At 42.3% G+C, this 115,343-nt stretch carries 102 protein-coding genes, 1 tRNA gene and 1 other RNA gene (2 of these 104 only partly in view); 54 read left to right on the top strand and 50 right to left on the bottom strand.

Annotated elements, in window-relative coordinates:
- The 3 genes from AC6JAD_RS11035 to AC6JAD_RS11025 all read right to left on the bottom strand — a co-directional run.
- Positions 1 to 1,131, bottom strand: partial view of a DUF2851 family protein gene (locus tag AC6JAD_RS11035; protein WP_461305095.1) — the 5' portion only. The gene continues 144 nt to the left of window position 1, outside the view; the window shows 1,131 of its 1,275 coding nt (coding positions 1-1,131); the start codon lies at positions 1,129 to 1,131; the stop codon falls past the left edge of the window.
- 86 nt (positions 1,132 to 1,217) lie between these two features.
- Positions 1,218 to 2,198 (bottom strand): PLP-dependent cysteine synthase family protein, encoded by a 981-nt coding sequence (locus AC6JAD_RS11030; protein WP_461305094.1) that lies wholly within the window; start codon positions 2,196 to 2,198, stop codon positions 1,218 to 1,220.
- Positions 2,199 to 2,266: 68 nt separating this feature from the next.
- Positions 2,267 to 3,502, bottom strand: coding sequence for an ABC transporter permease (locus AC6JAD_RS11025; RefSeq protein ID WP_461305093.1), 1,236 nt, complete (start codon positions 3,500 to 3,502; stop codon positions 2,267 to 2,269).
- Between the two features lie 60 nt (positions 3,503 to 3,562).
- On the opposite strand from AC6JAD_RS11025, the gene AC6JAD_RS11020 reads away from it, so the two are divergent.
- On the top strand, positions 3,563 to 4,810 hold the full coding sequence (locus AC6JAD_RS11020; protein ID WP_461305092.1) for an exo-beta-N-acetylmuramidase NamZ family protein: 1,248 nt from the start codon (positions 3,563 to 3,565) through the stop codon (positions 4,808 to 4,810).
- A 28-nt stretch (positions 4,811 to 4,838) separates the two neighbouring features.
- On the opposite strand, the gene AC6JAD_RS11015 is transcribed toward AC6JAD_RS11020, so the two are convergent.
- The 3 genes from AC6JAD_RS11015 to AC6JAD_RS11005 all read right to left on the bottom strand — a co-directional run bounded on the left by AC6JAD_RS11015 (position 4,839) and on the right by AC6JAD_RS11005 (position 6,945).
- The gene (locus AC6JAD_RS11015; RefSeq protein ID WP_461305091.1) at positions 4,839 to 5,477 is read right to left on the bottom strand and encodes a hypothetical protein; all 639 of its coding nucleotides are present in this window, start codon (positions 5,475 to 5,477) and stop codon (positions 4,839 to 4,841) included.
- Between the two features lie 138 nt (positions 5,478 to 5,615).
- Complete coding sequence (locus AC6JAD_RS11010) at positions 5,616 to 6,332, bottom strand: phage tail-like protein (RefSeq protein WP_461305090.1); 717 nt, start codon at positions 6,330 to 6,332, stop codon at positions 5,616 to 5,618.
- 121 nt (positions 6,333 to 6,453) lie between these two features.
- Positions 6,454 to 6,945 carry a YkgJ family cysteine cluster protein gene (locus AC6JAD_RS11005; RefSeq protein WP_461305089.1) on the bottom strand — a complete coding sequence of 164 codons (492 nt, stop codon included), beginning with the start codon at positions 6,943 to 6,945 and terminating at the stop codon, positions 6,454 to 6,456.
- A 38-nt stretch (positions 6,946 to 6,983) separates the two neighbouring features.
- On the opposite strand from AC6JAD_RS11005, the gene AC6JAD_RS11000 reads away from it, so the two are divergent.
- Positions 6,984 to 7,703, top strand: coding sequence for a class I SAM-dependent methyltransferase (locus AC6JAD_RS11000; RefSeq protein ID WP_461305088.1), 720 nt, complete (start codon positions 6,984 to 6,986; stop codon positions 7,701 to 7,703).
- Here AC6JAD_RS11000 and AC6JAD_RS10995 read toward each other — a convergent pair.
- Positions 7,678 to 8,208 (bottom strand): DUF2059 domain-containing protein, encoded by a 531-nt coding sequence (locus AC6JAD_RS10995; RefSeq protein ID WP_461305087.1) that lies wholly within the window; start codon positions 8,206 to 8,208, stop codon positions 7,678 to 7,680. The genes AC6JAD_RS11000 and AC6JAD_RS10995 overlap by 26 nt on opposite strands.
- Before the next feature lie 53 nt (positions 8,209 to 8,261).
- Here AC6JAD_RS10995 and AC6JAD_RS10990 point away from each other — a divergent pair, with 53 nt between their 5' ends.
- Positions 8,262 to 9,044: a membrane metalloprotease gene (locus AC6JAD_RS10990; RefSeq protein WP_461305086.1), complete on the top strand. Its 783-nt coding sequence runs from the start codon at positions 8,262 to 8,264 to the stop codon at positions 9,042 to 9,044.
- On the opposite strand, the gene AC6JAD_RS10985 is transcribed toward AC6JAD_RS10990, so the two are convergent.
- The 3 genes from AC6JAD_RS10985 to AC6JAD_RS10975 form a co-directional block, all read right to left on the bottom strand.
- The gene (locus AC6JAD_RS10985; RefSeq protein WP_461305085.1) at positions 9,041 to 10,675 is read right to left on the bottom strand and encodes an amidohydrolase; all 1,635 of its coding nucleotides are present in this window, start codon (positions 10,673 to 10,675) and stop codon (positions 9,041 to 9,043) included. The two genes, AC6JAD_RS10990 and AC6JAD_RS10985, sit on opposite strands and share 4 nt — an antisense overlap.
- Before the next feature lie 188 nt (positions 10,676 to 10,863).
- A complete protein-coding gene (locus tag AC6JAD_RS10980; RefSeq protein WP_461305084.1) occupies positions 10,864 to 12,621 on the bottom strand; it encodes a TonB-dependent receptor in 1,758 nt (585 codons plus the stop codon).
- Positions 12,622 to 12,655: 34 nt separating this feature from the next.
- Entirely contained in the window at positions 12,656 to 15,676 is a 3,021-nt protein-coding gene (locus AC6JAD_RS10975) for a tetratricopeptide repeat protein (RefSeq protein WP_461305083.1), read from the bottom strand.
- 141 nt (positions 15,677 to 15,817) lie between these two features.
- Here AC6JAD_RS10975 and AC6JAD_RS10970 point away from each other — a divergent pair, with 141 nt between their 5' ends.
- Together AC6JAD_RS10970 and AC6JAD_RS10965 are read left to right on the top strand one after the other, a co-directional pair.
- The gene (locus AC6JAD_RS10970) at positions 15,818 to 16,288 is read left to right on the top strand and encodes a hypothetical protein (RefSeq protein ID WP_461305082.1); all 471 of its coding nucleotides are present in this window, start codon (positions 15,818 to 15,820) and stop codon (positions 16,286 to 16,288) included.
- 35 nt (positions 16,289 to 16,323) lie between these two features.
- Positions 16,324 to 17,007 carry a cell division ATP-binding protein FtsE gene (locus AC6JAD_RS10965; RefSeq protein WP_461305081.1) on the top strand — a complete coding sequence of 228 codons (684 nt, stop codon included), beginning with the start codon at positions 16,324 to 16,326 and terminating at the stop codon, positions 17,005 to 17,007.
- Between the two features lie 5 nt (positions 17,008 to 17,012).
- Here the strand turns inward: AC6JAD_RS10965 and AC6JAD_RS10960 are convergent, their stop codons facing one another.
- A complete protein-coding gene (locus AC6JAD_RS10960) occupies positions 17,013 to 18,635 on the bottom strand; it encodes a S8 family peptidase (RefSeq protein ID WP_461305080.1) in 1,623 nt (540 codons plus the stop codon).
- Positions 18,636 to 18,637: 2 nt separating this feature from the next.
- On the bottom strand, positions 18,638 to 19,459 hold the full coding sequence (locus AC6JAD_RS10955) for a 2OG-Fe(II) oxygenase (RefSeq protein WP_461305079.1): 822 nt from the start codon (positions 19,457 to 19,459) through the stop codon (positions 18,638 to 18,640).
- Between the two features lie 86 nt (positions 19,460 to 19,545).
- Between AC6JAD_RS10955 and AC6JAD_RS10950 the strand changes: the two genes are divergently transcribed.
- Both AC6JAD_RS10950 and AC6JAD_RS10945 read left to right on the top strand, forming a co-directional pair.
- Complete coding sequence (locus AC6JAD_RS10950; protein ID WP_461305078.1) at positions 19,546 to 20,439, top strand: glycosyltransferase family 2 protein; 894 nt, start codon at positions 19,546 to 19,548, stop codon at positions 20,437 to 20,439.
- Positions 20,432 to 21,373 (top strand): glycosyltransferase family 2 protein, encoded by a 942-nt coding sequence (locus AC6JAD_RS10945; RefSeq protein WP_461305077.1) that lies wholly within the window; start codon positions 20,432 to 20,434, stop codon positions 21,371 to 21,373. Before AC6JAD_RS10950 ends, AC6JAD_RS10945 begins: the two co-directional genes overlap by 8 nt.
- 3 nt (positions 21,374 to 21,376) lie before the next feature.
- On the opposite strand, the gene AC6JAD_RS10940 is transcribed toward AC6JAD_RS10945, so the two are convergent.
- Positions 21,377 to 22,471, bottom strand: a complete 1,095-nt coding sequence (locus AC6JAD_RS10940; protein WP_461305076.1) for a glycosyltransferase — start codon at positions 22,469 to 22,471, stop codon at positions 21,377 to 21,379.
- A 38-nt stretch (positions 22,472 to 22,509) separates the two neighbouring features.
- Here AC6JAD_RS10940 and AC6JAD_RS10935 point away from each other — a divergent pair, with 38 nt between their 5' ends.
- A complete protein-coding gene (locus AC6JAD_RS10935) occupies positions 22,510 to 23,649 on the top strand; it encodes a glycosyltransferase family protein (RefSeq protein WP_461305075.1) in 1,140 nt (379 codons plus the stop codon).
- On the opposite strand, the gene AC6JAD_RS10930 is transcribed toward AC6JAD_RS10935, so the two are convergent.
- From AC6JAD_RS10930 to AC6JAD_RS10905, 6 genes are read right to left on the bottom strand one after another with little or no spacing between them, the layout of a single operon-like run.
- On the bottom strand, positions 23,646 to 24,059 hold the full coding sequence (locus AC6JAD_RS10930; protein ID WP_461305074.1) for a sugar 3,4-ketoisomerase: 414 nt from the start codon (positions 24,057 to 24,059) through the stop codon (positions 23,646 to 23,648). The two genes, AC6JAD_RS10935 and AC6JAD_RS10930, sit on opposite strands and share 4 nt — an antisense overlap.
- A gap of 11 nt (positions 24,060 to 24,070) precedes the next feature.
- The gene (locus AC6JAD_RS10925) at positions 24,071 to 24,823 is read right to left on the bottom strand and encodes an acyltransferase (protein WP_461305073.1); all 753 of its coding nucleotides are present in this window, start codon (positions 24,821 to 24,823) and stop codon (positions 24,071 to 24,073) included.
- Positions 24,820 to 26,301: an O-antigen translocase gene (locus AC6JAD_RS10920; RefSeq protein WP_461305072.1), complete on the bottom strand. Its 1,482-nt coding sequence runs from the start codon at positions 26,299 to 26,301 to the stop codon at positions 24,820 to 24,822. The genes AC6JAD_RS10925 and AC6JAD_RS10920 overlap by 4 nt, the downstream gene beginning before the upstream one ends.
- Positions 26,302 to 26,304: 3 nt before the next feature.
- Positions 26,305 to 27,564, bottom strand: coding sequence for an O-antigen translocase (locus tag AC6JAD_RS10915; protein WP_461305071.1), 1,260 nt, complete (start codon positions 27,562 to 27,564; stop codon positions 26,305 to 26,307).
- A 38-nt stretch (positions 27,565 to 27,602) separates the two neighbouring features.
- The gene (locus AC6JAD_RS10910) at positions 27,603 to 28,709 is read right to left on the bottom strand and encodes a DegT/DnrJ/EryC1/StrS family aminotransferase (protein WP_461305070.1); all 1,107 of its coding nucleotides are present in this window, start codon (positions 28,707 to 28,709) and stop codon (positions 27,603 to 27,605) included.
- Positions 28,706 to 29,545, bottom strand: a complete 840-nt coding sequence (locus AC6JAD_RS10905) for a GNAT family N-acetyltransferase (RefSeq protein WP_461305069.1) — start codon at positions 29,543 to 29,545, stop codon at positions 28,706 to 28,708. The genes AC6JAD_RS10910 and AC6JAD_RS10905 overlap by 4 nt, the downstream gene beginning before the upstream one ends.
- 309 nt (positions 29,546 to 29,854) lie before the next feature.
- On the opposite strand from AC6JAD_RS10905, the gene AC6JAD_RS10900 reads away from it, so the two are divergent.
- Both AC6JAD_RS10900 and AC6JAD_RS10895 read left to right on the top strand, forming a co-directional pair.
- Positions 29,855 to 31,165 (top strand): hypothetical protein, encoded by a 1,311-nt coding sequence (locus AC6JAD_RS10900; RefSeq protein WP_461305068.1) that lies wholly within the window; start codon positions 29,855 to 29,857, stop codon positions 31,163 to 31,165.
- Positions 31,149 to 32,294, top strand: coding sequence for a glycosyltransferase family 2 protein (locus tag AC6JAD_RS10895; RefSeq protein WP_461305067.1), 1,146 nt, complete (start codon positions 31,149 to 31,151; stop codon positions 32,292 to 32,294). Before AC6JAD_RS10900 ends, AC6JAD_RS10895 begins: the two co-directional genes overlap by 17 nt.
- 15 nt (positions 32,295 to 32,309) lie before the next feature.
- Here the strand turns inward: AC6JAD_RS10895 and AC6JAD_RS10890 are convergent, their stop codons facing one another.
- Positions 32,310 to 33,800: a hypothetical protein gene (locus AC6JAD_RS10890; RefSeq protein WP_461305066.1), complete on the bottom strand. Its 1,491-nt coding sequence runs from the start codon at positions 33,798 to 33,800 to the stop codon at positions 32,310 to 32,312.
- 112 nt (positions 33,801 to 33,912) lie between these two features.
- On the opposite strand from AC6JAD_RS10890, the gene AC6JAD_RS10885 reads away from it, so the two are divergent.
- Positions 33,913 to 34,647, top strand: coding sequence for a glycosyltransferase family 2 protein (locus AC6JAD_RS10885; RefSeq protein WP_461305065.1), 735 nt, complete (start codon positions 33,913 to 33,915; stop codon positions 34,645 to 34,647).
- A gap of 8 nt (positions 34,648 to 34,655) precedes the next feature.
- On the opposite strand, the gene typA is transcribed toward AC6JAD_RS10885, so the two are convergent.
- Entirely contained in the window at positions 34,656 to 36,449 is a 1,794-nt protein-coding gene (gene typA / locus AC6JAD_RS10880; protein WP_461305064.1) for a translational GTPase TypA, read from the bottom strand.
- Positions 36,450 to 36,621: 172 nt separating this feature from the next.
- Between typA and kdsA the strand changes: the two genes are divergently transcribed.
- Positions 36,622 to 37,440, top strand: coding sequence for a 3-deoxy-8-phosphooctulonate synthase (gene kdsA / locus AC6JAD_RS10875; protein WP_461305063.1), 819 nt, complete (start codon positions 36,622 to 36,624; stop codon positions 37,438 to 37,440).
- Here the strand turns inward: kdsA and AC6JAD_RS10870 are convergent.
- On the bottom strand, positions 37,437 to 37,799 hold the full coding sequence (locus AC6JAD_RS10870; protein WP_461305062.1) for a DUF1801 domain-containing protein: 363 nt from the start codon (positions 37,797 to 37,799) through the stop codon (positions 37,437 to 37,439). The genes kdsA and AC6JAD_RS10870 overlap by 4 nt on opposite strands.
- Positions 37,796 to 39,850, bottom strand: coding sequence for an alpha/beta hydrolase family protein (locus AC6JAD_RS10865; protein ID WP_461305061.1), 2,055 nt, complete (start codon positions 39,848 to 39,850; stop codon positions 37,796 to 37,798). Before AC6JAD_RS10865 ends, AC6JAD_RS10870 begins: the two co-directional genes overlap by 4 nt.
- Positions 39,851 to 40,155: 305 nt before the next feature.
- Between AC6JAD_RS10865 and AC6JAD_RS10860 the strand changes: the two genes are divergently transcribed.
- Genes AC6JAD_RS10860 through AC6JAD_RS10825 form a run of 8 tightly spaced genes read left to right on the top strand, consistent with a single transcriptional unit; the run spans position 40,156 to position 46,376 of the window.
- Complete coding sequence (locus AC6JAD_RS10860) at positions 40,156 to 40,761, top strand: hypothetical protein (protein WP_461305060.1); 606 nt, start codon at positions 40,156 to 40,158, stop codon at positions 40,759 to 40,761.
- Between the two features lie 4 nt (positions 40,762 to 40,765).
- Positions 40,766 to 41,059, top strand: a complete 294-nt coding sequence (locus AC6JAD_RS10855) for a winged helix-turn-helix domain-containing protein (protein ID WP_461305059.1) — start codon at positions 40,766 to 40,768, stop codon at positions 41,057 to 41,059.
- Positions 41,060 to 41,096: 37 nt separating this feature from the next.
- The gene (locus AC6JAD_RS10850; protein WP_461305058.1) at positions 41,097 to 41,633 is read left to right on the top strand and encodes a hypothetical protein; all 537 of its coding nucleotides are present in this window, start codon (positions 41,097 to 41,099) and stop codon (positions 41,631 to 41,633) included.
- Entirely contained in the window at positions 41,623 to 41,928 is a 306-nt protein-coding gene (locus tag AC6JAD_RS10845; RefSeq protein ID WP_461305057.1) for a hypothetical protein, read from the top strand. Before AC6JAD_RS10850 ends, AC6JAD_RS10845 begins: the two co-directional genes overlap by 11 nt.
- Before the next feature lie 30 nt (positions 41,929 to 41,958).
- Positions 41,959 to 43,305: a cell envelope integrity protein CreD gene (creD, locus tag AC6JAD_RS10840; protein WP_461305056.1), complete on the top strand. Its 1,347-nt coding sequence runs from the start codon at positions 41,959 to 41,961 to the stop codon at positions 43,303 to 43,305.
- A gap of 55 nt (positions 43,306 to 43,360) precedes the next feature.
- Complete coding sequence (locus AC6JAD_RS10835; protein WP_461305055.1) at positions 43,361 to 43,723, top strand: ribosomal maturation YjgA family protein; 363 nt, start codon at positions 43,361 to 43,363, stop codon at positions 43,721 to 43,723.
- Entirely contained in the window at positions 43,710 to 44,369 is a 660-nt protein-coding gene (locus AC6JAD_RS10830; protein ID WP_461305054.1) for a DUF1361 domain-containing protein, read from the top strand. Before AC6JAD_RS10835 ends, AC6JAD_RS10830 begins: the two co-directional genes overlap by 14 nt.
- Before the next feature lie 36 nt (positions 44,370 to 44,405).
- Complete coding sequence (locus tag AC6JAD_RS10825) at positions 44,406 to 46,376, top strand: DUF3858 domain-containing protein (RefSeq protein ID WP_461305053.1); 1,971 nt, start codon at positions 44,406 to 44,408, stop codon at positions 46,374 to 46,376.
- Here the strand turns inward: AC6JAD_RS10825 and AC6JAD_RS10820 are convergent.
- Positions 46,373 to 47,581 carry an NAD(P)-dependent oxidoreductase gene (locus AC6JAD_RS10820; protein WP_461305116.1) on the bottom strand — a complete coding sequence of 403 codons (1,209 nt, stop codon included), beginning with the start codon at positions 47,579 to 47,581 and terminating at the stop codon, positions 46,373 to 46,375. The genes AC6JAD_RS10825 and AC6JAD_RS10820 overlap by 4 nt on opposite strands.
- A 117-nt stretch (positions 47,582 to 47,698) precedes the next feature.
- On the opposite strand from AC6JAD_RS10820, the gene ssrA reads away from it, so the two are divergent.
- Positions 47,699 to 48,096: a transfer-messenger RNA gene (gene ssrA, locus AC6JAD_RS10815) on the top strand.
- Positions 48,097 to 48,244: 148 nt separating this feature from the next.
- A complete protein-coding gene (locus AC6JAD_RS10810; protein ID WP_461305052.1) occupies positions 48,245 to 49,546 on the top strand; it encodes a dipeptidase in 1,302 nt (433 codons plus the stop codon).
- A 54-nt stretch (positions 49,547 to 49,600) separates the two neighbouring features.
- On the opposite strand, the gene AC6JAD_RS10805 is transcribed toward AC6JAD_RS10810, so the two are convergent.
- The 4 genes from AC6JAD_RS10805 to AC6JAD_RS10790 form a co-directional block, all read right to left on the bottom strand.
- Positions 49,601 to 49,996 carry a rhodanese-like domain-containing protein gene (locus tag AC6JAD_RS10805; RefSeq protein WP_461305051.1) on the bottom strand — a complete coding sequence of 132 codons (396 nt, stop codon included), beginning with the start codon at positions 49,994 to 49,996 and terminating at the stop codon, positions 49,601 to 49,603.
- A gap of 10 nt (positions 49,997 to 50,006) precedes the next feature.
- Entirely contained in the window at positions 50,007 to 50,324 is a 318-nt protein-coding gene (locus AC6JAD_RS10800; RefSeq protein ID WP_461305050.1) for a rhodanese-like domain-containing protein, read from the bottom strand.
- Positions 50,325 to 50,432: 108 nt separating this feature from the next.
- A complete protein-coding gene (locus AC6JAD_RS10795) occupies positions 50,433 to 51,089 on the bottom strand; it encodes a thioredoxin family protein (protein ID WP_461305049.1) in 657 nt (218 codons plus the stop codon).
- Between the two features lie 12 nt (positions 51,090 to 51,101).
- Entirely contained in the window at positions 51,102 to 51,650 is a 549-nt protein-coding gene (locus tag AC6JAD_RS10790) for a TlpA disulfide reductase family protein (RefSeq protein ID WP_461305048.1), read from the bottom strand.
- Between the two features lie 162 nt (positions 51,651 to 51,812).
- Here AC6JAD_RS10790 and AC6JAD_RS10785 point away from each other — a divergent pair, with 162 nt between their 5' ends.
- The 10 genes from AC6JAD_RS10785 (at position 51,813) to AC6JAD_RS10740 (ending at position 59,647) form a co-directional block, all read left to right on the top strand.
- On the top strand, positions 51,813 to 52,268 hold the full coding sequence (locus AC6JAD_RS10785) for a MarR family winged helix-turn-helix transcriptional regulator (RefSeq protein WP_461305047.1): 456 nt from the start codon (positions 51,813 to 51,815) through the stop codon (positions 52,266 to 52,268).
- Positions 52,269 to 52,284: 16 nt separating this feature from the next.
- Positions 52,285 to 52,854, top strand: coding sequence for a YceI family protein (locus tag AC6JAD_RS10780; protein ID WP_461305046.1), 570 nt, complete (start codon positions 52,285 to 52,287; stop codon positions 52,852 to 52,854).
- Between the two features lie 178 nt (positions 52,855 to 53,032).
- Entirely contained in the window at positions 53,033 to 54,433 is a 1,401-nt protein-coding gene (locus AC6JAD_RS10775) for an anthranilate synthase component I family protein (RefSeq protein ID WP_461305045.1), read from the top strand.
- A 1-nt stretch (position 54,434) separates the two neighbouring features.
- Positions 54,435 to 55,001 carry an anthranilate synthase component II gene (locus AC6JAD_RS10770; protein ID WP_461305044.1) on the top strand — a complete coding sequence of 189 codons (567 nt, stop codon included), beginning with the start codon at positions 54,435 to 54,437 and terminating at the stop codon, positions 54,999 to 55,001.
- Positions 55,002 to 55,018: 17 nt separating this feature from the next.
- Positions 55,019 to 56,014, top strand: coding sequence for an anthranilate phosphoribosyltransferase (trpD, locus tag AC6JAD_RS10765; RefSeq protein WP_461305043.1), 996 nt, complete (start codon positions 55,019 to 55,021; stop codon positions 56,012 to 56,014).
- Positions 56,015 to 56,794 (top strand): indole-3-glycerol phosphate synthase TrpC, encoded by a 780-nt coding sequence (gene trpC / locus AC6JAD_RS10760; RefSeq protein WP_461305042.1) that lies wholly within the window; start codon positions 56,015 to 56,017, stop codon positions 56,792 to 56,794.
- Positions 56,795 to 56,820: 26 nt separating this feature from the next.
- Positions 56,821 to 57,423: a phosphoribosylanthranilate isomerase gene (locus tag AC6JAD_RS10755; RefSeq protein ID WP_461305041.1), complete on the top strand. Its 603-nt coding sequence runs from the start codon at positions 56,821 to 56,823 to the stop codon at positions 57,421 to 57,423.
- Positions 57,407 to 58,588 carry a tryptophan synthase subunit beta gene (trpB, locus tag AC6JAD_RS10750; protein ID WP_461305040.1) on the top strand — a complete coding sequence of 394 codons (1,182 nt, stop codon included), beginning with the start codon at positions 57,407 to 57,409 and terminating at the stop codon, positions 58,586 to 58,588. Before AC6JAD_RS10755 ends, trpB begins: the two co-directional genes overlap by 17 nt.
- Positions 58,589 to 58,704: 116 nt before the next feature.
- Positions 58,705 to 59,466 carry a tryptophan synthase subunit alpha gene (gene trpA / locus AC6JAD_RS10745; RefSeq protein WP_461305039.1) on the top strand — a complete coding sequence of 254 codons (762 nt, stop codon included), beginning with the start codon at positions 58,705 to 58,707 and terminating at the stop codon, positions 59,464 to 59,466.
- Between the two features lie 67 nt (positions 59,467 to 59,533).
- Positions 59,534 to 59,647: a 30S ribosomal protein THX gene (locus AC6JAD_RS10740; RefSeq protein ID WP_461305038.1), complete on the top strand. Its 114-nt coding sequence runs from the start codon at positions 59,534 to 59,536 to the stop codon at positions 59,645 to 59,647.
- 82 nt (positions 59,648 to 59,729) lie between these two features.
- Here the strand turns inward: AC6JAD_RS10740 and AC6JAD_RS10735 are convergent, their stop codons facing one another.
- The 3 genes from AC6JAD_RS10735 to AC6JAD_RS10725 form a co-directional block, all read right to left on the bottom strand.
- Positions 59,730 to 64,829 (bottom strand): T9SS type A sorting domain-containing protein, encoded by a 5,100-nt coding sequence (locus AC6JAD_RS10735; protein ID WP_497865410.1) that lies wholly within the window; start codon positions 64,827 to 64,829, stop codon positions 59,730 to 59,732.
- Between the two features lie 45 nt (positions 64,830 to 64,874).
- Positions 64,875 to 65,222: a hypothetical protein gene (locus AC6JAD_RS10730; RefSeq protein WP_497865408.1), complete on the bottom strand. Its 348-nt coding sequence runs from the start codon at positions 65,220 to 65,222 to the stop codon at positions 64,875 to 64,877.
- 193 nt (positions 65,223 to 65,415) lie between these two features.
- Entirely contained in the window at positions 65,416 to 70,152 is a 4,737-nt protein-coding gene (locus AC6JAD_RS10725) for a proprotein convertase P-domain-containing protein (RefSeq protein WP_497865406.1), read from the bottom strand.
- A 190-nt stretch (positions 70,153 to 70,342) separates the two neighbouring features.
- Here AC6JAD_RS10725 and AC6JAD_RS10720 point away from each other — a divergent pair, with 190 nt between their 5' ends.
- Positions 70,343 to 73,636 carry a VCBS repeat-containing protein gene (locus tag AC6JAD_RS10720; protein WP_461305454.1) on the top strand — a complete coding sequence of 1,098 codons (3,294 nt, stop codon included), beginning with the start codon at positions 70,343 to 70,345 and terminating at the stop codon, positions 73,634 to 73,636.
- On the opposite strand, the gene AC6JAD_RS10715 is transcribed toward AC6JAD_RS10720, so the two are convergent.
- The 4 genes from AC6JAD_RS10715 to AC6JAD_RS10700 form a co-directional block, all read right to left on the bottom strand.
- Positions 73,633 to 74,298, bottom strand: coding sequence for a uracil-DNA glycosylase family protein (locus AC6JAD_RS10715; RefSeq protein WP_461305455.1), 666 nt, complete (start codon positions 74,296 to 74,298; stop codon positions 73,633 to 73,635). The genes AC6JAD_RS10720 and AC6JAD_RS10715 overlap by 4 nt on opposite strands.
- The gene (gene yaaA, locus AC6JAD_RS10710) at positions 74,298 to 75,056 is read right to left on the bottom strand and encodes a peroxide stress protein YaaA (protein ID WP_461305456.1); all 759 of its coding nucleotides are present in this window, start codon (positions 75,054 to 75,056) and stop codon (positions 74,298 to 74,300) included. Before yaaA ends, AC6JAD_RS10715 begins: the two co-directional genes overlap by 1 nt.
- Before the next feature lie 87 nt (positions 75,057 to 75,143).
- Positions 75,144 to 76,187 carry an RluA family pseudouridine synthase gene (locus AC6JAD_RS10705; protein WP_461305457.1) on the bottom strand — a complete coding sequence of 348 codons (1,044 nt, stop codon included), beginning with the start codon at positions 76,185 to 76,187 and terminating at the stop codon, positions 75,144 to 75,146.
- Complete coding sequence (locus tag AC6JAD_RS10700; protein WP_461305458.1) at positions 76,174 to 76,812, bottom strand: PASTA domain-containing protein; 639 nt, start codon at positions 76,810 to 76,812, stop codon at positions 76,174 to 76,176. The genes AC6JAD_RS10705 and AC6JAD_RS10700 overlap by 14 nt, the downstream gene beginning before the upstream one ends.
- Before the next feature lie 96 nt (positions 76,813 to 76,908).
- Here AC6JAD_RS10700 and AC6JAD_RS10695 point away from each other — a divergent pair, with 96 nt between their 5' ends.
- Positions 76,909 to 77,895 carry a D-alanine--D-alanine ligase gene (locus AC6JAD_RS10695; RefSeq protein ID WP_461305459.1) on the top strand — a complete coding sequence of 329 codons (987 nt, stop codon included), beginning with the start codon at positions 76,909 to 76,911 and terminating at the stop codon, positions 77,893 to 77,895.
- Between the two features lie 44 nt (positions 77,896 to 77,939).
- Positions 77,940 to 78,422 (top strand): pantetheine-phosphate adenylyltransferase, encoded by a 483-nt coding sequence (coaD, locus tag AC6JAD_RS10690; protein WP_461305460.1) that lies wholly within the window; start codon positions 77,940 to 77,942, stop codon positions 78,420 to 78,422.
- 141 nt (positions 78,423 to 78,563) lie between these two features.
- On the opposite strand, the gene rpsT is transcribed toward coaD, so the two are convergent.
- From rpsT to proS, 3 genes are all read right to left on the bottom strand, one after another.
- A complete protein-coding gene (gene rpsT, locus AC6JAD_RS10685; protein ID WP_461305461.1) occupies positions 78,564 to 78,815 on the bottom strand; it encodes a 30S ribosomal protein S20 in 252 nt (83 codons plus the stop codon).
- A gap of 24 nt (positions 78,816 to 78,839) precedes the next feature.
- Positions 78,840 to 78,911, bottom strand: a tRNA-Glu gene (locus tag AC6JAD_RS10680).
- 78 nt (positions 78,912 to 78,989) lie between these two features.
- Positions 78,990 to 80,465 (bottom strand): proline--tRNA ligase, encoded by a 1,476-nt coding sequence (gene proS / locus AC6JAD_RS10675; protein WP_461305462.1) that lies wholly within the window; start codon positions 80,463 to 80,465, stop codon positions 78,990 to 78,992.
- Positions 80,466 to 80,566: 101 nt separating this feature from the next.
- On the opposite strand from proS, the gene AC6JAD_RS10670 reads away from it, so the two are divergent.
- Positions 80,567 to 81,607: a hypothetical protein gene (locus tag AC6JAD_RS10670; RefSeq protein WP_461305463.1), complete on the top strand. Its 1,041-nt coding sequence runs from the start codon at positions 80,567 to 80,569 to the stop codon at positions 81,605 to 81,607.
- An 86-nt stretch (positions 81,608 to 81,693) separates the two neighbouring features.
- Positions 81,694 to 83,211 carry an OmpP1/FadL family transporter gene (locus AC6JAD_RS10665; RefSeq protein ID WP_461305464.1) on the top strand — a complete coding sequence of 506 codons (1,518 nt, stop codon included), beginning with the start codon at positions 81,694 to 81,696 and terminating at the stop codon, positions 83,209 to 83,211.
- Between the two features lie 74 nt (positions 83,212 to 83,285).
- Here AC6JAD_RS10665 and AC6JAD_RS10660 read toward each other — a convergent pair whose 3' ends face one another.
- Positions 83,286 to 88,364, bottom strand: coding sequence for a T9SS type B sorting domain-containing protein (locus tag AC6JAD_RS10660; RefSeq protein ID WP_497866298.1), 5,079 nt, complete (start codon positions 88,362 to 88,364; stop codon positions 83,286 to 83,288).
- On the opposite strand from AC6JAD_RS10660, the gene AC6JAD_RS10655 reads away from it, so the two are divergent.
- The 6 genes from AC6JAD_RS10655 to AC6JAD_RS10630 all read left to right on the top strand — a co-directional run bounded on the left by AC6JAD_RS10655 (position 88,357) and on the right by AC6JAD_RS10630 (position 93,369).
- Entirely contained in the window at positions 88,357 to 88,509 is a 153-nt protein-coding gene (locus AC6JAD_RS10655) for a hypothetical protein (RefSeq protein WP_497866305.1), read from the top strand. The two genes, AC6JAD_RS10660 and AC6JAD_RS10655, sit on opposite strands and share 8 nt — an antisense overlap.
- A gap of 900 nt (positions 88,510 to 89,409) precedes the next feature.
- Positions 89,410 to 90,087, top strand: a complete 678-nt coding sequence (gene folE / locus AC6JAD_RS10650) for a GTP cyclohydrolase I FolE (protein WP_461304855.1) — start codon at positions 89,410 to 89,412, stop codon at positions 90,085 to 90,087.
- Positions 90,088 to 90,141: 54 nt separating this feature from the next.
- The gene (gene cysS, locus AC6JAD_RS10645) at positions 90,142 to 91,626 is read left to right on the top strand and encodes a cysteine--tRNA ligase (RefSeq protein ID WP_461304856.1); all 1,485 of its coding nucleotides are present in this window, start codon (positions 90,142 to 90,144) and stop codon (positions 91,624 to 91,626) included.
- A 16-nt stretch (positions 91,627 to 91,642) separates the two neighbouring features.
- Positions 91,643 to 91,891: a membrane protein insertion efficiency factor YidD gene (gene yidD, locus AC6JAD_RS10640; RefSeq protein ID WP_461304857.1), complete on the top strand. Its 249-nt coding sequence runs from the start codon at positions 91,643 to 91,645 to the stop codon at positions 91,889 to 91,891.
- A gap of 48 nt (positions 91,892 to 91,939) precedes the next feature.
- Entirely contained in the window at positions 91,940 to 92,878 is a 939-nt protein-coding gene (gene lgt, locus AC6JAD_RS10635) for a prolipoprotein diacylglyceryl transferase (protein ID WP_461304858.1), read from the top strand.
- Positions 92,875 to 93,369, top strand: coding sequence for a DUF192 domain-containing protein (locus AC6JAD_RS10630; protein ID WP_461304859.1), 495 nt, complete (start codon positions 92,875 to 92,877; stop codon positions 93,367 to 93,369). Before lgt ends, AC6JAD_RS10630 begins: the two co-directional genes overlap by 4 nt.
- A 73-nt stretch (positions 93,370 to 93,442) precedes the next feature.
- Here AC6JAD_RS10630 and secDF read toward each other — a convergent pair whose 3' ends face one another.
- The 5 genes from secDF to gyrB form a co-directional block, all read right to left on the bottom strand.
- Complete coding sequence (gene secDF, locus AC6JAD_RS10625; protein WP_461304860.1) at positions 93,443 to 96,469, bottom strand: protein translocase subunit SecDF; 3,027 nt, start codon at positions 96,467 to 96,469, stop codon at positions 93,443 to 93,445.
- A 164-nt stretch (positions 96,470 to 96,633) separates the two neighbouring features.
- On the bottom strand, positions 96,634 to 97,266 hold the full coding sequence (locus AC6JAD_RS10620; RefSeq protein WP_461304861.1) for a hypothetical protein: 633 nt from the start codon (positions 97,264 to 97,266) through the stop codon (positions 96,634 to 96,636).
- Positions 97,267 to 97,428: 162 nt separating this feature from the next.
- Positions 97,429 to 97,959, bottom strand: coding sequence for a hypothetical protein (locus AC6JAD_RS10615; RefSeq protein ID WP_461304862.1), 531 nt, complete (start codon positions 97,957 to 97,959; stop codon positions 97,429 to 97,431).
- A 173-nt stretch (positions 97,960 to 98,132) separates the two neighbouring features.
- The gene (gene mdh / locus AC6JAD_RS10610; protein WP_461304863.1) at positions 98,133 to 99,059 is read right to left on the bottom strand and encodes a malate dehydrogenase; all 927 of its coding nucleotides are present in this window, start codon (positions 99,057 to 99,059) and stop codon (positions 98,133 to 98,135) included.
- 134 nt (positions 99,060 to 99,193) lie between these two features.
- Positions 99,194 to 101,131 carry a DNA topoisomerase (ATP-hydrolyzing) subunit B gene (gene gyrB / locus AC6JAD_RS10605; protein WP_461304864.1) on the bottom strand — a complete coding sequence of 646 codons (1,938 nt, stop codon included), beginning with the start codon at positions 101,129 to 101,131 and terminating at the stop codon, positions 99,194 to 99,196.
- 276 nt (positions 101,132 to 101,407) lie between these two features.
- Here gyrB and AC6JAD_RS10600 point away from each other — a divergent pair, with 276 nt between their 5' ends.
- Positions 101,408 to 101,953, top strand: coding sequence for a DUF2911 domain-containing protein (locus AC6JAD_RS10600; RefSeq protein ID WP_461304865.1), 546 nt, complete (start codon positions 101,408 to 101,410; stop codon positions 101,951 to 101,953).
- A 70-nt stretch (positions 101,954 to 102,023) separates the two neighbouring features.
- Here AC6JAD_RS10600 and AC6JAD_RS10595 read toward each other — a convergent pair whose 3' ends face one another.
- Positions 102,024 to 102,653: a 7-carboxy-7-deazaguanine synthase QueE gene (locus tag AC6JAD_RS10595; RefSeq protein ID WP_461304866.1), complete on the bottom strand. Its 630-nt coding sequence runs from the start codon at positions 102,651 to 102,653 to the stop codon at positions 102,024 to 102,026.
- 189 nt (positions 102,654 to 102,842) lie between these two features.
- On the opposite strand from AC6JAD_RS10595, the gene AC6JAD_RS10590 reads away from it, so the two are divergent.
- Both AC6JAD_RS10590 and AC6JAD_RS10585 read left to right on the top strand, forming a co-directional pair.
- Complete coding sequence (locus tag AC6JAD_RS10590; protein ID WP_461304867.1) at positions 102,843 to 103,565, top strand: phage tail-like protein; 723 nt, start codon at positions 102,843 to 102,845, stop codon at positions 103,563 to 103,565.
- A complete protein-coding gene (locus tag AC6JAD_RS10585; protein WP_461304868.1) occupies positions 103,565 to 104,296 on the top strand; it encodes a phage tail-like protein in 732 nt (243 codons plus the stop codon). Before AC6JAD_RS10590 ends, AC6JAD_RS10585 begins: the two co-directional genes overlap by 1 nt.
- Before the next feature lie 4 nt (positions 104,297 to 104,300).
- Here AC6JAD_RS10585 and AC6JAD_RS10580 read toward each other — a convergent pair whose 3' ends face one another.
- Positions 104,301 to 104,792, bottom strand: coding sequence for a RidA family protein (locus AC6JAD_RS10580; RefSeq protein WP_461304869.1), 492 nt, complete (start codon positions 104,790 to 104,792; stop codon positions 104,301 to 104,303).
- Between the two features lie 81 nt (positions 104,793 to 104,873).
- Here AC6JAD_RS10580 and AC6JAD_RS10575 point away from each other — a divergent pair, with 81 nt between their 5' ends.
- The 7 genes from AC6JAD_RS10575 (at position 104,874) to AC6JAD_RS10545 (ending at position 111,373) form a co-directional block, all read left to right on the top strand.
- Positions 104,874 to 106,409 carry a helicase HerA-like domain-containing protein gene (locus tag AC6JAD_RS10575; protein ID WP_461304870.1) on the top strand — a complete coding sequence of 512 codons (1,536 nt, stop codon included), beginning with the start codon at positions 104,874 to 104,876 and terminating at the stop codon, positions 106,407 to 106,409.
- Between the two features lie 22 nt (positions 106,410 to 106,431).
- Positions 106,432 to 107,028 (top strand): hypothetical protein, encoded by a 597-nt coding sequence (locus AC6JAD_RS10570; RefSeq protein ID WP_461304871.1) that lies wholly within the window; start codon positions 106,432 to 106,434, stop codon positions 107,026 to 107,028.
- A 52-nt stretch (positions 107,029 to 107,080) separates the two neighbouring features.
- On the top strand, positions 107,081 to 107,941 hold the full coding sequence (locus tag AC6JAD_RS10565) for a LytR/AlgR family response regulator transcription factor (RefSeq protein ID WP_461304872.1): 861 nt from the start codon (positions 107,081 to 107,083) through the stop codon (positions 107,939 to 107,941).
- Between the two features lie 172 nt (positions 107,942 to 108,113).
- A complete protein-coding gene (locus tag AC6JAD_RS10560) occupies positions 108,114 to 109,244 on the top strand; it encodes a T9SS type A sorting domain-containing protein (RefSeq protein ID WP_461304873.1) in 1,131 nt (376 codons plus the stop codon).
- A gap of 54 nt (positions 109,245 to 109,298) precedes the next feature.
- Positions 109,299 to 109,874: a hypothetical protein gene (locus AC6JAD_RS10555; protein ID WP_461304874.1), complete on the top strand. Its 576-nt coding sequence runs from the start codon at positions 109,299 to 109,301 to the stop codon at positions 109,872 to 109,874.
- A 61-nt stretch (positions 109,875 to 109,935) separates the two neighbouring features.
- Positions 109,936 to 110,352, top strand: a complete 417-nt coding sequence (locus AC6JAD_RS10550; protein ID WP_461304875.1) for a VOC family protein — start codon at positions 109,936 to 109,938, stop codon at positions 110,350 to 110,352.
- Between the two features lies 1 nt (position 110,353).
- Positions 110,354 to 111,373 carry an AI-2E family transporter gene (locus tag AC6JAD_RS10545; RefSeq protein ID WP_461304876.1) on the top strand — a complete coding sequence of 340 codons (1,020 nt, stop codon included), beginning with the start codon at positions 110,354 to 110,356 and terminating at the stop codon, positions 111,371 to 111,373.
- Between the two features lie 8 nt (positions 111,374 to 111,381).
- Here the strand turns inward: AC6JAD_RS10545 and AC6JAD_RS10540 are convergent, their stop codons facing one another.
- Together AC6JAD_RS10540 and AC6JAD_RS10535 are read right to left on the bottom strand one after the other, a co-directional pair.
- Positions 111,382 to 112,077, bottom strand: coding sequence for a LytR/AlgR family response regulator transcription factor (locus AC6JAD_RS10540; protein ID WP_461304877.1), 696 nt, complete (start codon positions 112,075 to 112,077; stop codon positions 111,382 to 111,384).
- On the bottom strand, positions 112,061 to 113,128 hold the full coding sequence (locus AC6JAD_RS10535) for a sensor histidine kinase (RefSeq protein ID WP_461304878.1): 1,068 nt from the start codon (positions 113,126 to 113,128) through the stop codon (positions 112,061 to 112,063). The genes AC6JAD_RS10540 and AC6JAD_RS10535 overlap by 17 nt, the downstream gene beginning before the upstream one ends.
- A 209-nt stretch (positions 113,129 to 113,337) precedes the next feature.
- On the opposite strand from AC6JAD_RS10535, the gene AC6JAD_RS10530 reads away from it, so the two are divergent.
- A complete protein-coding gene (locus tag AC6JAD_RS10530; RefSeq protein ID WP_461304879.1) occupies positions 113,338 to 113,691 on the top strand; it encodes a MotA/TolQ/ExbB proton channel family protein in 354 nt (117 codons plus the stop codon).
- A 54-nt stretch (positions 113,692 to 113,745) separates the two neighbouring features.
- On the opposite strand, the gene AC6JAD_RS10525 is transcribed toward AC6JAD_RS10530, so the two are convergent.
- Both AC6JAD_RS10525 and ffh read right to left on the bottom strand, forming a co-directional pair.
- On the bottom strand, positions 113,746 to 114,621 hold the full coding sequence (locus AC6JAD_RS10525; protein WP_461304880.1) for a bifunctional 5,10-methylenetetrahydrofolate dehydrogenase/5,10-methenyltetrahydrofolate cyclohydrolase: 876 nt from the start codon (positions 114,619 to 114,621) through the stop codon (positions 113,746 to 113,748).
- 25 nt (positions 114,622 to 114,646) lie between these two features.
- Positions 114,647 to 115,343, bottom strand: partial view of a signal recognition particle protein gene (gene ffh / locus AC6JAD_RS10520; RefSeq protein WP_461305034.1) — the 3' portion only. The gene runs 632 nt beyond the window's last position; the window shows 697 of its 1,329 coding nt (coding positions 633-1,329); its start codon lies beyond the right edge, outside the window — the gene reads right to left on this strand; it ends in the stop codon at positions 114,647 to 114,649.

Here is a 115,343-nt window from a genome sequence, read left to right as displayed (position 1 = left end):
CGAATTGTCTTCGCCCTTTATGGTAAGTGCTAGTGTAATGAGCTCATCGGAAATTTCCTTCCCATGGTTTTTGGCATAGCAATATTTCAATGGTATCACCGTATTGATCAACAATAAATCAACAAAACGAATGGATAAGCCCTTTCTTCGCGTTGCCGATGGAACCCCAAAATTGTAATGGCTATCCCAATAATGGGTTGCCGACACTGAAAACAATTCCTTCATTTCCTTTAGGGTACTAGCATTCATAAGCTTTGAAAACAAGTGTGGGTGCCGAGATAGCAGTGAGGCTAATTGTGAGAGTCGAATCGTTGGGAAATTGGGAGGGCGTAACCGGAAAAACTGGGGCACAATGGCACCTTCATTATCCAATTCATGTTTCAACTTTAAATAGGTATGGATTTCCTGTAAACGCTCATAATATGCACAGTACACATCACCTTCTAACATATGTAATTGCCCCATAAAAAGGGCCTCCAGGTTTATGGGGGTATCACTACATTTTCGAACCACATCATAATCCAATGTATGCGCCAAACTTGCAAAGGAAGCCCCATTTACCTTTAGGCCAAAACCTTTGCAAAGCATTTGAAAAAAAACACGCTCCCAATGGTTGGCCGAATTCCGTAGCGCTTCCTCTATCAATGTCGCCTTAGCTTCTAAGCGTTCAAAAAACAGGCGCTCCGTCCAATTGCGCATGAGCAACTCATTAATAGACCCGAAATCGGCCTCACAGGGTATCCATCGGTCTTTACTTTTTGTCAGCTTGCTGTAGTTATTCAACAACCCCAGTTCGACTCGATGTTGTAGTTCCAGCACAGGAATTGGATTTCCGTTTTTACGATACACTTCGGCATCATGGTCCCAAACCACGTGTAAAATCACATTGTCATAATTAGGGTCTTTTTCGTGTTCATGTTGGTACCAGTGGGAGGAGGACAGATGAATTTCGACATTGCCCACCCATAGCTGATCCCCTATTTTGATTTTACTGACCAGAAAATCTGGCCCTGAATCAAAATTATGAGTGCCCACCGAAAGTATATGCAATGACTCACCCTGATGGGTCAATAATTTTTTTGACGAATATTTCTGAAATTTCCACACATAATGAAGAAAATCTTCATGCATAAGCAAAGATTTAAGTTATGTGGGGAGTTACATAATCGAACCCTAATTTAGAAAAAACTTGGTAAAGAAACCAATGGTTATTATACCTATTCGATATATCCCATTTTTCGCATCCAATCATCATTGAACATTTTACCCACATACCTGCTTCCGTGATCATGGAATAGCACCACTACCACATCGTCTGGGTTAAATTGTTCTTTTAGCTGAAGCACACCTTTCATAGCTGCACCAGCCGAATTGCCTAAAAACATGCCTTCTTCCTTGGCTAACTTCTGGGTATACACGGCAGCGTCCTTATCGGTAACCTTGGTAAACCCATCAATGATGTCAAAATTCACATTTTCAGGTAGAATATCCTCACCAATCCCTTCAGTTACATAAGGGTAAATTTCTTTTTCGTCGAAGATACCTGTTTCATGGTATTTTTTGAAAACGCTTCCGTAAGTATCGATTCCCCAAACCTTCACGTTAGGGTTCTGCTCCTTAAGGAATTTACCTACACCACTTATAGTTCCTCCCGTTCCCACACCTACTACAAAATGGGTCACCTTACCGGCAGTTTGCTTCCATATTTCGGGACCGGTGCTTTCGTAATGAGCTTTGGCATTGCTAGGATTGTCGTATTGATTTACATACCAACTGTTCGGGGTTTCCTTAGCCAATCGTGCTGCCGTAGAATAGTAAGACCTTGGATCTTCTGGTTCTACATCGGTGGGGCAGACAACAACCTCGCTACCAACGGCCTTAAGTATATCTACTTTTTCCTTGCTCTGTTTATCGGTAGTCACGCAAATCATTTTGTATCCTTTGACGATGGCCGCTAGTGCAAGTCCCATTCCCGTATTACCGCTAGTACCTTCTACGATGGTACCACCTGGCTGGAGACGACCGTCCGCTTCTGCATCTTCGATCATTTTAAGCGCCATACGATCCTTTACCGAGTTCCCTGGATTAAAGGTTTCGTATTTTGCCAAGACTAAACAGGGCAATTCCTGAGCCAATTTATTGATTTTTACCAATGGGGTATTCCCAATGGTTTCAAGGATATTCTTAGCGTATTCCATAGTGATTCGTTCTGCGGCGCAAAAGTACAAAACCCAAATCGATTTTTAAGGTTGGCTGCCGTTCTTATTTACTCAAACCGAATTGCCTTTACCGGGGAGATTTTTGTTACAAAATAGGAAGGAACCAGCAACATCACCAAACACAACAATAAAGTACCCACATTCAATAATAGTATATGAAACATATCGAAATAAATGGGCGCTTCGGTTACATAATAGGTTTCGGGGTTAAGGGAAATCACCTTCCCGTATTTCTGAGTAAGCAAAAGCCCAATACCAATGAGGTTACCCCAAAAAAGACCAATACAGACTATATAGGCAGCATTGTATAAAAATACCTTGCGCACGCTCCAGTCCGTAGTTCCGATTGCCTTTAAAATACCGATCATCTGCGTACGCTCCAATATAAGCACAAGCAAAGCCGTAATCATATTAATGCCCGCAATAAGGATCATGATTCCGATAATGAGGATAATATTAAAATCGAAAAGGTCGAGCCATTCAAAAATGGTGTAGTACTTATCGCGTATGGTCAGGGAATCCAAATCGCTAGGCACTTCTTCATACACCCTATTTCCTATGGTCTGAATCTCATCAAAATCGGATACAAATAGCTCGAATGCCCCTACTTTATCCTCTTCCCAATTGTTCAATCGTTGCACATGCCGTAAATCTGCCAACAAAAATTGTTCATCGAACTGCTGAAATCCACTACTGTACATTCCTACAATAGTAAAGCCTCTGCTTCGCGCCTTTTGGGTCTTTCCTTCTTGGAGAAAAAATGTGTTGACCCTATCGCCTAACTCCAATCCCAACCTATCCGCGTGGTATTTGGAAAGTAGAATTTCATCATTCAAACTTCCTGAAAAGTCTGGCAGTCTACCTTGGGTTAGATATTCCTCGAAGAAATCCCATTTAAAATCCGCTCCCACACCTTTTACCACCACACCTTCAAAATCGGTTTCCGTGCGTATAACGCCCCCTTTAAGTGCAACTCCTTGAATGTGATCCACTCCTTCGGACAAATTGAAATTAGGGTAAAAATCCTGTTTTGTTGAAATCGGGGCTTGAGAGTCGTTCGAAAAGTTGGAATCGTATTTCGAAATAAGGATATCCCCGTTAAAAGCGGATACCTTTTCCCTTATCTTTTTTTGAAGGCCAACCCCTGTGGCCAGGGATACCATCATGATGGCTAACCCCAAGGCAATAGCAGTAATGGCAATTTTTATTATTGGAGCCGAAATACTACTTTTATAATCCTTCGAAGCAACGATGCGACGGGCGACAAAATATTCGAAATTCACTGGATTCCTATGCGATTATCTTTTTTCAAAAATACACTATTAATTGTTCTACCTCTAACGATGTTGCTTTGTTTTTCTTGTGGAAGCGGAAGTAAGAAACAAGATACCAAGGAGAAAAAGCAGGGGGAGTTGGTAATTCATGATACGGTTGAAATAGACAGTGAGGAAAAAGAAATTACCCTAGGCACCTTCCGAAAAGATAAGTTTATGCCTAATCTTAGAGATAAAAACGTAGGTATTGTTGCAAACCAAACATCTGTAACCGATTCTATACTTCTTGAATCGGAGGATGGAGAACCTGTAGAGAGGACGGACAAACATCTTGTAGACTTCCTACATGACTCCAAAATAAATGTTGTTAAGGTATTCGCCCCCGAACACGGTTTCCGGGGTACTGCCGATGCTGGTGAGTATGTGCAGGATGGTATCGACAAGAAAACAGGCATTCCCATTATCTCACTACATGGAAAGAGCAAAAAGCCCTCCCCAACCCAAATGAAGGGATTGGATGTGGTTGTTTTCGATATTCAGGATGTTGGGGTTCGTTTCTACACCTACATTTCGACCATGCACTATATGATGGAAGCCTGTGCTGAAGCCGGAATCCCATTTATCGTATTAGACAGGCCCAACCCCAATGGTCATTATATAGACGGCCCTACTATGAAACAGGAACATACTAGTTTTCTGGGAATGCATACCGTTCCCTTGGTCCATGGAATGACGATCGGTGAATATGCCCAAATGATCAATGGTGAAGGGTGGTTAGCGAACGGACTAAAGTGCGACCTCAAGGTCATAACAATGGAAAATTACACCCACGACACCTTTTATTCCGTGCCCGTAAGACCCTCTCCCAATTTACCCAATGATAAGGCTATTAACCTCTATCCCAGTTTGGGACTGTTAGAGGGAACTAACCTAAGCGCAGGTAGGGGGACCGAAATGCAGTTTCAACTTATAGGCTCGCCTTTTCTACCCGCAGAAAAATATCCTTTCATCTATACCCCGCAGCCTAACTTCGGCTCAAAATACCCTAAACACAAAGGAACTTCGTGCAATGGTTTGGATCTCCGCCAGACCCCTAGGTTAAACAAAGTGGATCTCTCCTGGATTATCGACGCCTACCACAGTCATGGCCAACAAGACAAGTTTTTTAATACGGACAACTTTACTGCACATGCAGGTACCGAAGAGCTGCAAAAGCAAATTGAAAAGGGCCTCTCTTTTGAAGAAATCAGGAAATCTTGGGAAGATGACTTGGAAGCTTTTAAAAAGGTACGTGAAAAGTATTTGCTCTACGACTAAAACTTCAAAAGGGTTAGCCGTATGAATACTATCGAAAAAGCACAGTAGTAATCCGCGCGTCTGCCATATCCATATTGACCTCAAAGGCAAATGTTAAATTCCCAGAAGCGTTTAACCCGTCAGACCAAATGAATGTGGTAAAGGTTTCTTCCATGTTAATCCCGGGCATGTCGCGTTCTTTAAAAATCCCATTGCCATATACCTTTAAACAATTTGTAAAACTGGAATTTTTCCTAAGATTATCGTCAACAACCAGCTCTATTAAGAAAAGAATGGTATCGCCAGCCTGCACATCGTTCACTACAAAATTATAGATAGCGGAATATCCGCCCCCGTTGTAATCTATAATATTATTTACATTGCCGCCGAGTGAACTGTTGATCCGATCCCTTAGAACGAAATTTTGAATTTTGGGACGTCCGATGCATTGCCATGCGCTGCCATCGTAAAATTGTATACACTTTAATGACGAGTTATATCGTAACGTACCTTCTTCTTCATTGCCCGGTTGGGATTCGTCACCCAATTCCACCCAACCCATAACATCCAGTTGATTGGATGGGTTAGTGGTGCCTATTCCTACTTGGGAAGTTGCCCATTGTGTATTAAAAAAGAAAAGAAACAGTATCCCACATTTCAAAAACCCAGCTTTTACCAAATGTCTCATAAACCCTATTTTATGATACAAATGTAATAGCAAGCCTAAGGAATTCGAAGCAGAAAGTAATAAGCGCACCTACTTGATAATAAACGGGATCATATTTGGAATAAGTGTAAAAACAACTTAGTAAGACAGCCTTTATACTTAGTAATAACGAACGATCTTTACCACGGTCGATCCTCCCACGAGGGTCATTCCAGATCCTGAACAATTTCCCGAAACCCCTCTACCGAGTCTAAAATTAAACGTTGTACCTGCAGTAATGCTACCAGCCCATATAATAGCTCCGCCATGGTTACTGAAAAACCCCTGATTAAAGGTAGAAGTACCATGAATACGAGCTCCTGGAAAATCCACGTAATAAGATGCTAGGTTACAGCCCGTGGCAGTATGTGTTGCTTCGTAGGTGAATGATATTTCGTAGGTACCTGCCTCGGTAAACGTAACCGAGTTCCCACTAAAACTAAGGCCTGGGATATTATTGGTGATTTCTGTCATAGGTACGCTTTGGGAGAATCCCGCAGAATAGCCATTCAGAAAGTTGCTTATGTTGTTGGTTGAGGCAAAAAAGGCAGCTTTGGGCACGTCTATATCAAGACCTATTTCAACCCATTGAGTGCTATCGAAATACCAAAAGCTATTTGTAGTGGTATCAAATGCCAATAGACCCGTAGCCGGACTCGCGATGGAAAGCTTTTCCGTGGTGGTCATTCGCGGCACCAAAACACCAGCATCAGTGCTCTGGACATCTAGGATAGCTGAAGGATCTGGATTGGTTGTGTTTATTCCTACCTGGGCGTTCACAAATTGACCGCCTAATGGCAATAGCATTATACATAGTACGATTCTAGTTAGAGACATTCTTCCCATGTTAAAAATTTATGGGCCAAATGTATTCTTTGACATTGCGGTTATAAAACCAAATGTAATGCACGTGCTTATCTCGTAATAAACGGGAGCATATTTGGAATAAGTGTAAAAATTATGGCATTCTTCTCTTCATTTCCTCAACTATATTGAAAGCTGCTGGACAAATCGCTACGTTCTTCAAAGTAAGGTTAGAAATTTGTTGGAATTTTTTACGATCGGTATGGGGAAATTCCCGACATGCTTTTGGACGCACATCGTAAATACTACAATAATTATCTGCTCCTAGAAAAGCACATGGTACTTGCTGTAGAACAAAATCGTTTTCTTCATCCACTCTTAAATACGTCTCAATAAATTGCTGCTCCTTCATTCTAAAGTGCTTCGAAATACGCTGCACATCTTTATCGGTAAACAATGGGCCTGTAGTTTTACAACAATTGGCGCACTCCAAACAATCCGTTCTCCGAAACTCTTCCTCGTGCAACTCCTGCATAAGTGTGTCCAAATGCTTAGGAGGACGTTTCTTTAGCTTGGCAAAGAATTTCTTATTTGCGGTGTGGGCATCTTTTGCCTTTTGTGGTAGTTGTTTCAGAATTTCATCCATAAATCAAAAGTAAAAATACGATCTTTGTTCCCCAAGTTATGAAAGACATTTTCGGAAAAGCCTTACAGGACTATTGGAACGGGAACTATACGGAAGATCCCGTAACAGAAACGAATATATCTGAAGAAGATGTATTACCACTTCCCTATTTATTTCGTGAGTTTGAAGAGATGCCGGAATTGGAACGGGTAGCCCTTAAGCAAACCAAGGGTAAAACCTTGGATGTGGGTGGTGGAGCTGGAAGTCATTCTTTGTACCTCCAAAAAAAAGGAATGAACGTCTTTCTAATGGATATTTCTGAAGGTGCCATTGCCGTCGCGCGGAAAAGAGGTGTAACAAACGTCATACATTCTGGGCTACTGGATTATTCTGGGGAGCAATTTGATACGATACTACTTCTCATGAATGGGACGGGAATTTTTGAAACTGTAGCGAACACCTCAACGTACCTGAAACACCTGCGTTCTTTGTTAAAACCCAATGGGCAAATCCTTATTGATTCCAGCGATTTGCGGTATATGTTCGATACGACCGAAGAAGGTGGTATTTGGGTGCCTGCCGATCATTATTATGGGGAACTCCAATTTACCATTACCTATAAAGGGGAACAAAGCGAAACATTCCCATGGTTGTACCTGGATGCCCGTTTGTTTGAAAAACTAGCCTCAGAAAATGGATTTGATTTTGAAATGGTTTATGAAGGAGATCATTACGATTACCTTGCACGACTAACTATCGCGGACTATACCCACTCTTAACCAAGTTGCTCATTTTTGCAGCAAAAAGCTCACGACTCCAATGGGCAGAAATAGTACTGATATCCTCAGTCAACTCAGGTCGTTTACTTTCAATTTTTTTACCCAGATCGCTTTCGAAAAATGCAGTGATTTCGGCATTACCGTTTCGGTTTAGCATACCCTGTGTTGCCATCATTTCTTTGGCAGCATCTGAGTTGTACACTTCGTACATAGTATTAATCTCATCTTGGGTAAAGTGTTTACGGTAGGCGAAAGAAAGAAACCGAACGACCTCTTTCAAGCTTTCGGTTTTGTCTTTTTGCAGCTCGACCCATTTAGAATCGGGCACATTGGCCGTTTGAAACTGTTTTTTAAGCACAGTGAACATTTCATCATAGGCCACGCTATATTGTTCATACGTACCATTAATACTCAAATAATTGATAATATCCTGTTGGTAATCGTCAACCTGAGCGTTTACGGAAAAACAAATGGACAAAAAAAGCGTTAAAAACAGAGACCTCATTTTTTGGGTTGATTTTTAAGAGTTAAGTTTGCTAAAAATACAAAATTCGCGCTATGAGGAGTTACTATTTTCGTGCCATTCTATTTCTTCTATCTTTCGTTTTCGTTCTAGGTTGTAAAAACGACGACGATGAACAGGTAGTGAACGATCCATTTGCTGAAAACAGGAAAGGGTTAGGAAGCTCTGCCGAAGAAATCCTAGGAAGTGACTTATATACAAGGTTAACCATAGAGTTAGCATATTCCACCACATTTGAACCGACGGAAATCGCAAAAACGAATTTCAGGAATTTTATTGAAGGACTGGTAAATAAACCAGGAGGTGTCAATTTTGTCGAGACTCCCATTCAAGATCAACCAGGAGCCCCCTTTAGTATCGAAGAAATCAGAAATATCGAGGACGACATTAGAACGCAGTATACCGAAGGAAACAATTTGGCCGTTTTTGTATTTTTCTCCAATGGGCGTTCTTCTAATGACACAGAGACAACGGTTACTTTAGGAACCGCTTATAGAAATACTTCAATGGTCATTTATGAAACCACCCTAAAGGCATTGACCCAATCCGATCCGGAACTACTTCCCATTTTGGAAAGTACGGTTCTTAACCATGAATTTGGGCATATCCTTGGACTCACCAACATTCTGGGTGATGACATTCATCAAAATCATGAAGATCCTGCAGCCGAAAAGCATTGCATAGTAGATAATTGCCTTATGTATTTTGATGCTACCAATGTAGGAAGAAGTACCCTTCAGCGATTCATGCAGCGGGCCATGGTCCCAGAATTGGATCCACTTTGTACTGCCGATATTCAGGCCAAAGGGGGTAATTAATTTGCTTCGAATACCTTTTCGCCACCTACGTAGGTTGCTAAAACCTTGGTTTGGTGAATATCGCTTTCTTCACAGGTCATAATGTCCCTATCCAGAATGACAAAGTCTGCAAATTTACCAGGCTCTAGACTCCCTTTTTCGGTTTCCTCAAAATTAGAATAGGCGGCCCATATGGTCATTCCCTTTAAGGTCTCTTCACGGGACAAGGCTTCTTGCGAACGAAAACCTCCCTCTGGATAATTCTTTAAGTCCTTCCTGGCCACGGCTGCATAAAATGTATGCATCGGATTTACTTTTTCCACCGGAAAATCAGTACCCAAGGCAACGATGCCTGCTTTATTTAAAAGTGTCTTATAGGCATAGGCTCCTTTAATCCGTTCACTCCCAACGCGATCTTCGGCCCAATACATATCGCTTGTGGCATGCGTGGGTTGTACACTAGGGATGATGTTTTTGGAAAAATAATCGAAATCTTCCAACGCCACCACCTGTGCATGTTCTACCTTCCATCGGGCGTCACTTTTATCTTTCAGTGCAGCTTTATAAGCTTTCAGAACAGAAACATTGGCAGAATCGCCAATGGCATGCGTATTCATTTGATACCCCGCATCAGATATTCTTACAGCCAAGGCCTCCAATTCGTTCATAGGAGTAATCATAGCACCAAAATGCCCATCCTTATCACTATAGGCTTCTTTAAGGGCAGCTCCTCTCGATCCCAATGCTCCATCGGCATATACTTTTACAGAGCGTACATTTAAGCGATCCGTTTTCAGAATTCCCTTAGCCAAAAAATGATCTAAATTCTCTGGGTAGTTGGCCGCCATAGCATATACCCTAATCTTCATTTCTCCCTTTTGTTGAAGCTCATCGATAAGTTCGATTACTTCCCGGCTAAGTCCTGCATCGTTAATGGTTGTGAGTCCTAATTCGAAACATATACTTTCCGCATCTTTCAAGGCACTGGTGTTGTAGGCCATGGTCACTTGTGGAATCGTATTGCGAACCAAAGACATGGGACTATCTATAAGAATACCACTGGGTGTCCCGTCTGCCCCTAGTACCACTTCCCCACCATCCATTTTGGTTTCTGAAGTCACACCAGCCATTTCCAGCACTTTGCTATTTACCCAATAGGCATGACCATCGATTCGGGTTAGTGCCACGGGCACATCTGGAAAGAGGGAATCTAAATCTTCTTTGGTTGGAAAATTCTTTACCTCCCAATCATTCTGATCCCAACCTCGCCCTAAAATGTAACTACTATTTTTCTCTTTCTGAAAGGCGGCAATCCTACCCAAAATCTCTTCCTTACTTTTGGTTCCAACAAGATTTACTTGTTGCAAGGTCACCCCAAGATTGTATAAGTGCGCATGGGCATCGATAAGTCCCGGAAGTACCGTTTTTCCTTCTGCGTCCACCAAATTTCCGGTGTACTTGCCCATCATCTCTTCATCACTACCGACAGCTATTATATTACCATCTTTTATAGCCATAGACTCTGCCATACTAAAGCTTTCATCTACGGTATATATTTTTGCATTTGTCAACAACAAATCCACTTCCTCTTTCTCCCCACAGGAAGCAAAGGTTAAAGCAATGATTAGAATTAAAAAGATGGATGGTCTCATACGAATTGGTTTTCCGTAAAAATACAGGAATAAATGCGAAAAGGAAATTCTTGTATTGGATTGGGAAAACCTTTAAAAAAAGAAAAGCACTCTCAGACCCAAGAATGCTTTTCCCCATTAAACTTTAAGTTTATTCCTTTCCCTATGAAATTTATTGTTTAGATGCCTAAAATCAATAAGCGTTGCTTCTAATTCCAATCAAATTTATAAGTAGCGCCCAAAAGCCCCTGAATCCCCTGTACGGGATAGAATAACCATTTTTGATAATCATCGTTCAAGAGGTTACTTCCTTTCACAAATACCGACAAACGATCATTTATCCGATAACCCAAATTAACGTTTGCATCCAAATAGGCATCTAAGGTGACAACCGTCGCGAAAGGTTCGAACGGAACACCTGCTTGTGTACTGCTAAAGAACTCTTCCCGTTTGCCCACATAGAATAGGGAAACACCTCCATAAATTTTTTCTGTAATGCTGAAATTGGAGAAAACGGAAGCCGTCATATCTGGAAGGTTCCAAGCCTCTGCCTGCGAATTGGTCGTGTATTCGTACAAATTGGCATTCACCCCAAGGGAGAACTTTTCGGAAACATCTATTTTTAACTCCCCGAAAATATCCAAGGTGTTAATATCGTCATAGACCAAACCATAAGAGTTGCCGTATTCATAGCCTTCCAATGTAAGAATCCGTCCTTTGTAAGGGTTTATTTGGAACAAGGGCTTGTCGTCTTCCTTCCCATAGGACACCCGCAGGTTGTAGCCGACAGAATTGGATAGCTTTCCCTTTAGTCCACCAAATGCATTGTACAATTGACTGGTAGGCATAATGGGCAAGGTGGGCGATACAAATGGATTATCTGATGTTAACTGATAATAGGTATTTTGGCGGAGTCCACCTTCTGCACCTCCGTAGGCAATCAGTAGTTCATCCACCAATCTGTAAGAAGCATATATCTGTGGATAAATAAAGAAATTGGTTTCGCTGGCTTCGGTATTTAGACCCAAAACCAAGGACGCCCCAAGGGACAAGGTCAAATCCTTATTTACATACACCAAGTAAGGCGTTACACCCGCATTTAAATACCCATAATCTATACCCATATCGGCATCTAAGTAACTTCGGTCGAAACTTCCTGTTAGATAGTCTAGATCCCCTTTCACATTTACATTGAATTCTGAAATGGGTATCATGAATTCCGGACTTGTTTTGAAATGGATTTCAGAAGTGGAGAAACTGTCACTTGTAAATCGCAGACTTCCCGTTGCCTTTTGGAAAACCCCTTCTGAAAGTGCAATATCCCCAGCTACATAAATGCTCAAAAAAGACTGCTGTGCATCTATGGCTGAAAGCTCCTCAATTGTAAAGTCATCTGCAATTCCATTGAGTCCATACCAGTTAAAAACCTGATGCTGTACCCCTGCATCAATTCCGAAAGAGATGTCCTTTTGCCTACTGGTATAATTCCCATCCAACTGGGTATCGTAGTATTTATTATCTAACAAAATATCGTCTATACCTCCCTGGGAAGAATTATGACGGAAGAAAAAACCTGCGTTATCTGTCCTGCTTATTTGAAAGTTGCTGTACAATTCGCCCAAAATAGCAGTATAATTACCGAACCCAAGTGTCGCATAGTTATCATACAATTTCATGGGCTTGGCCTTCTCTACGGTTGCCGCAGTTCCTTTGGCAGGTGTAAAAGTTGAGGCAACCGGGACAGAGAAAATATTATAGGATACTTTCTTTTTTGTTACGGCCACCGAATCATTTAAGACAGGCGTTTCTTTCACTTTGAAAGCATCGCTCACACTGGGGGTGTATGGTTTGACAATATTGACCACCTCGGTTCCTAGATCTTTTTCTTCATCCACTTGGGCCATACTCACTGTAGGCAAAATAAGTAGTACGATTAGTAAAGGAATTCTTGAAATGCTATGAAACATATACATAGGTTTTGTTAAAATAAGAATTGGGAGGTTAGTTTCCGTCTGTTTCTACAGATGAGTTTGTTTTAGACTCAGCGGCCTTTATGACGGCTAATTCAGATTGTGCTTCTTCCACCACATCAGGGTATTCGGCAAAATTACTGACGACACTTTCCAAAATATAGGTGGCTTGAAAGGCATCTTCAAGAGCATAGAAATTCTTAGCCATCAGCACCAGGCCTTTCGCTCCAAAATACTTGTAACCAGAATAGTCCTTTGCCAATTTTTGTATGGACGCGTTGGATCCTTCGAAATCACCTTCTTCATTTTTAAAATACGCCTCATAGAACAGGGCTTCTGCCGCTAATTTACCCGATGCCATCTTAGCTACTTCTGCATAGGCACTCTTTGCCTTTGCTTCCTGTCCGGTTTCCATGGCAGAACGGGCAATAATAATGTGGGCATCGCTCTTTATAGAATTGTCTACCTTGTCATTATCCAGCACTTTTTCTGCCGATACAACCGCTTCATCATATCTCTTTAGTTCATAGCTAGCTTTCATACTGTTGGTTTGCGCAAATACCACATTTTGTGGAAAGTCTGCTTCCACTTCCAACCGCTTTAAATACTTCAACGCATTTTCATAATCTTTTTGCGCGAGATACAATTCAGAAATTCTTGCCAGTGCCTGTTCGGTAAATTCACTTCTATCTTTGTCCACAACATATTTGTAATGCGGAATGGACCGTTCTTTATCGGTTTCACCAAAATAAAGCTGGGCTAAATAGAAATTGGCCTTTAGTGCATGCTTACCATTGGGGAAATCATTCAAATACGTTTCGAATCGACCCATGGCCTGTCGCATTTTGTTCTCTAAATACGGGGTTTCTGCTGCTTGATAGGTAGCATCGTCCAATTCGGAATCTTCTACTTCAACAAAATCCAAGGTACTTACCCAGTCCGCATAATCGCTTACTCGACCTTGATCTATATATATGATTTTCGCAGATGAAACAGCTTGCAAGGCCTCGTTAGAGGAAGGATAGGTGTTGGCGACTTTCTTAAAAATGGAAAGTGCTTCATTGCTCATTCCTTCATTATCCAATATCAGTGCTTTTTTCAAAAGTGCTTTTGGCACGTAACTGCTTGCAGGAATTTCCCTTTCAAGTTGGTTATACGCACTAATGGCCGCATCGGTTTCGTCCTTGGACAAGTATGTATTTCCTAATTCGTACAAGGCATCATCCCTGTAAATGGATTTCGGGTACCTAACTCCAAAAGATTTAAGTCCTTCCAATTTACTGTCGTTTCTGTCTACAAAACCGTAGCTTATTGCTTTTTGAAAGGCGGCATAATCACCATCTGGGGATCCGCCTTCGATCGCTTTATTATAACTTTCCATCGCTGGCCAATACTGACTGCTCACAAAATGACTATCCCCAAGCCTAAGGTGGGCGTCATTCCTGCGTGCCATATCCTGGGAGGAAGATTCTAGGAAGAGCGTATAATTGGTTATGGCATTGCTGTAATCTTGAATCTTGAAATAATTATAGGCGAGATTGTATCTGCTATTCTCGTATTCCGGTGTTTTATTGGCCTGCGGTAGTTGCAAAAATTGCTTGTACCCTATTAGGGATTGCGCAAAATTAGAATCTTGGTAGTCACTTTCCGCTTTCCAGAATGTGGCCCTAGCGGTAAAAACGGGATCATAAGGTTCCTTTAAGGATTTATTGAACAAGTCAACAGCTTCCTCGTAATTGCCTTCGGAATACAATTCCAATCCCCTATAAAACGCCACCTTTTGGTAAGCTTTTTTATTATTGAACGATTTATTGTTTTCCAGCAAGTCCAATGCCGCCCCATAATTTTTGGAAGTGATATAGGAATCTATCAACAAATCTTTTAATTCCTCATTATTGCCATTTTCGGGAAACTTTTCCAAAAAGGAGGATATAACTTGTGGAACACTCTCAAAACTATTCCCTATCTCATAACTCAATTTGGCATAATTAAGCCAAGCATCTTCCTGAATTTGTGGTGAAAAGTCCATTTCGGAAGCATTTCTGAAAGCATTTAGGGCTTGTTGTTTTTTACCCAGCTTTAGGTAACTCTCCGCTAAGTGGTAATAGGCATTCTGTGCCACAGAATTCCTCCCATCGACAATTTTATTGAACTCGCCTACAGCTCCCTCATAATCCCCCTGTTTGTAATAGGCATAGCCCAATTGATAATAATCGGTATTATTCCATCGTCCCCTTTTTCCTTTGTACTCCTTCAAATAAGGAATGGACTCTGCATACTGCTCCAGGTTGAAATAGCTTTCACCGATGATTTTTGACAACTCACTTTTTTCTGGTGGCTTGGCATTTTCATATTGTTCCTTTGCCAGATCTATGGCCTTCTGAAAATTACCAAGCTTGAAGTTCATGTCAGCCTGGTAATAACTCAATCCTTCCGCATAACGTTCCTCTCCCTGCACCTGCTCGAACAATTCGGTGGCCTCTTGGTAATTGTCTCCTTCGTATTCAATAAAGCCCAAGTAATACTTGGCTTGTGATCCATATTTTTCGGAATCGCTTACCCTATTAAAGTATTTCTTTGCCTCATTATATCGTTTGTTCTTGAAATAAGCATATCCATTGTTAAAGTAATACCGCTCTATTTCACTTCTTCCCAAACTGGCCTCGTCTACTTTATCGTACCATTTACGTGCATAGGAGTACTTTCCGTTTTCAAAATAATAATTGGCCACATTAATGTAGGCATCATTCTTTTTAATACTCGTGGGATATTCCTCAACGAAGGCTTCCATTAGGGCATCTGCGTTCTGCTGGTTCAACCGAACGGCGCAATTGGCTACATAATAGGCCGACTCCCCCTTTATGGTAATATCATTGGAACTCTTTTCTATCTTGGCAAAAAGAGATTGGGCAGCCAAAAATTGACTGCTATTGTACAATTCGATTGCTTTGTTGTACTCTTGGAGATCGTTCGTATAAATGGCCGTTTGTTGAGCCATTACAGTACAAAAAAACAATGTAAAAAAAGAAGTGAAGATTAAGTTCTTGGACATCATGACAGGGTTTTGGGCATGTCGGGTACTTCGATAATAACGGTTTTATTTTCTAATCCGTATGTTTGGCAACTGTAAAATATAATTGAGCGAAAAAATACTTTATTTTTAAACTCACGTTGAAAGAATAATCGTTTTCTTATGAAGAATCTACTGTTAATAGTTTTGGCCATAGGCGTAACTAGCTGTACTGCACAAAGAATGACCCTTACCAATATCACCGAAAAAAACGGAAAAATTGGAATTGGTACCACAAACCCGGATGAATTGCTCACGGTAAAGGGAAAAATCCATACCCAAGAGGTCATTGTTGATTTAAAAGGAGCTGTAGCGCCCGATTATGTATTCGAAAGTTACTACGAGGGTTCTTCCCTTCTGAATCCGGATTATAGGTTGCCATCACTCACCGAGCTGGAAAATTATGTGAAGTCTCACCACCACCTTCCCAATGTTCCCTCTGCCCAGGAAATAGATAAGGAAGGTTTGTCGTTAAAAGAAATGAATTTGCTATTATTGGAAAAAGTGGAGGAACTTACCCTCTATACCTTGGAACAGCAAAAAGAGATAGAAACCCTGAAGAAAAAAGTAGCAGAGATATCCAAATCAAATTAGTAAAAAAACTACATTCGCCTAAACTAAACCAGATTATGTCACAACCTGTTTTGTCCCTTAAAGATGCTTCCATTTACCAAAGGGAAAACCTCATCCTTTCAGATGTATCCGTAACCATAGATAAGGGAGAGTTTGTATACCTAATTGGTAAAACCGGAAGTGGTAAAAGTAGTTTCATGAAAACACTGTATGGCGATCTGCCTCTGGTTGAAGGGGAAGGTGAAATTGTTGGATTCGATTTACCGGAATTGAAGGAAAAGGACATTCCTTTCTTGCGCAGGAAATTGGGTGTGGTATTTCAGGATTTCAAGTTGTTAAATGACAGAACAGTAAAGGAAAATCTTCTGTTTGTGCTAACTGCAACAGGTTGGAAAGAGAAAGCCGAGATGGATGCCAAAATTGATGAAGTATTGGATAAGGTAGGCATGAAAACCAAAAGTTTTAAATACCCCTATCAATTATCAGGAGGTGAACAGCAACGGGTTGCTATTGCAAGAGCACTTCTCAATGATCCTGAATTAATCATTGCCGATGAACCTACAGGTAATTTAGATCCGCAAACCAGTGTGGAAGTTATGGAGGTGCTTCAGGAAATCAACAAGAATGGCAACACCATTCTCATGGCCACACATGATTATGCCCTTATTTTGAAATATCCCGCAAAAACGCTAAAATGTGATGAAAACCAGGTATTTGAAGTAGTTCAAAAAACGGTCTAGAAGATTTAGTCCTGCATAATACTTGGATCACGCAGTATCAAATCACATTGCTTTTCAATTGTAGGGTCTATAGCCAAACGAATACTCCCTCCGTGATTAGGTTTTAAATGGGTATTGGCTCCAATAACAATGCTATTTTTGGCTTTCACTTCTAATGTTGCCGAGTCCCTAAATTTTTGATCTTCTAATCTAACTTCTTTGGAAAGTGCTGTTAGTTTAAAATTCCATCTGGAAAAATCCTGGTTTCTTATATAGGCTGTTTCCCTTTCGTTGTATAGTTGATATACCATTTCGACCGCATTGCCTGTCTGTAAAATACCCGCTCCATACTTGCCCCTAAACCGTCTATTTGCTTCTACATGATCTATATTAATCGATGTCATTTTCAATATACTTTCTACCTCATCAATGGGAAGGCAAGGATACAAGGAATACATTAACCCAATGGTCCCACTAACTAACGGGGCTGCTGGAGATGTTGCCTCGTCACCTATGTATTCAATGGTTTTTTCACGTTCATACTTAGAAACACGGAATACTCCGACACTAGGCGCTAAAATATCTACCTTGTCATTCAAATTTGCCGTAGAAGTGGCCCAAATTTGATGATCCTTACTAGGATCGTTATCTTTAAATCCTACCGTTCTCCCCAAATAACCCCATATGTTCTCTGCATAGTAATTACCCTTGGCGTCCATTTTTACATTGTCCTGTACATTGGGATACTTGTACATAACCGTGCTTACTGAAATAACATTGTCATAGGAAGCCGGATAATATGGTTTAAGACCTTTGGTCACTTTCCATCCCTTATTACCAGAAGAACCAACGATAATTGATCCATTACCGAATATCTCATTTACCTTTTCCTGTTGTTTTTTAACATAGGTAAATGCAGACCAACTACAATTGATGATTTTCGCACCTCGTTGTGCCATTTCTTCTACATGACTTAGATTAAAGCCAGCTGTAAACACCCCACAATCGAAACACACCCCAGGAATGCCATTGGCATTATTGCCTTTGGCGGCGGCATACGATCCCACTCCAATGCCGTGTCCCTTTGCAAATGGGGCTTTTTGCACGAGTTTTGTTTTTCCTTCAAATTCTTTATTTGCCACATCAATAGCCCCATCGGAAATACCAATGATCACTTCTTGGCGTCCAGTTGTATAATACCATGCCTTCGGAACCCCAAGAAAGTCCATATAATCCAAATTAACCTGAAGCCCTAAGTTCTCACCAATGGTACTTGTTAAACCATAGTCATTTGGTTCGTATATTTTCTTGTCTTCATCCGGTATTATTTCGCCAGATGAAAATACGTGAGAGCCATTTTTTAATATATCTGCTAGAAAACCCTTGGAATTTACCCTTACAAAATAGGTTCTATGAAGGTTATCCTTGGTAGCATTTCGTTGGGTCTTCTTAAACTGATAGATCTGGTATTTATTCAAAACCTGTGATAAGGCATCGTCATTACCCGCATATACCACATCATTGCCAGCAGTTTTGAAAGCAAGCGTTAGGGTATCATGAGTTCTAAGGTAGAACCATTCCGAATCGTATTGACCGTAGGAACAAGTCACGATAAAGCAAAAAAGTAGCGATAGTTTAAGAAGCTTCATTATTATTCGTCTTCCTTTTTATAACGGTGTGGATTTTCCCGAATTCCTTTTTTAAATATTTTGCGTACCATCATACGCAATTTGGCATCGGTGCCCAGAATAAAATCCTTGAATTTCTCACCTGGCCTTGCCCTAAAGCTTGTTACATGAAATGTATCATCTTCCCGTAAAGGGGTTTTCGAAAAATAGTAATTGGACACACAGCATCTTTCACCATTAGTAACTACCGGACTTACACTATGCCATGATTTTTTATGTGTTGCCATTACGGCCAACCTGTTATATCTACTGTGCAATGTGATTTGTGGATTTTCCAATCCTCCCGGCCAAACTTCTAGATGTCCCCCATACTCATCTTCCCAATTGGGTGTTACATAGTATAACAAATTCAGAATACGCCATCTGTCCCGATCTTTATCATGTGAATTGTCCAAATGTGGGTTCAGATAGTTTCCTTCTGCCATCAGGGAGATTCCACCAGCGTACAAGTTCTCATCCGGCTCTAACTCATCAATAGCACATACCTCACCTACCAGTTTTACAATACGCTTATCCTGAAAAGCATAAATAGCCTTTTCTAATAAAGGATTATACTGATCCATTTGAGCAGCCACGTATTTATATTCCCTCAGGCTCTTTTTACGAACCATTTCTTCCTTTTTCGGAAAGGCTTCATAAATTTCCTTCACCATCGATTCGGGTAATAGGTCATCCACAAAAAAATGGCCGATACCCTCTCGGGAATTCGCAAACTGCTCCGCAATTCTTTCCTTTTCTTGGTTTAACCTATCGAAAATTATATCAGCAATGGCTTTGGTCTCCATATATTCCTTCTCTTTGTGCCCCTAAAATAGTTTAATTATAAAACATAAATACAACCAAAAGCCTATTTTTGTATCTCTTTCTAGCTATGCTGTCAATTCTCATCCCTACATACAACACGAACATACTTCCACTTGTGGAAACTATTCATCAACAATGTAAAAAGGTGGATTATGAATTCGAAATCATTGTGGCCGATGATGCTTCTACAGAAAATACGCTTATACAATTTAATGCAAAGATTGATGAATTGGAACACTGCAGGTTGGTGAAAAATGAAAAAAACCTGGGGCGTACCGCCACCAGAAACCATCTAGCTAAAAATGCGAAGTACGATTGGCTTTTATTTCTCGATGCCGATGTAATGCCCAAGTATCCTGACTTTATTGAACGTTTTGCCCTGGATAATCATAAGGATTCCTCAATTATTTTTGGAGGTGTCGATTATCATAAAACCAAACCGGAATTAAAGGAAGTACTTCGTTGGAAATACGGCAGTGACCGCGAAGCAAAATCTGTAAAGGATCGTCTTAAAAACCCCCATTTTATTATATCGCAAAATCTACTCATACGAAAAGAGGCCTTTTTTAAGATAAATCTAGTATCAGAAAACAGGTATGGACTGGATAATATTGTTTCCTATTTCATCTATAGAAATGGATTGGAAGTTACCCATATTGACAATCCAGTTTATCATTTAGGATTGGAGAACACCCAAACCTTCATAAAAAAGTCCATTGAATCATTAGAAACCAGTCTTCATTTTCATAATGACGGAAATTTTCCAGAAGATTTCAGACCCGTCCAACGATTGTACCTTAAGCTCAGAAAATGGGGTGGTTTGGGGATTTTCAAAAGTGTTATGAAAAGGTTCGAAGGACGAATTGAAAAAAACCTATATTCAGATAATCCAAACCTTAGATGGTTCGACCTATATCGTTTGTATCATTACGCTTTGTTAAAAGATAAATTGAATGCCTAGGTTTTCAGTCGTCATACCGCTTTTCAATAAGGAAAATTATATACAGGACACCCTAAAAAGTGTGCTGAATCAGACATTCGATGATTTTGAAATCATTGTTATAAATGACTGCTCTACGGATTCCAGTTTCGAAAAAGCCAAGGAAATTAATGACCCAAGAATCCAATTTTTAGCGCATTCCGAAAATAAAGGCTTGTCTGCCTCCCGAAATACCGGAATAAGGGCAGCAAATGGAGATTATATTGCTTTTTTGGATGCGGATGATCTCTGGAAACCTTCCTTTCTGGCCACCATTCAGCAACTCATCACTATATATCCTAATGCGTCCCTTTATGCCACCAAGTATGAGGTAGTCCTAAAAAGCGGAAGGATCATAACCCATGATTTCTCGATTCAAGGCATACAAGAACACGGCATAGTAACGAACTTTTTCGCAGCGAACCTTAATCAAAACTTCTATTATCCATCCTGTTTATGCGTGAAAAAAGAGGTATTCGAAAATGTGGGATATTACAACGAGGACATACGCTTTAGTGAAGATGTTGACTTCAACATTAGAGCGCATGCCGTGTACAAAATGGCATACCATTCGAATCCATTGGTGCAATATGCATTCGATTCGGAAAACCAGATTACCCAGAAAGGTTTAGGTGACAAAAAAATACCTGACTATGATGATTACGAAGCTCAATTTCCAGATAGGAAGGATATAAAAAAGTACTTAGACTTTCAACGCTACGTAAAGGCAAAAATGTACAAATTGGGTGGTGACAGAAGCAATTATGACCGACTGGTAGCCGGCATAGACACCAATAACCTGAACTGGAAGCAAAAACTATTGTTAAAAATGCCGAGAGGCCTATTGCACTTTTCCCACCAAACAAAGTTGAGGCTACAGAATTTGGGATTCTCAATGAACAGTTACGGGAAATAGTCCCTAGTCGATGTTAAGAAGCTCAAGCCACTGTTGGCCTATATGCTCCATCGCAAATTGATTCACACTAGTCTTGGCGTTACCCTTACAATGTTCATATACATCTTTGTCGTTTACCAATCGGTTTAGACCTTCTTTCATAGCATCCTTATCTTGATTTTTTATAAGGAGCCCATTCTCTTCGTGCAAAATTATTTCACTGGGACCAGACTCACAATCGTAAGCTATAACTGGTGTCCCCAAGGCTAAGCTTTCAATAAGCACATTGGGAAAACCCTCAAATTTACTGGTCAAAGCAGTGACAAATGCATTTTTGAAATAGGGAAACGGGTTTTCTTTGAATGAATAAAAATGGACTACGTTTTCCAACTTCAGTTGAGATACCAATTCCTCATACCCCTTCCTGTCCTCTCCTTCCCCAACCAATACCAAATGCATTCCTCGTTCCTTAGCATTCGATTCATTATAGGCATGAATTAAATGATCGAACTGTTTAATTCCACTTTGCATTCTACCAATTCCAAGTATATACGGAAAGGGTAATGCTGAATCTTCTTGTGATAATACTTCTAAAGCCTGAAAATCCAATCCATTATATATAGTGGTTACATTAGTATACCCATAATCGGTTTCAATTTTCTGCTGAAGGGCTTTGGAAACAGCTACAAGGGCATGGGACTTCTTATAGATCCGAGCGGCTTTTTGTGGGTTGTTTGGAAAATAATAATCGGTATTGAAGCTCCTTATACTCATAACATAGGGTGCTTTGTACACCCAATTGGCTATAAGGCTTTCCTGAAAGAAATTCTTCTTTACTCGAAAATCTATGATATAATTGAAGTCTTCCTTTTTTAAATACTTGCGCAAGGCAATGAGCCGTTTCAGTTTGTTGAACACATCATTGGAGGCATTCTTGAGCAATCCCAAGTTGAATATTTTTCCCGCATATGGATAGGTAATCTTATCGCTCACCAAAATATGATGCACCTCTACGCCGTTTGCATCCAGGAACATGGACAACCTTGCCTGGGCTTTTTCAGCACCACCGCTACTTAAGGAATTGCCCACCAAGGCAATTTTATATTTGGGTTGTCCCATGCGTTTAAAAACTTAACTTTGGAACAAATATAACTTTTATGAAAGTTTTATTATTGGGTGAGTACAGCCGTCTTCACAATAACCTTAAAGAGGGCCTAATTTCCTTAGGACACGAGGTGACTTTGGTGGGTGATGGCGACGGATTCAAAAATTTTGATGTAGATATATCGATTCGCCCGAGCTTCTTCACACTACCCGTGATTGATTTTTTCAGAAAGGCAATCTTTGGAATTTTCAAATTCGATTTGTTAACCCTGGAAAGGGGATTAAAATTCTGGCAAAAACAAAAACATTTTAAGGGGTACGATGTCGTGCAATTCATAAATGAAAAACCGATTAAAACCCTTCCTTGGCTGGAAAGAAAATTAGTAAAGAACATCTTTAAAAACAATGGAAAGGTGTATTTGCTTTCTTGTGGTGCGGATACATTTGTGGTAGAGTACCTATTGACCAAAAAGCCCAAATATTCCATACTTACCCCCTATTTTGAAGATCCCTCTTTAAAACCATCGGTACAGTACATTTTGGATTATGCCAAGGGAAGTCACCAGAAGACCCACAGGTTGTTGATGGAAAATGTGGAGGGAATCATCGCTTCCGATTTCGACTATGTGTTGCCATTGAAAGGACATCCAAAATTCAAGGGGCTTATACCCAATCCCGTAAATCTGGATAATATAGCCTACAAACCACTGGCTATTGAAGGTAAAATCAATATTCTTTTAGGGATCAATCGCGGCAATATGTTCGCCAAAGGAGTTCCCTATTTTGAAAAAGCATTGAAACTCATTGAAACCAAATATCCAAGCGATGTAACCATTGTTACCGTGACCAATCTGCCGTACAAGGAATACATAGTTCATTTCGAGGAAGCCCATATCTTGTTGGATCAAGTATTTGGGTACGATCAAGGGTATAATGCCTTGGAGGCCATGGCTCGCGGCAAAGTGGTCTTTACGGGTGCAGAGGATGAGTTTTTAACCCATTACGGCTTGGAAGAAAATGAAATATGCATTAATGCCCTGCCAGATGTGGACGATCTAGTGTCTAAATTGTCCTGGTTATTAGACAACAAGGACATGATTCCAATTATTGGATCCAATGCTAGGAATTTTGTTGAAAAGCAACATGAGTACAAGAAAGTGGCTAAGAATTATGTTGCCACCTGGACTTCCTAATCTGCTTTGTATTTCAGAAAATCTTGATAGCTTCTAATATAGTCTTCTTCCAAAAACTCACCTGAAGAAAGTACCAAACATACTGACCCTGAAGAAAAATCGTCCAACTCCCTCCAAATACCGGTAGGTATGAGAAGCCCTTTATTTGGTTTATTCAAGGTGACCGATCTTTTATTTTCTCCATCATCCATAACCACAGTAAAGCTACCACTCACAGCGATCAACAACTCTAACTGGTCTATATGGGCATGACCGCCACGCGAAGCATCACTGGGCACATCGTACAGATAATAGACTCGCTTAATTGTATAAGGAACGACGTCTTTTTCTATCACAGCCAAATTTCCCCTAGGATCTTCGATTCTGGGTATTTCAATAATTCTGATATCGTCTGTACTTGTACGTGTCAATGTGTATAAATTTAGGATTCGAAAATCTTTAGGCTTTTTTCAATCTGTTCTTTTTCCCCTTCCCAATCCCGAGAAACGTGTTCCCTTAGCAACTTAGCGGGAATACCTCCAATCAAGATGTTCTCTCCCAACGGGGTATAGTCTTTATTGCATAAGGTATTGGATGCAATGGTACAATTATTCGGGGTTTTGGTCTTTTGCATGATCGTCACCCTATTGCTCACAAAATTATAGTCCCCTAACTGAATGGCTCCTTTCATGGGCAACTTCTCACCTGTTTGGGTATCGATCATCTGATGAAAATTGGTATCGATGAGTTGGCCTTGAGATCCAATTCTTGCATACGTCCCCAAAACAATACGATCGTAACAAATAATCGTTCCATTGGATGCCAAAGATGCCATATGTCCAAACTCGCAATACCCACTATCATGAATATAAATCACATAGTCCTTTCCAAACTGAGCATATCCCTTAAACACTAATTCACCCTGAAGGTTAATTTCGGCAATTCCCCTTTGTCGGGTATTCTTTTCATAGGCCTGGCCAAAACCAATCATTCCCTTTTTTACAGGACCCTCTATCGTAATTTTGCCCTTAAGACAGGTAAACTTTACACTACCGTAAAAAACAACAGGCAATTTACGGGCAATTCGAGAAGGAAACATCTTATAATTGAAATACCATGTTTTGATCCAATTCACAGATCGAATGATTTTCCATCGTTTCTTTAAGCGCCTGTATGTCCCTCTTAACGAACTCATTTTTTCCTAAAACGGTTTTTCAACAATCCCACTACATCCATTTTCTTATTCAATTGAATGAAAGAATAAATAAGTGAAATTATGATCAAAAGTACCAATAAACTGTACTTCCATAAAATAGTTCCCAAAAATGACGCTAAAAAAGCACCTGTACAAATGATAAGGCAACTAATGAAAACGGTATAAAAATCACTTTTAAAATAGAAACCGTATCTATAATAGGTGATGATTTGTATGGCAATAAAGTGAATGACGAAGTAGATTAAAAAACTGACCCCTAGCCCAAACAAGCCATAATAGGTATACCCAAGAATATTGAGCGTGAGCAATAAGGCATTAAATATAAAGGTTGTTTTTAAAAACAGATTGGAGTCTCCTTTCGCAATGATAATGTAACCCACTGAAAAAGAAACGGCTTTAAAAAACATGCCCATGATCGCCCAACTCACAAAAACAATGGTGGGATCGAACTCCCCAGAGTACAAAATACGAATGATCTGAGGCGCAAAGGCTATAAACACCACAATGATCGGTGAGATTAAAAGCAAAGCCACGTGAGCCTGCTCAAAAACGGTTTGTTGTATTTTCTTTATGTCGTCGATAATCCCAGACAATCGTGGGAAATAGTCGGTAGCCATGGCACTAAAAATCAATCCGACATAGGTATTAAGAATCACAAATCCAGCATTGTAAAACCCTACCTGATCCACTCCTCCCTTGGCACTTATATAAATTTGAAGAATGTAAGCTCCCAACAATGACATTAGGCCGCTAATGCTTAACATAATGCCTAGCCTTATCATACTCTTGCCTTCGGAAAATGCAGATTTAGTTCGAATCGAATCGACTTTAACCTGACTTTTCAGCACATAGTAGTGAGTAACCAGTACGCTCAAAAATGTGGCAAGTATTATGGCAGGTACAATAGCATCGATACCATAATAGTAATAGAGTGGTAAAGTGAGAATCAGTCCCAAAAAATTCCCTAACAAATTGGCTTTAGCCAATGCCCTGTGTCTTCGGATACCTTGAAGGATTGCTAACTTGGCGTTCGTCAATTGAATAAAAAGCAACGAAATTGCTACCCAAACAAATAGCAAAGTGTACTCCCTATTTCCAAAGGCTAATTCACTTAACCAAGGAGAGGTTAACATTATAAGTGCGGTTCCCGCGATCCCCGTAATCCAAGTAATTCGGCTTAAAATGGAAATGGTCTTCTGAATCCCTGCTAGATCCTGTTTCTCCCGTGCGTAGGATATATCCTTAACGGCGCTTTTGTCCATCCCAAGATTGGTAACGCCATTCACCATTTGTAAGGTGGACATGAAAAGACTGGCTATTCCCATTCCTTCTGCACCAATAAGCAAGGCAATAACCTTAGACCTAATCACAGCTATTAAGATGCTAAATACCTTTACTCCTCCAAAAAGGGAAGTAGCTTTAACAACTTCACGATATGATTCTTTTTTATCTTCCAAAATCTATGAAACCTCGGTTTCATCCCTTTTCTTTCTGAAATAGCGGTACACTAAGAATAGTACAACAACTAGATACACTATATAACGGAGTAAATGTCCTATCACTACTCCTTCCACTCCGTAAATGTTTACGAAGGTATAAGCAAAACCAAAAAACAGCCCTGTGGACAAGAGTTCTGTAAAAATAAAGGTCCTAACCAATTTCTTGGCAATAAACTGATAGGAGGCTACCATTGCCATAAGCCTAATGAAATCCCCTATAAGCTGCCATTTGAATAATGGTTCCAAGGCAGCCTTGTCGTGTCCAGGAAACACTAAATCTATAATAAAATCGCGTAGCAGGTACACCAATATCATGCCCACACCAAAAATGGGCAAAAGTGTTTTGTAAATTGTACGCAGTTCCTTGGTAAAATCCCCCTGGGTTTTAATCACGGCAAATTTTGGCAGTACATACATGGAAAAAAGCATGATAGAAAAGGACATATAGTTTTTGGACAAAGAGGTCATCGCTGTCCAAATACCAGAGCCTTCTTCAGAAATAACACGCACGATCACATTCCTGATTTCTATTTCCAAATAATTAAGAACTACTGTGGCGAAAAAAGACATTAAACTAAATGCCAATAAAGGTTTTGCCATCGGAATCTTAAACGACAATCGCTTAAATGGGATATACCGCTTTAGTTCCTTGAAGAATATAAGTACCAGTACCAAAAACTGAAAAAATGGGGTGATGGCAATCGAAAATAATACACCGTCCAAATTCTTATCGTACACAAAATAAAGGGTAAGCCCGGCCGATACTAGGTAGCTTATAAGGTCTATCTTAACGAATTTCTTGTACTGGGAAAGTCCATTAACAACCCCATTAAAAATACGCTGCAGCCCAATAAAGGGCACAATAATGGCTGTTATCTTAATGAGAAAGGTATAGTCCCGGCTTTGAAAAATATACTCACTAATGTATCCAGCACCGAAAAAGAGACCTAAAAACGATATTCCAACGGCACAGGACCAGAATACGAAGGTGGTTGAGAATACCTTTTTGAGCATCTCATTATCTTCCTTGAATTCGGCCACATACTTCACTATTCCATTAAAGACACCAAGCGAAGTGAGGGATGTGAGCATCTGGATGAGATTCCTCAACTGCCCCATTAGGTGAAAACCTACTTCCCCAAAATATAGACTGATCATCCTTTGGATAAAAAGCGAAATCCCCAGTCTAGTGAGGATTACGGGAGCATTTAAAGAAGTCATCTTTAAAAGCAGGTTGTTTTTTATAAACTTTGGGATTTTCAAGAATAGTGATTTAATACTGTTATTACCTCGCTAACCTGTTCGTTTGTCATTACAGGACTAATGGGAATGCTAACAATGGTATTATGAATATTTTCAGTAACGGGAAAACTCAAAGATGATAACTCGCTCAATGCTTTTTGTTTGTGTGGCGGAATTGGGTAATGTACCAAATGGCCTATCCCCTTCCCGTCAAGGTATGCCCGAAAATGGTCTCGATTCTCAACACGAACGACGAACAAATGGAAAATATGATCTTTTCCATCATTATACTGGGGCATTTCGAGACGATGATTGGTTATTTCAGAAAGATACCGCCTGGCAATGGTTCGTCTCTTTTCATTGTCATCGTCTAAATCCTTCAATTTTATATTCAATAACGCAGCCTGCACCTCATCCAATCTACTATTTACCCCTACCCAATCGCTCACATATCGTTGAGAAAATCCGTAATTTCTTAATTTGCTTATCAGTTCGGCCAATCCCTTATCGTTGGTAGTCACAACACCACCGTCCCCAAGGGCTCCTAAATTCTTTGTTGGATAAAAGCTAAAAGCCGCAGCATCGGATAAATTCCCGGCCTTCCTTCCATCATCGGCTATTACGCCATGTGCTTGTGCCGCATCTTCGATCACCAATAAATCATGTGCCTTGGCAAATGCATTGATGTCATCCATGGGAGCTAATTGCCCATACAAATGAACGGGCATAATAGCTTTGGTTTTTGGCCCTACATGTGGAACTAATTTATCCATATCCAAATTGTATCGAGACACCTCGGATTCGACCAACACTGGAGTTAATCCGGCTTGTTTTATGCCTAAAATAGTAGCAATATATGTGTTAGATGCAACCAAGACCTCATCCCCATGCTGTATGCGTCCAAGTTCCTTGTAGCCCTCTAAAATAAGTCGAAGTCCATCCAATCCATTGGCTACCCCAACACAATGGTTCGTCCCGCAGTAGGCTGCAAAATCTGTTTCGAATTGCCGCACCTGATTACCTAGAATGTAATAACCCGAATCTAAGAAACTTGCAAAAACCTCCTTAAATTCCCGATCATATCGAGCATTTATTTTATGTAAATCTAGAAATGGAACTTTCATAGAGTGAGTTTATAATAGTCCATGTTCATTGGTAGCGCTCCAAACTCTTCTTTGTACTTAGATAGTCCTTTATTGTAATCCTTTCCGCCATTGGTGTTGGTAGTACCCATATCGAAATAATGATATCCCAGATTCTTGTATTCGGTAAACAATTTCGTGTATAGCCAATCAAGCGCCCTGTATTCTTCACCCAATTTATTGGCTGTTCCGTATTGCGACTTCACCACTTTACCATTCAGGAAAAGGGTCATACCGGCAATAGGCATTCCATTGAACATTACATTGTACTGTAAGATATGCTCGGGGAATGATTTTTTCAAGTTCATGATTTCTTCCAAGGTATGTACGGGTTTGGAATCATATTTTTCGCTCAATACGGGTTTTAGAATTTCATTCCAAAAGGAAGAAAGGTCTTCCGTTTTTTCAATTTGTAATTCTGACGTATCGATGGCTGCCAACTTCTTTCTCTTAGATTTATGCAACTTTACTTCGTTGCGTAGGTCTAGAGCATAATTTAGGTCGCGTCGCATAATCTTCGCACCTTTCTGCACCAAAAAGTACTCTAGAGCGCTGCTATATGGGTTGGAGATAAACGGAGCTGGGATTTTTATGTTGAAAAGAACAAACCCCTCTTTCTTCAAGAATTCCAATACAGCCCCAAAGGCATCTTCCATTTCAGAAACTGAGGTAGAGCGATGTACCAAACCCCCATAGGTAAGGCCTTGATGACTGAACACCTCATCCCCAGTTCTGTTCGCGGGTAAGACGGCCTTCAACTTTTCATTGTTGAAAACAAGGAGTGAACAATCGGTAAAACGATCGCTATGGTACTCCATAAAATCCCGTTGAAATAGAAATGTAGCATTGGGAGCCTCTTTCACAAACCGATTCCAGGCGTCCTTATGTGCTTGGGTATATTTTACTACTTGGTAAATGGCGAATTAATTAGCTTATGGTTGATTGAATTAATAAACAAAAGTATCGAATTTCATGAACTACTCTGTACAATCGAGGGTGATTTACGAACACGACCATTTATAAACGTTAAAATACCCTTCAAATATATACCCGAGCCCTTTTTTTAATTCAGAATAAATGAACAGGTAGTTACTTTAATAATTTTACCTTTGCCCGAAAGAAGAACTATGCGCACCCTGATGAACCGCTTCTTTAAGGAAAATACCACCAAAATGGACCTTGTCCTTTATGGTATTTATCTTTTGGTGTTCATCTACCTTATCAACCAACCGGCGATTCATTCGCCTGCGACCAATAGCTACTGGCACGTAAACATTAACCGCTATCCTGTGTATGTATTATTTATCCGGGGTATGGATTTCATTTTCGGCCAGACCTATTACGACATCTCCATAGTGACTAGCCAAGTGCTTTTTTCGCTCGTTGGCATCCATGTGTTTTTTAAAAAGGTAATATCGGTGTTATCATGGAATTGGATTGCTAAAACCTTGGTGTTCCTAGTCCTGTTATTTCCATTATTCCCTCCTTTGAATACGGCCAATAATGTATGCCCTGAAGGGATATCCTATCCTTTGTATTTGTTGTTGATGACATTTACAATCGATTTCCTTTTCAAGGAAAACTACAGAACCTTCTACCTTCTTATCTTGTCATACATCATATTACTGCTCACCAGGGGACAGTTCTCTATTATGATCCCTGTCATCCTGTTGATTTTTATATTGAAGTATCGAAAAAGGGTTTTTCGGAAGCCATACCTTAAGTATCTTATACTTCTCATTATCACCCCATTTGTTACCAACACTTTAGACAGTACCTACAGAAAGATTGTACACGATCATTTTGTGACCACTCCTTTCAGTTATGTGAACGCAATTACATTGCCCTTGTATACCTCGGAAAGGAAGGATACCATCCTTTTTGAGAACGAGCACCATAGGGCTATTTTTCTTATGTCCTATAACCGAATGGACAGTTTGGACCTATTAAGTTCCAAAGTTCTAGGAACCTATAAGGATAAGTACATGCGTTTCCACAATAATTTCCCTAAAATCTGTAACCAGAATTTCTATGAGCGTGGTTGGAACTACTATTGTAATAGGCATGGAGAAATTTTTACCAGTAAGGTCGATATTGAAGTGGCCGCCAAGCAAATGATGCCTTTATTGGTTAAGGAGCATTTTAAGGAGTGGTCTTACCTCTTGGTAACCAACATTGTGCATGGATTCAAATCTATATTTGTTTTATTATTTTTTATAGGGGTCTTTATATACAGTGGAATAAAGGTTTTAAAGAAGTATACCTTAGAAAACGGTATTCTGTTTTTCTGTTCCGTCCTTATTCTTATCAATGCTTTTTTAGTGGCATTTGTGGCCCATACGATTATAAGATATCAGTTTTATTTTTTTCCATTAGCCCTTATTATTGTATTCTTGCTATCGAAGCAATTAATTCAACGTTATGCAGCCAGAACTTAGTGTCGTTATGCCCTGCCTTAATGAGGCAGAAACGCTTGCCACCTGTATTAAAAAGGCGCAGGACTTTTTCTCCAGGGAAGGTATTAATGGTGAAGTGGTTATCGCCGATAACGGCAGCACCGATGGTTCTCAGGAAATTGCACAAAGCCTAAATGCCCGTGTCGTGGATGTAGCGGAAAAAGGCTATGGAAATGCGCTGAAAGGAGGAATTAAAGCAGCGCATGGAAAATATGTTATGATGGGAGATGCAGATGACAGCTATGATTTCAGCAATATGATGCCTTATGTTGAAAAGCTGCGGGAAGGGTATGACCTGGTCATGGGAAATCGGTTTAAAGGAGGCATAAAAAAGGGTGCCATGCCGTTTCTGCACAAATACCTAGGCAATCCGGTGCTTTCCTTTATTGGAAGATTGTTTTTTAATTCGAACATCGGAGATTTTCACTGTGGTTTACGTGGTTTTAGCAAGGAAGCTTATCAGATCATGGATTTAAAAACCACTGGGATGGAGTTTGCAAGCGAAATGATTGTGAAATCCAGTTTGAAAAACCTTAAAATTGCCGAGGTTCCCACCATTCTTTCTCCAGATGGTCGCTCCAGGCCACCGCATCTAAATACCTGGCGTGACGGATGGAGACATTTGCGATTCCTATTGCTCTACAGTCCGAGATGGCTGTTTCTATTACCGGGTGCTTTACTCATGCTTATTGGCTTAGTATTTTCAATTCTCCTGTTTCTAGGTCCGCTTGAGTTGGGGTCGCTGGTACTAGATGTACATACGTTACTATTTACCTCTTGTTTATTTCTTGTTGGATTTCAGTTCATTCTATTCTATGGCCTTACCAAGGTGTTTACGGTAGAAAATGATCTGCTTCCCAAATCGAATAAATATGACAGACTGTTCCACCTTATCACCTTAGAAAAAGGTTTAATTGGAGGAGCCTTGTTACTTGGCTTGGGTGTTTTCTTAAGTATTTCGGCCTATACTACATGGCAATCCATCAATTTCGGGGATATTGAAGGCAACTCCGTATTAAGGGAAGTTATTGCCGCCGTAACTGTTTTACTTCTGGGGGTTCAGGTAATTCTATTCAGTCTTTTCTTTAGTGTACTAGGTCTTAAAAGATAAAGTCCTCCACTCCTACTATTCTAATTTCAATAAGGTCAAGAACGAGCCTTCTTCGGTAAGGGCAGTTACAGTAAATTGGGTGCTTTCAAGTGCTTTCATCACTTTTTCCCTTTTGGAGGTTATCACATAAATGGGATCATTGCCTTTAAGAACTTCAATTTCATCAATGGCCTCTATAGACTGATACGGAATGTTATACTTTCTAAGATATAATCTTGTCGATGGCCAATCCAATAAATCCATGTCATACACCTGTGCCCCTTCATATATCTTTCCCAATGCTTGTATGGTGGTATCTGGTGTAAATGACGATGACAAATAATAGTTGGCACTCAGGTTCTGGGTAATGGCCTGATTTTTCTTCAGGTTCTGAATTATCTGTTCATCGCTGCGCCCTACTTCAAAGAAAAAAGTGAATAGGCAATATACCATAACACCCCAATACAACCATTTATGGAATAAGGGCCTTGTCACCCCTTCAATACATTTCACTACCAGGACAGTTAAAAGCATTGCAAAAATCGGGGAAAGGCCTACAAATACCCTTGGAAAAGGTGCTTTTTGATGCACAAAGGCAATTCCGAATGGTAGAAGGAACAATGCCAAAAGCAATAGTGCATAACAAGATTCCTTGGTTTCCCGCTGCTTAAAATATAAAAAGCCTCCAAAGAATACCAATGGCAACAGAAAATAACGCCCAGATAGATAGGCTGGAATCGCTTCTAAAAACACCCCTACTGTATAAAATATACCAGGATAACTTTTTGAAGAATATTCATTGAAAATAACATCTTCAATAATGGGAAGATAAAAAGCCGTAGCAATCACCACACCCAAGGAAATAAACACCAAGGTCCAAAAATATCTTTTTGCCTTTTCCCTGCGTTTCTTCCAAATGGCATAAGCCCAAATAGCTCCTATTATTAACCATAAGCCTCCCAAATAATATACATTGGCGGGAATAGTATACATTAACAAAAAACCAGAAAGAACAATCATATTTCTGGCCAATCCCTTACCATTATCGATATAGGCCCAGGAATAATACAGCAACATAACTCCAAATAAAGAGCTCATGTTATATCCCCTTAGTTGCAAGGAAAAATTAAGAAATGGAATCGTAGTAAACAAAAGTATAGTTACCAGTGCGTGATTCTTAAAGCTAAAATGCCGCTTTAAGATGTTGAGGCAGTAATAGGCCGTCCCCAAGGAGATCAATAATTGCAATGTGCGAAACACATACACATGTTTGGCCGCTTCAAAAACAGTGCGAAGTCCAGATATCCTTGAAATGAATTGGGTAGTAAGATTGAAAAATATGTGATTGTTGGGGGCGGGATAATAAAATAAGGTGGTCTTAAGATCCGTGAGCGCATAATGTTCCAGGGAATATACCTCATCATACCACAAATCGACGGTAAGATAATGAAAGGCCCATATGGCCAAAGGCAGACACCCTAATAGTAATAGAATTTTATGGGCAATGGGTATATCCCGAAAGTTCATGATTCAAAAATAGCATTAAAATGCTTTCCCAAGTTGGACGTTCCATTGTTTATTATTTTGGAAGTCGTCTATATTTTAGATATCTCTATCTTTACTGCTCAAATTTGATTGAATGAGTCAGACCCTTTCCATCGTTGTTCCCGCATACAATGAAGAAAACACCATAATGGACATATTGAGCGAACTCAATACCATTAGTTTGCCAGATAATCTGGAAAAGGAAATCGTTATTGTGGACGATTGCTCCAAGGACAACACCGCTACCCTAATCCAAGGATTTATTCAATCGAACAAGGAACTTGACATAAAATTCCATTCCTTACCTAAAAATGGAGGGAAAGGAGGCGCATTGCACAAAGGGTTCGAACTCGCAACGGGTGATTTCATTATCGTTCAGGATGCGGATTTGGAATATGATCCCAATGAATACAACCTACTCCTCAAGCCCATGCTAAATGGTAAGGCCGATGTTGTTTATGGTTCCCGTTTTATGGGAGGAAATCCACATAGGATATTATTCTTTTGGCATACCATTGGAAACAAATTCCTCACTTTTCTGAGCAATATGTTCACCAACCTCAATCTTACCGACATGGAAACTTGTTACAAGCTTTTTAGGGCAGATATTTTAAAAGGACTTACCCTCAAGGAAAAGCGTTTTGGATTTGAACCAGAAGTAACTGCCAAGATCTCACGAATCCCCAATATACGCATATACGAAGTAGGGATTTCCTATTACGGCCGAACCTATGAGGAAGGCAAAAAGATTAACTGGAAAGACGGGGTTTGGGCGTTGTGGTGTATCTTTAAATACAATTTCCTTAATTTATTTAGGAAACGTTCCTAGATAAATTATTACGCCTTATTCCGCTTTCTATCTACTTCTTTCAGTAATACTTTTCGCAATCGCAAATGATTAGGGGTTACCTCCACGTACTCGTCCTTCTGAATATATTCCAAAGCCTCTTCCAAAGAGAACTTAATAGCAGGAACGATGCGTGCTTTATCATCTGCTCCCGCAGAACGCACGTTGGTCAGTTTTTTTGTCTTGGTCACATTCACTACCATATCGTCCTGTCTGGAGTTTTCCCCAATAACTTGACCCTCATAGATATCTTCTCCCGGATCGATAAAGAAACGACCTCTTTCCTGAAGTTTATCGATAGAATAAGGTATGGCGGTCCCTTTTTCCATAGAAACCATACTTCCATTCTGTCGTTCGGGAATACCCCCCTTAAGCGGTTGATACTCCGAGAAACGGTGCGTCATAATGGCCTCTCCTGCCGTAGCAGTCAATAAATTGTTTCGAAGTCCAATAATACCCCGTGACGGAATCATAAACTTACATAGCATTCGCTCCCCTTTGGCTTCCATACTGGCCATCTCACCCTTACGAATGGTTACCATGTCGATGGCACGACCACTTACTTCCTCCGGAAGGTCAATGGTCAATTCTTCTACTGGTTCGCATTTTACACCGTCAATTTCCTTGATAATTACCTGTGGCTGACCAATCTGTAATTCATAGCCCTCACGTCGCATGGTTTCAATAAGTACAGAAAGATGCAGTACCCCACGACCAAAAACCATAAACTTATCTGCACTATCCGTAGGCTCGACACGCAATGCTAAATTTTTCTCCAATTCCTTTTCCAAACGCTCTTTTATGTGACGAGAGGTTACAAATTTTCCATCTTTTCCGAAAAAAGGCGAGTCATTAATGGTAAAAAGCATACTCATGGTAGGCTCATCTATGGCAATGGTTTTCAACGCTTCCGGAGCTTCAAAATCCGCCACTGTATCCCCAATCTCAAATCCTTCTAGACCTACCAAGGCACAAATGTCTCCAGCGTTTACCTGAGCTACCTTCTTTCTGCCTAATCCTTCAAAAGTATGGAGTTCCTTGATTCTACTTTTCAATATTTTACCATCCCGTTTTACCAACGAAATATTCATATTCTCTGAAAGACTCCCTCGTTGTAACCTTCCAATGGCAATTCGTCCCGTAAAAGAGGAGAAATCCAAGGAAGTAATTAACATCTGCGTGGTTCCTTCATTCACTTTTGGTGATGGGATGTGCTCCAATACCATATCGAGAAGGGGTTCTATAGAATCCGTTTCATTCTGCCAATCGGTACTCATCCAGTTGTTCTTTGCCGAACCGTACACTGTAGGAAAGTCCAATTGCCATTCTTCTGCACCCAATTCGAACATTAAATCGAATACTGCCTCATGTACTTCATCTGGAGTACAGTTTTCCTTATCCACCTTGTTCACAACAACGCAGGGTTTTAGCCCCAATGAAATCGCTTTTTGCAATACAAAACGGGTTTGCGGCATGGGTCCCTCGAAAGCATCTACCAATAACAACACGCCATCGGCCATATTCAATACACGCTCAACCTCACCACCAAAATCGGCGTGACCCGGTGTATCTATAATATTGATTTTAGTATCCTTGTAAGTTACCGAAACATTCTTGGAGGTAATGGTAATTCCGCGTTCACGTTCCAAGTCGTTATTGTCCAAAATCAATTCGCCTGTTTTCTCGTTCTCACGGAACAAACTACAATGATGCATGATCTTATCTACCAAAGTTGTTTTACCGTGGTCTACGTGAGCAATGATTGCGATGTTTTTGATATTCATTGTTATAGCTTTCTGAGACCGAAATAAATCGACCTCATTTTGAGGCTGCAAAAGTACGTGTAATAAATGGATTTAAAGGGGTAAGTGTATAAATAATATAGATTGAAGACCACGGTGATAAATAGTTCCTACCCCTTAAGATTTATTTATCTTTGCACATCAAAATACATTTATGGAGCTTTCGCACATTCCAAAACTGAAACATACAGATTCCGATAATTTCTTCCTACTGGCCGGGCCTTGCGCCATTGAAGGGGAAGATATGGCCTTACGGATTGCAGAAACCGTGGTACAAATAACCGATAACCTGAAAATTCCTTATGTTTTTAAAGGAAGTTTTAAAAAGGCCAATAGAAGCCGTATCGATAGTTTTACAGGAATTGGGGATGAAAAAGCACTGAAAATCCTGCGAAAGGTTTCGGAAACCTTCGATGTGCCAACAGTGACCGATATTCATGAAGTAAGCGATGCCGCAATGGCTGCCGAATACGTAGACATTCTTCAAATACCTGCGTTTTTGGTTCGACAGACGGATTTGGTCGTGGCAGCTGCAAAAACCGGCAAAACGGTAAACCTTAAAAAGGGACAGTTTATGAGCCCAGAGTCGATGCAGCATGCCGTGAAGAAGGTATTGGATAGTGGAAACGACAAAGCCATGATCACCGACCGTGGGACCATGTTCGGATATCAGGACATGATTGTTGATTTCCGTGGGATTCCTACTATGAAAACCTTTGGGACTACCGTTCTGGATGTTACCCATAGCCTACAACAGCCCAATCAATCAGTTGGAGTGACCGGTGGGCGACCCGAAATGATTTCTACTGTAGCCCGTGCAGGTATTGCCGTGGGTGTAGATGGACTGTTTATTGAAACACATTTCGATCCTGCGAATGCCAAAAGTGATGGCGCCAATATGTTGGATTTAAGCCGACTTGAAAAATTGCTAAGCGATTTGGTGGCCATCAGAAAGACCATTCAGCAGCTTTAACCTTCCAGGAATTTTTCCCTTCTGTGTTTGTATGCCTGTTCGAGTACCTCGACCAGCACTTGTTCGTCTATTTCCTCGAGGCTCCAATAGCGTAGCGACTTGACCACTTTTCTATTTTCAGAAACCATGAGTTCCCGGTGTTTGGTAAAATGCCTTGCCGTCCAGAAACCAATATCTACATATCCTTTTGTTACATTAAGATAACAGATAGGGGTCTTGTCTATGTAGTAAAATGGTAGCCTCCATTTATAGGTAAGCTGCACTTCAGATAACGTCGCTTCGATAACCACCTGAATATGAAGCAACATAGAACGGAATGGCTCGCCCTGCCTCAATATATATTCCTCGGCTGGATTCATTGGGAAGTTGCTCTGTGCTTTTGAAAGAATGCATCGGATTGTTTCAGCACATATCCCAATACGTTGGAATCTTCTATGGAGTGCCCTTCGCTATTCAAAATCTCGATTTTAACATCCTTCTGCTCCTTTTTCATCTTTTCCGCCATTTTCTTCGCCTGTTCCACCGAGATGGTTTCATCGAACTTACCATGGAATATTAAAACCGGTTTTCTGATTTTTTCACTTGAATAATAGGGTGAAATTTTTTCCAAATACTTCTTTTTTTCTGACCCTAATGCTGTATTCCAAAACTCATATGCGTAATGAAATCCTTCTTTCTTTATAGTTTTCATCCATTCCTTAATATCGGTGGGCGCAGATACGGCCACTCCGGAATTAAAGAGTTGCGGATACTTCATAAGGCCCATATAGACAGCATATCCTCCATAACTATGACCAAATATGCTTACCTGATTCTTATCAATATTATATTGTTCAATGATCGATTTAGTAGCGTCGGCTATATCACTAATCATCACCTCATCTATATTATTGATTCCTGCTAAGGCATGTGCCTTTCCGAATCCTGTAGACCCACGAAAATTGATACGAAGCACCAAATAACCCCGTGTTGCAAAAAACTGTGAGAACTCCTCGACACCCCAATAATCCCTTGCCCAAGGCCCTCCATGTGGGATAACCACAAGAGGAGGTGGATTGGATTCGTCGTAGTCTACCGGAAAGTTCAGGTAGCCTGAGAGCTTATAATTGTCCTGGGCAGAAATTACGATATTCTTGGATTTGGAAAGTTCGTATTTGTTCAATTCTTCATTGAAGTGAAACATTACCTTATAGGATTTCTCTTTGGTAAAATACACTCCAATATTTCCAACGGCATCATCACTCCATTGGTACACCAAGAGGCGATCACTATTACTATCTGAATCGATAATTTCGTTGAAAAATTGGGGTTGACCTGCACTTAGGTCATTATAAAACCCCGCAAACCTATCCGAGAACCATTTGTACTGAGGGGTTAATCCCGAATATTTAATACCAGCTAGTTTGCGCTCGTAATAGTCGAAAACTACCCCAAGTCCTTCCCCATGCAAATCGAGCACATCGCAATTTACATCCTCCACCAGTACATCGACAACCTCCTCTTTTTCTATATCATAACTAATCAGTTTACGTTTGTCCGTAGTAATATTTGAAGTAAGGAATATGATATCTTTCTCCAGACTGAAACCTTCTAAAGTAATATTCTGCCCTAAGTACGAACTAGCATCAATGGTTAAGGATTGCTTTCGCCCATCTATATTTACATAAAACGGGGTGAGTCGTTTTTCATCTTCATCAAATTTATAATACGTAAAACCCTTTTCCTCAAATTTCATCGCCAAACGAGGTTCACCCTCTATATCCGTAATCCATTTGTTCACCTTATATTTTTCGGGATGCATAAGCACATATTGCTCACCGGTAAAAATATTTACTTCGCGAATAGCTGCGTATAAGTTATGATCATGGGTCTCTACCAAAATCTGATGTTCTTTACTTGGCAAAAGACTTATAAGTGAGTTGTACCTAATATTCTTGTATTGATTCCACCAATTGTATCTTTTTTTAAAGTCACGCCTTCCGACTATTTCCATGGGATTGTTCCCGTCAATGTCAATTGCTTTTATAGCACCTTTGGACTCGTACAGAATTCTATTATCGGTAAGCCAATAGAGTGCATCCAACCCAAACATGTCGAGCGGGATTTTATGAATTAATTCATATTTGTCGATATCGACTATATATAGAAATGATTCCGCATTAAAAATATGGCTGTCGGCATTATTCTCTACCACTTCGGCAAAATACTTTCCGTTGGGTGAAATGGAGAAACTGTGCTGATGGCTTTTTCTAAATAAAACCTCTACTGGCACTTCTTTAAGTAAGCCCTCTTCCTCAGGCTTTTCTATTTCCTTCGTCTGAAGTTGTTCCGCCGGTAATGATTCCTCTTGAGAGAATGAATTATGGGAAATGAAAAGTAATAAACAAAGAATTAAAAGATATCTAAGCATACTTGGTATATTGTCGTAACCCTATATTACAAAAAGTTTACGAAAAACAAAAAGGCTGTTCCGAAGAACAGCCCTAGACCAAATAATCATTGTTGTAAATTAACTCCCCAATTAATTTTCAGCTGATTATTAAAATAAATTAAGTCGAGACTTATACAATTCAAATATGCGATTAAATCATGATATCAAGCAACAGGATTTTTCCTGTATTTGCGCTCAGGGTTTTTCCTGTTTGTTAAATTATTTACAAAAAGCATAGCATATTCCACAATTTCCATTTACTTTGTTTTTCAAAGTACTTTATTATGAGTGAGCAAGATTATTTAAAGGACATCAGTGAAATCAAGGAATTAATGAACCGCTCCTCCCGTTTTATTTCCCTTAGTGGTCTTTCTGGGGTATTTGCCGGGATTTATGCTTTAATAGGTGCTGCCGTGGCCTATTGGTTGGTGAGCATATCGGGAAGGGAATACCTTATATTGGATGGCCATGTATTCAGGCTCATTCTATTGGATCTATTCCTCGTGGCTTTTTTAAGCGTTGTTACGGCTATCTACTTTACCACCAAGAAAGCCAAAAAGGCCGGGGTACGTATGTGGGATGCTTCCACCAGACGATTATTGATCAATTTTTTAATTCCGCTTGTAGCGGGTGGTGCTTATATCCTTATTATATTGAACCAGCAAAAATATGGACAAACGGGTGCGCTCATGCTCATTTTCTATGGCCTTGCCCTCATAAATGCCTCCAAATATACCGTGGGTAACATACGATACCTTGGAATTGCCGAAGTGGTACTGGGAATCATTTGTGCCATGCTACCAGGATATGGTTTTTGGCTTTGGGTCATTGGCTTTGGGGTCTTTCATATTGTGTATGGAAGTATGATATGGATACAGGACAAAAAATAACCCAGTGGGAATAATTGAAAACATAAATAAACTATTTGACCATCGAATACGCTTGGGTATTATGTCTATACTCATGGTGAATGATGATGCGGATTTTAATCGACTGAAAGAGCTTTTGGATGTTACCGATGGAAACTTGGCCAGCCACCTTAAAGCCTTGGAGAAAGAGAAGTATATTTTGGTTCAGAAACAGTTCATTGGTAGAAAACCCAATACACGCTACAGTGCCACCAAATTAGGGAAAATAGCATTTAAAAAACATATTGAAGCCCTTGAACGGCTGATTCGTAAAACATAATTTTTTTATTTAATCACTTTGAAATTCAAAGTACTTTATGAAACCTTTAAGAAAACAACTTATTAATTGGCTCTTCGAAAAGTCTATGGTATTGTACTGTCAATTCAAAAAAAAGGAACCCTGGGGACTTTCCAGTGAAGACCTTTTGTGCTTGCCAACCCACACTTTTGGATATCGTTTGGGAATGTTCCTGAGCACTAATGGCTTCGAACTCATACCAAAGGTAGAGCGTCACGATGCCTATCACTTGCTTTGTGGTTACGGCACCACCGTGGAAGATGAAATCGCCTTGCAATATGCGTGTTTTGGCAATGGAAAAAGGACCCCTTACCTCTATGGTGTCCTGATCCTTGGCACTATCCTGCTCCCGGATTATTTCACCTATTACCTAAAGTCCTATCGTTTCGGAAAAAGTGCCAACTCTTTCCATCATTTCGATTTCAAGAAGGTCCTTCCGCTCGATTTCAATGAATTCAGGAAGGCTCTATTTCCTGAAAAGGCTATTAATGAAATGCGCTCCTACAGAAGGAATTCAATGATGTCCCGCCCAAAATTTTCGCCTTATGACTACTAAGAAAAACCTAATCGTATCCTTCAAATCTGCAAAATGGATCGCTATCACTTTCTTCTGTATAGGAACCTTACTGTTTCTTATTCAACTGCTCCTCGGGGATGCTATGGAAATTGCATTTCTAGGAATGCTCTATACCGCATTTGCCGTCCTATTTAACGGCACGATCCTACTCTTCCTCATCATAGATCTTATACGAAGGGATTTGCTAGAATCTTTTTATGGAATCTGCCTGATCCTTGCCAATGTCCCCATAGCTATGGGCTATGTATACCTCTTACTCGAATTCATAAAATAACATGATTATTAACACTATAAACAATTAAATATGGAACCTAAAAAAGCAAAATTTTCGTCATGGCTACGCAACTCCATTACCGCTAGAATGCTAGTGGTGGGGTTTCTCTTAATCGTATTGCTCGTCCCCTTGGAATTTGTAAAAGGCTTGATCACCGAACGCTCCTTCAGGCAGCAGGAAGTGGTACAGGAAATAAACAATAAATGGGGTAACGAAGTCATCTTTTCTGGCCCTATCCTAAAAGTCCCTTATAAAACCTATAAGGAAGAGAAAGTGTACATAGAAAAAACCAAGAGCTTCGAAATAAAGACTGAGGAAATAATGAACCATGCCTACATCTTTCCCGATAAGCTGTCTATTACCTCAAAAGCCAATATTGCAGAACAACCCTTGAAAAGAGGAATATATGAATCGGTCGTTTTTACATCGGACCTCAACATCAGTGGAAATTTTCCGGAAATAGACCTCTCCGAACGCGATATTAAGCCTGAGGATATTGTATGGGACAAAATCTCAGTATTGATAAAAACCTCGAACCTAAAGGGAATCCGAACCACCTTGGCTATGCAATTGGGAGAGGAAAGCCTTGCTATGAACCCTCAATATTCGCAAAATTATATGAATACGGTAGAAAGTGAACTCTCACAATCTTTCTCTTTGGACGCGAATGAAAGCTTGCCCTTTCAATTAAACATGAGGGTAAATGGTAGTGAAAGCTTAAAGTTCATTCCCATTGGTAAAGAGACCACCGCAAGCATGTCTTCCAATTGGAATTCACCCAGTTTTGACGGGAATTATCTTCCCGAACAGAGGGAAGTAACAGATAATGGGTTCACTGCCTCATGGAAGGTACTTCAGATTAATCGCCAGTTTCAACAACAATTCTATAATAACTTTCCAGATCTCATGGAGTTCTCCTTTGGCGCTAAACTAATCGTTCCCGTAGATGAATATCAAAAAAGTGAAAGGACTGCGAAATACGGGTTTATGGTTATTGGCCTTACCCTATTGGTCTTCTTGCTCATTCAATTGGTGAGCAAAATATATATCCATCCGTTCCAATACATTATGATTGGTCTGGCACTTGTCATGTTTTATACCTTGCTTATTTCTATAAGCGAGCATAGTAGTTTCTTGAAAGCCTATGGAATATCGGCTTTGGCGGTATTAGGTCTTATCACGATATATTCACGGGCTATCCTAAATGGATTCAGGTTTCCATTATTGATCGGAGCTTCCCTAGCTTCCCTTTATGGATTTATTTACGTGATCATTCAATTGGAAAACTACGCGCTCTTGGTAGGAAGCATTGGCCTCTTTACGATCTTGGCCATCATCATGTTTGCTTCGCGAAAAATAGATTGGAATAACGAATAACTAAATTAATGTCGGTCTGCTTTATCACAAATTTAGCAGACCGACATTTCATTTCATGAAAAGGTATCTCACTGTATTCACATTATTATTGGTAACCGAAATGGCTATTGCTTTTTTTCAGTTTCACCGCTTTATTCGTGGTTTTGTTGGCGATGTACTGGTCATACCACTGCTCTACTCTCTTATTCGGGTGCTGTTCCGCTTCTCCATGATTTCGGCTTTACTCATTACACTGTTCATCGCAATTATCATTGAAGTGCTACAGGGTTTCCACATACTCGAATCCCTTGGTATTCAATCTAGGCTATTGGAATTGGTCTTGGGAAATACATTCGATCCATGGGACCTCATCGCCTATTTCACTGGTGCCTTTATCATCTTAATTGCTGAAAAATTATCAAAAAATGAAAAAAATTAAACAATTCTTTATCACCCGATTCGAACTGCTGTTCCCCATTCTGGCCTTCTCATCAATTAGTTTATTTGTATTGATGCTTCGGTTAAAATTTACGCTGTCCTTTTTCTATTTGTTCTTGGTCTGGAACCTATTCCTAGCATGGATTCCGTTTATGATATCTACCTACCTTTCGCATAAAAACCCAAACAGAACTGCAGTAATCTTAGGAAGTGGTATTTGGCTTGTATTCCTGCCCAATGCTCCTTATATCCTAACCGATTTCCTACATCTTAACCATCCCAACTCCCATCCGATATTCGATGGATTTATGCTCGCCATTTTCACGATTGCCGGAATGATATGTTATGTCTATTCCCTTCGGGATATGGAATTATTGTGGAGGAGCCATTTTTCAAAAAGAATGATCCGTCTTGTTCTGGTCCTTTTGCCATTCCTAACGGGTTTTGGCATCTATTTAGGTCGATTCCTTCGATGGAACTCATGGGACATCATTCAGAATCCAAGGGGGCTTATGAACGACATCTTCAATATTATCATCTATCCATTCGATCATTTGCTGGCTTGGGTAACCACATTGGCATTCGGCCTTGGCCTTCTAATTCTTTACGGATTCTTCAAAAAAACTTTTTCACCATTGAAAAATTAATGTAATTTGAGTTTCAATTGAAGCCAATGTGACTCTATGAAATTCAGAATGTACTACTGGCTGGTTATTCTTCTACTTACCAGCAACTTAAGCGCACAATCACCAAAAAAAGTCGAATTCGGAAAACCCTCCCAAGAGGACTGGTCTTTAGAACGTTATGCCAACGATCCTGATGCGGAGGCGATAGAGCTCTATTCGAAAGGGAAAGTATCCGTATTTCTTACAGAACACAGATATCTCAGAATTAAAAAAGTGGTACACAAGAAAATAAAAGTGCTTGATGCAGATCGCTTTGATGGGGCTACTATAGAAATTCCTTACTATAGAGGTGATGATACTGGGCAGGAAATCACGAATATTAAGGCAATAAGCCATTATAATGGGACAGGGGTATATGTAAACGGCAAGGATATTTATACCAAGGACCCTACAGAGAATTGGTATTATAAGGCTTTCACGTTTCCCAATGTAAAAACCGGTAGTATTTTGGAATACACCTACACATTGGAGTCTCCTTACTTTAGTACCTATCAATGGGAGTTCCAAGGGGATTACCCAACGATTTACAGCGAGTTTATTTCAGAAATACCGGGAAATTACACCTATAGGATCGGGCTTCATGGGGGACGGGAATTGGATATTCATGATACTTCCATAAAAGACAATTGTTTTTCGGTAGATGGTTATGGAGATGCGGCAGATTGTACCTATGAATTTTATGCCATGAAAGACATTCCCGCTTTTAAGGAAGAAGATTATATGCTCGCACGGAACAACTACATCGCCAAGGTGAAATATGAACTTAAGGAGAGTTTCAGCTTTACTGGAGAACGGACGAAACATACCAAGGAATGGAAGGACGTTGACAGTGAATTCCGTACAGATAAGGAGATGGGAAGGCAACTTAAGTACAAATCCTTTTTCGAAAAACAATTGCCGGCCGAGATTTTGGCTATTACCGATCCCCTTGAAAAAGCAAAAGCGGTGTATTACTTTATTCAGGATTACTATACATGGAATGGCGAATACCGAATCTTTAACGACATCAGTGTAAAAAACGCTTTCGAATCGAAATCTGGGAATATTGCCGAAATTAATCTGTCATTAATTAATGCACTACGCGCTGCTGGATTGGAAGACACCCAATTGGTATTAAGCGCCACACGGGATTCGGGAATTCCCAATCAACTATTTCCCATTCTAACTGAGTTCAATTATGTCATGGCGTGGCTTAAAATTGGAGATCATGAATACTACTTGGACGCAACCAGCAAGTATTCCCCTTTCGGCATGCTGCCCTACAGAGCCTTAAACACTGTTGCTCGTATAATGAATTTTAAAAAGGGTAGCTACTGGCACCCAGTGCTTCCCTACTCCAAAAACGTCATTTATTTAAATAGTGTACTATCCTTGAACAGTGATGGTTTGCTCACCGGAACAGTGGGCGAACAACATGTGGGTTACTATGGTGCCTACAAACGTTACCAAATTGGAACCCAATCCCAAGAAGACTATATAAGTGATAAGGAATCACGAAATGAGGCCCTTGAAATTTCAGATTTAGTACTGGAAAATGTAAAAGATCTCGAAGGAAACCTAAAGGAACGCTATGAAATTGAAATGGAAACAGAAGTTATTGGCAACGACTATTACCTTCCCACCTTTTTCTTATTGGAATACCTAAACGAAAACCCGTTTAAGCTTGAAACCCGTGATTACCTCGTAGAAATGGGACATCCAATGAACTTTACCTACCTCATGAGACTTACGCTAGATGAAGGTTTGACCATAAAAAGCCTTCCGACCAATAAAAGCATGAAATTACCCGAAGGTGCCGGAACCTGCACTGTGGCATACGCTAGTGAAGGCAATACATTGAACGTGCGTCTTAATTTTAAACTGGTAAAGCATGATTTCCCTCCAGAATACTACCCTGCTTTAAAGGATTTCTTTTCGAAAACGGTTCAGATTACCACAAAAGAACCTATTGTCGTACAAAAAGGTTAGTCGGTCCCGTCTACGTAATCTTGAAGATAACTATAACGGTCTGTCAATGTCCCTTCAGAAGTGGTCATTCGGGCGCGTTCCAAGATGCCATCACTATCATTGTTAAAAAAAGCTGGGATCACATGCTCCATAAACATATCGCCAAACCCTTCGCTGGCATCCTTAGGCAACTCACAGGGTAAATTATCTACTGCCATAACACCAATGGCCCCTGGACTATCAATGGAGACCTCACTTTCGGAAACAGGATCGTATCCGTAAAAAGGATCTGCAATCGTAGAAGGTTTAATCGTACTGGCAACAGGACCATCGATATCACATGACACATCCGCTACCAAATTAATTTTGAATTCAGGTTTTTTTGCATCTTCCCTTGTAAATAGGAACGGAGCTCCATCCCCATAAAAATGTCCCGCGATAAAGAAATCGGAGACTGCCGCATATTGCATAAAATCACTTTCATGACCACTCGGGTCTGCATAAAAGGCATATTTATCCATGGGTTTTCCATCGGAACGACGCACGTATTCCGTAACATCGGCACGGCAGTACACGGGTTCGTTAAAGTCTTGGGTTAAATAAGCTTCGTCGGTCACTTCCCGAATTTGCAAGTGATCTAAGATCTCTTTGGCTCCTATGGCCACTTTGCCTGTTCCTGTAAGTAGAATCTTGATATTGGGTAGGCTAATCTTATCCAATTCCTGTTTCACAGCATTCAAATCGGCCAGATGCTCTACTTTGGGTAGATTGAACAATCCATCCCGCAGTCCCATAAGTCTAAATCCGTTATAGGCTCCCACCAATCCTGCATAACGACCAAAACCAATAAGCCGGGCTCCATTTTCCTTTATAATGGTTTCATGATCGTACAGCTCAATCTTCCTATCAAGAATTGCACGAAGTAACTTTCTGTTATAGGGCTGTTTTTTTATGGTGTGGCTAAAGAAAAAGTATTTCTTATTCGGTAGGAGCGCCTCAATGGGTACCTCTTTTACCCCAAGCATGACCTCTGCCGTCGAAATATCATCAGAAACTTCCAATCCATGGTCCCGATAGGCTGCATCGGGAAAAATGCGAATATCGGAGCTTTCGATCACGATTTTGGCGTCTGGATACTGTTGAATGACTTCTTGACACTTTTCTGGTGAAAAAACGACACGTCTGTCGGGTGGATTCTTGCGCTCTTTGATAATAGCGAAGGTAATTGCCATTTGGAATACTTTTTGATTTAAACAAGGTGAAGCCTCCTTTTCGAAAGGCGAGTGCAAAGATAGGCTTTTTGGTGTATCTTTGCAGACTTCAATCGTTCATTGAAACACCATGGGGCCGACTGGTTTTGACAGCGGGTCTAACGGTACAGTAAGCATGTCGAGCGCTGGGATATAGCTCGTAAATATCATATTTCACACTTTTTAAACGGCGATAATAATTACGCCCTAGCTGCATAATCTGAATTATAGTAGGATAATGCCTCGGTCTACAAGGTAGACAAGCAGGAAGTCACTCAAACACCTTGGTTTACGGTTTTTGATATAGTGACTTCGTAAAAGTAAACCTAGCAGGGGTACTGCTTCGATACCTTTGCGAAATTTAAGGAGCTAAGCCTTGCGTTGGTAGTTTTTGACCGGCAATGGGTCGAAAACCTGAACAAAAACTAAACATGTAGAAAGCGGTGCAGTTGCACGTTTGGACGAGGGTTCGACTCCCTCCGGCTCCACTTTATAGCCTCCTAAGGGAGGCTTTTTTATTGGAAAACGCTTGCATGTGGAGCAAACAGGAAATTTCTATTTGTAGGACTGGTGCCATAGGGATTGCTAAAGGTATTCCCATTGCCGAATAATCCCTACCTTTAAACAAAACAAAACCATATGAAGCGTATTCTTGTTCTTTTCATTACCACTCTAGCAATTTATTCTTGCAATAACCCCAAAGAAACCCCTATGACCGAAGATCAGCTCATTGCAAAGGCTCAAGGTATCCATGAACGCGTAATTACACTAGACACACATTGCGATATCAACGTAAAGAATTTTACCGATACCATCAATTATACCCAAGAATTGGAAACCCAAGTGACCCTCCCTAAAATGAAAGCGGGCGGATTGGATGTAGCCTGGTTCATTGTCTATACAGGGCAGGATTCCTTAACCGATCAAGGGTTTGAAGCCGCCTATGAAAATGCCATTTCTAAATTCGATGCCATACACAATTTGGTCACTCAGTTTGCCCCCAATGACATAGAATTGGCTACGACCTCTGACGAAGTTAGAGCCATTAAAGCCAAGGGAAAAAAGGTCGCCATGATCGGGATAGAAAACGGATATCCTGTGGGTATGGATATTGCCAATGTAAAGAAGTTTTATGATCTAGGAGGGCGCTATATGTCTTTATCCCATAATGGGCACAGTCAATTGTGCGATAGTAATACAGGAGAAGCAGATGGGGTTTGGTTACACAATGGCCTAAGTGACCTAGGAAAGGAAGTGGTCGCCGAAATGAACAGACTGGGCATGATGATAGACGTATCCCATCCCTCTAAAGAATCCATGCGACAAATGATCGAATTGAGCGAAGCTCCAATAATTGCCTCCCACTCTTCGGCAAGGGCACTTTGTGATCATAGTCGAAACCTAGATGATGAACAACTGCAGTGGATGAAAGAAAATGGCGGTGTTGTGCAAACAGTAGCTTTTCGGAGTTACTTGAATACAGAGAAATATGAAGCCAGAAACAAGGAAGTAAAGGCACTTCAGGAACAAGTAATGGATTCGCTGGGCATGATGTTATTAAGCTGGCCCGAGGTTCGCAAGCTGGAACCTGAATACCGCGATTCGTATTATGCCGCTTATGAAGAAATGTCTAGGATTGTTCGAGCCAAAACAGAAACCATGACTGATTTACCACCAGAAGTAAGTGTTTCCGATTTTGTGGATCATATTGATTATCTAGTGGGAAAAATGGGATTGGACCATGTGGGAATTAGTAGTGATTTTGATGGTGGCGGAGGAATTGAAGGTTGGAGTGATGCTTCAGAAACCTTTAATGTTACTTTAGAATTAGTCCGAAGGGGATACACTGAAGAAGAAATTGGTCAGTTATGGAGCGGTAACTTATTGCGTGTGTTGGACGAAGTACAAGCCGTGGCTGCAGAACTTCAGAAAGGAACATAAAAAAAGGCCATCCCAACATGGATCGCCTTTAATTCGTAAGGTGGTTTGGTATTCTTAATTAATAGTTTCCAGACCTTCTTCCTGCCAAGAGGTAATGCCTCCTTGTAGGTCATATACTTTGGTAAACCCCATATCTTTAAGAATGGAAGCTGCTTTGGCACTTCTCCCTCCTTTTTTACAATATACATATACGGGTTTTTCCTTGTCCAGTGAGGCAACCTTCTCTTTAAAGTTGTTACTGGTCACACAAATATTTTGAGCATTTTTTAAATGACTCACCGAGAACTCTTCTTGAGTCCTTACGTCTATCAGTTGTAAGTTTTCCTCTCCATACACAGCTTCATACACTTTCATCGCAGATACCATTTCAATTTCCCGAGTGTTTTCCTCTTTACAGGAACCGAGAATAACAATACTGGCCATGAGGGCCATTACTAATATCTTTTTCATAATGGTTAGTTTATATGATCACTACCTCTCCTTGCCATTCCATCATACCACCCATAAGATTATAAGTGTTAGAAAAGCCCAAAGAATTTAAAATCATACAAGCTTGGGCACTACGTCCCCCAGATCTACAGTAGATATAATAGCTTTTAGATTTATCCAATTCCTGTGCCTGTTGCATGAAATTGCCAGCGTCCTGAATATTAATTTGTTTAGCATTGGGGATCATGCCTTCGGCCACTTCCATATCGGTGCGAACGTCTAATACAATAGCGTCATTATCTTGCGCTAATTGTTCTGTCCACTGGCTTTGGGTAAGGTCTTGCATCATGTTAATTTTTCCTTAAAATTACAAAATCTCTGTTCAATAGACGTAAAAAATCCCGAAATGTTACAAAAACAAGTCGGGAAAAATGTTAAACAAAGTAATTTTATTTTTTTACACCTTTATAGAGCATCCAATAGCCCTTGTTTCTTTTACGGTAACTTCCTTACCATCCAACAACTCATAAATGGCATTGGCCAAGAAACGCTCCTTCACGGCAGCACCGTTTCGCACGTTGTCGTCTATGGCACCAATGTACTTTACAATGTTCTTGTTATTCTCTTTGTGAAGTAAGTACACATGTGGTGTTTTCTTGGCACCGTACTCGGCATACACACTTTTGGATTCATCGAAAAGATACGGGAAGGTAAATCCCTTGTCCTTAGCTTTTTGCTGCATTCTTTCAAACGTATCGTCCGGTTGAACCGCAGGATCATTTGGGTTAATCGCTATCACAGGATAACCTTTGCTTTTAAACTCGCTGTCCAAGGCGATAATTCGATCTTCACTGGCAACCGCATAAGGGCAGGTATTACAGGTAAAGATGACAATAAAACCCTTGGCGTCCGGATAGTCCTCATAGGAAACCATCTCACCGTTTACGTTTTTCAAATTAATGCCTGCTGCTTCGTCGCCAATAGTATATCCAGCATCCAGTGATACATTAGTTGTTACTGGCTCATTCTGGGAAGAATTGATAAATGCCGAAAAAGCGATAAAAGAAACCAGCAACGCGGCAAATTCCAATGTAAGTAACTTTTTAATTTTCATGGTTCTTTGTGTTTATATTGATTTGACTTCTTGTTCTAACTCTTCATAGGTAAAGGAACGTTCATAAAATTTGCGTGCATCCTTAGTAACAATAATGGTAGCCGGTATGGCTCCACTCCACTCTTCACTTACCTTAGGTATCCAGGAGTTGGCATCGGGATCGTCTAATAAAACCACCTTAGATGCTATCCCTCTTTTTTCGATAAAGGGAATGACACCTGCTTCAATTTTTTCAGGAAAGTCTAAACTTACCAATACCACTTTTACCTTATTATCCCTGTAAGTATGCCATAACTGTTCAAAAGCCGGTAGCTCCTTCACACAGGGCTTGCACCATGTAGCCCAAAAATTGACCACATAGGTTGTGTCATTTTCAATCTCTAGGTACCTGTCCTCCAATTCATTAAAATCTAATATGGGTATTAAAGAACTATGAGGATTCGTTTCTTCTTCAGATTCTGATTGAATGGCGGCAACTTCCTGATCCTCCACAGACGCGGGCGTTTCTTTACAGGCCGTTATCAATACTAGACTTATAAGAAAGGGATACAAACGTTTCATGTTTTAAAAATAGGTAAAGTCCGAGATACGAATGACCTATTTAACAAATCCTTATTACCGCATGCCACCAAATGACTGTTAAAAAATTAAAATCCTGTTAAAGTGATAAGGGAACAAAAAAATTATTATACATTTGTACCTACAACAATTGTAGATACATTTATGACAATTGAAGAAGCCATAAAGGCCACAAAAAAAATGGAACTTCCCACCAAAACGGTGATCAATATTATGTATACCGCTCGGTATATTGAGAAACAGATCGATCGTTTTCGCGAACGGGATATTTCCATGCAACAATACAATGTACTACGAATTTTAAGGGGACAGAATGGGAAACCCGCTAATTTATCGACCCTTCAAGAACGCATGATAGACAAGAGCAGTAACACCTCTCGTTTGGTAGATAAATTAATTGGCAAGGATCTTGTACAGAGAAGAGTCTGTGAAGCAAACCGAAGAAAGGTTGAAATTTTTATTACAGATGACGGACTAAACCTATTAAAGGATTTGGATCCCGTTACCGAAAATGCAAATAAGGATATTTTAAAACACCTTTCACAAACAGAATTGAATACATTAAATACACTATTAGATAAACTGAGGAAAAATGAATAACTTAAAAATCAACAACATGAAAAAGACACTTAAAGTCCTATTAATTGCCATCATTGCAACTTCTTTTGCTGCGTTCACACCACCGGTAGACAAGGTATGGAAAGTTCAAGAGAGCACTATTACATGGGTAGGTAAGAAAGTAACTGGCCAGCACACAGGAACCATTAGCCTAAAAGAAGGGTACATTAAAATGAATGACGATCGCATTGTAGGTGGTAATTTCATTATCGACATGACCAGCCTGCAAGTAACAGATTTAAAAGCAGGAAGAGGGAAAGAAAAACTGGAAGGTCACTTAAGCAGTGACGACTTCTTTGGAGTAGCCGAGCATCCAACAGCTAGATTAGTGATCGCAGGAAGTTCCAAAACCGGGAATTCTTACGCCGTCGAAGGTAGCATTACCATTAAAGGGGTAACCCAGCCCATTAGCTTTACTATGGATATGAACGGAAAAACTGCCAATGCCAAGGTGAGTATCGATAGAACTAAGTTCGGAATTAGGCATGGATCTGGCAGCTTTTTCGACAACTTGGGCGACAAAGCTATTAACGACATGTTTGACTTGGATGTAACATTGAAATTTTAATTTTAATTTCATTTGTCATTTAAAATTTCATTTCTATATTTGAACCAACAATGCAAATGAACAATACACATACTTGGTGGTGGAAAAACTTACGTCGAATGTCGTGAGCATAACCACTAGTGTGAAAAATATACACGAAGGCTTATCATCACGATAAGCCTTTTTTATTTTTACGAAAATGAAATACACCTTAAAAACATATTCAAAGAAGTTGTTGGCAGACACCTTGACCCCAGTCTCTGTGTACCTTAGGCTTCGTGATAAATTTCCCAATAGCTTGCTATTGGAAAGTAGCGACTACAGGGCAAATGATAACACCTTTAGTTATGTCTGCTTCAATCCAATTGCATCCATTACAGTTGAAAACGAAAAGGTATTACAACAATTCCCAGACGGGAAAGTGACAGAGACACAAATAACCGAAACTACGGATGTCACAGCCCTATTAAATGCATTCGCTACTTCATTCGAATGCAAAGAATCCGAAAATTTCAAGTTCATACACAATGGCCTTTTTGGCTATATGGCCTACGATGCCGTTCGATATTTTGAGAACATCGATATCTCAAAAAAAGAAGGCGACCTGCAAATCCCCGATTTGCATTATGCCGTATACCAGAACATCATCGCGGTTAACCATTTCAACAACGAAGCCTATATTTTTGCACATTGCTACGAAAATGATAGCAACATTGCCCGGATTGAACAACTTCTTCGATCCAAAAACTTTGCCGAGTATCCCTTTTCAAAAAAAGGTGCTCCCAGCACTAATATAGATGATGAAAGTTTTAAGGAACTGGTTAGAACCTGTAAAAGCCATTGTGCCCGTGGTGATGTATTTCAGATCGTGCCCAGCAAGCGATTTTCACAGCAGTTTGAAGGCGATGAGTTTAACGTATATAGGGCCCTGCGAAGTGTAAACCCATCTCCCTATTTGTTCTATTTCGATTATGGTAGCTTTAAAATATTTGGAAGCTCTCCCGAAGCACAACTCGTTGTAAAAGGGGAACAAGCCGAGATTCATCCCATAGCGGGAACTTTTAAAAGAACAGGGAACGATGAAAAAGATGCGGCTTTGGCCAAAGAACTGGCTGCCGATGAAAAGGAGAATAGTGAACACGTCATGTTGGTAGACCTCGCCAGAAACGACCTAAGTCGTCATGGTAGCAATGTAAAAGTAGAGACCTATCGAGAAGTCCAATTTTTTTCCCATGTCATTCATTTGGTAAGCAAGGTAACCGCAACCAAGAATCCGGATACCCCTACCCTTCAGATAGTGGCAGACACTTTCCCTGCAGGAACCCTAAGCGGTGCTCCAAAGCATAGGGCCATGCAATTATTGGAGCAATATGAAAATGTAAATCGGGATTTTTATGGAGGAGCCCTTGGTTTCATGGCTTTCGATGGAAATTTTAACCACGCCATTATCATACGGTCCTTTGTGAGCAAAGATCATCAATTGCACTTTCAGGCAGGAGCAGGAATTGTAAGTGAAAGTGATGAGGAAAAAGAATTACAAGAAGTGTACAACAAGTTAGGGGCCTTACTGCGGGCACTTGAATTAGCAGAAACCCTATAAGATGAAAGTACTGGTAATAGACAATTACGATAGCTTTGTGTACAACTTGGTTCACTACCTAGAGGAACTGGACGTGGAAGTAACCGTAAAAAGAAACGATCAGTTTCAATTGGAAGAAGTATCCCAATATGACAAAATCCTACTATCGCCCGGCCCCGGAATTCCAGATGAAGCCGGCCTGCTTAAAGAAGTTATCCATGCGTACGCTGGGAAGAAGCCCATTTTAGGGGTCTGTCTAGGACAGCAAGCTATTGGGGAAGTATTTGGTGGTTCTATTATGAACCTGAGCGAAGTTTTTCATGGCGTTGCTACCAAAGCTACCATACTAGTGAAAGACGAACCCCTGTTTAAGGACCTGGGAGAAGAAATTGAAATAGGTCGATATCATTCATGGGTAGTTTCCAAGGACGACTTTCCTCCCCAATTGGAAATTACTTCGGTAGATGAAAACGGACAAATTATGTCACTCCGTCATAAGGAATACGATATCCGTGGGGTACAATTTCACCCCGAAAGTGTATTAACCCCAAAAGGAAAACAAATGATTAAAAACTGGATCACATCCTGAACAAAGTGTCTTGGACCATGAAAGATATATTAAACAGACTTATAAATCACGAACAACTTTCTAAAGAAGAGGCCAGAAATGTATTGGTATCCATTAGTGAAGGTGCACACAATCCAAGTCAGATAGCAGCCTTTATCACGGTATACATGATGCGTAGCATTGCCCTCGAAGAATTGGAAGGTTTCCGTGATGCCCTACTCGAACTCTGCGTTCCTGTAGATGTTTCAGATTACAACACCATAGATCTTTGTGGAACGGGCGGCGATGGTAAGAATACATTCAACATATCCACGTTAGCTTCGTTTGTAACCGCAGGCGCTGGGGTTATGGTGACCAAACATGGTAATTATGGAGTGTCATCCATAAGTGGGAGCAGTAATGTAATGGAACAATTGGGAATAAAATTCAGTAACGATTCAGGGTATCTCAGGAAATGTTTGGATGAAGCCGGTATATGTGTGTTGCATGCCCCATTATTCCATCCAGCAATGAAAAACGTGGCACCCATACGACGGGAACTAGGGGTTAAAACCTTCTTTAATATGTTGGGGCCTATGGTAAACCCAGCATTTCCTAAAAATCAATTGGTGGGAGTCTTCAATTTAGAGCTAGCCAGAATGTACGGGTACCTCTATCAAAAAGGAACCAAAAACTTTGCAGTGCTTCATGCCATGGATGGTTATGACGAAGTATCCCTTACAGGCCCGGTTAAAATGATTTCGAACGGAACGGAGAAAATCCTTTCACCCGATACATTTGGTGTTCCACAAATACAACAAAGTGATATTTATGGAGGGGAAACCGTCGAAAGCTCAGCACAGATTTTTATTGACATCCTTAATGGACATGGAACCGAACCCCAAAACAATGTGGTTTGTGCCAATGCTGGATTGGCCATAGCAACTACCGAAGGCTGTAGTATAGCTGAAGGCTTCGAAAAGGCCAAGGATAGTTTACAATCTGGAAAGGCTTTAGCGTCATTAAACAAATTACAAGAACTAAGCACTCAATAAATGACCATACTTCAAAAGATAACAGCATATAAGAGCAAGGAGGTCGCTGCCAAAAAAGAGGCATTTCCACTAGCAACTTTGAGGTCTTCCAATTGGTACGAAAGGGAATGTATCCCGATGGCACAATCTATACGGAATTCCAATTCTGGCATCATTGCCGAACACAAAAGAAAGTCCCCAAGCAAGTCCGTTATAAACGACAAGGTACAATTGGATGAAGTGGTAAAGGGATATGAACATGCAGGCGCAAGTGCCATTTCGGTTTTAACCGACACCAAATTCTTTGGAGGTTCACTGGAAGATTTAGTGCTCGCCCGTCAATCTGTAAAGATTCCTTTGTTGCGCAAAGAGTTCATAATCGACCCGTACCAAATTCACGAAGCCAAAGCTTATGGGGCAGATGCAATCTTGTTAATTGCCGCATGTCTTACCGAAGAAGAGCTCAAAACCTTTTCACAATTGGCCAAAGCGTTGGGATTAGATGTTCTTCTGGAAGTTCATAACGAAATTGAATTACAAAAATCCTTGCTTCCAAGCGTTGACATGTTGGGTGTGAACAATAGAAACTTGAAAACATTCGAGGTTACCCTGGAAACAAGTAAAATGTTATCGGAAAAAATCCCAAACAGTTTTGTGAAAGTATCCGAAAGTGGCATTAGCAGTATTAAAGCAATAAATGAGCTTCGACCCTATGGATATAAAGGGTTTCTCATAGGTGAGCATTTTATGAAAAGTGAAAACCCCGGGCTAAAGGCCGCAGAATTTATAGACCATATTTAATGAACCTAAAACTCAAAATATGCGGTATGAAACACAACACGGCACAAGTTGCTGAGTTGCAACCTGATTATTTGGGTTTTATATTCTATGAAAAAAGCCCCCGCAATTATGTAAATGATAGTATTATAAATACGGTAAACACCAAAAGGGTGGGTGTATTTGTAGACGCATCTTTAGATGTTATTCTTCAAAAAGTAGATCAATATCAATTAGATGTAATTCAGTTACATGGCGAGGAGCCACCTCAATTTTGCAGGCAATTAAAGGATAGGCTACCTTTTCGGTCTTCTGTGGGGATCTGGAAGGTCTTTTCAATAAAGGACACCTTCAATTTCGATATTTTGACTTCGTACGAGTCTATTGTGGACAAGTTCTTATTCGATACCAAAGGAAAAGAAAAGGGAGGGAACGGATATACATTCGACTGGACCGTTCTAAAGGACTACCCGAGCAAGAAACCCTTTGTGCTTAGTGGTGGTATTGGATTGGAGGAATTAGATAAAGTAAAGGCGTTGGTGCAGACAAAACTCCCTATTTACGCCATCGATGTAAACAGCCGATTCGAGTTAGAACCGGGCTTAAAAGATATTTCAGCATTAAAAGAATTGAATCATGAACTACAACGTTAACGATAAAGGGTACTACGGAGAATTTGGAGGAGCCTATATCCCCGAAATGTTGTATCCCAATGTAGAGGAATTGCGCCAGCAATACATTGCGATAACATCCGAGGAGGGCTTCAAAGAAGAATTCCATCAATTGCTACGCGATTATGTAGGTAGACCTACCCCACTCTACTTTGCCGAACGATTTTCGAAAAAGTACAACACAAAAATATACCTAAAACGCGAAGACCTGTGTCACACAGGAGCCCATAAAGTGAATAATACCATTGGGCAAATCTTGTTGGCCAAACGACTTGGCAAAAGCAGGATTATTGCAGAAACAGGGGCTGGTCAGCACGGAGTTGCTACAGCTACCGTCTGTGCCCTTATGGGGTTGGAATGCATTGTGTACATGGGCGAAATAGATATTGAACGGCAAGCCCCAAATGTAGCACGTATGAAAATGTTGGGCGCCACTGTTATTCCGGCTACCAGTGGGAGTAAAACGCTGAAAGATGCTACCAATGAAGCCATTCGCGATTGGATTAACAATCCTGTCGATACTCATTATATCATAGGAAGTGTCGTGGGGCCACATCCATACCCCGATATGGTGGCTCGTTTTCAAAGTGTCATTAGCGAAGAAACCCAAAACCAGTTATTGCAAAAGGAAGGGCGTAAAAACCCAGATCATGTAATCGCATGTGTTGGCGGTGGTAGCAATGCCGCCGGAATTTATTACCACTATCTCAACCAACCTGAGGTGGGCATTATAGCCGTGGAAGCAGCGGGAAAGGGTATACATACTGGAGAAAGTGCAGCAACTTCGGCTTTGGGTAAAATGGGAATCATACACGGAAGTAAAACATTGCTCATGCAAACGGCAGACGGTCAGATTACCGAACCCTATTCCATTTCTGCTGGATTGGATTACCCCGGGGTTGGACCCATGCATGCCAACTTATTTACCAGTGGCAGGGGTGAGTTCATTTCCATTACAGACGATGACGCTATGAAAGCAGGGTTAGAACTTTGCAAACTCGAAGGTATCATTCCCGCTATAGAAAGCAGTCATGCGTTAGCCATTTTTGACCAAAGAAAGTTCCAGGAAGACGAAATCGTAGTTGTCAATTTAAGTGGTCGTGGCGACAAAGACCTGAATACCTATATTAATTATTTTAACCTTTAAATGATGGGCGTTCCCTTATTGCCGTAACCCGGCAACAAGGGTCGGGCTTTCCGCGCTACGCACCTTGCTCCGCAAGAAGGGTAGTCAGCTGCAATCCCTAACGCAATTGGAAAAACATGAATAGAATATCACAAAAGCTACAAGAAAATAAAAAACTGTTATCCATCTATTTCACCGCCGGTTATCCTGCATTGGGAGATACAGTGCCCATTATAAAAGAATTGGAACAATCTGGAGTGGACATGATCGAAATCGGGCTTCCATTTAGTGATCCCTTGGCAGATGGTCCCACCATCCAACAGAGCTCGACAGCAGCCTTGCATAATGGAATGACTACCCATATGCTATTCGATCAGTTGGCTAATATTAGAAAAGATGTAAAAATTCCATTGATCATTATGGGATATTTCAACCCAGTATTACAATATGGAGTGGAAGCATTTTGTTCAAAATGTAAGGAAATCGGAATCGACGGACTCATCCTCCCCGATCTTCCTTTGGCAGAATATCAAGAGCATTATCAAACCATCTTCGAAAAATATGGACTTATAAACGTATTTCTTATTACTCCACAAACTTCAGAAGAACGTATTCAACAAATAGATAGCGCCTCTAAGGGCTTTATTTATATGGTAAGTAGCGCAAGTACTACTGGCGCCAAAACCGGTTTTGGTTCGGAACAAGCCGCCTACTTCAACAGGATTGCATCCATGGAATTAAAAAACCCACAAATTGTAGGGTTTGGCATAAGTAATGCTTCTACCTTTCAAGCAGCAACAGAAAATGCTAAAGGGGCTATTATAGGAAGTGCATTCATAAAGGCATTACAAAAAGAGGGAGTTTCGGGTATTTCAAATTTCATCAAAACTATCCGATAAGTTACTGTTTAACAGTTGATTTGATCATATTTTAGTAACTTAGTTACATTCATAAAAACAAATCAATATGGGAAAAGGTGACAAAAAAACCAAAAGGGGAAAAATAATCATGGGGACTTCTGGAAGACGACGTCCCAAAAAAAAGAGAAAAGCAACCACTACAGTTGCTAAAAAGAAATAAACACTATTCCTTTTACAAAATAAAGAAACCCTCCGCGGCATAAAGCTTCGGAGGGTTTCCTATTAACTAACTATCATAATCCTCATTCTTTCACTAATCTTTTCACCGTCGATGCGTTGTCGCTGGTGATCATGACCATGTACACCCCTGTTGCCAGGTCGGACACGTCTATGGCCATCTCCTGCTGCATGTCTGCAAGGTCGATGGTCCTGATGAGTCGTCCGTTGGTGTCGTAGATCGCTGCCTGCTCCAGTAGGATGTTGGCCGTGTTGGCCAGTGTCACCACAGAGCTTGCAGGGTTCGGGTACAGGCTGATCGCGTTGTCCAGCACCGTGTCCTCAAGGCCCAGTACGCTCTCCACGGTCAGCTCGAAGCTACAGGTCGATACGTTGCCGTACTCGTCCTCCGCCGTAAGGGTGATCGTGTACACGCCGTCCGGTACCAGTGTCCCCGCCGCAGGGTCCTGCGTGGTGATGGTAACGGGGTCCGTACAGTTGTCCACCGCCGTGGCCTCGCCGGTGGCGAAGTAGTCGGGGATCTCGTAGAACAGGTTACCCGGTCCTGGGTCCACGCTCTGGTCCGCCGGGCAGGTGAGCTCGGGGGCGAGCGCGTCCACCACGGTGATCTGAGAGGTACAGGATGCGATGTTACCGCTGGCGTCGGATGCGAACACCGTAGCGGTGATCACCGTACCAACGTCCGCACAGGTAACCTCGGTCACGTCCACCGCCAGTACCGTGATGCCACAGGCATCGAACGACAGTGGGCCGCCCGGTATCTCGATGAAGAACGCGTCCCCGTCACTGTTGGTCAGGGTAAGATCCCAGTTGTCGGGGGCGAACTGGCCCTCGAAGCCTGGGTCGAAGTTGGTCACCATCGTCTCGTTGTTGCCGAAACCGTTGTCGTCCGTCTGGGAACGGAAACCGAACACGTCGCCGGCCACAAGGCTAACGGAGGCACTGCCCGACTGGTTGCCCTGGGCTGGGTCCGTAAGCTGGGTGTAGGCACCGTTGACTATGTAACCGAAGCTGTCGAAGCCGGGAACGTCGTTAAGGGTGTAGTCCCAGTCGAAGTTAACGGTAACGTCAGCGGTAACGTCCACGGTGAAGTCCGTGAAGCCCTCGGTGCCCGATTGGTTGTCGCTACCGATCACCATCGCGTCGAAGGTGCTCGGCGCAGTCGCCAACAGGTCCTCTGGGTCGATCTCGGTCGTACCGTCGGGGCCGATCTCGATCGTTACGTCCTGACAGATAAGGACAGGGTCCGTTACGTCTAGTACCTCTACCGTTGCGGTACAAGTGGCAGTGTTTCCACTGTCATCCGTAACGGTAACCTCGAACTCGTTAAGGCCTAGGTTGGAACAGTCAAGGTCAAGGATATCCGAGATACCCCCGCCACAGGTCCCGCTGAACACGTAAACCCCGTCGTTGCCGGGAACTGGGTTGCCCCATGTCGCCCCGCCGTCGGCAGTGTTAAGGCAGTCGTAGCTCCCGGATCCGGAAGCACCCGACACCTCCCATGCGGTGATACCGCCGGAGGTAGAGTTCACGGATACCGACACCCAGTAGTTCGTGTCAACACCAGCCTGGCTGGCGAACAGGAACGGGGTGATGTCGAACACCGTCTCGCTAACGTCGAAACCGAAGTTGTTTCCAACCACGGTCTGGGCGGATGGAACGACACCGGCCTCGCTGCCGATCATCGTACCGGGCTCACCGCCGTTGTCCTCATAGTATGCAAAGTCCGCAGTGGCGATGGTCGCTCCCACATCGTGGAAAAGGTTCATCGTTACCTGGTTCAGCGTGAAGTCCTCATCGGCAGCAACCAAGATGTCGTTGGCCACCAAGAACCCACTCCCTGGGTCACTGAAGTATCCGTTCTCGAAACCGTTGCTCGCATTAGACTGGTCGCAAGGGGCAGGCGGGCTGCCGGTAGTGGCAGTCCAGCCACAGGCTTCGTTAACACTTTCTAATAAATCGCTCACCGGGATGGAAGCCATACCATTGGCATCCAACTCTACCACTAATGGTGCGGCCGGTGGGAACTCGTAGTCCAACTGGAAGTTGTCGATGGCAGCGTGCCATCCCCAACCGCCAAGGTCGTCATAGGCGAAGCGTACTTGGAAGTCCGCGTTCGCATACGCAAGAACGTCGAAGGATACGGACTGGATGTCCGGGTCCATGTCCTCGTCGTAGAAATCGATCTGCTGCCATGCGGCTCCGTCCCATACCTCTATGGAGAACTCTTGGTCGCCCGCCTCCTGGAAGGCAACGTCGTATGAAAGGTTTGCTAGCAGCGCACCGTCTAGGTCGAAGGTCGGGGAGAAGAGTGTCGCCACGTTGATCTCACCGATACCTGCGGCATCGTCGTCGAAGATCGCTGCGTTGGTCGCGAAGTCGTCGCCCGTTGGAAGGTCACCGCTACCGAAGGTCCAGTCCCAAACACCGGCATCGATCTGTGTAGACCAATTGGTTGGAAGGGACGATCCTTCAAACTCCTGAAGGTAAGAGAATACAGATGGTTCTCCAATACAGAAAATCTCAGGAGCAGTAACATCCTCTACCGTTACATTTGCAATACAAGTAGATTGGTTCCCACTGTCATCGGTTACCAATAAAGTAACAGCATTAGTTCCAACATCGGCACAGGTCAATAATAAATCTGGTGCACCACCGGATACTCCTGAAACATATACCAAAGCCTTAATATTATTTTCAAATCCATCTGGATCTAAAATTGTATTAATGGTACCCGCTCCTAGGTCGATTGTATAGATGGCTCCACAGGTAAATGTTCCCGAAGCTACAAGCTTTCCTCCACCTACATATTCCATCGCTTGCGCTGTTCCTCCAAATGTGCCACATGGACCTGTGAAGGAGAATAATAAGGTATCGGTACCGGCACCATCTATTTCAAACATATCAATATCTCCACTTGTACCATTAAAAGTACTGTAGATTACTGTGTCATTATCACTATCATAGGCAAGTCCAATTCCTCCTCCGTTATTTGGTGGGGTTGCAAACGCAGACGACGTCATTGTTCCAAGGTCCAGCGTATTCACATTACCGTTTCCAAATGAAACATACAGGGTACCATCGTCCCCAAACACAATTGAGTTTGGATTGGTTGCACCACCAGCAGAAACTACATCACCTAATTCGGTGCCCAAGATATTATTCTCTAGATCGTACTCAAACAAGGCTCGGTTTCCAGTGGTTGGTGAATCTCCCAATAGGTAAACAACACCGCTCACTGGGTTCCTGTCCAATCCAAGAGAATTTCCTATTGTGGTATCTCCATACGGAATATCGCCTGCAGCAATAGCATCCGTACTAGGATCATAGTCGTAACGGCCTAGGTTACTGGCAGCTCCTACAAAACCAGGTACTAAAGCGTACAATCCGGATGCAATTGGGTTAGGAGTTCCTATCTCTAAAGAGGCGATACCGCAGTTATCGGTACTTCCTCCATCGATCTCCGTTGGGGTAAGTACATATTCGCCATTGGCATCCAATTGCACGGTAATGTCCATACAAACTGCCATAGGCGCTTCATCGTCCGTAACGGTTACAGTAAAGCTACAAGTTTCAGAATTACCACCTTCATCAGTGGCCGTAAACTCAACCGTACTTGCACCTACAGGGAATTCTGTTCCACTTGCAGGACCCATAGATTGGGTTACCGTAATGGTTCCACACCCTCCTGAAGCCAATGGTGGAGCAAAAGCTACCACAGCGCCACATGTACCTGGGCTGGCAGTTGTCACGATATCCATTGGACAACTTAAGCTAATAGGCACAGGATTACTAGGTGTAATTAATACATCTACGTCATACGCATTTCCAGCAAATCCATCTACCTGTATATAATAAGTGGTTCCAGGTGTGACCGCTACATCATCAATTAATGAAAGCAAGCCAGCACCACCGTCGTCATTAGCAGCTACTTCTACAAACGTTCCAAAATTACTACAATCAGTGGCCTCCCACAATGCTAATTGTGTATCACCAGTTCCTATAGTTTCAATATCTAAAGCACCACAATTTGGAGCCACAAAAGTATACCATAGTGAGTTTTGCACTCCTGTTTCAAAAGAACACCAGCCATCCTGAGAATTACAGGTGCTTCCTCCGCTACCTGCTCCTGGACTAGGCTCACCAGCTTGCGCAGTGGCCAATGCCCCATCTGCCGGTTCTGGCACTCCGAGGGTAATGGTACTTGCGCTACACACGTCATCGTTAGGCGGTGGCGGCACACAGGTCATGGTCAAATCGAAATCCCCTTCAGAAGAACCGAAACCATGAACTAATATTAAATAATTGGTTCCTACTGTAGACAAGAAACTAACTTCCGATTGCACACCGCACGTATCATCATTTCCTCCCACACAGGTAAGTGCTCCACAAGAATCTGAATATACTGTAAGTTTACTGTCGTATGAAGTACCCGTACACGTAGACAAGGTTACACCACTTCCATCTCCAGTCCAAGAATACCAAACTCCCGGTGCCGTATTACTTGTCCCACAAAAAGGAGCACTATCCACAGTTTCACCTATGGTAGATCCGGAAACTGTATCCCCACAATTAATGGGGAAAGCATCGGCACAATCGTCATTTGATGGTGGTCCTATAATAGAAACCGAAGCTTCCCAACCACACGTATTCACCACTCCACTAAATCGGGATGCGAACGTTAGGTTACCGTTGGTAGAGGTAAATGTTACCGTACCTGCATTCGTCATATCTACTAACTCATCTCCATCTACACTACTATTCCAAAGCTCAGGATCTCCAGAGGTAGGATTCGTAGCACTACCAGAAGTATTACTTGCAGTAACAGCACCTGAACCATCAAAAATGGCCATCCAATCAAAGTTACCAAACACCCTAAATTGAGTAAATGTTACGGAAATTTGACTTCCGGCGGGTGCGCTTAGCGTAGTAACGGTAATACAGTTACAGTTTGGGTAATCACCTGGATCACCACTACTGGTGGTACTGCAGTCACCTCCCGGACCCCCATTGGTGCCATCTGTGGGATCGGTGAACACTTCACCATCTGCAGCTACCACTGTTGTGGTGGTTCCTGCTGTTTCTGTTATAAACTGGCCATATGACAATGACGTCACAAAAAAGAGGCCAATACATAACATTAAATTGTGTATTGTTTTTTTCATTTGAATTGGTTTTAATTAGTTGAAAAAACTAAAAGAAAGCGGTCATTACTTATGAATGACAGCTGCTATTTCGTCCTTTATACGAAGAATCTTATCTGTAAAGTCAGGGTATTTATGTTGCGCAATTTTATTTGCAACTTCAAGGGCGTCGTTTACCGATTTTCCTTCCTGAAAATGTTGCAGAACTGTTGTTGTAAACAACTCTGTAATCTTTACATCAAATTTGTCCACTGTTCCCTCAGAAAGTTGATCGTGCATGTCTGCCAATCTAACCTCCAAACGATCTTGAATGTCGCCAGAATTCAGGGAACTTTGCGCCTGAATTGCGGTTACCGAAAACAGGAACAAAATGACAAGGATTAAATGTTTTTTTGATCCAAAGGGTTTTTTCATAATAATTCGAATTAGTAGTTAGTAAATTGATTTAGCAAGCCAATGAGCTAGCCATAGGTAATTTACAATAAGAAACGGAAATTATAAAGCATCTAATCAAAATCTAGTTAGCCTGTAGGGAAAATCCGATAAAGTGCATAAAAAAACCCGCTCCAAAAGGAGCGGGTCTAATACTAATATATGTCTAAGGGTTTTACTCCTTCACTAATCTTTTCACCGTCGATGCGTTGTCGCTGGTGATCATGACCATGTACACCCCTGTTGCCAGGTCGGATACGTCTATGGCCATCTCCTGCTGCATGTCTGCAAGGTCGATGGTCCTGATGAGTCGTCCGTTGGTGTCGTAGATCGCTGCCTGCTCCAGTAGGATGTTGGCCGTGTTGGCCAGTGTCACCACAGAGCTTGCAGGGTTCGGGTACAGGCTGATCGCGTTGTCCAGCACCGTGTCCTCAAGGCCCAGTACGCTCTCCACGGTCAGCTCGAAGCTACAGGTCGATACGTTGCCGTACTCGTCCTCCGCCGTAAGGGTGATCGTGTACACGCCGTCCGGTACCAGTGTCCCCGCCGCAGGGTCCTGCGTGGTGATGGTAACGGGGTCCGTACAGTTGTCCACCGCCGTGGCCTCGCCGGTGGCGAAGTAGTCGGGGATCTCGTAGAACAGGTTACCCGGTCCTGGGTCCACGCTCTGGTCCGCCGGGCAGGTGAGCTCGGGGGCGAGCGCGTCCACCACGGTGATCTGAGAGGTACAGGATGCGATGTTACCGCTGGCGTCGGATGCGAACACCGTAGCGGTGATCACCGTACCAACGTCCGCACAGGTAACCTCGGTCACGTCCACCGCCAGTACCGTGATGCCACAGGCATCGAACGACAGTGGGCCGCCCGGTATCTCGATGAAGAACGCGTCCCCGTCACTGTTGGTCAGGGTAAGCTCCCAGTTGTCCGGGGCGAACTGGCCCTCGAAGCCTGGGTCGAAGTTGGTCACCATCGTCTCGTTGTTGCCGAAACCGTTGTCGTCCGTCTGGGAACGGAAACCGAACACGTCGCCGGCCACAAGGCTAACGGAGGCACTGCCCGACTGGTTGCCCTGGGCTGGGTCCGTAAGCTGGGTGTAGGCACCGTTGACTATGTAACCGAAGCTGTCGAAGCCGGGAACGTCGTTAAGGGTGTAGTCCCAGTCGAAGTTAACGGTAACGTCAGCGGTAACGTCCACGGTGAAGTCCGTGAAGCCCTCGGTGCCCGATTGGTTGTCGCTACCGATCACCATCGCGTCGAAGGTGCTCGGCGCAGTCGCCAACAGGTCCTCTGGGTCGATCTCGGTCGTACCGTCGGGGCCGATCTCGATCGTTACGTCCTGACAGATAAGGACAGGGTCCGTTACGTCTAGTACCTCTACCGTTGCGGTACAAGTGGCAGTGTTTCCACTGTCATCCGTAACGGTAACCTCGAACTCGTTAAGGCCTAGGTTGGAACAGTCAAGGTCAAGGATATCCGAGATACCCCCGCCACAGGTCCCGCTGAACACGTAAACCCCGTCGTTGCCGGGAACTGGGTTGCCCCATGTCGCCCCGCCGTCGGCAGTGTTAAGGCAGTCGTAGCTCCCGGATCCGGAAGCACCCGACACCTCCCATGCGGTGATACCGCCGGAGGTAGAGTTCACGGATACCGACACCCAGTAGTTCGTGTCAACACCAGCCTGGCTGGCGAACAGGAACGGGGTGATGTCGAACACCGTCTCGCTAACGTCGAAACCGAAGTTGTTTCCAACCACGGTCTGGGCGGATGGAACGACACCGGCCTCGCTGCCGATCATCGTACCGGGCTCACCGCCGTTGTCCTCATAGTATGCAAAGTCCGCAGTGGCGATGGTCGCTCCCACATCGTGGAAAAGGTTCATCGTTACCTGGTTCAGCGTGAAGTCCTCATCGGCAGCAACCAAGATGTCGTTGGCCACCAAGAACCCACTCCCCGGGTCACTGAAGTATCCGTTCTCGAAACCGTTGCTCGCATTAGACTGGTCGCAAGGGGCAGGCGGGCTGCCGGTAGTGGCAGTCCAGCCACAGGCTTCGTTAATACTATCAAGAAGGTCGCTTACTGGAATAGAAGCATTACCGTTCGCATCCAGCTCCACCACTAGTGGTGCAGATGGTGGGAACTCGTAGTCCATCTGGAAGTTGTCGATGGCAGCGTGCCATCCCCAACCGCCAAGGTCGTCATAGGCGAAGCGCACCTGGAAGTCCGCGTTCGCATACGCAAGAACGTCGAAGGATACGGACTGGATGTCCGGGTCCATGTCCTCGTCGTAGAAATCGATCTGCTGCCATGCGGCTCCGTCCCATACCTCTATGGAGAACTCCTGGTCACCGGCTTCTTGGAAGGCAACGTCGTACGAAAGGTTCGCTACGATCGCACCGTCTAGGTCGAAGGTCGGGGAGAAGAGTGTCGCCACGTTGATCTCACCGATACCTGCGGCATCGTCGTCGAAGATCGCTGCGTTGGTCGCGAAGTCGTCGCCCGTTGGAAGGTCACCGCTACCGAAGGTCCAGTCCCAAACACCGGCATCGATCTGTGTAGACCAGTTCATTGGCAATGAAGAACTTTCGAACTCCTGAAGGTAAGAGAATACTGCTGGCTCACCAATACAAGTGATCACTGGAGCAGTAACATCCTCTACGGTTACCATTGCATCACAGGTAGATTGGTTCCCACTGTCGTCGGTTACCAATAAAGTAATAGTATTGGTACCAACATCCGCACAGGTCAACAATAAATCTGGCGCACCAGCAAGGCTTGGTGCAACGTACACCAATGATTTTATATTATCTTGGAATCCATCAGGACTCAATAAAGCAGTTGCGGTTCCAGCGGTAAGGTCTATCGTATATATAGTAGAGCATCCAAATGTTGTTGAAGCAACGATTTTTCCACCTCCTACATATTCCATCGCTTGTGCTGTTCCTCCACAACCACCATCAACAGTCGCGAATGAGAACAATGGAGATACTACACCAGCAGTAGATATTTCAAGTACATCTACTGTACCAAAGTTATTAGCGTAGATCACACGGTTCCCATCAGAATCGAATGTAAGTCCAGCACCTCCTAAGCTAGGCACTGTAGCAAATGCTGTTGATGTCATCGTTCCTAAATCTAAGGTATCCAAGTCTCCGCCTCCATAGGAAACATATAATGTACCATCGTTACCGAAGGCCATGGAGTTAGGGTTACCCGCTCCACCAGCAGATACAACATCTCCCAGTTCAGCTCCAGCTGTACCGGTAGTCATATCGAAGGCAAATAGAGCTCTGTTACCCGTTGTTGGAGAATCACCCAAAATATAGGCCATCCCGTCCACCGGGTTGATATCTACAGCATAATTGGTATCTAATCCTGTTCCGGAAAAAGGATTATCTACTAGGGAAATGGCATCCGTCATAGGATCATAGTCGTAACGTGCAACATTGTCTACAGAATCCCATGGGTACACTGCATAAAGTCCACTTACAATTGGATTAGGAACTCCAACCTCAAGTGAAGCGATACCACAGTTATCGGTACTTCCTCCATCGATCTCCGTTGGGGTAAGTACATATTCGCCATTGGCATCCAATTGCACGGTAATGTCCATACAAACTGCCATAGGCGCTTCATCGTCTGTAACGGTTACAGTAAAGCTACATGTAGCTGTGTTTCCTGCAAGGTCAGTAGCTGTAAATTCTACTACAGTAGATCCAACTGGGAATTCACTTCCACTGGCTGGCCCCATAGTTTGTACCACTGTATCTAGGTCTCCATCAGGATCTGTTACCAATGGTGGAGGGAAAGCCACAACAGCCCCACATACTCCAGTACTGGCAGTAGTGGTTACGTCCATTGGGCAAGTCATCATTGGAGGATCCCCAAGAGGTGCAGTATAAGAGAAATCGATACAGAAACTATTTAACTGTCCGATATCGCCTCCTGCGTCATCGTTAATTTGAAGGGTCCAAGCACCATTAATATCTTCACCATCGAATACTGTATTGAACAGTCCTCCTTCTGGGAAGAAATCAGCTGGTAGTGGATCACCTGTATCCCAATCTTCTGGGTCGTTTGTAGATGAATCTGTAAATACCACATCGGCAGCTACATCTAATCCATCACTTCCACCATCATCGAACATCAAATCCAATGTTGTTCCAGCAGGAGAAATCAAAGTAGCCTCAATATCGGAAGCCCAAGTGTGCTCAATATTAAGGGTTACCTGATCTAACGTAGCGTTAATACCAATGACACCACTATCTGCAACATTGGCAATAGATGGATTCATGAGTCCACTACTTGGTGTTGGAAGTGCTGCTCCAGCAGGAATTAACTCAGGTGCATTTCCACACTCATTAACAGCAAAGACAATGGGAGCGAAAGTAACACAGAAGCTATTTAGCTGTCCGATATCACCACCAGCATCATCGTTAATTTGAAGTGTCCAATCTCCACTTACGGGCTCACCGTCGAAAACTGTATTCAATAGTCCTCCCTCTGGGAAGAAATCCGCTGGCAGTGGGTCTCCAGTATCCCAATCTTCTGGGTCATTTACTGAAGTATCTGTGAATACTACATCTGCAGCCACATCCAATCCATCACTTCCTCCATCGTCGAACATCAAATCCAATGTGGTTCCAGAAGGAGAGATCAGGGTCGCTTCAATGTCAGAAGCCCAAGTGTGCTCAATGTTTAGTGTCACATTCTCAATTGTGTAATGTGTACCTACCAAACCAGCGTCCGCATTCGTGGCGATGGATGGGTTCATGAGTCCACTACTTGGTGTTGGAAGTGCAGCACCCGCCGGTATCAGCTCTGGTGCATTCCCACAAATAGTAGTCTGAGCGTTTACTTGCCACAAACAACATGTGACAAAAAACGCTAGCAAGGTTAACGTAATTTTTTTCATAAAGAATTTAATTTAGATTAATCACTATTAGTTAATAATTCGTTAATGTAAGAAAAATAAATAGATTGAAAAAAAATTAATTTTTTAGGAATGCAAACATCGATAAAAAGTGTTTTTCCTTAGATGAAATTCATTCATCTTGGCCCCCTAAACTTTTATATATTTGTGTATTCACATTCAGACCGAATTCATGAAAAAAGGGATTACACTGTTCGCACTTTTATTCGTTTTCTTTTCTTGCTCCAAAGAAGGCTCAAAAGTTGTAAAAACAGGCGGATATACCAATGGAGCTACTACCCTATTCAGTAAAATACCAAGCGACCAATCGAACATTCGATTTAAAAACAACTTGGTGCAAACCATGGAGTTTAACTTCCTGAACTACCCCTATATTTATGCTGGCGGGGGTGTGGCTGTTGGCGACTTGGATAATGATGGTCTGGAAGACGTGTATTTGGTCTCCAATTTTGGACCTAATAAGCTTTACAAAAATACAGGTGATTTTCAGTTTGAAGATATAACAGTAGCTTCAAAAACTGAAGATTACGAAGGATTCTCGACGGGAGCTACCTTATTGGATATCAATAACGATGGATGGTTGGACATATATATTTCGAAGGCGGGTTCGTTACAGGATGACAACAAGCGTCGGAACCTGCTTTTTGTGAACCAACAGGATGGCACTTTTAAAGAGGATACCAAAACGTGGGGATTGGATGATCCGGGATACAGCACACAAGCCTATCAATTGGACTATGACAAGGATGGAGACTTGGACATGTATATTGTGAACTACCGTTATGATTTCAAGAATAACACTACTATTAGTGGCGATATTCAACGACAAATAGAAGAAACCACCAGTGATCAATTATATCGAAATGATGGGGATCGCTTTACTAAAGTAACCGCGGAGGCCCAATTGTACAACAAGGCCTGGGGATTGGGGGCTGCCGTAGGTGATTTTAACAACGACGGTTGGGACGACATATATGTAGCCAATGATTTCTTGGAACCAGATGCCATGTACATTAACCAAAAAAATGGAACTTTCCGAAACGAAATTATTGAGAGGGTCAACCATATTTCATTTAATAGTATGGGCACCGATTTTTCAGATTTGAACAACGACCTGAACCCAGACTTGATTACAGTAGACATGCTTGCGGAAAATTATGCGCGAAGCAAGGAAAATATGGCTTCCATGAGCACAGAAAATTTTGTGAGCATGGTGAAGGTTGGATACCACCATGCCTATATGGCCAATATGTTGCATTACAATGTAGGAAACGGCAAGTTTCGTGAATCCTCCCAACTGAGCGGTGTGGTTAAAACGGATTGGAGCTGGGCCCCTCTTTTGGCCGATTTTAATAATGACGGGTTAAAGGACATTTTCATTTCCAATGGTGTTTATAAAGATTACACCAATCAAGACTTCCGCAATGAAATGAAAGCAAGAAATGCCCGAGGGGAAGCTATGACACTAGACGGTATTTTAGACCTTTTGCCTTCCGAAAAATTGAATAATTATATCTACGAGAACAATGGGGATATGACCTTTTCTAAAAAAATTGAAGATTGGGGATTGGAAGACCCTAGTTTTTCTAATGGTGCAGCCTATGCAGATTTTGACAATGACGGAGATTTGGACCTCATCGTAAACAATGTGAATGATGAGATTGGATTGTATAAAAACAATGCCAATGAAAACTTCCTGCAGCTATCACTTAAAGGTCCTTCTCAAAATACATTGGGCGTAGGTGCTTCGATTTATGTGGAGGATGAGAAGCAGACACAACTTCAGGAGCTTTATATGGCTCGTGGTTATCAGTCATCTGTTTCGCCAATACTACATTACGGACTGAAAGGAAGTAATTCTGTCTCCTCAGTAACTGTAGTCTGGCCCGATGGAAAAACATCGAAAATTGAAAACCCAGAACTCAACCAAAGAATAACGATCGACTATGCTTCTGCTACTAATGAAGCCTCTCCCTTCACAAAACCAGCATCTAAAAAAGAAAGCACCCCTGCTGAATCCTTAGGAATTAACTATCAGCACGTGGAAAACGATTTTAACGATTATGCACTGCAATTGCTTATTCCCCAAAAGCAATCTACCAAAGGAACGAAGATGGCTACCGGTGATGTAAATGGTGACGGATTGGAAGATTTCTTTGTAGGAAATGCAAGTGGTGCCTCTGCAGCGATGTACCTTCAAAATGGGGATGGCACATTCTCCCCTAAAAATGAAAGCCTTTGGAATTCTGAAGCGGGATATGAAGATGCCAATGCGATGTTTTTTGATGCAGATGGCGATGCCGACATGGACCTATATGTAGTAAGCGCAGGTTACGACCTGAAAAAGGACAGTCCAATGTTACAAGATCGATTGTACATTAATGATGGGAAGGGTAATTTCAGTAAAAAAACAAATGCACTTCCACAAATGCTGTCTTCCGGGAAGGCACTTGCTATTGAAGATTTCGACAATGATGGCGATGCCGATATTTTTGTGGGTGGAAATGTTATTCCAGCGGAGTATCCCAAATCACCTACCTCCTATTTGTTGAGGAATGACAATGGTATTTTTACCGATATTACTTTAGAAAACAATTCTTTATCCGAAATAGGAATGGTTTCGGAATCCTTGTTCACGGATTATGATGGCGACAATGACCTCGACCTTCTTATTGTTGGTGAATGGACGCAACCCACTTTCTTCAACAACAACAATGGCACATTCGCCAAAGCTGAAAATACCTCTGGACTGGAAAAGACCGAGGGATGGTGGTTCTCTGCACATGCCGCGGATTTTGATGGCGACGGAGATCAGGACTATATCCTAGGGAATATTGGTAAGAACAATAAATTTCAACCCAAAAAGGAGAAACCCATATATATTTACGGAAAGGATTTTGACAATAATGGCAGTTACGATGTAGCACTTAGTAAAATAAACCAAGGGAAACTGGTGCCCGTGCGCGGAAAGGAATGCAGTAGTGAACAAAACCCTTATTTATTGGATAAGATTGAGAGCTATAAGGAATTTGCCAGTTTGGAAATGAAAGACATCTATGGCGAGGATCAGTTAAAAGATGCTTTTAAGTTAACGGCCTATATGTTTGAAACCGTTTACCTTGAAAACAAAGGAAATGGAGCATTCGAAATGCACAAGCTACCGAACGAAGCTCAAGTAGGGCCAACCTTAGACGTGGTGTCCAAGGACTTTAATGGAGATGGGCATCAGGACATTATGGGTCTAGGTGCTATTTATGACGCGGAAGTGGAGACTATTCGATATGACAGCAATTATGGGTATGTATTGTTAGGGGACGGAAAAGGAGGATTTATGTATACCAAAGATTATGAACCATTCATAGATAGGGATTCTAAGGATGTTGCTCAACTTACCATTAACGGAAAAGAGCATTTTGTAGTGGTTAGCAATAATGCACCCTTAGAAATTTTCACCTTCGAACCTTAGGACACGAAGAACTCACGATATTGCAAAACCCTAAAATCGATGGTATTCATTTTAGGGTTTTTATCTTTTAATTCCTTGTACAGCGCAAGACTTCCTACGGCCCTATTTGCTGCTCCGCTTGGTGCCGTAAGGGAAACCGTTTTAATTTGCCTTGCTGTGTTAGGAAGTGTAAACTGATGAACCCTCGGCACAACTGAAGAAACCACCTCATACTCCAGCTTGTATTCCTTGGTCAATTTTCTGAAAAAGTACTCAGGCCCATTTTTACTATTACCGCCCATAAACAAGAGGGTGTCAATAGTTTTGTGCTGGCTTAGGATTTGAATAAGATCACGTAGCTTTACTTGCTGCATTCCCAGATCGCTGGCATCTATCTTGTCACGCTTGGCAGAGTCTACAATATCACAAACACCAATGCCTTGATCTAACAGAAACTTTTTGCGCTGGTCTACTGCTGCTTGGGTAGTCTCAAACAATAGATTCAGATTAAAAATTCGATCCAAAATAGGCCATAACTGCCCATCCCTGCTTCCGTAACAGAAATTGACATCACCCGGCCTATACTCCTTCGTTGTAAATCTAGGTGGTGGTAGGGTGCCAACAATTAATTTTGTGGCTCCTTTTGGAATAAACGGTGCGTATGGATGCGTATGATGAAACACTAACGAATGAAAACCAGTTCGTTTCCGGATGACATAGGCTCGCTATATCCGTAGCCCTCATAGTTGAAACCTTTAAGATCATCCAATGTTTGTGCGTTGGTATCTATAATGTAACGGGTCATATAACCCCTAGCTAACTTTGCAAAGGTCATGATGGTCTTGTATTCCCCGTTTTTAAGATCTTTAAATACTGGCGTAATTATTTCGCCCTTTAACGCCTTCGCATCGATGGCCTTAAAATATTCGTTACTAGCTAAATTTACGAACAGTTCCCCTTCCTCCAATTCTTCATTCAGGGTCTTGGTGATTTTTTGTTTCCAAAACTCATACAAGTTTTTCTTTACCCCTACCGGAAATTTGGTTCCCATTTCCAAACGATACGGCTGTATTAAGTCCAACGGTTTTAAAATCCCGTATAACCCAGAAATAATACGCAAGGTGTGCTGCATACGTTCTATTTTATCCTCAGGAAGGGTGTAAACATCTAAGCCTCGGTAGACGTCCCCACTAAAGGCATACACTGCGGGGCGTGCATTATCCGGCGTAAAAGGTAGGCTCCATTCTTGATTGCGCTCATAATTCAATCTTCCCAAATTATCTGAAATGCTCATCAATTTGGACAAACTCCTGGCCGACTTCTTCTTCAATAATTTATTCAATCTTTCTGCTTCGGCTAGAAAGCAAGACTCAGTATGTAAAGGAGTTGGGAGTTCTTTTTCAAAATCCAAGGATTTGGCTGGAGATATAGCAATTTTCATGTGAACATCTTTTCAGTAAAAATAAGAAGAAAAGCGTTGCGGAAAAAGTGGATTGATCTTTTCCGATAATTCCCAAATAGACAAAACCTATTCCTTGGAATGCTTCGAATAATTGCGCCATTTTTCAAGGCAATTTTCTATGTCCTCGGGAACGGGTGCCTCAAAACGAAGCATTTTTCCTGTGGTTGGATGCTCAAAACCTAGTGTCCGGGCGTGGAGTGCTTGTCTTGGTAACGTTTTGAAACAATTTTCAACAAACTGCTTGTATTTAGAAAAGGCGGTTCCTTTCAATATTTTTTCACCTCCATAGCGCTCATCATTAAAAAGGGTGTGGCCTATATGTTTCATGTGCACACGGATCTGATGCGTCCTTCCTGTTTCCAACCTACATGATAACAAAGTAACATAACCCAATCGCTCTAACACTTTATAATGAGTCACGGCAGGCTTTCCTTTATCTTCCTCATCGTCTAAAAAGACCGTATTCTGCAGTCGGTTTTTAGGGTGTCTCCCAATATTTCCTTCTACCGTACCTTCATCTTCATCTACATTACCCCACACCAATGCCAGATATTCACGTTCCGTCGTCTTATCGAAGAACTGTTTGGAAAGATGGGTCATTGCATGCTCGGTTTTGGCAACTACCAATAGCCCGCTGGTATCTTTATCTATTCTATGTACGAGCCCCGGCCTATCATTACTGTTACTAGGCAAGTTTTCGAAGTGAAAAGTCAATGCATTTATTAAAGTTCCACTGTAGTTTCCATGCCCAGGATGCACCACCATCCCAGCTGGTTTGTTCACCACAAGGACTTCGTCATCCTCATACACTATATCTATGGGAATATCTTCAGGGACCAATAAGAATTCATAGGGAGGATGTGCAAACAGCACCCTCACCACATCGTTGGCCTTTACCTTATAATTGGATTTAACGGGAAGATCGTTTACATAGATGTTTCCATCTTTCGCCGCCTTCTGAATTCTGTTTCGCGTGGCATTTTCAATCTTGTTCATAAGATATTTATCCACACGAAGCGGTTGTTGTCCCTTATCGGCTACAAATCTGAAATGTTCATACAATTCGTCGTTTTCGCTCTCGGGAAATTCCATTGGGTTAATTTCCGCCATCCGCTTCAGATTGATTATCGGGATCGTTCACATCCTGTTCTTTTTTGGCGTCTTCGACCGCTTCCCTGTTCAATCCACCTTCTCCATCACCCAACACCAAGTCAATTACTGAAGTTTTACGAACCTTATCCCCGGGTCGCACCCGTTTCCCATCATGTCTCAATTCGAGCACTTCATCCTTAGCAATATATCTTCGGTAGTCTATGGTTCCAATTTTAAAACCGACAGCTAATAAAGTGGGTTCTGCCTGCCGTCGTGTTTTACCCACAACTTCAGGAACAGTGATCATAGGGTAACCAGATCTGTTAAGGGAGATATAAATCTTTCTATCTTCCTTAACAAACTTACCTGCCTTGGGCAATTGCTCTATTACAGTCTGGTACGGAAAATTGGGATTATAACTTACAGAATCCATTACTTCATAACGAAGGTCCAATTCATCCAATGCGGTTTCGGCTTCTGCCAAGGTCATTTTTGCAAGATCCGGCACTTCAATTTTCTGACCGTGATTGGTAGTAAACTTTAGCCACCACAACACAATAAAGGAAAGGATAAAAAGTGCGACCAAGGCCAATCCCAATTGCTTTAGAAATGTTTTGGTGAACAAGAATTTTATGAAAGTCATATACGCTAGGTTAGTTCACAAAAATAGTAAACGTAAATTTAGTACGTTTATGTCTATAAGTGATATTTTTGTTAACGTACAAGACAACCTTTTGTTATGAGTAAAAAACATGTGGCCGTAATTATGGGTGGATATTCTACGGAATATGAAATTTCCCTTCAAAGTGGCGAAGTGGTTTGTGAATCCCTGGACCCAAACAAATACCATGTCTTTCCGATCCATATTTTTAAGGAAGGTTGGTTTCATTTAGATGGGGACAACAAAAAATATCCAGTGGATAAGGGTAATTTTAGTTTTGATAATGGAAATGAAACCATTATACCCGATGTGGTATTTAATACAGTTCACGGCACACCAGGGGAAGATGGCTACTTGGCTTCCTATTTTGAGCTTTTAAACATTCCCCAAACCAGTGCGGGATTTTATCAGGCCGCCCTTTCGTTCAATAAAAGGGATTGCTTAACCGTACTAAAAGGTTTCGGTATCCATTGTGCAGATTCTTTTTACATTACTAAAGGAATGGACATCTCTACCCAAGCCATTGTGGCAAAGGTGGGTCTCCCGTGTTTTGTAAAACCCAATCGAGCCGGTTCTAGTTTTGGGGTGAGCCGTGTTACTAAAGAAAAGGATTTAAGGCATGCCATTGAGGAAGCCTATAAGGAAGACTTCGAAGTTATCATAGAATCTGAATTGGTTGGTACGGAAGTATCCGTAGGCGCCTACAGGCAGGATGATGACGTAAAAATACTCTCGCCAACAGAAATTGTTTCTGAAAATGATTTTTTCGATTATGAAGCAAAATACCTAGGAAAAAGCCAAGAGATTACACCAGCCCGAATTTCTGAAAAGGAAACTAAAGCGGTACAACTGGAAACAAAAAAGGTGTACGAACTATTAAATATGAATGGCGTAACCCGATCCGACTTCATCATACAAAATGGCACCCCTTACTTTATTGAAACCAATAGCACCCCAGGGCTTTCTAAGGAAAGCATTATTCCAAAGCAAGTAAGGGAAGCAGGATTGACACTGACTGAATTCTTTGGCATCTTGGTGGAAGAAGCATTACACAGACAAGATTGATCAAATTGGAATTTATCATTACCTTAGTCTTTAAATAAATTTACGTGAGCTCTTCATCCCAACCGCGCCGTGCCGTTTTCCCTGGATCCTTCGATCCCATTACCTTAGGCCATATTGATATTATTCAACGAGCCATTCCGTTGTTCGATGAAATAATTGTGGCCATTGGGGTAAATGCAGCAAAAAAATACATGTGGACGCTTGAAGAGCGTAAAGATTTCCTCGAAAAATCCTTTGCAAATTTCCCCACGGTTAGGGTTGCAGCCTATGAAGGGTTAACTTCGGATTTCTGCAAGAAAGAAAAAGCACAATACATACTCCGTGGTCTAAGAAACTCGAGTGATTTCACCTACGAGCAAACCATAGCCCAGGCAAATGAAAAAGTAAACGGGGTAGACAGCATTTTTATCATGTCAAGTCCAGAATACTCTTTTGTATCTTCCTCCATTGTGAGGGATATCGCCAGAAATGGGGGGAACTTTGAGAGTTTGGTGCCGCATTCTGTGCATTCTCCAAAGGATTTGTAAAGATGATAAAGTACTGCATGCTTTGGGAAACACGCATGAGGCTTTTTTCAAAACACTACCAAACTTGCCAAACAAAAAAATAAGACACAAAAAAACTCCCTCGTTTGAGGGAGTTCCTTTTACAATACTTTCTAGGCTATATTAAAGTGCAGCAACGTATTTTGCCAAACCTGATTTTAGGTTAGCAGCTTTGTTTGCATGAATCACATTGTTCTTAGCCAATCTATCAAGCATAGAAACTACTTTCGGGAACAGCTCTTGAGCTTCCTTCTTGTCCGTCGTCTCACGTAACTTTTTCATTGCGTTACGAGTTGTCTTGTGCTGGTAACGGTTACGTAGTCGCTTAGTTTCGTTGCTTCTTATTCTTTTTAAAGCCGATTTATGATTTGCCATAATCTCTTTCTTAAGTAAATTTTGTAGCCCATAGGAGAATCGAACTCCTGTTTCAAGGATGAAAACCTTGCGTCCTAACCACTAGACGAATGGGCCAATTGTTTCAAATTGCGGATGCAAAAATACAACTATTTTTTAATGCAGCAAGTGTGTATTAAAATTTTTGCAAAAAAATTAATACGCCTTGGCAAACAACACCTTTCTTGCACTTGCCTTCCCAGTAACCATACAGGCTCCAGGTTCATTGTCGTCATTCAAAGGAATGCAGCGAATCGTTGCTTTTGTTTCATTTTTAATACGCTCTTCCGTTTCTGCTGTACCGTCCCAATGCGCACTAATAAATCCTCCCTTTGTCTCCAGAACTTCCTTGAATTCTTCATAAGTAGAAACTACAGTCGTATGCTCCTCCCTGAAGGAAGCTGCCTTTTTATACAAGCTAGTTTGAATCTCACCCATAAGATTGGAGATATATGAAATAGCATCATCCACTGCCACCAGTTCCTTACTTAAGGTATCGCGACGTGCAATTTCCACAGTGCCATTTTCAACATCTTTAGGGCCAATTGCTATACGCACAGGCACTCCTTTCAACTCATATTCATTAAACTTCCACCCTGGCTTATGAGTATCCCTATTGTCAAATTTCACCCTTATTCCATTAGCTCGAAGGGCTATCATAAGCTCTTCTGCCACAGCACTAGCCGCAGCCAATTGCTCATCATTTCTATAAATCGGCACAATAACCACTTGATCCGGAGCTAGGTTAGGCGGCAGCACTAACCCATTATCATCGCTATGCGTCATCACAAGTGCCCCCATGAGTCGGGTTGAAACTCCCCACGAAGTTGCCCAAACATGATCTAACTTACCTTCTTTATCGGCAAACTTCACATCGAATGCCTTAGCAAAATTCTGTCCCAGAAAATGAGACGTTCCCGCCTGCAAAGCCTTTCCATCCTGCATAAGAGCCTCAATACAATAGGTTTCCAATGCCCCTGCAAATCGTTCGCTTTCGGTTTTCAATCCTTTTATTACAGGTACGGCCATATAATTTTCAACAAAATCGGCATACACATTCATCATCTGTTCTGCTTCTGCAATCGCCTCTTCTTTGGTGGCATGAGCCGTATGTCCTTCTTGCCAGAGAAACTCAGCCGTTCTAAGGAACAATCTTGTTCGCATTTCCCAGCGCACTACATTGGCCCATTGGTTCACTAAAATCGGTAAGTCCCTGTAAGACTGAATCCACTTGCGATAGGTATCCCAGATTATGGTTTCCGAAGTAGGTCTCACAATAAGTTCCTCCTCCAATTTGGCCGAAGGGTCCACGACTATACCGTTACCGTTCTCATCATTTTTAAGACGGTAATGGGTAACCACAGCGCATTCTTTTGCAAAACCATCTACATGGCTGGCCTCCTTGCTGAAATAGGATTTCGGAATAAATAGGGGGAAATATGCATTTTGATGCCCCGTTTCCTTGAACATCCTATCCAATTCTGCCTGCATTCGCTCCCAAATGGCAAAACCGTACGGTTTGATCACCATGCAGCCTCTTACGCCTGAATTTTCGGCCAAATCGGCCTTAATAACCAATTCATTATACCATTTAGAATAGTCTTCAGCGCGTGATGTTAAATTTTTTGCCATAATTGGGTTTTTGGCACAAATGTTGTGACTTTGTTAAATATTATTAGTTCTCGGCAAAACTAGTTATTTTTATGAAGTCCAACAATTTTAAATTCTGCGCTATGAACATTAAAATACCCTCCTACAAAAATGTGATGCAGCTAAGTTTGCTGGCCATTATTGGCCTCTTGGTAAGCAGCTGTAGCTCATACCAATCCGTTTCCGATTCTGATGGAATCTATTCCTCGGGCACAACTGCTGAAGTTGTCGTCGAAGAAGAAGTGCCAGCGGATGGAAAAAGCAATTATTACAAACAGTATTTCAACACCAAAAGTCAAGAGTTGGACGACATTCCTATTGAGGAAAATTTGGTGTTTACAGATATTGAGTCTTACACGACAACAGAAACCGTTGACGAGGAAGGTAATATTATTATCGAAGAACCCAGTTATCAAGAAGAGCAATACGGAGCATGGGGAAGTAATTCGGACGATATTATAGTAAACGTTTACAATACCGGAGGCTTAGGCTGGTATGGAGGCTTAGGCTGGAATCGTCCTTGGGGACTTGGCTGGGGCTGGGGTTGGAATGCATGGAACTCACCTTATTGGGGCTGGGGTCACTGGTATGGTGGCTGGGGTCTTGGTTGGGGATTTGGAGGATTCTACAACCCATGGTTTTGCCCACCTGGATTCGGCGGATATGCTGGAATTTATAGCCCATACTACAGAGGACAATATGGATACGCCCATCATTACAACAGGGGTCGAAGCAATCAGAGCTATCAAAGAGGCAATTCACTTCGACGAGGTAGATCCAGCGTCGCTAGCAGAAATAGCTATTCCCGATCGGAAACAGCAAGAAGATCCGGAAGGAGTTACGTAGGCCGTGACGGAAGGTCAACCACTAGAAATAGGGTTACAAGAGGTGTTCGAAACACTTCAAGAACCAGTGTAGACAGAAACACCAGAAGGTCGAATACAAGAACTACCAGGCCAAACACAAGTACTACTAGACCGCGAACTACGCGACCGAGCAATACAAGAAGTTCTCGCCCAGTGCGCTCGTCGAGACCCAGCTATTCTAGACCTTCTTCAAGTAGAAGTTCAGGTTCAAGAGGTGGCGGAGTCTCCCGTGGTGGTGGAAGACGTGGTCGCGGATAATAATTGAAATCTTTTTTAGAAAATCTACGCATGTATGTTTAAAAATATAGATGAAGGGTTTTCTATGTCCAAAAAAAAATCAATCTATGAAAAAACAATTCTTACTATACATATGTTTGGCCTTTGCTCCAACGATTATGGCTCAAAACCTAACCGACGGTCTACGTTATAGCTTGGACACTAATGATGGTACAGCGCGATTCCAGGCCATGAGTGGTGCTTTCGGAGCCCTTGGGGGAGATCTATCTGCCATCTCTATAAATCCAGCAGGTAGTGCCGTTTTCCTAAACAATAAAGCTTCCATAACAGGTACATTTACAGATGTTGACAATACGAGCGTGTATTTTGGTACGGGAGTGCAATCAGCAGATTCCGATGTGAACATAGGACAAGGAGGTGGCGTATTTGTCTTCTATAATGATTACGAAGATTCCCAGTGGCAAAAGTTCACTTTGGCCGTGAATTATAATATGACTCGTAACTTAGATAATGACCTGTTTGTGAAAGGGATTGGAAATACCTCTATCGGTAGTTTCTTTTCTCAACAAGCCCAGGGCATCGAATTACAGTTACTTGATTTACAAAGTGGAGAAAGTATTTCCGATTTATACGCCTTCTTGGGTGAGACTGAAGGAACACGGGCACAAAATGCATTTTTAGGATATCAGGGATTCATCTTCGATCCTGAAGAAGCTGTTCCAGGAAACACAGTTTACACACCTAATTTCGGAAGTGGTAATTATGACCAAGAATACTATCTTCTATCAAATGGGAGTAACTCTAAAATAACATTCAATATAGGGGCGCAATATCAGGAAAATCTTTATGTAGGGCTTAATCTAAACGTACACTCCATAGATTATGACCAAAGCACATTTATTTCTGAATTAAATTCGAACGCCAATAGCTCAATCGAATTAATTGAATTCGAAAATAACCTATCAGTTGTCGGTGGTGGTTTTTCAGCACAAATAGGAGCCATTGCAAAGCTGTCTGAAGAGTTTAGGGTTGGGCTCACCTACGACACTCCCACGTGGTATGTTATTTCTGAAGAGACCACTCAATTCGTCAGAACGAGACGTGAATTGGACCAGCAAATCCTGACAGAAGTAATCAATCCTCAAGTTCTCAACATTTTTCAAGATTACAATTTGCGTACGCCTGGAAGATTGGCAGCAAGCGCAGCCTATGTTTTTGGAGGACAGGGGTTAATTAGTTTCGATTATTCCTATAAAGATTATTCCGGCATCACATTTAGCCCAAAAAGCAATGCCGGTTTTAGTGAAGAGAATACCATTATTGATAATTCTTTAAAAGGAGCATCTACATTTAAAGTGGGTGGAGAGTACCGTATCGACAATCTAAGTCTTAGAGGCGGAATTAGCTATGAAGAAAGTCCTTTCAATGATGAAACTACGGTAGGAGAACGACAAGGTTATTCCTTGGGATTAGGCTACAATTTTGGGGGGTATCATCTGGATGTTGCTTATTCAAGAACTGAACAGGGCAGCAATCCATCCCTATATACGGTTGGTTTAACGGATACCGCTGCGGTGGATACCGTATTTTCCAATTTCCTGTTGACCCTGGGCATCGACCTTTAGGGGCCAATGCCCCGTGGCAAACCAAAAAGCCCCCTTTCTGGGGGCTTTTTATCGTTCGGGCGCGTTGGCCTGTGCTATCGTTTTAGGGTAAAGTGCCCTGTGAACTCTTTCCTTGCCTCGTCCTCTGTGTACTCCACCCTGAACCAGTAATCGCTCGAGGGCAGCGGGTTCCCGTTATAGGTACCGTCCCAGCCCGGCCCCAACGGGCTGATCTGCTTGAGAAGCTTACCGAAGCGGTCAAATATATAAATTTTTGCCGTAGGGTCGCCACTGGCGATCCCTATGATGTTCCATGTGTCGTGGAAGCCGTCCTGGTTCGGGGTCACGAACCTGGGGTAGTCTATCACCCCCACCTCGACCGTCACGCTACCGCAGCCGTTGGTGTCCCGTATGGTCACCGTGTGCGGCCCCGGCTCCACGCCGGTGAAGGTATGGGCCACCTCGCCCGCCCCCTCGAAGGGGCCGTCGTCGAGCTGGTACTCGTAGCTGCCCTCGCCCGTGGCGGTGGCCTCGATCATGTGCTCGCCGTCGAAGGCGTTGCTGGTCACGTCCACCGTGTACTCCTGTGGGGGGGAGGACAGTACCACCGTGGTGGCGGCCGTCGTGCTGCAGCCCGACTCCACCTCGGTGATGGTCACCTCGTAGCTGCCGCCCTCGGTGGCCAGCAGGAAGGGCTCAACGGCATTGGGGAGCACCTCCCCGTTGACCGTCCATGAGAATATGTAAAGTGCCGGGTCGAGGCCCGTGTCTATCAGCGGGGGGGACGGGTCGCCCGATTCCTCCGGGATGGCCACCCCGTTGTCAACGCAGAGCCTGTACTCCTCCTCGAGCTCCACGGTGGGGAGCCGCTCCACAGAGAGCAGTACCTCCACCACGGCGAAACAGGCGTCGGGGTCCTCAGGGTCCGCCTGGTTGGTCACCCGGGCGTAGATCACCTGGGGGTTGACCACGTTGGCGTACACGTCGGGAAGGGGATCGGTCCCCGCCTCGGCGTTCTCGAGCGTCTCGTGGTAGGTCAGTACGTAGACCGCCGGGTCCTGGCCCGCAAGTATCTCCGCCGCCAGCGCGTCGGCCTCGCCGTCGAGCTCCGTCGGGCTGGCGGGGTCGCTGTGCAGGGTAAAGGCGCCCACACCGTCGTTATCGCCGGTGTTGTCGCATATCTCGTAGGGCAGCGCGGGCTCCATGGCCGTGGCCGCCTCCTTGACCTCAAGGTCGAAGCTCAGGGACACCTCCCCGCTGTCGGGGTCCTCCTGGCTCGCGGCGAAACAGCCCGTGGCCGTGTCGGTCACCCTGATGTAGATCGTCTGTGGGTTGGACTCGTTGGCAAAGGCCGAGGGGTCCAGTATCGGCGAGGCGCCCGACTGGGCGTCCGCCAGGGAACGGTAGTAGGCCACCCCGAAAAGCAGCGGGTCCTGGCCGTTGAGCGCCTCCGCGTCCCGCTGGGTCAGGTCGAACACCGCAACGCCGTCGGCCGCGAACTCGCAGGCCACAAGGTCGCTGACATCACCGCTGCCGTCGGGCAGCGGGTTGACCACCAGCTCCAGTACCACCACCGTGTAGCAGGGGAGCTCCCCGGGGGGGACGTCCCTGGTCACGCGGGCGTAGACCGCCTGGCCGCCCGGCACCGTGTTCTGGTAGGCCGTGGGGTCCGCTATGGCATCCAATGGGTCGCCCACCTCGGCAAGGTCCGCGCCCTCGTAGTACAGTATGCCCACGTCGGGCTCACCGTTGATGATCTCGTCGTCCTTGGACGTCAGGTCGAACACCGAGAGGCCGTCGAAGGGCGATACGTCGATGTCCGGGTCCCCGTCGCCGTCGCACACCTCAAGGGGCTCGGGCTCGCTGGGGGTAGGGTTCGGGAGGACCCTAAGGGTCAGGTCCGTGCGGGCCTCGCAGCCGGGGCCCGTGAAGACGCTCACGAATATGTCCTGTGGGTTCACCGGCTGCCCGTCGGGGTCCACGTTGCGGTGGGACGTCGGGTCCGCGATGGCGATCCCCGCATCCTGGTCCGAGGCGCTCAGGTAGTACGATACGGAGTAGCTGCCGTTGCCCCCGGTGATCGCGTCGTTGTTCAGGGTAAGGTCGAAGGTCGATATGCCGTCGTCCAGCGTGCTGCCCCCCTGGTCGTCATCGCACTCGGCCATCTCGAAGGGGCCGGTGCCCAGCACGGGCAGCGGGTTCACAACCAGGTCGAAGGGCGTCGCAAGGTAGCAGCCCGTAAGGCCGTTCTCGGCACGGGCCCAGACCGTCTGTGGGCTAGAAAGGTTCGTGTAGGCGCCCGGGAGGGGGATCGCGTTGGTCCCAAGGTCCGCATCGAGGGCGCTCTCGTAATAGGTCACCTCCAGAAAGTCGGCAGGGCTGTCCTGGGTGGCCAGCACCGGGGCGCTGTTGAGCGTCAGGTCGAACACCGCAAAACCGTCCCCGTCGTCATCGCACACCTCCATCGGGGAGAGGAACGACCCGGGGTCCGGAGGGTTGGGCAACAGCTCCACGCGCAGCTCCATGGCCACGATCGTGAAACAGGGGTTCACCCCAGGGGGGGTGTCCCGCACCACCCGTGCGTACACCACCTGGCTGAAGGGCACTATGTTGGAGTAAGGGCTCACCAGCACATCCGCGGGGTCCGCCACCTGGGCGTCCACCAGTGTCTCGTAGTAGCTCACCGTGACGTCCGCCTCGCCGTTGGCGATCTCGGCGTCCTTGGAGGCAAGGTCGAAGGCGTTGAAGAACCCGTCGTTGTCGTCGTCGCAGGCGATCAGGGGCTCCGGCTCGATGGCGCCCGGGTTGGGCTCCACGTTGATGAAAAAGCTGCTGCTGGCAGTGCAGCCCTCGGTGCTGCGCACCGTGGCGAAGACCTCCTGCTGGGGGGAGGCCGTGTTCTGGTAGGCCGTGGGGTCCGCTATGGGGATGCCCGCGGCAAGGTCGGCAGCACTGGCGTAGTACTCCACCACAAGGGTGTCGTCGCCAAGGTCGATCAGAGGGCCGTTGGGCGTGAGGTCGAAGGTCGAAAGGCCGTCGTCAAGGGTACTGCCGCCCACCTCGTCGTCGCACTCGAAAAGGTCGGCACCCGTGCCGATGGCAGGGAACTCACCAACGACCAGCTCGAAGGCCGTCACACGGACGCAGCCCGTGACAAGGCTCTCAAGGCGAACCCAGACCGTCTGGCCCGTGCTCGGGAAGGCGTCCGCAGGGTCGATCGCGTTCACCCCGGCCTGCGCGTCGCCCTCAAGGGTGTGATAGGTGATCGGGGCAAAGCCGGAGGCGTCCTGAACACCAAGGACCGAAGCGTCCTGGAGCGTAAGGTCGAAGACCGCCTGGCCGCTGCCGTCAGTGTCGCACGAAAGGAAAGGGTCCCGGAAATCCCCGTCAGGCACGTCCGGAAGGGCGATCACGTTAAGCGTAAGCTCAACGATATCAAAACAAGGTAATATACCGGGTGGAACATTTCGCGTTACACGGGCATATACTATTTGGCTTCCCGGGGTCGTATTTGTATAAGGACTTATTAGTTCGGTGCCGGCCACCGCATCGATGGCGCCCTGAAGCGTCTCGTAGTACAGTACATTCACATCCGGCTCGCCGTTGATGATCTGGGCGTCACGGTCCGTAAGGACAAAGCCGCCGACGATACCGTCGTCATCGTCGTCGCAAAGCTCCAACGGGTCGGGGAACGCATTGGGGGTGGGGTTAGGAAGCACCGTAAGGGTTAAGGTAACGGTGATGCTACAGTCCTGCTCCGTGGTCACACGGCCGATTACCGTCTGGGGAGTAGATGTGTTCTGGTACACTTCGGGCCCCATAATAGGGTTGTCCGCCGCCTCATCTGCAAATGTTTCAAACCACTGTACCGTTAGTGTCGCATCGCCACCGGTAACGAACGGGTCCTGGCTCGTTAGGTCGAACGTGGATATTTCATCGTCAGGGGTACTGCCATTTACCTCATCGTCGCACAGCATCATCTCGAAAGGGCCCAGGTCTTCAGGGAGCGGGTCAACGATAAGTTCCAGCTCCACGATATCATAACATCCTGTAGTACCATTGTTTGGTGTTGTACTATTCGCATTACCTACCACCAAAATGTAAATGGTTTGCGGTGTAGACGTATTTAAATAATTTGTCGGATCTGGTATTGCTGCCGAAAAATCCGGCGCTGTGAGTGCTAAGTCTCCGGCAATTATAGCAGCTGTTTGATCATCGTACCAATACAGGTCGAATTCTATTGGGCTCATACCTCCGAGCACTTCGGCGGACACCACGGTAAGATCGAAAATCGTGAACCCATCCTGGGTGCCGTCATCGTCGCAAAGGCGCAATGGCTCTGCGGGCGTAGTTGCCACAGGACTGTCCCTTACTTCTAAGGCCAAACTTGCAATTCCAGCACAACCTGTGGTAGCACTTTCTACCCTGGCCCATACACCACCTGTTCCATAGAGTGGATCCGCAGGGTCTGTTACCGGGACATCGTTGTAAGGCACATCATTTGTATACGGGTTAGGCAATGGTAATTGACCTAAATCGGCATCGATGAGTGTTCCGTGATAAGTTACGACCAAATCTGGATCACCTAAAGTAATATCGGCATCCGCATCGGTTAAATCAAACTCGGCAAACCCATCGTTATCCGCATCGCAGACAATTAATGGATCCGGAGTTGGATTGAATATTGGCAATGGCACAACTGTTATCTGAAAGCTTTGTGTTTCGTAGCATGTAGGATCTATATTACTTTCGTAGCGAATAAATATGGGAATACTTCCTACTACGGTAATTGGATTGGGCAAATCCGGCCCATCGGCATCAGCGGCTGCCTGTGTTAAATGATAGGTAATTACAAAATCGGAAGTTGGTGAACCGTTATATACTACGATGTCAAACTCTGCATGTAAATCGATATCTTCACTGCCATCCCCCCCAGAATCACAAAGGACATAATCTGGAACCATGCCAAAATCCGTAATTTCTATGTAGGTGATATCGAATTCATCAGTGGCCGAACAATTAGCCCCTAAATCCTCAATTTGAACGGTTATGGTCTCACTAGTACCTGTAATAGGATATGCCGCGGGCGTTGCAATTACGGTTCCCGCACTATCTAAGTAGGTAACCGTAAACACCGTTGGATCCTGAGGTCCAAGCACAATGGGTGTGTTCACCGTTAAATCGAAAACCCCAGGAATTCCTCCCGTGTCACAAATGGATATATCTATGGCCGGGGAATCAATAACAGGATTGGGGAAAAATGTAACTTCCGTGATTTCAATATCGGTAGCTCCCGATGTGAGTAATATTTCAACTTGATAGTTCCCCGTTTGGGTAACATTTAGGGTAGGGTTAGTTTCCGGTGGTGAAAAAGGAACGAAAATACCAGAGCCAAGAGGGTCCTCGAAGTACCAAGTGTAGGAAACAGCATCGGCGTTTGTAGCGTCTATGGTAAACACATCCCCTTCACATGCAGTTTCATCAAATAATATGGAGCAATCGGTATTTCCAGCATCTGGATTTCCAGTATTGGTCTGTTCCAACTTAATAAAACCTTGTTGCTGGGCAAAATTGGTAATGACCAATACATAGATTTCACCTGCAACTCCATTGGTAATGGTAAAGTTTTCAATGGGAGCTATGGAAAAACTACAGTCCACCTGATTGGGAGGCTGTAATTGTGAATAGTCGCATAGATCATCTCCTGGCAAAAACGGACCCCAGCAAATGAAATCAACATCCAGTCCTGTTCCGATGGGATTACCTCCAGCATCAAACATCGTATTTTGAATGATCTGAAAATCAAGATCCCCGCTTTGATCTATCTGCAAGAAAAACCATGCAGGATAGGGTTGCGATCCAAGACAGTCATAATCTGGACCTATTTCCGCAGAAGGGACACAGGAGGCATCACCGGGATGGCAATTGGGGAAAATCAGGGAGTTATTTAAATCTGCACAGAACGGGTCTATGTCTACACAGGTTCCTCCTTGAGCAATTGCATTTGTAGAAAACAAAAAGCAAAAGAATAGCAATAACGCAGGTAAGATTGGGTACAACTTTTTCATAACTAGAAAGGGTATAATTTGCGAAAATTAAGAAATTTTTATGACAAAGGGTGTCGGTAAAAGGTTCAAAAAGGATTTGTTAGTTTTTTATGAGTTAAGACAATCACGTATCTTTGCATCCTGAATAAAAATTAAGGCTTAATAAAAGCGCATGGATTTAGAAAAACAGCTAAAAGAAATTGAGGCACTTGGAAACGATCATGTGGGGACTTCTTCGAGTACTCCTTTGCGGCCTGATGCGTTCGAAATGAGCGATATTGAAAAGATTGCGGCCATAAAAAAAGACGTAACCAATATCCTGAATACGTTGGGAATGGATCTTACAGATGACAGCCTAAAAGGCACCCCGAGCAGGGTAGCCAAGATGTTTGTGCAGGAGTTGTTTGGCGGGCTTCATCCGGATAGAAAACCAAAGGCTTCCACCTTTGAAAATAAATACAAATATGGGGAGATGTTGGTAGAAAAAAACATTACCCTCTACTCTACCTGCGAGCACCATTTACTTCCAATTGTTGGTAAGGCTCATATTGCTTATATCTCCAACGGAACTGTTGTAGGACTTTCCAAAATGAATCGTATTGTAGATTATTACGCAAAACGCCCGCAGGTTCAGGAACGACTAACCATGCAAATTGTAAAGGAATTACAAGAAATCCTGAATACCCAAGATGTGGCTTGCGTTATAGATGCGAAACATCTATGCGTTAATTCTAGAGGGATCAGGGACATTGACAGCAGCACCGTGACCAGTGAATTTGGAGGGGTGTTTAAAAATCCAGATACCAAGCGGGAATTTTTGGATTACATCAAGCTGGAAACCGAATTTTAAAATACCTTTACATTCCGTTTAACACGAAGTAATCTTACGTTCTAAGGATTATCTATGAAACTATTCGAACAACAGGAATTGTTTGTATACAATTCACTTACCAAAAAGAAAGAGAAATTTCAACCTATTAACGAGGGTGCCATAGGCATGTATGTTTGCGGACCAACCGTTTATAGCAATGTTCATTTAGGGAATTGCCGTACTTTTTTGTCATTCGATCTGGTTTTTAGATACCTTAAGCATTTGGGTTATAAGGTTCGCTATGTGCGCAATATTACCGATGCTGGGCATTTGGAAAATGATGGTGAAAGTGGTGACGATCCTATCCTGAAAAAGGCTCGCATTGAACAATTGGAACCTATGGAGGTGGTACAGAAGTACTCCGTAGACTTCCACAATGTAATGAACAAGTTCAATGCCTTACCACCAAGCATAGAACCCACAGCAACGGGTCATATCATTGAACAAATAGAAATAGTTGAGGACATTATTAAAAAGGGTTATGCTTACGAAAAGAATGGATCCGTCTATTTTGATGTTGTAAAGTTCAATGAAGATCATAATTACGGCAAATTAAGCGGAAGGCAGCTGGAAGATATGATTGCCAATACCCGTGAATTGGCAGCCCAAACGGAAAAAAAGAATCCACAGGATTTTGCTTTATGGAAAAAAGCAGAACCTCAACATATTATGAGATGGCCTTCGCCTTGGAGCGATGGTTTTCCAGGATGGCATTTGGAATGTACTGCCATGAGCACCAAATATTTGGGCAATCAGTTCGATATACATGGCGGGGGAATGGACCTGAAATTTCCACATCACGAATGTGAAATTGCCCAAGCAGAAGCTTCTAATAACCAATCGCCTGTAAACTATTGGATGCATGCCAATATGCTTACCTTGAACGGTAAAAAGATGGCTAAATCGACAGGAAACAATATCCTTCCCCATGAATTGTTTAGCGGGGAAAATGATATTTTAAGCAAGGCTTTTGCTCCTACGGTGGCCAAGTTCTTCATGTATCAGGCACATTATCGCAGCATTTTGGATTTCTCCAAGGATGCACTGGAAGCAAGTGAAAAGGGATTCCATAGACTCATGGATGCCTATCGTTCCCTTGGTGAAATAAGCAGTGATTCAGAAAGCAGTTTCGATGTGACCTCTTGGAGACAATCTTGTTATGATGCCATGAATGATGACTTCAATAGTCCCATTTTAATTGCTCAATTATTTGAAGCGACAAAATTTATCAATGCCTTGAAAGAAGGCAATGCAACCATATCTGCGGATGACTTATCCATGCTTCAGAATACCATGCATGATTTTCTTTTTGAGGTTTTAGGACTTGAAGACTCCGCGGTAGAAGGAAGCGGTGATACCACAAAACTTTCTGGGGTCATCGAATTATTGATCTCCTTACGTAATGATGCAAGAGCGAACAAGGATTTTGCCACAAGCGATAAGATTCGGGACCAATTACTGGGTATGGGCATTCAATTGAAAGATGGCAAAGACGGAACCACCTATTCGTTAAGTTAAACGAACACATTTAATCATGAGAAAGATTCTTATCGCTCCATTTATTGCGCTCATAAGGGTCTATCAAAAGGTGATTTCGCCTATTTTCCCATCAACCTGCCGTTACCAACCCACATGCTCGCATTATGCGGTCGAAGCATTACAAACACATGGTTTATGGAGCGGCATGCGTTTGGCTACCAAACGTATTTTCAGTTGCCACCCTTGGGGAGGATCTGGTTACGATCCGGTTCCTTCAAAGACGGAAAAAGAAACGAATAATTAACATAAATTCTTAGGGCCTTCCCTATATTTACAGGAGAAAAAATAATCGATGATGCACTTTTTGAGTTTTACCTGGAACCCCCCAACAGGAATCGACCTTGGTTTTTTTACCCTTCAATATTATAGTCTTATGTTCGTGATATCCTTCATCGTAGGTTGGTTTATCATGAAGCGTATCTATAAGAGGGAAGGTGAACCATTGGAAAAGCTGGATAGCTTATTTATATATATGGTACTGGCCATTTTAATAGGTGCTAGATTGGGACATGTGATTTTCTATCAACCCGAATTGTTCAAGGATGATTTTCTATCGGTATTCCTTCCTTTTGAAACCAAACCAGAATTTAAGTTTACAGGGTTCCGTGGCTTGGCAAGCCATGGTGCTGCCATCGCTATCGTACTGGCCATGTTTATATATAACAAAAAAGTATTGAAGAAACCCATCCTGTGGATTTTCGACCGAATTATCATTCCTGTTGCTATTGGATCGGTATTTGTTAGAATTGGCAATTTTATTAATTCAGAAATCATCGGTAAGGAATCCAGTGAATCCTTCCCCTTGAGTGTTCGGTTTATAAGAAATTTCTATCACGAAAGTGAAGCGGTAAGAATTACTGGCAAGAAGAATGTAGATGCAGCCTATAACGCCATTGAAAGTAATCCAGAGTTTTCAGAATTTTTAAATAAGGTGCCTTGGACACATCCAGCACAGTTATACGAGGCGTTCGGATATCTTTTGGTATTTATTTTTCTATGGTATATCTACTGGAAATCTGAAAAACGGAAGCAACTGGGGTATATATTCGGTTTGTTCCTAACCCTTTTCTTTATTGTAAGGTTTATTGCAGAAATTTTCAAAAAGAGTCAAGATGGTTTTGCAGACGGAGCCAATGCCCTCCTGTCTACGGGACAATGGTTGAGTATTCCTTTTATTATTGCGGGAATCTATTTCATGGTACGATCTAAAAATAAAATGCACACAGCATGAAACGAAAATGGATAGCAGCTGTTTTCATAGGAATGTTATTACAGTCCTATAGCTGCGATGAAAAGAAAGAACAGAAAGTACTTACCCGTGAAGTAACTTTCACGAAAGAAGGTGAACTCGTATTGAAGAAAAAGGAAACGGATTCCGTTTTGGCCGAATTGGATATTGAATTTGCCGAATCCGAATATGAAACCCAGACGGGTTTAATGTATCGGAAAAATATGCAAAATGATCGGGGTATGCTTTTCATATTTGAAAGGGAAGAACCTAAATCGTTTTATATGAAGAACACCGAATTCGCCCTGGATATAATTTATTTGAATAGCGATAAGGAAGTGGTGAGTATAGCAAAAAACGCAAAACCATTAGATCCTAGTTCCCTTCCATCTGGCAGTCCAGCCATGTATGTCCTAGAGGTCAATGCTGGCCTAAGCGACCAATGGGGATTGGAGGCAGGTGACACCATAGAATATTCTAAAATTTCGAATTAACCCATTTCCAAAATGTATTTATAAAAAAAGCCCAGTTTTCACTGGGCTTTTTTTTATGGAATTAAAAGGAAGGTTAGGCAGCAGCAGCCTCTTCTTCCTCGTCTTCTTTCTTATCGGCTAAATCGATTCCACGTTTCTTAACGGTATCGTAGAATACAGGAGTTGCAATGAACAATGATGAGTAGGTACCCACCAATACCCCAATTATCAAAGCAAAGATCAATCCACGGATCGATTCAGCTCCTAAAAGGAATATGGTAAGAAGTACGATCAAAGTAGTCATGGACGTATTCAACGTACGGCTTAATGTACTGTTCAATGCGGAGTTAATGATCTTATTCATTTTCCAACTTTGATGTTCATTAAAGAACTCACGGATACGGTCGAACACAACCACCGTATCGTTCAGGGAGTATCCAATTACCGTAAGGATCGCCGCAATGAACGACTGGTCAATTTCCATATTGAATGGCATGAACCTATAGGTAAGGGAGAAAATCCCCAACACGATCAATACATCATGGAATACCGCAGCCACAGCACCCAAACTAAATTGCCATCTTCTAAATCGTAATAAAATATACAGGAACACTACCACCAAGGATCCAAGTACCGCCCAGAAAGACGATTTCTTGATATCATCTGCAATGGTTGGACTTACTTTATAGTATTCCATTCGTCCTGCTACTTTATTATCGTCATCTGCAACGAATTGGTCGTATGTCATTCCAGATGGCAAATAAGAACCTAGGGCTTGATATAAGGTTGATTCAATTTCCTTATCTACAGCAGTCCCAGTTTCATTCACTTTGAATTTAGTCGTGATTTTAAGCTGATTGTCACCACCATAGGTCTTCGCTTCAGCACTTCCGAATGCCGCTACTAGGTCTTCCTGAACCTCAACAGCATCTACATCTTTATCGAAACGAACGGTATAAGTACGACCTCCTACGAAATCGATACCCTGGTTTAACCCAACCGTAAACAAGGAGCCTAAACTAACAGCTATTAAAATCCCTGAAATAACATAGGCTACTTTTCTTTTTCCCAAGAAGTCTACATTTACATTCCTTAGGAAGTTCTTCGTCATAGGTGTAGAACAAGTCAATGACTTCCCATTTTTGGTGTAGCTGTCTATAAATAATCTTGTGATGAAAATCGCAGTGAACAAAGAAGTTGCAATACCAATTAACAAGGTAGTCGCAAAACCTTTAATAGGTCCTGTACCGAATACCAATAAGATAAGACCGGTTAATCCTGTAGTAATGTTGGCGTCCAAAATGGATGAAAGAGCATTGCTGAACCCATCATTAATAGAATCCCTTTGCGACTTCCCTTTGGCCAATTCTTCCCGAATACGTTCAAAAATAAGTACGTTCGCATCTACCGAAATACCAATGGTAAGTACAATACCTGCTATTCCAGGAAGGGTAAGAACCGCACCGGGTATACCTGCAAGCATTCCAAAGATGAACAAGATGTTTACCAACAAGGCAACATCGGCAAAAGCACCTGCTTTACCATAGTAAAAAATCATCCAAATAAGTACAATTATCAAAGCGATAATAAAGGATACCAAACCACTGCTAATAGCTTCTTGCCCTAGCGTTGGCCCTACTACTTCTGCTTGAATAATATCTGCAGATGCAGGTAATTTACCAGCACGTAGCACATTGGATAAATCCTGCCCTTCATTTATGGTAAAATCTCCTGTAATCTCACTTCTACCTCCAGAGATTTTTCCGTTACTTACTCCTGGCGCAGAATACACGATATCATCTAATACTACGGCAATCTGCGTTCCATTTTGGTAAGCATACTCAGTCATTTGCTCCCAAATCTTACCTCCTGCTCCATTCATCTGCATGTTTACAGATACCTTTCCAGAGGGCGTATACGATTGTTGTGCATCGGTGATTACATCCCCGCTTAATTGCGCAATATCATCCCTGTTGGATTTTATGGCATACAAGCCCGTAAGTTCTTCACCTATCTCTTCATTAAATTCTGGCTTACTCCAAAGGAATTTGGTGTAACGCATATCGTTCGAAAACAATGCCTTTACTTCTGGCATTCTGAGGTACTCCCCAATCACTGCAGTATCACGAAGCTTAAACATTCCCAATCCTACATTACCGATTCCTTCTTTCGGGAATACCTGTCTGGAAAGGATAGGGCTTTGCGTGGCAGGATCGTCTGTTTCCGTTACTTCTTCTCCATCTAATAGATCGTTAATCTCACTATCTGAAGTGTCTGTAGTATCCGTTACTGCTTCTGTATCTTGTTTCTCTTCTTGGGCAACCAATAGCTCGCTTACTTTTCTATCGGCCTGAGGAAGGTAACTCCCCATACTTTGAAAGCTTACTACTTCCCAGAATTCCAATTGCGCCTTTTTGGCTACCAATTCAATAACACGATCTACGTCTTTTGCTCCTGGCAATTCTACCAAGATTCTTCCAGAAGTTCCCAAACGTTGAAGATTTGGCTGTGTTACACCGAATTGGTCAGTACGCTTACGCAGTACTTCGAATGCAGATGCGATGCCTTCTTCGACCTTACGTCTAAGGATTGGCTTCACATCATCATTACTCATTTCGCTCGTCTTGATGTCATCCTGAAGATCCCTGTTAAAGAAAATCTCAGGCGATGCCAACCTATTTTCACCAGGCAATGCATCGAAAGCCCTGAAGAATGATTCTATGTAGGTCTCTTGTGCATCTTTCTGAAGTTCGTCTGCATCGTTTAATGCTTGAATAAAAGCACCATTTCTACTGTTATTGGCAAGGTCAATTAAAATATCCTTTACCGAAATCTGAAGGATTACGTTCACCCCTCCTTTAAGATCCAGACCTTTCTTAAGCTGTTTCTCATTGGCCGTTTTGTAATCGATACCCAACATTTGATTAATTGTGGAGATCGAATCAAGATAGCCTGCTTCTGCCGCACTTCGTTCATTGGGCTGATCTGCTCCATACAAACTTTGGGCATATTCTTTTGCATTACTTTCTGTCTTATTCGCGATAAACGTATAGGAGAGTTGGTACAAACTCACCAATCCAAAAACGATCGCAAAGACAGTTACTAGTCCTTTATTTTGCATTGTTACTATTTTTTGGTGTCAAATTTTAAAACGGGCAAATATAGAATTTACCAAAGTATCTGACAATTAAGATTATGAATTATTGAATGACTTTTATAAGCCATTAGGTCCCTATGACATTTTGCATAAAGATGTTGAAGTAGCTCTAGATTATATATCCAAAACTATATATTGAAGTTGGTTAAAGGGCCAGCCCTTACTTCTGGGATATTGTGTGAAGAATTATCAATGAAAAGCGCAGCATAACCTTGCGCATCATAAGCAATTTTGTCAATTCTATTTCTTTCGGCAACTGCAGATTCAACGATTGAAAAGTAAATATCTGCATCGAAATAGCGATGTTCGCTCGTCTTAGACTCATACTCAACCACAAAGCCTGTATAATCAGCTAATTGGTCAAGTCCTCCTTTAATCTCGTTAACATTCAGCTTATAGCTAAACAATTCGAAGGTGGAAGGAAATTCTGATTTCCCATCATTATCGGCAAAGGAATTATATCCCAACTCGAAAGGATCATCTTCGGAAAGTATTTCCTTGATGCTGTCCACATCGATCTGACTGTAATAGGTAATCTTTAATTTGCCTTGTGCAGAGGGTCCAATCTTGATGTTCTCTGCACCCAAGAGCTGTAGTTGCTCCCTAACAATGGCAATAGCCTGTTGGGCTTCTTCTGTTGTAACATTATCATTGTCGAACTGAACAATGATCTCCTGATTTGGCGTATTGGTTTGTTCCAAGCCAATACCTAAAAAGGTAAGGACCACAAAGAGCGCACCAAAGTACCATTTCGAATTCATGCGCCAAATATAGAAAATAAAGACTGGTTTTCACACTTTGAGCCGCCCTAACTTCATCAATTCAAGGATTCTATTTGCTAGCAGTTTACATCTTCCCGTTGCAAAAAAGAAAAAGCCGCTAAATCTAGCGGCTTTCTGTATGGTATCTAAGTATGGATTCCTTTAAAACACACAAAGCGAAAGCGTGAAACTTCCGTCTATTTCGCTGTTAACTTGACCTTCGGCAATAATAGTTCCCCTTAGTTCCCCTGCGGCTGCATCGTACGAAGTAATTTCCAATACTCCGCAAGTGGCCAACTCTACTGTGGTAGTTCCGTTCTCTATTCGGTTAAAGTTAAGGGTATTGGATCCTGCCAATTCCGACAAAACCAAGGTCTGTGGCTCCAATGCATCGATAGAAAAGAGAATAGTATCCTGGGTTCCATCGAAGGTTGGGAATACGCAATCTGTATTGTTCGGTGCTTTCACATAAATGGTACAGTTGAATCCGTTTCCACTTCCCGGGGCTTCAATATAAGTTCCGCCCGGGGTTACAAACTGATCCCCTCTAAAATTACCTTGCGCTGTTTGCCCAGAAGCTTCTGAACAGGTATTCGCCTGTTCGCCTCCGCCACCGTCACCATCATCCGATTTACATGAAGTTATCGTAATGCTTACTAAAAGTGCAAATGCTAAATATTTAATTTTTCCCATGGTGTTGTTTGAAATTTGTTTTGAGTTTTCTTTTTCAATTTAAGAACGTAAAGATATAGTGAATTCTTCGTTGCTTAATGGACAATGGTTAATTGCCCCCATTTTTTATGAAAACTTTGACAAAAAAAGTCCCGTATTTCTACGGGACTTCCATTTTATAGTCATTTTAATGATTATAGTTCTAAAAGACCATTGGTTTTACTTACACCAGCGGCACTTTCTGTCATGTGCTGTCTTTCGGCATCACTTAATTCCAATTCTACGATTTCCTCTATTCCATTTCTTCCTAGAACTACAGGAACCCCAATACAAAGATCGCTAAGACCATATTCCCCATCTAAGTAAGTGGAACAAGGGAAGATCTTTTTCTGATCGCATGCAATTGCCTGTACCAATCCAGATACAGCAGCTCCTGGGGCATACCATGCAGAAGTTCCAAGTAATTTGGTCAATGTAGCTCCACCCACCTTGGTATCTTCTTTTACTTGGTTCAGTCTTTCTTCAGAAATAAAAGCGGTAACGGGTACACTGTTGCGTGTTGCCAAACGGGTTAGTGGCACCATTCCCTTATCGCTATGGCCTCCAATGACCATTCCATCTACATCACTAATAGGTGCTCCTAGAGCCTCAGCCAAGCGATATTTGAAACGTGCGCTGTCCAATGCACCACCCATTCCAATAATTCTATTTTTTGGAAGATTAGTGGTCTTATGCACTAAATAGGTCATCGTATCCATTGGGTTACTTACAACGATCATGATCGTGTTTGGTGAATGTTCGATCAAACTAGCTGAAACGGACTTCACAATACCGGCGTTAATACCGATAAGTTCCTCACGGGTCATACCGGGTTTTCTCGGAATACCAGAAGTAATTACACAAATATCACTACCAGCTGTTTTGCTGTAGTCACTTGTAGAACCTGTAATCTTGGTATCGAAACCGTTTAAAGATGCGGTTTGCATCAGGTCCATGGCCTTTCCTTCGGCATAACCTTCTTTAATATCCAACAATACAACTTCGCTAGCGAAATCCTTAATGGCAATGTACTCGGCACAACTGGCTCCCACGGCTCCGGCACCTACTACTGTAACTTTCATATGATCAATTTTGTAAGTTTATTTTAAAGCGGTACAAAAGTACCATTTTCTAAAGTATTTTTTGGCATGAACACCATAAAAAGAAAAGCCCGCTTCTATGTGAAACGGGCTTTGTTATGATTGCAATATTCTGTCTACGCATCAATATTTGCGTACACTGCATTTTTCTCAATGAACTCCCTACGTGGTGGTACTTCATCTCCCATAAGCATAGAGAAGATACGGTCTGCTTCGGTACCATTATCTATGGTAACTTGACGCAGGGTCCGGAATTCAGGATTCATCGTAGTTTCCCACAACTGTTCCGCATTCATTTCCCCAAGACCTTTATATCGTTGTATTCCAGCAGATCCACCAAACTTTTGGTTAATCAGGTCACGTTGGTCATCATCCCAAGCGTATTCCTTTTTACTTCCTTTCTTCACCAAATACAATGGTGGTGTAGCTATATACACGTGACCCGCTTCTATTAGGTCTTTCATGTAACGGAAGAAGAACGTCAAAATAAGGGTGGAAATATGACTACCATCGACATCGGCATCACACATAATGACAATTTTATGGTAACGAAGCTTTTCCAAGTTCAGTGCTTTACTGTCTTCTTCGGTTCCAATAGTAACCCCGAGTGCCGTAAAGATATTCCTGATTTCTTCATTTTCGAACACCTTATGCTGCATGGCCTTTTCTACATTTAGGATCTTACCACGTAACGGAAGGATCGCTTGGAAATTACGGTCACGACCTTGCTTGGCCGTACCACCTGCCGAATCTCCCTCCACAAGGAATACCTCACACTTTTCAGGATCTTGTTCTGAGCAATCACTCAATTTTCCTGGAAGTCCTCCACCGCTCATCACGGTTTTACGCTGCACCATTTCGCGTGCCTTACGGGCTGCGTGACGGGCTTGCGCTGCCAAAATCACCTTCTGTACAATGATCTTAGCATCATTGGGATTCTCTTCCAAGTAATTCTCGAGCATTTCGGAAACGGCTTGACTTACGGCAGAAGTTACATCCCTGTTTCCTAATTTGGTCTTGGTTTGCCCTTCAAATTGAGGTTCTGCTACCTTAACGGAAACTATGGCCGTTAGCCCTTCTCGGAAATCATCTCCTGCAATATCGAACTTCAATTTATCCAACATTCCGGAAGCATCTGCATATTTCTTTAAAGTGGTGGTTAATCCTCTTCTAAATCCACTAAGGTGCGTTCCACCTTCATGGGTGTTAATGTTGTTCACATAACTATGAAGATTTTCACTGTAAGAAGTATTATACACCATGGCAACTTCTACGGGAGTTCCATTCTTTTCCCCTTCCATCGCTATTACATCTCCAATTAATGGCTCTCTGTTGCCATCTAGGAAGCGAATAAATTCTTTTAATCCCTCTTCACTATGGAAGGTCTCATTAACGTATTCTCCTTCTTCTTTATGACGTTTATCGGTTAGCGTAATAGTGATCCCTTTATTCAAATAGGCCAATTCACGCAATCTACTTGCAAGGGTATCATAGTTATATTCCCTTGTTTGCTTAAAAATTTCATAGTCAGGCTTAAATGTAACGATGGTACCTCTATAATCGGTAGTACCAACAGGCTTCACAGGATAGAGTGTCTTCCCTCGTTCATACTCCTGCTCCCAAATTTTACCATCGCGATGCACTGTGGCCTTTAAATGCTCGGAAAGTGCATTAACGCAACTTACCCCTACTCCATGGAGTCCACCCGAAACCTTATAGGAATCTTTATCGAATTTACCCCCGGCACCAATCTTGGTCATTACCACCTCTAATGCGGAAACGCCTTCCTTTTTATGCATATCGACAGGTATACCCCGTCCATTATCTTTTACAGTAACTGAGTCGTCTTCCTCAATGGTAACATCGATAGTATCACAATGACCTGCCAATGCCTCATCTATAGAATTATCGACCACTTCGTATACCAAATGGTGCAATCCTCGTACCCCAACATCTCCAATGTACATGGATGGGCGCATGCGCACATGCTCCATTCCTTCTAGCGCCTGAATATTGTCTGCACCGTAATTGGTTTTCTTTTGTTCTTCGCTCATAAAAAAAGGTTGTTTATCTCGATTTTTCAATAACAAACAAATATAACGATATCCCCTATAAAATCGGTGGTTTTGGCTACTTTAGACCTTTAAGTTATTAACAATTTTTGTGAAAAAATACTTTCCAAAAAAATGTAAGCTTCCCTCCAAAAAATCGAACCAAAATACGGGTTCCAAATACCTTCACAATTTTTAATGAAAATGACATAAATTTCACATAACATTATCATTTCGACATACCGAAAACAACTACTTTTATTCCATAAACACAATCTCATGAAAAAATCAACAATCATTACAACTCTTTTACTTGCGCTTATGTTTGTTTTCAGCAACGAGGCCAAGGCTCAAAAATTTTCAAAAATGGATGTAAGTCCTATGGATGCGGCGGCATATCCAAGTGACTACAGAAATGCTGACAAGCTTATAAAAATTGTATACAGCCGACCTCAACTAAAAGGTCGTTCACTGGACAAACTCGCTCCCAACGGAAAAGTATGGCGCACAGGTGCAAACGAAGCAGCCGAACTAACGCTCTATACGGACATGAATTTGGGGGACACCACTGTAAAAGCTGGGACCTATACCTTTTATGCCATCCCTGGAGACGAGGAATGGACCGCCATCATAAGCTCAGATCTTAATGTTTGGGGATCCTATTTCTACAATGAATCCAATGATGTGGCTCGTTTAAGCGTACCTGCCACAAACGCAGATGACTCTATTGAGGCTTTCTCTATTGTTTTTGATGAAAGTGATAACGGTGTAGATATGCACCTAGGATGGGGCAACTGCAGAGTGACGGTTCCGTTTACCAAATAGTCATTATACCCTTTTGAAGAAACCTCAAATTGCCATACACTTTGGATGAGCAATTTGAGGTTTTTTATTTTTAAGGAATATTCAAATACTTATGGGTTTGTAATGAAACGACCCACTTGGGGTGCTCCATTACATAATCTACAATGAGTGGAATCATTTTATCCCTTTTGCTCCATTCGGGCTGCAAATAAAGCTTACAATCCTTAGATACTTTTGCCGCTTGTTCTTCTGCAAACCTGAAATCATCTTTGTTGTAAACGATCACCTTCAGTTCATTCGCAGCATCATAAACCTCGGGTTTCGGTAGTTTCATTTTCTTGGGTGATAAACAGATCCAATCCCAAGTTCCTGAAAGCGCATAGGCACCAGAAGTTTCAATATGAACGTCCAATCCCTTTCCTTTCAATAGTTGCGTTAGGGGCCCCATATCCCATGTTAACGGCTCTCCTCCCGTAACCACAATGGTTTTTGAATACTTGGCTGCATTATCTGCAATAGATTCAATTGCTGTAGGAGGATGGATATCGGGATTCCAACTTTCCTTCACATCACACCAATGGCAACCCACATCGCAACCACCCACACGAATGAAATAAGCAGCTGTTCCCTTATGATAGCCCTCTCCCTGGATAGTATAAAACTCCTCCATTAATGGCAATAGTTGCCCCTGGTCGACCAAAGTTTGAAGTTCTTCTTGCATAGGCTGCAAAGGTAGAAATATATTACGCATTAGACCCTATAAGCTTGTTACAATCCGTCAAGCTAAAAGCAACAAGAGTACGTCCTATGTGCATTGATCTAACTTTTTTAACTAGTAAACGAAAACACTTTTTATCATTTTCATTTTCAATTATGTACAACGTATTTTGTAAGAAAATTTGCACTGCTTATGAAACTACCCCTGTTGTTTCTGCTCATTGCCTCTTCCTGTTATGCACAAGTTGGAATAGGCACTACGAGCCCAGACCCTTCATCGGTTTTGGACATTACCGCTAGTGATAAAGGCGTTCTTATACCGAGAATGACCTCCACAGAACGTGATGCCATTGTAGATCCAATAAATGGATTGATGATTTACAACACTGATTCGGATGAAATACAATTAAATTCTAACAGCCCCACAACACCTATTTGGCGCGCCCTTAGCCTTACATCTACTGGGACTGCACCAGGAGCTTCCATGAAGTATTCTAATACGGATACCACTACCGATGTAAATGTAACGCCTGCAATTTCATTACCTGTTTTTGGAACTCAAGATTGGAACGACAACACAACATTGTTTGCCGTAAGTGGAAATCAAGTAACCATAACCGAAACCGGGCGGTACGAAATCATTGTTAACGTATCCCTTATTAACGTAGGCGGGAACGACCGAAACGCTCCAGAGATAAGATTAGCACTCAACGGAACAGAAATTGGCACCTATAGCTCTACAGGATATATAAGAAGCAATAATGGCCATGAAGAATCATCACTCCACATCCGCGAGGTGATAGAAGTATTGGCCAATCAGGTGTTAACGGCGAATATTGTAAGATCGGCCAACGTGAACAGCGTGAATCTTAGGTCAGCTGGATCTTCCAATATTTACATTGAAAAAATCATGTAATGAGAAGTGCAGTATTATTATTTGCTTTACTGTGCAGTTATTTCTCCCAAGGACAAGTGGCCATAGGTAAAGTCGGGGTCGAAAGCAGTGCTATATTCGAAGTATTCTCTACCGATGAGGGAATATTATTCCCCAGACTTGATACCAGTGAGAGAAATGGGTTGTCTAATCCGGCCAATGGCTTGATTATTTACAACACAGACAACAATGCACTAGAGCACAACTCCGGAAGTCCAGGAGCCCCAGTTTGGGAATTGATCAATACGGAGGCTGCATCAACTTCCTACATTAGTCAATCGGCTAAATTTTCCAATACCGACACAAGCACCAATATTAATGACACCCCAGCCATTGACCTACCCGTTTTTGGAACGGAAGAATGGAATGACAATTCATCCCTTTTCGTCGTATCTGGCAATTCACTTCAAGTAACTGAAGACGGTCGGTACAATATTAATATCAATGTATCACTATTGAGCAATTCTACGAATGCTAGAAAAGCCCCAGAAATTTATATAACGGTGAATGACGTACGAACAGGTAGTTATGCTTCTACAGGATATTTACGAAGAAACAGCGGGCACGAAGAGGCCTCCCTTCACCTTAATGAAGTGTTGAGCTTAACCGCTACGGATATAATAAAAGTTCAAATCGTACGGAGTGCCAATGGAAGTACAGCCATCTTGCGATCCACGGGTTCCACTAATTTCTATATTGAAAAAGTAAACTGACCCCTTATTCGGTGGACTTGTAAGCCACCACTTCAATTTCAATCTTGGCACCCCGAGCCAAGGATTCAGCAGCAAAGGTTGTGCGCGCAGGTTTTTGTGGAAAATATGCTGTGTAGATGGCATTAAAGGCAGTAAAATCTGAAATATCGTCTAAAATCACCATGGCTTTTACCACATCGTTCATTTTCAAACCATGCTGTGATAGCACTGCCTTAATGTTTTCCAATGTTTGTTTAGTCTCTGCTTCTATTCCTCCTTCTACCAATTCACGAACGCTATGATCCATTCCTATTTGCCCTGCCAGATAAAAAGTATTACCAACCTGAACCACATCGCTAAAAGGCGCATTTTGTTTCTTGGGTTCATGGGAGGTATGGAAAACAGGAGTCACTTCCTCAATAGAAACTTCGGTTTCCAAAGGCGCTTCCTTTACGCCTTTCGAGCAACTTAAAAATGTAGTTAGAAGTACTAATGATAGGAGGTATTTGAATTTCATTTTTTAGTTTTATGGAAAAGTAAATTACGTAATATTTCAGTAGCAGCAGGACAATTGCTATTTTTATCAAAATTTTTGAGAATGGCCGACCAAAATGTTTTTTTCGATTACATCAATGAAGGGTACAAGACCAAAGGAGATGCCATAACCTTGGGTGCCGCCATGTTGGATGGAACTGCCGTAACCAATGCCCTAGTAAAAATACCCCTAAAAACCATGAACCGTCATGGACTTATTGCCGGGGCTACGGGAACTGGGAAGACCAAAACACTTCAGGTGTTGGCTGAGAACCTTTCCGATGCCGGGGTACCTGTGTTATTGATGGATATGAAAGGGGATTTAAGTGGGATTGCTGAAGCCAGTCCCGGTCATCCAAAAATTGATGAACGCCATACTGCGATTGGAATACCCTTCGAGGCCAAGGAATTTCCGGTGGAAATACTTTCGCTATCCGAACAGGATGGTGTGCGCCTTCGAGCTACCGTAAGTGAATTTGGTCCCGTATTAATTTCCCGGATCTTAGGCGTTTCCGAAACACAAGCCGGTATCATATCCATTCTTTTCAAATATTGCGACGATAATAAACTACCATTGTTAGACCTGAAGGATTTCAAAAAAATACTTCAATATTCCATGGAAGAAGGAAAAGCGGAAATTGCAAGGGAATATGGTCGTATATCCCCAGCTTCGGCTGGAGCTATTCTGCGCAAGATTGTAGAATTGGAACAGCAAGGGGGAGATTTGTTCTTTGGCGAAAAATCTTTCGATACGGATGATTTATTGCGCGTGGATAAAAATGGGCGTGGATTTATTAACATTGTGCGCCTTACAGATATACAGGACAAGCCCAAACTGTTTTCAACCTTCATGTTATGTTTGTTGGCAGAAATATATTCCACCTTTCCGGAACAAGGAGATAGTGGACGTCCGGAATTGGTAATTTTCATTGATGAGGCACACCTAATTTTCAAGGAAGCAAGCGATGCTTTGTTGGATCAGATAGAAGCCATTGTAAAATTGATTCGATCTAAGGGTGTAGGCCTGTACTTTGTTACACAGAACCCAACGGATGTGCCTGATGCAGTTTTGAGCCAGTTAGGACTTAAAGTACAGCATGCCCTGCGGGCATTCACTGCTAAAGACAGAAAGGCCATAAAGCTAACGGCCGAGAATTACCCACTTTCCGATTATTACAAGACCGACGAAGTACTAACTTCCCTTGGAATTGGTGAGGCATTGGTTTCCGCCTTAAACGAAAAAGGAATTCCAACACCCTTGGCTGCTACCCTACTTAGGGCGCCCATGAGTAGAATGGATGTTCTGGAAGACGATGAATTGGAAGATTTATTGGAAGGGTCTAAACTTATTAAGAAATACAATGAAGAAATTGACCGGGAGAGCGCGTACGAATTACTGAATGAAAAAATAGAAAAAGCCAATGATGAGGAAGCCAAGGAAAAAGCACGCAAAGAGCGTGAGGCTACAAAAAAATCCTCCTCTAGAAGTCGATCTTCTTCACGAAGCAGAAGATCTACTAGAAGCCCATTGGAAAAAGTATTAACAAGCCCTACAGTTATAAGAAGTGTATTGGGCATACTAACAAAACTTATTAAATAAACCCATTACTGAACAAAAACGAATGAAAAAGACTCTGTTATTAGGTGCTTTGACCACCCTCTTATTTATACAATGCGGAAAGGAAAAAGATCCATTTTTAATTAAAAATGGAGAGGTTGGTCATCTCAACAAAACCATTTCCATGAAACAGGTGGATTCCATTTATTCACAAGATTCATTGGTTTGGCTAAATCCTGTAAAGAATGCATTAGGCAGCCAAGGTGAAGTAGAAATCTATGATAAAGACGGAAAGAAATTACTTATGCTTTCCCCTCACTCTGAAACGGATGCGAACTCTACTGTGGGTAACATTCAAATATTTGATGAACGCTTTGCTACGGATAAAGGACTTACCATTAACAGTACTTTTGGCGAATTAAAGACCCATTACGAAATTGAAAGTGTTGAAACGACCTTGAAAGCGGTGGTTGTCTTTATTAAGAACAGTGATATTTTCATTACGATAGACAAAAGGGAATTACCCGAAAGTGTGAGATACACAATCGATAAAAAAATTGAACTGACCCAAATACCAGATAGTGCCAAGTTTAAATACTTTATGATTGGCTGGGATGAAGAAGCCGAAAAGGATAAAGAGAAAGAAGAAACCGAAGAATAAATGAAAGCCTCCCAATGGGAGGCTTTTTTCTTATTATAAAAATGATAGTATTATGACCATTTTCAATTCCAAAAGGATTATTTCCGTGATTGTTTTCCTACTTGTTGTAGCAATTACGTTTGAGACTTTTCAACAACTATATTTTGTACGCCGTTATGATATTGCCCCTGGGATCACTTTTTTCGACTTATTGAAAAGCCAGTCATTTCAATGGGTTATTTGGTTATTAATGGGGATTGCTCTTTTTTGGTATTCGAAACGAAATTTTTCGGAGAAGCCATTACAGCTCTCCTATTTGGCTCGGTTTACTTTATGGATTTTGTTCCTCACCTTCATTGATATATTTTTAATTTCAACCATCCAACTGTTGCGAAATGACTTCGAACTATTTTTTTTACCGCTATGGAATGAGTTCATGCCATTTTATACGTACCAAAAAGGACCCATTTTTGTTTTGGGGTATAGTGCCCTTGCCATTATTTTCCATTTGTTCTTTTTAAACGAACAACTTCAGATTAAAGTTCAAAAATTGTCCGAATTGAAAGAAGTCAACCTTCAATTATACAATTCCCTGAAAAATGAAATCAACGACCGAACTACTATCCTTAATATTAAGATTGGAAACAAGAGAAAAATTATTCCAATCGAAAACATCCTGTGGATCGAGGCCGATGATTATTGTGTAAAAGTGCATTTGCAGGATGAATCTACCTATACCATGCGAAGTAGTTTGAAAACTTTAGAGTCTAAATTGCCGACGAATTACTTAAGGGTACATCGAAAAGCTATCGTAAATATGAAAATGGCGCAAGAATTAAATACGGCTTCCTCAGCCAAACTCATTTTGAGCAACCAAACCGAAGTCCCCGTTTCCAAGAGTAACTTGAAAACGGTTATGGATTTCATTTCCTAAGTCTCACCCATTACCGTTTACTGCAGTTTTTTTACCGTTTACTGCAACCCTTACCCTTCCCGATCGGTATTTATAGTAGCTACTGCAAAAGCTTTTGTACTCTCTGCAATAGCCTCGGAAAGGTTTGAAGTAATCCCGTGCTTTATGTTGTTAATCATTAAAAAATTGACTTATGAGAACAACAAAAACACTTTTAGCTTTATGCTTAATTCTACTTTCTACTTACCTATCCGCGCAGGACATTCGCTATTTTGCATGCAATCGGGTTTTTAATGCCGTGAATGAGTATCAAGAGGACGGTACGTACATAGGGGAATTTATTGCAGCCGATTCAGGGGGATTAAGTAACCCGCAGGACATGGTGCTTCACCCAGATGGTTTTCTATTGGTATCGGGAACAAACAATCCACAGATTAAAAAATACGATGCCCTTTCGGGCGACTATCTTGGGGATTGGAGTGACAGTACCTTCGATCTTACTTCTCCGTCTAAAATTGAATGGGGGCCCGATGGAAACCTATATGTGACCCAATGGGGGACCACCCAAGAGACCTCCAAAATTGTAAGTTTCAGTTCTGATGGTACTTTCCTTGGACCTTTTACCCCGTCGGCTCCGCAGGGACTAGGCATTACTTGGGATGGAGATGACTTCCTTTATATTTCACTATTCGGTATTACACCAGGCACGGGTACGGTGCGTAAATTTGACACCAATGGTAACGCAGCGGGTATCTTCGTGGATAGCGTCATTCTAGAAAGTCCAGCTTCTATTTGGTTTGACGGAAATGGCGATTTCTTCGTTCAGGATTATTCTACGGGAAAAGTGCTCAGATTTGATAGCAACGGGGATTATATTGACGATTTTATCGTAGACCTTACCAATCCCGAAGGGCATGCGTTTTTACCGAATGGCAATATATTAATCTGTGAGCGTGGAGCCAATCAGATTAGTGAATTCGATGCGGATGGCAATCCAATAGGACGATGGGATGATGGTGGTCTACTTGGAGCACCTAACTTTATAAGGGCCATCGATTTTTCTAATGCTGGAGTCAACGATATTCAAAAAGATGTGATTCTGGTGACCCCTACAGTTGGTGAAAAATTAAGATTGAACCCAACATTAGCTTCAGAATATAGCTCCCTTGAAGTATTTGATACAATGGGACGAAAGGTCACTTCCCTACAAACCGATAAAACCAATATTTTGGATTTAAGTGCATTCGCTTCTGGGATATATTATCTGAGGGCCCATGGAAACAATGGGAAAATGGCATCACAAAGAATTATGATTCAAAAATAAATCACCTTATCGCCCTGTTCGGGTGGCACCGAGCGGGGCTCAATTTTAAGTACTATGAAATACACATACATCACCTTACTATTTGTTATTACGTTAACAATACACGCACAAAATGAATATGGGGTCTCAGAAGAATTCCCTTACGGAAGACTCAACCCGGAAGCACCCAAAGAAACAGCTGACTTTGCTCCTATCATAGGAACCTGTCAATGTAAATCGACCATGCGCAACCCCGACGGAACCTGGGGAGAAACGCAGGATATGACTTGGACTTTCAAATATATTTTGAATGGAACCGCCGTACAGGATGAAACTTGGAAAGAAGATGGTGGTTATTCCGGCAGTATCCGTCAGTTTATTGCGGACAGCAGCAAATGGTATGTCCATTATTATTCCAATAAACTTCCTTCAACTAAGTTACCTGCTTGGGAAGGGGAAAGAAAAGGGGACAGTATTATCCTTTACAAAGAACAGAAGGCCCCAAATGGAATGGATGGATACTATCGTATTGCTTTCAGAAATATGTCTTCTAAAGGGTTTAATTGGCTTGGCGAATGGGTAGACCTTACTGAAAAAATCCACTACCCCACTTGGAAAATAGCATGTACCCGGCAGGAATCTGATGAATAAAACCGTCGTGTAGCAGTTCGAAATATATAGTATCTTAGGGGAAACATTAAAACCAATTTTTATGCTTTCCCCTTTTCATTTAGCCATTCCCGTTGATGACATTCCTGCCAATCGAACCTTTTATCGCGAGGTATTGGGATGTAAAGAAGGCAGGAGCAGTGATCATTGGGTGGACTTTAATTTTTACGGGCATCAATTAGTGATTCATTTCAAAGAAAAACCTTCGGTTAATGAAGTGCGCAATCCTGTTGATGGAAAGGAAGTACCCGTGCCTCATTTTGGTGTGGTCCTGTCCATGGATTCATTTTGGGAATTGGCAAACAAGCTTGAACAGCATAATATTTCTTTCATTATAGAACCTTATATAAGATTCGAGGGTCAAGTGGGTGAACAAGCGACCATGTTCTTTAAAGATCCCTCAGGCAATGCGTTAGAGTTTAAGGCATTCAAAAACATTGATCAATTATTTGCTACCTAATATGAAAACGATTCCAGAGAATATTATCCGACAAATATTTGTGCTTATCATTATCCTTATCATGGGAGGGCTCATTTTTAGGGAACTACTTCCCTATTTTTCCGGAGTTCTTGGCGCCATAACCATTTATGTGCTCATGAGAGGTTGGATGATTAAGCTTGTGAGACGAGGTTGGAATGCCAACCTAGCGGCAGCATTGTTATGCTTTCTTTCTTTTGTGGGCATATTGCTTCCTGTTTCTGGCGTTATTCTCATGTTGGGAAACAAAATTGGAAATGCAGTTCAAAATTCGGAAAAAGTAGTAACCGCATTAAAGGGCCAATTGGTTTCTTGGGAAGAAAAACTAGGGTATGACCTGGCATCAGAAATTGATGTGGGTGCCATATCCAGCTGGTTATCTAATAACCTTCAAAGTTTTGCGGGAAGCACCTTCAATATTTTCATTGCCATTGGGCTAATGTATTTTATTCTGTTCTATATGCTCACCGATCGTAGGATGATTCAAAATTCGGTAGGGGCCTATGTTCCTGTAAGCAAAGAAAACCTACGGGTAATTGGGAAGGAAATCTTAGCCATGGTTCGCTCCAATGCATTAGGTATCCCGTTAGTGGCCATTGTACAGGGTATAGTAGCACTTATTGGCTTTCTAATATTTGGTGTTGAGGATCCGTTCTTTTGGTTCATCATCGTGGCCATTGGCTCTATGATACCTTTTGTAGGCACACTCATTGGAATCATACCGGTTTTCATACTCGAAATCTCGATGGGTAATACTTTCCAAGCTTGGGGAATTCTAATCTATGGATTGGTAGTTGTTGGTTCTGCGGATAATATTATTCGCCTGTATGTGTTGAAGAAATTAGACAATGTACACCCGCTCATTACTTTGGTTGGTGTTATTGTGGGCGTACCGCTTTTTGGATTCATTGGACTTATTTTCGGACCTTTACTTATAAGCCTTTTCTTGGTACTGTTAAGTATTTATCGCAAAGAATACCAAGGTAAACTGACAACTGAATAAAACTGAGATTATAACGCCTTCAATCGTTCGGCGACCTCATCACGATAACTACGGCTAATCGGAATAGCAACCCTGTTTATGTTTACCAGTTCTGGGGTATAGCTATCTATTTTTGATACCGATACCGCAAAGGAGCGATGTACCCTCATAAATTGTTGCTCAGGAAGTTTTTGAAGAACCTGCCCTAAGGTTTCCCTTGTTACCAGCACTTCTTGTAGCGTATGTAATTTTACGTAGTCGCCGAAACTCTCTACATGGGTCACTTCCTCAAATTGCACCTTTTTCATTTGACGGTCACAACGAAAAAAGGTGAAATCGTTATTCATTACTTCCTCCTTGGTAGATCTAGAGTCTATAAATTTCTGGACGGCGCGCATGAGTCGCTCTAATGAAATGGGTTTCAAAAGGTAATCGATCGCGTTTAGGTTAAACCCTTCCACACCATATTCCCGATAGGCTGTAGTAAATATAATGGCTGTCTTTCCCTGGATGGCCTTTGCAAACATAAGACCGTCTACTTCTGGCATATTGATATCCAAAAATATGAGATCTACCTCTTCTTCATTGAAGGCAGTAAATGCCTCAGCAGCACTTCTGCAGCTAGCTACGACACTTAGTTGATCTAATTTGGCCAAGTGGGTTTCAAGTATTTCCCTAGCCACGGGCTCATCATCTACAATTATTGTTCTAAACTTCTCCTTCATAGTTTTCAAAATTAACCATCAATTCTACGCTATGCCAATGTGTGTCCTTTTCGATATTCAATACATAACCATTTGGAAAGAGTGCGTTAAGCCGATCTTTACTGTTTTTAATTCCTAGACCATGGCTGGTTTTTATTTTCCCAGTAGTATCTACAGTGTTGTTTACGTTAAAAACCAGTTGTTGCCCAATGACCTTAATGCTGAGATCCACTACCAAAACCCCATCTAACTTTCCGCCGTGCTTAAATGCATTTTCTACAAAAGGCATAAGCAACATGGGAGGAACCAGTAACTCTCCTTGAATCTCTTTCTCAAAAGATATGTTCAGGGAATCTTTAAACCGTGCTTCTTCCAAGCCTAAATACGAATCTATATGCTTTACTTCTTCACCCACTGGCACCAAGGGTTTATCTATCTGATTCAAAATATAATCCAATAAATTGGAAAGTTTCAGAATGATATCTGGGGTATCCTTTGAGCCCTTAAGGGCAAACCCATAGGCTGTATTTAAGGTATTAAATAGAAAATGTGGGTGAATCTGTTGTTTTAAGTAAAAAAGTTCTTTTTGCTTCAAAAGCAATTTGCCTTCCAAAAGTTTTGTGGCCAGTTCACTATTCAACCTAGAGGTTCTATAACTGTAACGGATCAATGTTATGAGTGATACAAACGTAACGACCAGATATACCAAAATGAAAATAAAGGAAACATTTCTGGTTAAGAGCGGCATTTGGTTGATGTCGAAATCGAATAAGAACACAAAATTTATAAAGGTGAGCAACAAAATGGCGAATACCGAACATATAACCGTGTATATGGAATACAACACAAAGTCCCCGTGTTTCTTTGGAATAAGGAACTTCGGAATTAAATAATAGGCAAATACATAGGAAACGCCCAAGGTAACGGGCAACATGGTAGTGGAAAACTGAAAAACGAACTGCCAGTCCTCCGTCCCATAACTAAAAAAGTAGACGAAAAACAACCACACCAAAAACCAAAATAGTAAGTGTATGGGAAGGGCTTTTAGAAAATGATGCAACAGTTTTTGCATAACACAAAAGTGCACAAATTTTGTCTGTTGCAATAAATTTTGAGGTGGATAACCATATTAAAGCGATGAATGGTATCCGTGAGGGCCATTTTTTAAACCGACGCTATATTTCGTCATATTGCACCGTAATACTGTCATTGATCGCATTCTAAAATTTTGATTGCTCCCAAATCATAGTTTTGACCTAAATAATTTCTAATTTTATAACTATGTCACAACTATTTGATCGTATCTCTGAAGGCGGACCAGTTTTCATGATCCCGCTAGTACTTATTATCCTATTCACCATCGGTTTATTGATTTACACCCTAGCCCTGAAGAAAAACAAGACAAAGATGTCACAATTAATAGGTCATATTAGCCTGTTTGCGATGATATGGGGATTTCTTGGCTCGTCTATCGGCCTCATTAGCGCATTTGATGCAATTGATGCTTCTGGAAGTGTTGCACAACCTGTAATAGCAAGTGGTTTAAAAGTAGCCTTATTAACCACTGTTTTTGGTTTGCTTGCCTTTCTTATAGGAAGATTATCCATGATTGTATTACATGTGAAATCGGAATAACCAATCAAAGGCAAAAAAATCCCTTTTGGAAGATCTGAAAGGGGTTTTATCTACTTATTTTCTAAGTGACCTTGCCAGCAAGGTGTTCTTTAACAGCATGGCAATGGTCATGGGCCCTACTCCACCAGGTACGGGAGTAATGAAAGAAGCCTTTTTACTTACATTCTCAAAATCCACGTCCCCCTTTATCACATAGCCTTTAGGATGTGAATTATCAGGAACACGCGTAATTCCTACATCGATAATTGCTACGCCATCTTTCACCATATCTGCTTTCAAAAACTCGGGAACCCCAAGGGCAGAAATAATAATATCGGCCTCGCGCGTTATTTCTTCAATATTTTTTGTCCTACTGTGCGTCAGGGTTACCGTACTATTTCCTGGATTCCCTTTGCGACTCATCAGGATACTCATTGGACGACCTACGATATGACTTCTCCCGATTACTACAGTATGTTTTCCTTGGGTTTCGACCTGATAACGATCCAGAAGTTCCATAATGCCGTAAGGGGTTGCAGGTATAAATGCTGGCATATCCAATGCCATCTTTCCAAAGTTTTCTGGATGAAATCCGTCGACATCCTTCACGGAATCTACAGCCAACAATACTTTTTGTTCGTCTATATGTTTGGGTAATGGCAATTGTACTATATACCCATCTATGGCTTCATTTTCGTTCAGCTCCTTTACTTTCGTCAGAAGTTCTTCTTCAGTAGTAGTCTCAGGCATTTTCACCAAGGTAGAATCGAAACCTACTCGCTCACATGCCCTCACTTTACTCCCAACATAGGTTAAGCTCGCCCCATCTTCACCTACAATGACAGCCGCAAGATGAGGTGCTCTTTCACCACGTTCTTTCATGGCCTGCACTTCTACTGCGATCTCGTCTTTTATATCGTTACTGGTTTTTTTACCGTCTAAGAGGGTCATAGCTATGTTGTTGGTTAGTTAAAATTTACCTCATTTTTCCCATCATCTGCATCATCTGCTTTCCTCGTCCTCCTTGCATCATCTTCATCATTTTGCTCATTTGGTCGAATTGCTTCAGTAGTTGGTTTACTTGTTGCACAGAAGTACCACTTCCTTTTGCAATTCGCTTTTTTCTACTAGCATTTATAACTGCAGGTTTACTTCGTTCCCCTGGTGTCATGGAATGGATAATGGCTTCAATATGTTTAAATGCGTCATCATCTATATCCATTCCTTTTAAAGCCTTTCCTGCCCCTGGGATCATACCTACAAGATCCTTCATACTTCCCATTTTCTTCACCTGTTGGATCTGTTTCAGGAAATCATCGAATCCAAATTGATTCTTGGCTATTTTCTTCTGAAGTTTTCTCGCTTCCTCCTCGTCGAACTGCTCTTGAGCTCTTTCCACAAGTGAAACCACATCTCCCATACCCAAGATACGATCGGCCATACGTGAAGGGTGGAACACATCGACGGCGTCCATCTTTTCACCAGTACCTATAAACTTGATGGGCTTATTAACCACGCTCTTAATGGAAATGGCTGCACCACCACGGGTATCACCATCCAACTTGGTCAATACAACCCCGTCAAAATTCAGTCTATCGTTGAATGCCTTGGCTGTATTCACTGCATCTTGTCCAGTCATGGAATCGACCACGAACAAGGTCTCCTGAGGTGTA

It is taken from the genome of Aureisphaera sp. (assembly GCF_059726885.1).
Note: the sequence above shows the minus strand (reverse complement) of the source record. Positions and strands in the feature narration are given on the sequence as shown.

What these genes read in the sequence shown, in the direction of transcription:
- AC6JAD_RS11030 (WP_461305094.1), bottom strand. Translation starts at nt 2,198, where the DNA reads ATGGAATACGCTAAGAATATCCTTGAAACCATTGGGAATACCCCATTG.
- AC6JAD_RS11020 (WP_461305092.1), top strand. Translation starts at nt 3,563, where the DNA reads ATGTTGCTTTGTTTTTCTTGTGGAAGCGGAAGTAAGAAACAAGATACC.
- AC6JAD_RS11015 (WP_461305091.1), bottom strand. Translation starts at nt 5,477, where the DNA reads ATGAGACATTTGGTAAAAGCTGGGTTTTTGAAATGTGGGATACTGTTT.
- AC6JAD_RS11010 (WP_461305090.1), bottom strand. Translation starts at nt 6,332, where the DNA reads ATGTCTCTAACTAGAATCGTACTATGTATAATGCTATTGCCATTAGGC.
- AC6JAD_RS11005 (WP_461305089.1), bottom strand. Translation starts at nt 6,945, where the DNA reads ATGGATGAAATTCTGAAACAACTACCACAAAAGGCAAAAGATGCCCAC.
- AC6JAD_RS11000 (WP_461305088.1), top strand. Translation starts at nt 6,984, where the DNA reads ATGAAAGACATTTTCGGAAAAGCCTTACAGGACTATTGGAACGGGAAC.
- AC6JAD_RS10995 (WP_461305087.1), bottom strand. Translation starts at nt 8,208, where the DNA reads ATGAGGTCTCTGTTTTTAACGCTTTTTTTGTCCATTTGTTTTTCCGTA.
- AC6JAD_RS10990 (WP_461305086.1), top strand. Translation starts at nt 8,262, where the DNA reads ATGAGGAGTTACTATTTTCGTGCCATTCTATTTCTTCTATCTTTCGTT.
- AC6JAD_RS10985 (WP_461305085.1), bottom strand. Translation starts at nt 10,675, where the DNA reads ATGAGACCATCCATCTTTTTAATTCTAATCATTGCTTTAACCTTTGCT.
- AC6JAD_RS10980 (WP_461305084.1), bottom strand. Translation starts at nt 12,621, where the DNA reads ATGTTTCATAGCATTTCAAGAATTCCTTTACTAATCGTACTACTTATT.
- AC6JAD_RS10975 (WP_461305083.1), bottom strand. Translation starts at nt 15,676, where the DNA reads ATGTCCAAGAACTTAATCTTCACTTCTTTTTTTACATTGTTTTTTTGT.
- AC6JAD_RS10970 (WP_461305082.1), top strand. Translation starts at nt 15,818, where the DNA reads ATGAAGAATCTACTGTTAATAGTTTTGGCCATAGGCGTAACTAGCTGT.
- AC6JAD_RS10965 (WP_461305081.1), top strand. Translation starts at nt 16,324, where the DNA reads ATGTCACAACCTGTTTTGTCCCTTAAAGATGCTTCCATTTACCAAAGG.
- AC6JAD_RS10960 (WP_461305080.1), bottom strand. Translation starts at nt 18,635, where the DNA reads ATGAAGCTTCTTAAACTATCGCTACTTTTTTGCTTTATCGTGACTTGT.
- AC6JAD_RS10955 (WP_461305079.1), bottom strand. Translation starts at nt 19,459, where the DNA reads ATGGAGACCAAAGCCATTGCTGATATAATTTTCGATAGGTTAAACCAA.
- AC6JAD_RS10950 (WP_461305078.1), top strand. Translation starts at nt 19,546, where the DNA reads ATGCTGTCAATTCTCATCCCTACATACAACACGAACATACTTCCACTT.
- AC6JAD_RS10945 (WP_461305077.1), top strand. Translation starts at nt 20,432, where the DNA reads ATGCCTAGGTTTTCAGTCGTCATACCGCTTTTCAATAAGGAAAATTAT.
- AC6JAD_RS10940 (WP_461305076.1), bottom strand. Translation starts at nt 22,471, where the DNA reads ATGGGACAACCCAAATATAAAATTGCCTTGGTGGGCAATTCCTTAAGT.
- AC6JAD_RS10935 (WP_461305075.1), top strand. Translation starts at nt 22,510, where the DNA reads ATGAAAGTTTTATTATTGGGTGAGTACAGCCGTCTTCACAATAACCTT.
- AC6JAD_RS10925 (WP_461305073.1), bottom strand. Translation starts at nt 24,823, where the DNA reads ATGAGTTCGTTAAGAGGGACATACAGGCGCTTAAAGAAACGATGGAAA.
- AC6JAD_RS10915 (WP_461305071.1), bottom strand. Translation starts at nt 27,564, where the DNA reads ATGACTTCTTTAAATGCTCCCGTAATCCTCACTAGACTGGGGATTTCG.
- AC6JAD_RS10910 (WP_461305070.1), bottom strand. Translation starts at nt 28,709, where the DNA reads ATGAAAGTTCCATTTCTAGATTTACATAAAATAAATGCTCGATATGAT.
- AC6JAD_RS10905 (WP_461305069.1), bottom strand. Translation starts at nt 29,545, where the DNA reads ATGGAGTACCATAGCGATCGTTTTACCGATTGTTCACTCCTTGTTTTC.
- AC6JAD_RS10900 (WP_461305068.1), top strand. Translation starts at nt 29,855, where the DNA reads ATGCGCACCCTGATGAACCGCTTCTTTAAGGAAAATACCACCAAAATG.
- AC6JAD_RS10895 (WP_461305067.1), top strand. Translation starts at nt 31,149, where the DNA reads ATGCAGCCAGAACTTAGTGTCGTTATGCCCTGCCTTAATGAGGCAGAA.
- AC6JAD_RS10890 (WP_461305066.1), bottom strand. Translation starts at nt 33,800, where the DNA reads ATGAACTTTCGGGATATACCCATTGCCCATAAAATTCTATTACTATTA.
- AC6JAD_RS10885 (WP_461305065.1), top strand. Translation starts at nt 33,913, where the DNA reads ATGAGTCAGACCCTTTCCATCGTTGTTCCCGCATACAATGAAGAAAAC.
- typA (WP_461305064.1), bottom strand. Translation starts at nt 36,449, where the DNA reads ATGAATATCAAAAACATCGCAATCATTGCTCACGTAGACCACGGTAAA.
- kdsA (WP_461305063.1), top strand. Translation starts at nt 36,622, where the DNA reads ATGGAGCTTTCGCACATTCCAAAACTGAAACATACAGATTCCGATAAT.
- AC6JAD_RS10870 (WP_461305062.1), bottom strand. Translation starts at nt 37,799, where the DNA reads ATGAATCCAGCCGAGGAATATATATTGAGGCAGGGCGAGCCATTCCGT.
- AC6JAD_RS10865 (WP_461305061.1), bottom strand. Translation starts at nt 39,850, where the DNA reads ATGCTTAGATATCTTTTAATTCTTTGTTTATTACTTTTCATTTCCCAT.
- AC6JAD_RS10860 (WP_461305060.1), top strand. Translation starts at nt 40,156, where the DNA reads ATGAGTGAGCAAGATTATTTAAAGGACATCAGTGAAATCAAGGAATTA.
- AC6JAD_RS10850 (WP_461305058.1), top strand. Translation starts at nt 41,097, where the DNA reads ATGAAACCTTTAAGAAAACAACTTATTAATTGGCTCTTCGAAAAGTCT.
- AC6JAD_RS10845 (WP_461305057.1), top strand. Translation starts at nt 41,623, where the DNA reads ATGACTACTAAGAAAAACCTAATCGTATCCTTCAAATCTGCAAAATGG.
- creD (WP_461305056.1), top strand. Translation starts at nt 41,959, where the DNA reads ATGGAACCTAAAAAAGCAAAATTTTCGTCATGGCTACGCAACTCCATT.
- AC6JAD_RS10835 (WP_461305055.1), top strand. Translation starts at nt 43,361, where the DNA reads ATGAAAAGGTATCTCACTGTATTCACATTATTATTGGTAACCGAAATG.
- AC6JAD_RS10830 (WP_461305054.1), top strand. Translation starts at nt 43,710, where the DNA reads ATGAAAAAAATTAAACAATTCTTTATCACCCGATTCGAACTGCTGTTC.
- AC6JAD_RS10825 (WP_461305053.1), top strand. Translation starts at nt 44,406, where the DNA reads ATGAAATTCAGAATGTACTACTGGCTGGTTATTCTTCTACTTACCAGC.
- AC6JAD_RS10810 (WP_461305052.1), top strand. Translation starts at nt 48,245, where the DNA reads ATGAAGCGTATTCTTGTTCTTTTCATTACCACTCTAGCAATTTATTCT.
- AC6JAD_RS10805 (WP_461305051.1), bottom strand. Translation starts at nt 49,996, where the DNA reads ATGAAAAAGATATTAGTAATGGCCCTCATGGCCAGTATTGTTATTCTC.
- AC6JAD_RS10800 (WP_461305050.1), bottom strand. Translation starts at nt 50,324, where the DNA reads ATGATGCAAGACCTTACCCAAAGCCAGTGGACAGAACAATTAGCGCAA.
- AC6JAD_RS10795 (WP_461305049.1), bottom strand. Translation starts at nt 51,089, where the DNA reads ATGAAAATTAAAAAGTTACTTACATTGGAATTTGCCGCGTTGCTGGTT.
- AC6JAD_RS10790 (WP_461305048.1), bottom strand. Translation starts at nt 51,650, where the DNA reads ATGAAACGTTTGTATCCCTTTCTTATAAGTCTAGTATTGATAACGGCC.
- AC6JAD_RS10785 (WP_461305047.1), top strand. Translation starts at nt 51,813, where the DNA reads ATGACAATTGAAGAAGCCATAAAGGCCACAAAAAAAATGGAACTTCCC.
- AC6JAD_RS10780 (WP_461305046.1), top strand. Translation starts at nt 52,285, where the DNA reads ATGAAAAAGACACTTAAAGTCCTATTAATTGCCATCATTGCAACTTCT.
- AC6JAD_RS10775 (WP_461305045.1), top strand. Translation starts at nt 53,033, where the DNA reads ATGAAATACACCTTAAAAACATATTCAAAGAAGTTGTTGGCAGACACC.
- AC6JAD_RS10770 (WP_461305044.1), top strand. Translation starts at nt 54,435, where the DNA reads ATGAAAGTACTGGTAATAGACAATTACGATAGCTTTGTGTACAACTTG.
- trpD (WP_461305043.1), top strand. Translation starts at nt 55,019, where the DNA reads ATGAAAGATATATTAAACAGACTTATAAATCACGAACAACTTTCTAAA.
- trpC (WP_461305042.1), top strand. Translation starts at nt 56,015, where the DNA reads ATGACCATACTTCAAAAGATAACAGCATATAAGAGCAAGGAGGTCGCT.
- AC6JAD_RS10755 (WP_461305041.1), top strand. Translation starts at nt 56,821, where the DNA reads ATGAAACACAACACGGCACAAGTTGCTGAGTTGCAACCTGATTATTTG.
- trpB (WP_461305040.1), top strand. Translation starts at nt 57,407, where the DNA reads ATGAACTACAACGTTAACGATAAAGGGTACTACGGAGAATTTGGAGGA.
- trpA (WP_461305039.1), top strand. Translation starts at nt 58,705, where the DNA reads ATGAATAGAATATCACAAAAGCTACAAGAAAATAAAAAACTGTTATCC.
- AC6JAD_RS10740 (WP_461305038.1), top strand. Translation starts at nt 59,534, where the DNA reads ATGGGAAAAGGTGACAAAAAAACCAAAAGGGGAAAAATAATCATGGGG.
- AC6JAD_RS10735 (WP_497865410.1), bottom strand. Translation starts at nt 64,829, where the DNA reads ATGAAAAAAACAATACACAATTTAATGTTATGTATTGGCCTCTTTTTT.
- AC6JAD_RS10730 (WP_497865408.1), bottom strand. Translation starts at nt 65,222, where the DNA reads ATGAAAAAACCCTTTGGATCAAAAAAACATTTAATCCTTGTCATTTTG.
- AC6JAD_RS10725 (WP_497865406.1), bottom strand. Translation starts at nt 70,152, where the DNA reads ATGAAAAAAATTACGTTAACCTTGCTAGCGTTTTTTGTCACATGTTGT.
- AC6JAD_RS10720 (WP_461305454.1), top strand. Translation starts at nt 70,343, where the DNA reads ATGAAAAAAGGGATTACACTGTTCGCACTTTTATTCGTTTTCTTTTCT.
- yaaA (WP_461305456.1), bottom strand. Translation starts at nt 75,056, where the DNA reads ATGAAAATTGCTATATCTCCAGCCAAATCCTTGGATTTTGAAAAAGAA.
- AC6JAD_RS10705 (WP_461305457.1), bottom strand. Translation starts at nt 76,187, where the DNA reads ATGGCGGAAATTAACCCAATGGAATTTCCCGAGAGCGAAAACGACGAA.
- AC6JAD_RS10700 (WP_461305458.1), bottom strand. Translation starts at nt 76,812, where the DNA reads ATGACTTTCATAAAATTCTTGTTCACCAAAACATTTCTAAAGCAATTG.
- AC6JAD_RS10695 (WP_461305459.1), top strand. Translation starts at nt 76,909, where the DNA reads ATGAGTAAAAAACATGTGGCCGTAATTATGGGTGGATATTCTACGGAA.
- rpsT (WP_461305461.1), bottom strand. Translation starts at nt 78,815, where the DNA reads ATGGCAAATCATAAATCGGCTTTAAAAAGAATAAGAAGCAACGAAACT.
- proS (WP_461305462.1), bottom strand. Translation starts at nt 80,465, where the DNA reads ATGGCAAAAAATTTAACATCACGCGCTGAAGACTATTCTAAATGGTAT.
- AC6JAD_RS10670 (WP_461305463.1), top strand. Translation starts at nt 80,567, where the DNA reads ATGAACATTAAAATACCCTCCTACAAAAATGTGATGCAGCTAAGTTTG.
- AC6JAD_RS10665 (WP_461305464.1), top strand. Translation starts at nt 81,694, where the DNA reads ATGAAAAAACAATTCTTACTATACATATGTTTGGCCTTTGCTCCAACG.
- folE (WP_461304855.1), top strand. Translation starts at nt 89,410, where the DNA reads ATGGATTTAGAAAAACAGCTAAAAGAAATTGAGGCACTTGGAAACGAT.
- cysS (WP_461304856.1), top strand. Translation starts at nt 90,142, where the DNA reads ATGAAACTATTCGAACAACAGGAATTGTTTGTATACAATTCACTTACC.
- yidD (WP_461304857.1), top strand. Translation starts at nt 91,643, where the DNA reads ATGAGAAAGATTCTTATCGCTCCATTTATTGCGCTCATAAGGGTCTAT.
- lgt (WP_461304858.1), top strand. Translation starts at nt 91,940, where the DNA reads ATGATGCACTTTTTGAGTTTTACCTGGAACCCCCCAACAGGAATCGAC.
- AC6JAD_RS10630 (WP_461304859.1), top strand. Translation starts at nt 92,875, where the DNA reads ATGAAACGAAAATGGATAGCAGCTGTTTTCATAGGAATGTTATTACAG.
- secDF (WP_461304860.1), bottom strand. Translation starts at nt 96,469, where the DNA reads ATGCAAAATAAAGGACTAGTAACTGTCTTTGCGATCGTTTTTGGATTG.
- AC6JAD_RS10620 (WP_461304861.1), bottom strand. Translation starts at nt 97,266, where the DNA reads ATGAATTCGAAATGGTACTTTGGTGCGCTCTTTGTGGTCCTTACCTTT.
- AC6JAD_RS10615 (WP_461304862.1), bottom strand. Translation starts at nt 97,959, where the DNA reads ATGGGAAAAATTAAATATTTAGCATTTGCACTTTTAGTAAGCATTACG.
- mdh (WP_461304863.1), bottom strand. Translation starts at nt 99,059, where the DNA reads ATGAAAGTTACAGTAGTAGGTGCCGGAGCCGTGGGAGCCAGTTGTGCC.
- gyrB (WP_461304864.1), bottom strand. Translation starts at nt 101,131, where the DNA reads ATGAGCGAAGAACAAAAGAAAACCAATTACGGTGCAGACAATATTCAG.
- AC6JAD_RS10600 (WP_461304865.1), top strand. Translation starts at nt 101,408, where the DNA reads ATGAAAAAATCAACAATCATTACAACTCTTTTACTTGCGCTTATGTTT.
- AC6JAD_RS10595 (WP_461304866.1), bottom strand. Translation starts at nt 102,653, where the DNA reads ATGCAAGAAGAACTTCAAACTTTGGTCGACCAGGGGCAACTATTGCCA.
- AC6JAD_RS10590 (WP_461304867.1), top strand. Translation starts at nt 102,843, where the DNA reads ATGAAACTACCCCTGTTGTTTCTGCTCATTGCCTCTTCCTGTTATGCA.
- AC6JAD_RS10585 (WP_461304868.1), top strand. Translation starts at nt 103,565, where the DNA reads ATGAGAAGTGCAGTATTATTATTTGCTTTACTGTGCAGTTATTTCTCC.
- AC6JAD_RS10580 (WP_461304869.1), bottom strand. Translation starts at nt 104,792, where the DNA reads ATGAAATTCAAATACCTCCTATCATTAGTACTTCTAACTACATTTTTA.
- AC6JAD_RS10575 (WP_461304870.1), top strand. Translation starts at nt 104,874, where the DNA reads ATGGCCGACCAAAATGTTTTTTTCGATTACATCAATGAAGGGTACAAG.
- AC6JAD_RS10570 (WP_461304871.1), top strand. Translation starts at nt 106,432, where the DNA reads ATGAAAAAGACTCTGTTATTAGGTGCTTTGACCACCCTCTTATTTATA.
- AC6JAD_RS10565 (WP_461304872.1), top strand. Translation starts at nt 107,081, where the DNA reads ATGACCATTTTCAATTCCAAAAGGATTATTTCCGTGATTGTTTTCCTA.
- AC6JAD_RS10560 (WP_461304873.1), top strand. Translation starts at nt 108,114, where the DNA reads ATGAGAACAACAAAAACACTTTTAGCTTTATGCTTAATTCTACTTTCT.
- AC6JAD_RS10555 (WP_461304874.1), top strand. Translation starts at nt 109,299, where the DNA reads ATGAAATACACATACATCACCTTACTATTTGTTATTACGTTAACAATA.
- AC6JAD_RS10550 (WP_461304875.1), top strand. Translation starts at nt 109,936, where the DNA reads ATGCTTTCCCCTTTTCATTTAGCCATTCCCGTTGATGACATTCCTGCC.
- AC6JAD_RS10545 (WP_461304876.1), top strand. Translation starts at nt 110,354, where the DNA reads ATGAAAACGATTCCAGAGAATATTATCCGACAAATATTTGTGCTTATC.
- AC6JAD_RS10540 (WP_461304877.1), bottom strand. Translation starts at nt 112,077, where the DNA reads ATGAAGGAGAAGTTTAGAACAATAATTGTAGATGATGAGCCCGTGGCT.
- AC6JAD_RS10535 (WP_461304878.1), bottom strand. Translation starts at nt 113,128, where the DNA reads ATGCAAAAACTGTTGCATCATTTTCTAAAAGCCCTTCCCATACACTTA.
- AC6JAD_RS10530 (WP_461304879.1), top strand. Translation starts at nt 113,338, where the DNA reads ATGTCACAACTATTTGATCGTATCTCTGAAGGCGGACCAGTTTTCATG.
- AC6JAD_RS10525 (WP_461304880.1), bottom strand. Translation starts at nt 114,621, where the DNA reads ATGACCCTCTTAGACGGTAAAAAAACCAGTAACGATATAAAAGACGAG.